The organism is Enterobacter chuandaensis (genome assembly GCF_039718975.1).
Lineage (GTDB): Bacteria > Pseudomonadota > Gammaproteobacteria > Enterobacterales > Enterobacteriaceae > Enterobacter > Enterobacter chuandaensis.
Window position 1 is genome coordinate 2,385,337 of sequence record NZ_CP097173.1, and the last position, 115,343, is coordinate 2,500,679.

Below are 115,343 nucleotides of genomic sequence, written 5' to 3' on the forward strand. Positions count from 1 at the left end.
CAGCCCGCCGCGGTAGGTAATACCCGAGGAGGCATTCAGCTGAGGATAACGATCCGCATCCGTCACGTTGAACTGCGCCCGGGCTTCTTCGACCTTCAGGGCGGCCATTCTTACATCGCGGTTATTCTTCAGGGCTTCTGTAATCAGCCCGGCAACCTGAGGATCGGCAAAAAAGTGACGCCAGCCAGTGTCCTGATAGCCTGAAGCCGCGGGCGTCAGGCCGTTGCGGGAAAGCGAAAACTGCCGGGGTACCGGTGATGTGGGCCGCTGGTACTCGGGGGCCAGCGAGACGCAGCCTGCAAGGATAAATACCGTACTGATGCTTAGTCGTTTTAACAGGAACATAACGCATCTCGTCCAGAGTTTGACGAGGGCTACTCTACGGAACGCATCCTGTTTGACGGGTGACAGGATAATGACAATGTTGTCATCTTTAACGTATGTCATTGTTAATGATCGCGGGCACAATAGAATGTCCTCAGCAGCCAGCCTGGGGAGCAAGATGAAATTACTGATCGTTGAAGACGAGATTAAAACCGGTGAGTACCTGAGTAAGGGGCTGACTGAAGCGGGGTTTGTGGTGGATCGCGCGGACAACGGCCTGACCGGCTACCATCTCGCCATGACCGCTGATTATGATTTGCTGATCCTGGATATCATGCTACCCGATGTGAACGGCTGGGATATTGTCCGCATGCTCCGCTCAGCGGGCAAAGGGATGCCCATACTGTTACTCACGGCGCTCGGCACCATTGAACACCGGGTGAAGGGGCTTGAGCTGGGCGCGGACGATTATCTGATTAAGCCGTTTGCCTTTGCGGAGCTGCTCGCCCGGGTCAGGACGCTGTTAAGACGCGGAAATACGGTGATCGCAGAAAGCCAGCTTCAGGCGGCTGACCTGACGGTCGATCTCGTTTCGCGAAAAGTCAGCCGCGCCGGAAACCGGATCCTGCTCACCAGTAAAGAGTTCAGCCTGCTGGAGTTTTTCCTGCGCCACCAGGGAGAAGTGCTGCCCCGCTCGCTGATTGCCTCCCAGGTCTGGGACATGAACTTTGACAGCGACACGAACGCGATTGATGTGGCGGTAAAGAGGCTGCGCGCGAAAATCGATAACGATTTTGAACCGAAGCTGATCCAGACCGTGCGCGGCGTGGGCTATATGCTGGAGGCACCGGATGCGCGCTAAGCTCTTCAGGCGCCCTTTCTCGCTTGCCCTGCGGCTGACCTTCTTTATCAGTCTCTCCACCATCCTGGCCTTTTTCGCCTTTACCTGGTTTATGCTGCAGTCCGTTGAAAAGCATTTCGCCGAGCAGGATATCAGCGACCTGCAACAGATCAGCACCGCGATGCACCGCATCCTGCAGTCTCCGGCCGATCCCGACCAAAAGAAAATCAGCAAGCTTAACGAGTCGATTGCCAGCTACCGCAACTTGGCCGTCCTGCTTCTCGATCCGCAGGGAAATACCCTTTTCAGCTCGGCGCAAGGGACGGCATTACGCCCCGCGATGAATACGACGGATTTCAATGCACACCGTCGCGCGCAGGACGTGTTTCTCTGGACGGTCGAAGACTCTGCTGATCCCATGCATGCCGGGTCCGGCATGCAAATGGAAACGTACCGGATTATCGCCTCTTCGGGAACGGTGACGTTGCAGGGTAAAACGCAGGGCTACGTGATGCTGATCGGGCTCTCCATTAATTTTCATCTGCATTACCTCGATGCGCTGAAAAAGAATCTGTTTGCCATTGCCGCAGCGATGAGCCTGCTGATTATTTTTGTCATTCGCGTTGCGGTACGCCAGGGGCATTTGCCCCTGCGTAACGTCAGTACCGCCATTAAAAATATCACCTCGGAGAATCTTGACGCGCGCCTGGAGCCCTCGCGCGTGCCCGTTGAGCTGGAACAGCTTGTCATCTCCTTCAACCATATGATTGAAAAGATTGAAGATGTCTTTACCCGACAGGCCAATTTCTCTGCCGATATCGCCCACGAGATCAGAACCCCCATTACCAACCTGGTGACGCAAACCGAAATCGCGCTGAGCCAGAACCGCTCTCAAAAAGAGCTTGAAGACGTTCTGTACTCCAGCCTTGAAGAGTACAACCGGATGACCCGGATGGTCAGCGACATGCTTTTCCTGGCGCAGGCGGACAATAATCAGCTGATCCCGGATCGGGTGATGTTTGATTTGCGTGCGGAAGTCATGAAAGTGTTCGATTTCTTCGAAGCCTGGGCCGAAGAACGCAACATCACGCTGAAATGTAACGGGCTGCCGTGCCTGACGGAGGGCGATCCGCAGATGTTCAGAAGAGCGATTAATAATCTGTTATCCAATGCCCTGCGCTATACCCCGGAGGGGAAAACGGTGACCATCTCGCTCAGGGAGCAGGAAAGCGATGTTGAAGTGGTGGTGGAGAACCCCGGCACCGCCATCCCGGAAGCACATCTGCCGAGGCTGTTTGACCGTTTCTACCGGGTGGATCCGTCAAGACAGCGTAAAGGCGAAGGCAGCGGAATTGGTCTTGCCATCGTCAAGTCCATCGTTACCGCACACCACGGAAAAATCCGCGTGGAGTCTGACGCGGTATCGACGCGATTCATCCTCAGCGTGCCGAAAAAAACTGCTTGAGCGGTCAGCGCACGGCCTGGCATACTTCCAGCACTTTCTCCCTGAGCCACCGGTGGCCCGGGTCCCTTTCCATGCGCGGATGCCACATTTGTGACACTGTAATGCTTCTGGCCTTAAAGGGCAGTTCAAAAACATGCACGTGTTCAGACATCGGCTGATTGAGCAAATAGAGCGCCGGAACCAGCGCAATCAGATCGGACGTCAGCGCCACGGATAGCGCCGTTGGAAAACCGGGCACCACGCTGGCGATTTTGCGTTTCATCCCGCGCTCCGCCAGCGCGTCATCGACAAACCCGTGCAGGGATCCGTCTGGTGAGGCCACCACGTGTCCCCATGAAACATAATCGTCAAGACTGACTGACGACAGCAAGGCCAGCGGATGGCCCTGCCGTACTGCGCCAACAAAGCGATCCTGAAAAAGTCTTTGCAGACGTATTTCAGGCCCCATATTGCTCTGCACGCCAATTTCCAGGTCAACCAGTCCTTCGCGTAAATAGCGCGACGTTTTCTCAGGTTTCGGCGAGAAACGGATGCACACCCCGGGCGCCGCCTTCGCCACTGCGGCAATGAGCATGGGCCCAAACGCCACCACAAAACCGTCGTTGGCCCTGATGGTGAAGAGGCGCTCCATACGCTCAACATTCAGCGTTTCCGTGGAGGGCAGCAGGACCGCCCTCGCCTCATGCACGGCGCTTCTGGCGCGATCCCGGGTGGCTTCGGCCCAGGGGGTCAGGACCATATGCCGACCGGCCCTCACCAGAATAGGATCGCCGGTCACCTCCCGCAGCCTGTTCAGGGTGCGGCTCATGGCGGAGGTGCTCAGGTTTAAGCGTCGCGCCGCGCCCGCTACGCTGGCTTCAGCCAGCAGGACGTCGAGGGCAACAAGCAGATTAAAATCAGGATCCGACACGATGACTCCTTACATAAGGCGTTGTGTGCAACGATTAAGTGCAAACGCTGCGTCTTCCGCCCTGTATATCCCATGATTATAGTTTCGTCATCACTATTCTTCTCTGGAGTCAAACGATGACACTCTTCTCCAACCAACCCGGTGATGACGGCTTACCCGGCCATGAACGCGCGCGGGTAATGATCGCACTGATGACCACCACGCTGATGGGCGTCTTTGACGGCACCATGATTAACGTTGCGCTGCCTTCGATGGCAAACGCAATGAAGGTTTCTGCGGATATCGCGGTATGGTTTGCCAACGGTTACCTGCTGTCGGCGGCGATGACGCTGGCCATCTTCGCGGCGCTGGCGGCGCGCGTGGGCTATCGTTCGGTATTTCTCGCCGGGCTTGCCACCTTTACGATCGCCTCGCTCGGCTGCGCGCTGGCAACAACGCCAGACGTGCTGATCGGAATGCGTATTTTGCAAGGCACAGGCGGCGCGGCCACGCTGAGTATCGCTCCGGGGATACTGCGCTCCGTTTTTCCCGGGCGACTGCTTGGCCGCGTTCTGGGGCTCCACGCCCTGCTGATTGCCGCCAGTACGGCCATAGCCCCCGTGCTCGGCGGGTCGATCCTCGAGGCTCTGCGCTGGGAATGGCTGTTTGCCATTAACATTATTCCGGGAAGCGTTGCGCTGCTGCTGGCCTGGAAGGCGTTACCGCGTGGATCCGCGTCTCAAAAAATGCCCTTTGACACGGCTGGCGCGGTGCTCTCGGCAGTCCTGTTAGGTTCAACAATCGTGACCGCTAACCATTCCCGGCACATCAGTCAGGAGACCGCTTGCTGGGCGATGCTTGCCATACTTAGCGCCATCGCCTTTATCTGGCATATTCGACGGACCCGAAGCCCTTTGCTGCCTCCCGTGATGTTCAGCAATGGCCGCTTCACGCTTGCCGCCCTGACCTCACTGGCCTCGTTTGTCAGCCAGGGCATTACGTTTGTCGCCCTGCCGTTCCTGTTTCAGAGCGTGTATGGCTATACCCCGCTCGAATCCGCGCTGCTTTTTACTCCGTGGCCGATTGGTATCGTGATCATCGCGCCACACGCGGGGCGCTGGGCGGATACGATTTCCGCGCCGCTGATTTCAACCATTGGGCTGATCGTTTTTGTCTGCGGCCTGATTCTGCTGGCGACGATGCCGGAAAACCCTTCGGCATGGAATATCTGCCTGCGCAGCCTGGTGTGTGGGATAGGTTTTGGGTGTTTCCAGAGCCCCAATAACCGGGAGATGCTCGCTAACGTGGCGCGGGAATATGCCAGCTATGCATCGGGCGTGTTGTCTATCGTCAGGACGTTCGGCCAGTGCCTTGGTACCGCCGCGGTGGGTGTGCTGCTTGCGACGACCGAATCAGACCATGACCGGGCCGTACATTTTGCGCTGTGGATAGCCGTCATCGCCTCGACGGGGGCTGTTTTGTTTAGCGTGAGCAGGCAGCGCCCGGCGGCGCTACGCTTGCACGGGCCTATGTAGTGCGGTAGGCCGGGTAAGGCAAAGCCGCCACCCGGCAAAAAAGACGACTCGTTCGTTTATTCAAGAGCCAGCAGCGCAAAACTCGCCAGCCAGTGCCCGCCGCTGTAGTGGCTACCCACCACATGCTCCACGCTTGCCGTCAGGTGTTTCGCCACGGCATCACTCAGCGCCTGCTGCGCCGGATGATTTGCGGGAAGCGCGCGGGCAATATGCTTCATACACCACGCGCGGCTGAGGTTTAACCCGTCGAGATGGGCGATTTTCGGGTCGGTTCGGTCGCTCACTTCCGCCGGGTTCATCAGCGCCGCAATGGAGCCGACATCCGGAAGAAACGCGTCGAACCAGGCCGGGAAATTCTCTGCGACCTTGCTCATCAGCAGCGCTTCCGTCAGCGCGCCAGAAATGTACTCATCGCCACCGGGTTCGTAATGGGCCGGATAGCGCGTATCCGCGAGGTAAAACCGCTCCGCCGCCGTCACAATCGCCTGCTCAAGCGCGCTATCTTCCACGGCTCGGGCGTAGTCCAGCCCCAGCGCGAGGGCAAACGCCGTGTTGTAGTGCGTCCCGACGCGGATCGGATAGGTAAGCTTGCTGAGGTAATCCACCAGCCGGTTGCGAATATCCTGGGTTAACGGCTCCAGCGTCTGGTACCAGCCTGCGGCCTGCGGCAGAGACGATTGTTTCAGCTCCTGGGCCAGCGCCAGCAGCCAGCCGTAGCCATAGGGGCGTTCGAACGAGGCGCGGAACGGCGCGGTGAAATAGGCCAGCTCCTTCGCCACGTTCTGCTCGGTCAGGTGCTCGTCGAAAAGCGCAACGATGTCATTCCGGCTCGGCAGTTCCGGGTAGAGGCGCACACAGCGCAGCAGCAGCCAGTAGCCGTGCACCGCCGAATGCCAGTCAAAACAGCCGTAGAAAATCGGGTGCAGCTCGCGAGGCGGCAGAACGTCGCCATCATCATTCAGCAGATGCATGATGTGGTTCGGGTATTCCTGGCGCAAATAGGTTAAAGGCATGCGGGCAAACGCGTCAGCCTGATGTTGCGTCAATTCCATAACAGCTCCTTAGCGAAACACGAGGAAATACATGAGGAACACGTTCACCACCAGCAGGGTTAACGCGGTCGGGATCTGGATTTTGATCACCTGATATTTGTCTTTCAGCTCCAGCAGCGCGGCGGGAACGATATTGAAGTTCGCGGCCATCGGCGTCATCAGCGTGCCGCAGTAGCCCGCGTACATGCCAATCGCCAGCAACGGTGCCGGATTACCGTGATGCACGTTGATCAGGAACGGCAAGGCGATCCCCGCGCTCAGCACCGGAAATGCCGCAAAGGCGTTACCCATGATCATGGTAAACAGCGCCATGCCCACGCAGTAAATCACCACCAGCATGAAGCGACTGTCCGGGTTCACGAACAGGCTCACCACCTTCTGCACCGAATCACCGGTATTGGCCGCCACGAACACGCCGCCGAGCATCGCCAGCATCTGCGGCAGGATCACCGCCCAGCCGATGGTATCGACAAGACGACGAGACTGACGAATGGCGTGCAGCGGCGTGCCTTTGGTCAGCCACCAGCCGGTGAGGATCGCCGCGACGCAGGCCACGCAAAGCGCCGCAAGAGTAAGCTGTTTCTGGTCGAGAAGATAAACGCCACCAATCGACACGCCCTTCAGGAACAGCGTCCCGATAACCGTCACCACCGGGATCATCAGCGCGGGCAGGAACAGCCAGTTTTTGAGCCGGTTCGATGAGGCAACGCGTTCCTCGTCGGAGGCCATTTTATAATGCCCTTTCCCGACAAGCCCGAAACCTGCCAGCAGCGCGATAGCGATAACGCACCCGCCAACGATCCGGTACGCCAGCGATTTCCCCAGCTCCTGAACCATCAGGTCACCAAACAGGAAGATCCCGCCGAATAAGAACCAGAACAGCGCGGTGGTAAAACGCTTCGGATTAGCGCGGTCGCGCAGGGTCATCACAACCAGCAGCATGACGACAAAGCCGATCAGATAGTACACGCGGTTAATGGTGATAAGCGTCATCATTGCGCGGCCCCCTGGGTACCCTGCTCTGCTCGCCAGGCCATGACGTCGCGACGGATGCTGGCATCCAGGCGCAGCAGGCGCGTCATATGAATAATCAATGCAGCAATGGCAGTTGGAATGGCCCACAGGCCGATGTGCAACGGCTCGATCCCTTCAATTCCGTTTTCCTTCAGGAAGGCGTCAATCAGCAGCACCGCACCAAAGGCGATAAAGATATCTTCCCCAAAGAAGACCGCGATGTTGTCGCACGCGGCGGCATGAGCTTTGATTTTGTCGCGGATGTGCTGCGGCAGCTCGCCATATTCGTTCAGCGCGGCCCCTTCGGCCATCGGCGCCAGCAGCGGGCGCACCGTCTGGGCATGACCGCCTAGGGACATCAATCCCAGCGCCGCCGTACCTTCACGCGCCACAAAGTAGAGCATCAGAATACGCGCCGAGGTGGCGCTGGCGATCTTCGCCACCCAGGCCTGGGCGCGCTCTTTAAGCCCGTAATACTCCAGCAGACCGATCACCGGCAGGATCAGGATGAAGGTCGCCAGCGATCGGCTATTCACAAACTTCTCGCCGAAGGTCTCCAGCAGCATCCCGAAATCCATGCCGACCAGCAGACCCGTCGCCAGCCCCGCCACTACGACCACCAGCAGCGGGTTGAAGCGCAGTGCAAAACCAATAACCACGATCGGTATCCCGATCAGCGGCAGCAGCGTAGTACCGTCCATAAACGTTTACCCTATCGAAAGTGAGCGTTGCGCGCCGACGGCTATTTTTTTAATTTGCGGCGAGCGATGTTGTGTTTTTTCGTCAGGCTTCGAAAAACCTGCGCTAAAAAGCTATATCTGAACCACAAAAACATGTAAACAATTTATCAATAAAATGTTCTTATTTTATCGACGAGTTTACATTTCTGGCTAAGGAACGTTATGACCGCAAAAAAGAGTGCCTTACCCCATCAAGACGATATCAACGATGGCCGGATCGTCTCTTCCCGCCATCTGGTGTCCGAGCGCTGCGCGGAACTGTCAGAGCTGGAGTACGCGCTGATCATGACCAGCAACGCGTTTAACAAATGGATGGTGCGCTGCATGACCGCAGCCGGAGAGCCGGATATGGGCGCTTTTGACGTTTCGCTTCTCCACCACGTAAACCACCGCGACCGCAAGAAAAAGCTGGCCGATATCTGCTTTGTTCTCAACGTGGAAGACACCCATGTGGTGACCTATGCTCTGAAAAAGCTGGTCAAAGCGGGCTACGTGACGAGCGAGAAGGCAGGGAAAGAGCTCTTTTTCTCCACCACGGAGGAAGGGAAAGCGCTGTGCATGAAATACCGGGACGTGCGGGAAGCGTGTCTTATCGCGATCCACGCGGAGAGCGGCATTTCCGGGAAATCGATCGGCGAAACCGCGCAGCTGTTACGCGCGATCTCCTCCCTGTATGACACCGCCGCCCGGGCGGCGGCATCACTCTGAATCACGGACGTCTGAACAGGGTAATACTGCGTCCGGCCAGGTCGTACTCTACGGTTTCGGTGATCGCTGTCCCGGCGGCAGCGTCATCCGCCGTAGACAGCTCCAGCACCCATCCTCCTTCACCAAACTGCGGGATCTGGAACGGAACCGTCCCTTCGAACGGATTGAACAGCATCAGCACGTCGTGCCAGATGCCGTCCTCCTGAACAAGGTCGGGCCTGCTGATGGAAACCCCGAGCGTCGAGCCTTCATCCCACTGCTCCGCCTGCTGCGGCCCCCCTCCGGCATTGAACCAGCGGATCTCCAGCCCGTCGCGCCAGCTTTCACGACGCAGCAGCGGCTGCGATGCGCGAAGCGCAATGAGATGGCGGGTAAAGTCGCGCAGCTCCGCGTCGTATTCGGACAGCCCGTTCCAGTCGATCCATGAGATCTCGCTGTCCTGACAGTAGCCGTTGTTGTTGCCCTTCTGCGTGCGGCCAAACTCATCCCCCGCCAGCAGCATCGGCGTGCCGTGGGAAAACAGCAGCGTAGTCAGGAAATTACGCTTCTGCCGTTCGCGGGTGGCAATAATATCCGGGTTCTCCGTCGGCCCTTCTTCGCCATAGTTGTACGAGCGATTATCGTTATGCCCGTCGTTATTGTCCTCGCCGTTATCGGCGTTATGCTTCTCGTTGTACGAGACCAGGTCATTCAGCGTAAAGCCGTCGTGAGCGGTGATAAAGTTGACGCTGGCCCACGGGCGACGACCGCGCAGATCGTACAGATCGCCGGAGCCCAGCAGGCGCGCGGCAAAGTCCGTCGAGACGTTGTCCCCCTTCCAGTACTCACGAACGGTATCGCGGTATTTGTCGTTCCACTCCCCCCAGCCCGGCGGGAAGCCACCGACCTGATAGCCGCCGGGGCCGATATCCCACGGTTCGCCGATCAGCTTGAGTTTCGAGAGCACCGGATCCTGGGTGACGGCATCAAAGAAACCGCCGCGTGGGTCAAACCCTTCGGGCTCGCGGCCAAGAATGGTGCCTAAATCGAAGCGAAAACCGTCAATATGCATGGATTCGGCCCAGTAGCGCAGGGAATCCATCACCATCTGCAGCACGCGCGGGTGCGAGGTATTCACCGTGTTCCCCGTCCCGGTGTCGTTAATGTAATACCGGTGCTGGTCCGGCAGGGTGCGGTAGTAGCTGTAGTTATCAATACCCTTAAACGAGAGCGTTGGCCCCAGCTCATTACCTTCCGCCGTGTGGTTGTAAACTACGTCCAGAATCACCTCGATGCCCGCGTCATGATACGCGCGCACCATATCGCGAAAGCCCTGGATCCCTGCCGGGCCGTAGTAGCGCGACGCCGGGGCAAAAAAGCCGAGCGTGTTATAGCCCCAGAAGTTTTTCAGGCCGCGGTCGAGCAGATGCTGATCGTCCGGGAACCAGTGAACCGGCAGCAGCTCCACCGAGGTAATGCCGAGGCTTTTGATGTAGTCGACCGAGGCTTTGTGCCCCATGCCCTCAAACGTGCCGCGCAGTTCGGGCGGAATGGCCGGGTTCATCTGGGTAAAACCCTTCACGTGGCTCTCATAGACGACGGTATGCGGCCAGGGCACGTTTGGCCGGTTGTTGTCCTGCCAGTCGAAAGCGTTCGGGTCGATAACCCTGCATTTTGGCGTGAACGGCGCGCTGTCCCGCGTATCGAAGCTAAGATCCAGCTCCTCATGCCCCAGCTCATAGCCGAAATGGGCGTCGTTCCAGTCGATATCACCCACCAGTTCTCGGGCATACGGGTCGATAAGCAGCTTATGCGGGTTGAAGCGGTGGCCGTTTTCCGGATCGTAGGGGCCGTAGACGCGATAGCCATAAAGCGCACCGGGTTTCAGATCGGGCACATAGCCGTGCCAGACCTCATGGGTATACTCCGGCAGCTCCAGCCGGGCGATTTCGGTTTTCCCGGACGGGTCAAACAGACAGAGCTCCACCCGCTCAGCGTGCGCGGAGAACAGCGCGAAGTTGACCCCTTTCCCGTCATAATTAGCACCCAACTGCTGGCCATGACCGGCCCGAATTTCAAACGTAGTATCCTTTGCCATTTTCGTTCTCCACGATTATTCGCAGGTAAGCAGAACTAATAAACATCCCGTTTCAGACGTTAAATCCAGCGTCTCTTGCAGAATGCGGCTTTCACCGCTGAACAGATCCCGATAGCGTTTCCCCGCCAGCTCCTCGGGTATCGCTACCCTGGTATTGACCCATAGTTTTGCGTTGTCGGTGACGCCAAAGACCAGCCGCGGCACGGCAACAATCAGCGCCTCCTCGTCCTTAACCCGCGCATAGACAATCAGGTTCTCCTCGCGCTCGCCGGAAACCTTGAGCGGCAGCCAGTCGCCGTAGCGGAAAAGCGCGTCGTAATGCGGCCGCAGCCGCAGCAGCGTGGCGGTGACAAATTGTTTAACCCTGCCGTCCCGCCAGCACGCCGGGTTGTCGAACACCGTGGCATCCGCCGCGCTGAGGTTTTGCACCAACGCGTTGAAGTCCGGCTCACGTCGGTTATCCGGGTCGACGAGGCTAAAGTTAAGCGCTTCGCTGCCCTGATAGATATCCGGCACGCCGGGAGCCGTCAGCTTGATCGCCGTCTGGCTGAGGCTGTTCATCAGTCCGGCACGGATAAAGGGCTGCATCGCCTCGCTGAAATCCTGCAAAAAGAGCGTGTTATCCGGGGACAGCAGATACCGCGCGTAGCTCAGCACCACGCTCTCATAGCTCTCGTTGCTGTCTGTCCAGTCGGTGCGCTGCTTTGCCTCGCGAAGCGCTTTCTCAAGGAAGCCGAGGAAACGCGTCTCCAGCGATGCAAGCCTTTCGGCATCATCAGGCGACAGCGTGGCGGGCCAGACCCCCGCCAGCGCCTGATAGATCATCCAGGTATCGGCAGCGTTGGGCGCGGTGCCGTCGTTGAGAAAACGCACCTGGGTCTGGTTCATCTGTCGCCAGCGGGCGAGATTTTCTCCCCAGCGTTCCGGCGCCTCCGTCAGGGTGTAGAGCCGCGCCCGGGCGTCTTCTCCGCGCTTGGTATCGTGCGTGGAGGTGCCCAGCAGCGCGTCGGGCTGACGGGCGAGACGAATGCGCATCTCCTGGTGAAAACGGGATAACGAGAACGCGCGCGGCGTCGGGTCAGCGCCCACTTCATTGAGCGCCAGCTCCAGGTTGTGGCGAAAGAACAGCGTGTCCTCCACCGACTTCGCCATCAGCGGCCCGGTCAGCTGCTGGAAGCGGGTTCTGAACAGCGCGGCGGAGTCGCGGCAATCTTCCGGCAGATCGCCGGTAAGAATGCGCACAATCAGGCTCAGGGCCGCTTCGGAGGTCTCCACGCTGGCAATCACGCGGTTGAGCAGCGCCACGTCCGGCGGGGTTAAACCTTCGCGGGTGCCATAGGTGCGGTACACCGGAAAGGCGATAAGCAGCTCGCGCAGCGCGTGGCGGATCTCCTCGCGCGGCAGCGCAACGTCATTGCGTTGGGCCAGATCGTCCGCATGGTTTAGCAGCGTGGTGAACTCGCCCTCAAAATTACGATCGGTCATCAGGCCCTTGGCATCGCGCAGTTCAGCATGCCGATCGACCGTGACGCCCAGCGTCTCGTCGTGGATGGTCTCCAGGCGCGAGAGGTTATCGTCGTCGACCAGCACTTCCGCCAGCGAGGCGATAAACTCGTAGCCGGTGGTGCCGGATACCGGCCAGTCTGCGGGGAGCTGTTCTCCCTTCGCGAGGATTTTTTCAACCGTGATGTAGCAGTCGGGTCCGGTTTTCTGCCGCAGGCGCTGCAGATAGCCCAGCGGATCGGCCAGGCCGTCGACGTGGTCAATGCGCAGGCCGTCTACCACGCCCGCGTGGACCAGCTCCAGGATCAGCCGGTGCGAATCGTCGAAGACGGCGTCATCTTCCACCCGAACGCCGACCAGACCGGTGATCTCAAAGAAGCGCCGCCACGAGAGCTGCTTCGGCGCTTCCCGCCAGGACATCAGCCGCCAGCTTTGCGCGTCATGCAGTTCAGCGATGCTCTTATCCTCGCTGTACGTGCCCGGGTTGAGCGGATACTCGGCGTCATAATAGACCAGAGCGGCTTTTTTCGTGACAGTGTCACGTTTTAAGGTGATGGCCCCCTTCTCCAGCTCCGCCTCAAAGGTATCGCCGAGAAACGGTAGCGTAAGGGGGCGCGACGCGTCGATATCGAAATAGCGGAAATAGCGGCTCTGCTGGCCGTATTCAATCACGTCCCGCCACCAGGCGTTTTCCAGCGAGGTGGACATATGGTTCGGGACAATATCCAGAATCAGCCCCATGCCGGCCTGCCTGAGCGCCGCGGCCATGCGGTCAAACCCTTCCCGACCGCCAATTGCGGGGGCAATTTCATTCGGGTTGGTCACGTCATAGCCGTGGGTAGAACCCGTTGTGGCAGTAAACACGGGCGAAGCGTAGAGGTGGCTGATGCCGAGGTCTTTCAGATACGGCACCAGCCCGACAACGCGGTCAAACGTCATGCCGTTGCGGAACTGGATACGGTACGTGGCGGAAGGGATCATAGCGATGCGTCTCCATCAGCAAAGCGAACGACAATACTGTTCGGCGGCAAAACGTCCTTTACCTCCGGCCAGGCGAAGCGTGTCTCCCCTGCGAGCGCGGGCAAGTCGACAGGCTTAGGGCCGATATTGAGCGCCAGAGAGAGCGTCCCGGAGGGGAAGCGCCAGTTCACCGCTACCATGCCGGGCGCGGTCTCGATCGCCTTGCCCTTAACGGTGCTGCCCTGATGCAGAAGCGGAACGATATAGCGATGGCGCAACGTCAGCAGATGGCGCGTGAAGCGCAGCCACGTTTTCCCTTCGTCGGTAGCAATCTTATGCCAGTCGAGCTTTGAACGAACAAACGTGTTCACGTCGTTCGGATCCGGGACGGTGTCATCGTGCCCGGCATGGCCGGTAAACTCTTTTGCGCGCCCTTCCCGCACCGCCTTTGCCAGATCGCCGTGAAAATCGGTGAAGAACAGGAACGGGTGCGTTTCACCGAACTCCTCGCCCATAAACAGCAGCGGGATATGGGGGGAAAGCAGCAGCGCGGCAAGCAGCACTCGCGTTTTATCGGCCCCCGCGAGGGTGATAAGCCGCTCCCCCTGGGCGCGATTCCCGGTCTGATCGTGGTTCTGGATAAAATCGACGAAGAACTGCGGCGGCTGGGTGCGGCACTCCACCCCGCGCGATTCGCCGGTTTGCAGCGAAATCTCGCCCTGATACACAAAGCCTTCCGCCAGCGCCCGGGCGAATTTTTTCTCCGGCTCAGGCGCAAAATCCTGGTAGTACGCGTGCGTTTCGCCGGTGGCAAACACGTGGGCAGCATTGTGGAAATCATCATTCCACTCTGCGGTGAACAGCGGGGTGTTGCCCTGTTCATCGCGCGGGTGCAGGAAAATGACGTTGCGGCTGTCTTCCGTGGTCAGGTGAACGTGACGGTGCGGGATCGCCTCGCGGATCTTCTCTGCGATCTCCTGAAGGACGTGCGTCTGCGAGCTGTCTTTAATCTGGTCGATGGCATCAAACCGTAAGCCGTCCAGACGATATTCCGTCAGCCAGTAGAGCGGCGCGTCGGTGATGTACTGCCTCACCGGCTCGCGCTCGTAAGCGATGCCGTTGCCCCACGGCGTCATTCGATTCGCATCGAAAAACGCGGGCGACAATAGCGGCAGGTAGTTCCCCTCCGGGCCGAAGTGGTTGAGCACGATATCCAGCACCACGGAAAGCCCCAGCCCGTGTGCGGCATCGATAAATACGTGGAAATCCTCCGGCGTACCGTAGGCAGAGTGCGGGGCATACAGCAGCACGCCGTCGTAGCCCCAGCCGCGGGATCCGCCAAACTGGGAGACGGGCATGACTTCGATCTGGGTTATGCCAAGCTCGGCAAGATACGGCAACTTATCGATAGCCGCCCGGAAGGTGCCTTCAGGGGTAAACGTGCCGACGTGCAGTTCGTAAATGACCGTCTCTTCCCAGGGCCGTCCTGCCCATTCCCGGTTAACCGGTTGATAGCGCCGGGGATCGATAACAACGGAGGGGCCGTTAACGTCGCCCTTTTGCGCGCGCGAGGCCGGGTCGGGTACCGTCATGCCGTCCTGCAAGACAAACTGATACTCTGTACCGTGCGCGACGCCGTTCACGTCGGCCTGGAACCAGCCGCCGCCGACGGCACTCATCGGCGTATCGGTGGCGGCAAGGCGTAGCGTAAGTTCTTTCTGTCCTTCTGCCCAGACGCGAAAACGTACCACGTCATCGGAAATAAACTCAGCACCCCACTGCTTTTGAAATGTCCTGAATTCCATTCATTGTCCTCGAATGACCCACATTTTACGCGGAACGAAGTACAAGCTTAGTTCAGGATCACAAGTGTGTTACCTCAGCGGTTTTAACCGCTTCGTCTATTCTTTATGAAATAACTCACTACCGGGAATACTATGCAGATTCGAAAAGGATTAAATACCGATCTCCCACGCCTTGAATGCTGTGACTTTTCTTTCACCATTAGCCGCATCGCCAGAGAGCCTTTTATCCACGGTGATTTGCATATTGAAGCCGTTGCCGAGCCCTGGATTAAAACCTACGAGCTCGACATCCAAACCCTTGAAAACCACTGCGTTAATCCGGACGCCATCTTTCTTGTCGCCGAAACGGATGACGGTGAAATAGCGGGATTTATTACCGCGTCAATCGGCTGGAATAAGTTTATTTCGGTGGACTACATCGCCGTGGAGCGTACGAAACGCCGAACCGGCGCCGCGCAAAAACTGATGGCCGCCGCGCACGTTTGGGCCCGAAGCGTAAACGCGCCGGGACTACGGCTTGAAACACAAAATGTGAACGTCTCTGCCTGTCTGTTTTATCGTCATTACGGGTTTACCCTGGGCGGATACGATCGCTATCTCTACAACGCCTTACCGGAAAAAGACGAGGTCGCCCTGTTCTGGTATTACATGCTGGTTTAGCAACGCGGCCTTCATATTTCTGTCATTGAATTTCATTACGCTTTCGGAATTTTAACCACGGTGTAAAGGAAAGAAGTGTGAATTCAATGGCTAAGGCATTACTGCTGGCATTACCTGTTTTGAGTGCAACGGCAACGGCGACGGCCGCCGGGGGCGACCTGTGTGAACCCAAAGCGTACGAAATGGCGCTGCGCTATCAGCAGAAATCAGCAGAGATCATGGCTCTTCAGCTGCAGACGTATCGGTTTGCCACCGAGCGTTTCAACGAAAAGTTAAAAGATCTGAAAACGCCTGAAAATTACGCCGTGGTAATGGATCTGGATGAAACGGTACTGGATAACACCCCTCTGCTGGTGCGCGATACGGAGCAGTGTCACGACTTTACAAAATGGGACACCTGGAGCGACTGGGAAAAACAGGGAAAACCTGGCTTAATTCCTGGTGCGAAGGCGTTTCTTGACCATGTGAATCAAAGCAAGGTCCGTATCTATTATGTCTCGGACCGCATGCAGGAAAATAAAGCCGATACGCTCAGAACGTTAACAGCCCTGGGACTTCCGCAGGTGTCCGATGAAAGCGTGCTTCTGGATACGGTCAGCAAGGAAGAGCGTCGCCAGAGCATCCTCAAAAAGCAGCAGATCGTGATGCTGTTTGGCGACAGCCTGCCGGATTTCGCCGTGCAGTTTAAAAACAAAAAGCCGAGCGAGCAGCAGCGTGAGCTGGTTGAGGCCAGCGCCGAACACTTCGGTAACGACTGGATTGTGCTGCCTAATGCCGCTTATGGCTCCTGGTCGAAAGCCACCCCGGACAGCTGGAGCGCGCCGCTGAAAAAATAATGTTTTATGAGCCGGGAAAGGTTCCCTCCTCCCCGGCCTTTGCGCTTTGCTATTTATCCCGTTTATAGGTCCTATCATTTCCGGGCAGGTTCTTATAATTTTACGAAGAAGTAAGATGAGCGCTTTCAAAGGAGACTCGTATGCTTACCGTGAAAAAACTTGCCCTGTCCACGTTGATTTCCAGCTCATTGCTTTTCTACCCTGCGCTGCAGGCATCGGCAGAGACGCCGCAGCACGTTGTTAAACAACCGGCGGGTGGATACAGCGTTCAGGTCGGCGACGTTCTGGTCACCTCGTTTACGGACGGGACCGTCGCGCAGGATCTGCATAAACTGCTGCGCCGGACAACGCCGCAAAAAATTGATGCGCTGCTCGCGAAAAATTTTCAGACCAACCCGCCTGAGGTGTCCATCAACGCGTTCCTGATTGCGATGCCCGGACATAAAATTCTTGTAGATACGGGCTCAGGCCAGCTCTTTGGCCCCGGCAACGGCGGACGTCTGATTGAGAGCCTCGCCACCCAGGGGATTAAACCCGAGGACATCACTGAAGTCCTGCTGACCCACGCCCACTCCGATCATGCAGGCGGCCTGGTGAAAGACGGCAAGGTGGTGTTCAGCAACGCGCGCGTTTACCTCGGCAAGCCGGACGTCGACTTTTTTTTTAACGAAGACAATCAGAAAAAAACCGGCTACGACCAGAACTACTTTGACGTCGCGCAGAAAACCTTAAAGCCCTATCTTGACGCCGGCAAAGTGGTGCCGTTTAGCGGGACCTCTGAAATTCTTCCAGGGCTTACCGGCACGGTTCACCCCGGACATACGCCGGGCTCGGCCTTCTACACGCTTGAAAGTAAAGGCGAGAAGATCACCTTCATCGGTGACGTTATCCACGTTGCGGCAGTCCAGTTCCCGCGGCCTGAGGTCACTATCGCCTACGATCAGGATCAGGACAGCGCGGCCCGCGTGCGCGAGCAGGCGTTCGCAGACTTTGTGAAAAACAGAGACCTGGTTGCCGCGCCCCATCTGCCTTTCCCGGGTATCGGATACGTGACGAAAGGTGAGAAAGGCGGCTATGCCTGGGTCCCCGTCACCTATACCAACCGGGACGCCAGCAGCGCGAAATAAAATGGTGCCCGTTTCTGAGATGGACATAGACCTGCTCCTGACGCTGGACGCTCTGCTTCAGGACAGGAACATCACCCACGCGGCCGCGCGGCTGGGCATCAGCCAGCCCGCGCTATCCGCCCGCCTGGCGCGTCTGCGCGCGCTCTTTGGCGAACCGCTGTTTATCCCCTCCCCACATGGACGCGGGGTGTTACCCACCCCGAGAGCGGAGGCGCTGAAGCCGCAGGTTGAAAGCGTTTTACGCGGCATCAGCGCGATGTTTGCTCCCACCGCGTTTGATGCGAAGACCAGCACCCGGACCTTTGTTATCGCGCTACATGAAAACCCGGCGCTGATGCTGGGCAGCGAATTGCTGAACCAGATAAGCACCGATGCGCCGGGGATACGTCTGCGCTTCGCCCTGCCTGATATGGCCAAATTGCCGCAACAGCTGGAATACGGTGACGTAGATATTTACATCGGCGTAAGCGCGGGGGCGCATGACGGCTGGGTCAGGCGCAAACTGCTCGACGACGCGTTTGCCACCGCCCAGCGTAAAGAACACCCGCGCGGGACAGGTCCGCTGGATCTGGAAAGCTACTGCGCCCTTGCTCATCTGGTGGTGTCATCGGAAGGCGATCCGTTTACCGGCTTTGTCGATCAAACCCTGGCCGGACTCGGCCATCAACGTAATGTGGTGATGTCTACTCAGAGTTACGCTATGGCGCCTCCGCTGGTCGCCAGCACCGACCTGGTATGCACCCTGCCGGGACGGATGCTGCGACAGTTTGCGGCGACGCTGGATATATTCCCGCCGCCGCTGCCGCTCCAGCCGATTATCCTTTATATGTACTGGCACCCGAAAAACGGTCAGGATCCGGCGAGCGTCTGGCTGCGTGAGCAACTGCTGCAGGCCGCCGGACGTCAGGAGCGATCGTGACCTTTACGACCCGTCGTTACAGGCGGGGTTTCTTTGGTCTGTTTGAAGACTTACTTTTCGGCGTAGCCCAGGGATCATCATAACCCGGCAGTGGCGCGGTACGCGTCAGTCCGCCCCATGGCGAACGGTGTTTCTTTATTGATTCCGGTAATGTGTCAGCTAACAGGTATTCTTTCAGGAGAATGATTTCCGCCAGGGGCTTAAGCGCGAGGGAGTCCGCCAGGCTTTTTAAAAAATGGCCATAATTATTTTCAGTTATTTTCCTGTACTGTTCCAGCGTAGGTTTTACTCTCTTAATAACATTGCGTAGTTCTGTTCGGGAAGGAAATAACTCAGCGAGTTTTATCAGACCCTCTTTGAAATAACCTGTCTCGTTATTCTCAACAAGCTTAAGATCAATCACCTCTTTCAGCGCAAGATAGATCCCAAGGCTGGATTTTATTTTATCCTTGAACTTCAGGTATGTTTTGGGAATACCAAACTGAACGTCATCATATTCTGGCGCGTGGACAAATACCCATTCATCCATTCCTTCTATCTCATACTTACGGCTTGTTTCAATGGCGGACAGGGTATCGTAAAGACTGATTGACGTGAGTTTTGAGAGAAGGGTGCAAACGTCGGGATTGATAATAAGGGGCTGTGCATGGTCCGGGACAGGATCAACAACGCTGATGGAGATCTCATTACCGGCATCTATCGACGTGTGTGAACAAACGAAGGTGATGATATCTTCTGGCTCTCCATCTTTACGGACAATCTGAGTGACGCTGTCTAATTGTGCGACACCCTCTTCTATCCTCTGCCATCGCGATGTATGTCCTCCACCTTTACTCTCAAATACATGCCATATACCCTTGTGCGTTTCAATAAGATAATCAGGCGTTTTTCGCTTCTTCTTATCCGGGTAAAACTGCAAAGAGGCTTTCTTAATCAGCCCTGCGTGAATAAAATGTGCTATCTGCTCATGTCTGGACGTTAGCCAGTAAATTGCCGATTGATAGCAGAAAAAACCGCCGAGGATAAATGATATGGTTGATTTTTCGGAGGCCTCGATACATTGGTAAAAACTTTGCATTTTGAATGCTTTGTTTTTACTTATCACAATACATGACCCTGCAAGCTTTAATCTGGCGCAGGTATACAAGCCAATCGACTTATAAATGTTTTCATTTAAAATAGCCTCACCCGTCCAGTCTATACACTGCGCATATCCACATTCCAGTGCACCTGGTGTAGCATACAATCGTGTTTCAGCGATAAGTTTATCTTCAAGTTTCGTCATGCCATCCATTAGGGTATAAGAAACGCAAACCTCCTCATAAGACGGGTAATGAACTATTTTGGTAATCCCTTCTTTCTCATTGCTTGCGTTTATCACATCAATTTCTTTTTTTTCCTTATCCCTTTTACTCACTAACTGTGCCGAAACCTCAAGCCAGGTAAAGACGTTCCCATTTTCATTCATATTCTTTTTTTCCCGAACGCAAATTGTAGGTTATAGTGCCAGCGTTATTATACCGTTCTGGGTAAAATTCATGACGCTCAAATAAGGTAGGTTTGTTGCCGCTTCCCCTGCTTTCTTGTACCCTTTCACCGGTAAACTCACCCCACTAAAACTGAGACCTTCGATGCCTATGACTGCACACATTTCCAAAGATCCTTTACATGGCGTAACGCTGGAGATGATGGTCAACGCCCTGGTGGCGCGATACGGCTGGAGCGAGTTGGGTGACCGCATCAAAATTAACTGTTTCAGAAAAGATCCCAGCGTTAAATCGAGCCTGAAGTTTCTGCGCCGCACCCCGTGGGCGCGTGCGGAAGTTGAAGCCCTGTATCTGGATTCCCTCACCGATGAGGTAAATACAGAGCATGCGGCGCCCGCTTTTAATCCCTGGGCTAACAGTCGGATTCTTAAGAGCTAATAAGCAAATGACGCGACACGTAAAACGGATTGGTGCGCTGGCTGCCTGCGCGCTTTTACTTGTAAGCTGCTCCTCAAAACCACCTAAATCACTGGTTACCCCTCTTCCCAACGCGAGCAAGCCGACGCAGCAGGCAAACGAGCCGATGCGCGGGATCTGGCTGGCGACCGTCTCTCGCCTTGACTGGCCCCCGGTGGCCTCGGTGAATGGCCGCAGCGCCGACCAGCGCATCGCGATGCAGAAACAGGCGCTGACCAGCAAGCTCGACAACCTTAAGCGCCTCGGCATTAACACCGTATTTTTCCAGGTGAAGCCGGACAGCACCGCGTTGTGGTCATCAAAAATTCTACCGTGGTCGGATATGCTGACGGGCACCATCGGCGAATATCCGGGTTACGACCCGCTGCAGTTTATGCTGGATGAAGCGCACAAGCGCGGCATGAAGGTCCATGCCTGGTTCAACCCTTACCGCGTGTCAACTAATACGAAGCCGTCAACCATCGCCGCCCTGAACCGGACCGCATATCTTTCCCCGTCCAGCGTTTATGTCCAGCATCCGGAATGGGTGCGCGTCTCCGGCGATCGTTTTGTTCTCGACCCGGGCATTCCCGACGTGCGCGACTGGATAACCAAAGTGGTGACCGAAGTGGTGGCAAACTACCCGGTAGACGGCGTACAGTTCGATGACTACTTCTATACCGAATCGCCAGGCTCCGCGCTCAATGACGCGCAAACCTGGCGGCAGTACGGCCAGGGATTTGCCTCAAAGGCCGACTGGCGCAGACACAACACGCAGCAACTGATCGTGCAGGTGTCCCGCGCAGTGAAACAGACGAAGCCCGGCGTAGAGTTTGGCGTCAGCCCGGCGGGCGTGTGGCGTAACCGCTCCTTTGACCCGGCGGGTTCGGATACCCGCGGCGCCGCGGCCTACGATGAATCCTACGCCGATACGCGTCAGTGGGTGCAGCAGGGCTTGCTGGACTACATTGCCCCGCAGATATACTGGCCCTTCGCCCGTGATGCGGCGCGCTATGACGTGCTGACCAGGTGGTGGGCCGACGTCGTCAAGCCGACCCACACGCGCCTGTATATCGGCATTGCCTTCTACAAGGTGGGGGAGCCGTCGAAAAATGAGCCGGACTGGACGGTACAGGGTGGCGTGCCGGAGCTGAAAAAACAGCTCGATCTTAACGATTCGCTGCCCAACGTGAACGGCACCATTCTGTTCCGGGAAGATTATCTCAACCAGCCGCAGACCCAGCAGGCGGTGAACTACCTGAAAGGACGCTGGGGTAGTTGAGTGAAGATCGGGCAGAAACGCCCCGTTTCTGCCCGATTTTTTACGGCTTCGGCCCGAACATCGCCTCAAGCTGCTGCGCGTCCGGCATACCAACCACCTGCTGCAGCTCGTTTTCCGCGTTCAGATAGTAAATGGCCGGCGTGGCGTTAGCGCCCAGGCTGTCCATCAGCGCCTGATGTTTCTGCAGGATCTCGACCGTTTCGCGGGAAGCGTCCCCTTCAGGCTTCGGCAATTTTTTCCCACCGGAAAGCTCGTATTCGCGCCAGGCCGAAACCGGATCTTTCGCATTCAGGATCGCGGAGGCGTTGCGACCGCTGTTGGGGTTAAGAAACGCCACCAGCAGCGTGTTGAGCTGCACCTTGCCCGCCTTCACCCACGGCTGCGCTTCGGACCAGAACTGCTTGCAGTACGGGCAGAACGGATCGGCGAAGACGAAGACCTTACGCGGGGCGTTATCGGCCCCTTCCTTCAGGGGATGCGCCGCATTAAGGTTCTTCCACATCTCGCGACCCATCGGAGCGTAGATCTCTTTCTGGAAATAGCCTTCGCTGAGGTTTTTTCCTTTGTCATCGTACAGATAGCCCGAAATAACGTGCTTGCCGTCCGGGGTTAAAAACAGTGTCACGCCCATGTCCTGATATTGCCCCAGCCAGGCCGGTGCGCCGCCGGGAGCATCCAGTTTCTTAATGATTTTGATCTGCTGCTGCTCGCTGAACTGCTTCACCACATCCGGTATGGCCTCAGCGGCCTGGGCCAGCCCTGAGGTCGCCAGCGCCGAAAGTAACAGTAATTTTTTCATTTCCCTCTCCGGTTTGTCGGGGGCATTCCGCCCCCTTCAGGTTAGCGGTTTTTCAGTGCGTCACTGACAATTTCGTCGAACTCTTCAAAAGGCACCCAGCCGGGCAACAGCCCTTCGCCGATAAGCGTGGCGGGCGTGCCCTGAATTCCCATTTTTTCTGCGACGATCAGGCTGCGCTTAATCGTTATCATGCTCTCCTCATCCGGCGTCGTGATGCTGACACCTGCCCGCTTCTGCGCCTCCTGAATGCTGGCGTCATCGTGGTATCCCTTTTTGGCCATCAGGGTATGGTTCAGTTTCATAAACTGCCCGGGATCTTTACGCCAGAGCGTTAACGCATCACGCGCGGCGGTCAGCGAACTTTCCGAGCGGAAAGGCAAAAACTTAAAGACCACCGCCACATCCGGGTGTTTTTCGACGATCTTCTCCAGGTACGGATCGAATTTCTTACAGTACGGGCAGTTGTAGTCGGTAAACACCACCAGGGTGAGCTTTGGATTTTTCGCGCCAATACGCGGGGAGTTCGGATCGTTAAACAGGAAATCCGCGATCATCTTCTGCGCACGCTGTTCCTGGTCCGGCGTCAGCGGCTGGGCAGCCATCACCTGAGCCGAGGCCAGCAGGAACATAAGCGTAATAAAGAATTTTTTCATAATGCATTAGCCTTTTGCGTTATTCAGGGTGGTGACCAGAGTGTGCTTGTCCAGCAGCGGCGAGAGGATCTCTCCGTCAGGCGTGCCGGGGCCATAGATCGCGTTAAACGGAATGGCGTAACGATTTCGCTTCGCCAGAAAGTCCGCAATAAACGCGGAGGGCTGGCTCCAGTCTCCGCGCAGGGCCACCACGTCCGGCTGGCTCAGCGCGGCAATAACGTCCGGCTGACGCAGTACCCGGTGCTCGTTAACTTTGCAGGTCACGCACCAGTCTGCCGAAATATCCACAAACACCCGTTTCCCCTGCGCCAGCGCCTGCTGGATGGCTTCCTCGCTCAACGGCTGCCACGGGATGGTCTGTGCCACGCTTTGCGTGGTGGCGTCAGAGTGTGAGTTGAGCAACCCGCGCAGCTGATACCCGCCAGACACCGACAGCGCGATGACCACGACCCAGAACAACGGCGAGGAGGTTTGCCCCTTCTTCGTGAACAGCGCCAGCGCGATAACGATCAGCACCAGCATCACGATCTGGCTGGCCGCTTCACCCAGATGCACGCTCAGTAGCGTCACCAGCCAGAGGCTGGAAACCAGCATCATCAGACCCAGGATGATTTTTAGCGTGTTCATCCAGCGGCCCGGTTTCGGCAGCAGCATGGCCGTTTTCGGTACCAGGGCAACAAACAGCCACGGCAGGCTCATGCCCACGCCGAGCATCAGGAAGATAAGCCACAAAGAGTACAGCGGCGCGCCAAGCGCAAAGGCAACCGCCGTACCGAGGAACGGCGCGGAGCACGGCGTGGCCAGCAGCGTGGCGAACATCCCTTCACAGAAGCTGCCGCCAGGCCCCGCGCCCCCTGCCGTCGCCAGCCGACCGGCGGCGGCAGATGGCAGAAGCATCTCAAACGCCCCGAACAGGTTCAGCGCAAACAGGAAGGTCACGGCAACCATCAGGCCGATAAACCACGGGTTCTGGAACTGAATGCCCCACCCCAGCGACGCTCCGGTCAGCTTAAGCGCGGTCACCATCGCGGCCAGCAGCATAAAGGAGGTGATGATCCCGGCGCTGGTGGCCAGGAAGCGCAGCCTGATGGCGCGCCTGTCCGATCCCGCCTGCAGGATGCTGTTTAGCTTCATGCCCATTACCGGCAGCACGCAGGGCATCAGGTTCAGGATCAGCCCGCCCAGCAGGGCAAAAAGCACCATTTTGCCCGTTCCGCCCGGTGCGGAAGGCTCTGCGGGGGCAGCCCCAACGGTCATAGTGGTTTGCTGCGCGTTACCGCCATTGGTCAGCACAAACGACAGCCTCTTACCTTCCAGCGAGGCGGGTTTATCGCCCCATTCGTCGGTCACGGGTACCGCCACCCTAAGCGTATTGCCGTCGTGTTTAATAACCGGCTCGCCGGGCAGAACGTCACCCTCCAGCGGGTCAAAGTAGATCCCCGGATTGTCCCACTTCCCGACCGTGGTGCCGGTAATCACCAGCTTGTCGCCAGAGAGCCAGGCGGCCAGATCCGCGGATACGCCCGACGTGCCCGGAACGGTGCGCATCGCTTGCTCGAAGGCGGCCTGGAAGCCCTCATCCACCGGCTGGGTAAAATCAAGATGCAGCGGGTAGTCCGTCAGCAGGCAGACGTTACTGCACGTGGAGAGCGTGAGCGTCCCGTCCAGCGTGTCGCTCTTTACCCCGTCGAGAACGATCGGAATCGTGACCTTATCGTGATATCCCTGCGTGGTCATGCCGGAGATATCGAAGCGCGACGGTACCGGCCAGGACCAGCTGTCGGTTACGCCTTCCGGCCAACTGATTTTCGGGGCCACACCGCCCTCGCCCGGCGATCGCCAGTAGGTCTTCCAGCCAGGCTTTAGCTCAACGGTGAGCAGGCCTTTGATGTGCTTTTGTTCCCTTTCCGCCTGGAAGCGGATGCGGGCGTGATCGTTTTGTGGGGAGATCAGCCAGCCGGTGTCTGCCGCATGGACAATGCCGATGCAGGCCAGCCACAGGAAGACGAATCCCCTGAAGAGGTTAACCATGTTTTACTCCGTGAACAGTGAAAAATTATCGTGTTAAGTCGATGATTTTCATTCACGGAAAACGCAGTTTTTAAGGTGTATTCGGGGAGGCGGCGCCTGAACGGGCTGTTCCGCAGGAGCATATGCCCGCCCTTGCGTCAGCAGCTGTAACAGCGCGAAGAAGATAATGATGGCCGGCAGCGCGCCGTCGAAGAACAGCGGCAGGGCACAAAGAAGCGACTGGGCGCCTAGCTGACAGGGCGATGGACCGGACTGCTCAGTATTGCTTTGCGTTGGGGCATCTGCACTCAGTGAAATCTGCGGATCCAGTCCCTGTAAAAAATGGTTGAGATACACCGCACGCTGCACGAGGCAAAGCGCCATCGCGAGACAGGTGATGATCAAAAGCCATTTTCCGAGGAGCTGACGGTTGCGCATAATATTCCAGAATAACAAGACGCCCCGATCATAAACGATAGTGATGAATCTACAAGTGTCCGGAGTGTAAGGTTTTGTCTGTCGCCGCTATTCACCCGTCAGCGCGTCGTAGATATCCCGCAGACGCGTGCGCAGAAACAGCACCGCCTTGTGCTTGCGGGATAACAGCGCCTGCTCGCTGGCCCCCGTCTCCTCTGCCAGCATTTTAATGCTGTAGCCGTGCAGCTCGGTCTTTTCAAACACCTCGCGCTGCGGCGGCGGGAGTTCTGACAGCGCCTGCCCCAGCTCTTCCCACAGCAGCGTTTTGAGATACTCCTCCTCCGGCGTTTGCGGTACGCCGAACAGGGTTTCGGCCAGCTCGTCTTCGGGGAAACCCTCTTCGTCTTCGCCCGTAAAATAGCCGTAGAGCGACACCTCGCGTTTTTTACGCGCCCGGTCGGTCATCTCGTTACGCGCCGCGCGGAACAGCCAGGCCGCGACGTTTTCGACCGGCTGTTCCACTTTCATCAGCTGATAGGTCACTTCCTGCAAAATGTCGTCGGCATCATCGCGAACGGACGTCCGTCCGCGAATGAAGGCTTTCAGCCGGGCGCGGCAGGCACTGAGCGCCGACATCAGCATGGATCCGCCCGCCTCCCCGGCTTTCATTTCGCTCACTCTGCTTCCGGCGTTTTTGGCGCGGCGTCATCGCGTTTTTCGTCACGATGACCGTGCCAGCCGCAGTGCCCGCGCCCGTAGCGACCAAATCCTTCGCGGCGCTGCTGAATAAACGCCTCGCGCTGTTCTGGCGTCATGTTCATCCAGCGCTCGTGCATCCGGCGGTGCGCGCCAAACATCCCCGGGCGGAAACCTAACCCGCCAAACAGAATGCGGCTCAGCACCAGAATGCCCAGCGCCTGCCAGAACCCGATGGCCTTCACGCCGAGGATCGCCGGGAGTAAGGCGTTCCACAGGGACATCACCAGCAGGCCGAGTACGATGAAAATGACCGCGCCGATGATTAAACCCTTGCCCATACGGTGGCGACCGAATCCGCGCCCGTGACCTCTGCCGTGCATATCAAAATCTCTCATGGTGTTTACCTCGTTTACAGTAACTGATTATGGCTTGTGATGAGGTAGACGGATGAGGGGGGGAAATATTGCTGGGGTGAATAAAAAAATTTTCGTGATGCGGAATTTGGACTCATAGCGGTTAGGGCTGGCGCTCGCTATGAGTCACCTTCAGTTCATCATTTTTTGCGAAAGGTTCGCTTAACGAATGCGATAGCGATGGCGGCCAGTATGATTGACACCAGTGCGAGGAAGATGAGCAAGGACAAAAGTGGATTTAACAAGCCACCTAAACTGGTGAAGTCGCTGATACGTCCAAGTTGCTCGGACGTGCATACACGCAGAATGATCTCAGGAATAATAAGCAAAAATATAATGACGGTCAGGACATAAACCAGAGCACTCTTGCGCTTTCCCATTTCCGTTGTTGCTCCTTTCTCAATCATGATCAATGATAATAAGATAATGATACTGCAAGGTTATATAAAATGGCACAAAATTCATAACCTACATACTGTCCGTGGCATTAAAGTTTTACTAACAACAGCCGATGTATGAGTTACCACTTAAGTTTGAGGCCCCAAAATGCTCTCTGATATTTTTAAAAATAAAGATTTCATTATTTATTTTATTTATGGCACTGTATTTATAGTAATTACAAACAGAGCGTATGGAATGTCTAATTTACTAAGATTTGTCTTTCGCTACTTGGCAATTGGCTACTCAGATGTAAGAATGAAAGAACTTGATGATAAATGGTTTGATATCCAACTATTCAAAATTACCAATGGAATTAACACCACCAACCTAAACGACGCGCGACTAATACAAAGAGGGTTAAATGAGGGGATGTTAAAGCCATCATGGTTTTTATTTACCAGTTCATGGGGAGACATCACCATAAAAATGTCGAAAAAGAAATTAATCTTATCCTATTTAATTGGGTTAGTTATATTTTTCATGGGAAATTATGCATGGATTGAGCAAACAAAGATTGTAGATGGATTCGTCAAAATCGACTACAAAGAATTTAGTTATTACCTTTCTAAAGAAAAGCTGATCATAACATCACTTAACAGAACCATTGATAACGCCACCGTTTATAGTAAAGAGGATTGCAAGAATATCCCGAACTCAATCGCTAAGGACTCAATGTTCTCTATAGCATGTACGAAACTACTTGATAATAGATTGTCGTATATATGGTGGCTTGAAAAAGAAATCCAGTCTGTAAATAGCAGAAAAAACACGCTAAAACTTATATCTTACATTTATTGCATCACTAGCGTTTTGTGGGTTTTTTCATTATACCAATTCAATCGTGCCAGCACCCATGTCGTAAATTATAAGTTATCAATACAAAATCAGAACTGATAGAAAAGTAAAAGCCCACCTTCGACCTCTTTTATAGAAGGTGGCTTTCGAGAGTGCCCTTTTAAGGGGGTATTGCTATTTTAAGTCTACCTGTTTTAGCTCCATATATTTTAGAGATGGCTAGTTTTGTGTTGCTTTAGTCAATCAAAAAAACATGTTAGTCATTACAAATGTAAAAAATCACCAAAAAAAACTGTCAGAATTAAAAGAATTGTGGTGGAAGTAGTAAACGCCGAGGGCCCCTGCGGAGCTTTTTTAAGCGCCTCAACACAATGAAATAAAAGTTTTTATTTCAGGTCACGTCCACATGTTGACCACATCGTTACAAGAAGCCCCGCGAATGCGGGGCTAAGTTCAGTTTTAAAATCCAAAATTTCAGCTTTGTTCGCCAAAAATACATTATATGCGCAAACATCAATTTATTTTAAATGCATAGATTCAAGATTAATAGGTTCTGGGAATTCCGACTATCATCAGTTGTGCAATAAAAGGATTAACATTACCATCCAGAAAATTAACAATCCTTTTTAAACAATCATTAATCACGTAGCACTTTTATTTAATTGTATACCTTTAATTGTTGTTATCATTGTCCTTGCTGCTTCCTCTAATTTTGCCCTCTTTGATACATAATTATTATCTTTATTTTCCGCAGCTTCTAACTCTATAAAAAGCAATGATTTTGCCGTCTGGTAAGTATCAGGGAAAAGCTCTTTTTTCGATTCAAGAAAAGCCATCCCTGAAATCACAATCCCTCTAAATTCACCATCTGTAACAAAGTTAAAGCGCTCAACATCAGGCCAAGTTGAAATCAACTGCTCAGCTTGAACACGTGCATTTTTTAGCGCTTTGTTTTCTGCATCCACATTTTCATTTTCAACCCACAAGCAAGCAGATGCTATTGAAAATATAAATGAAATTGCTAGCAAGCAATAAGTGAGTGGCTTTTCTTTATTTTTTATGAGTTGAAATGCCAAACCAAGCAAACTTGCTAATGATGCAAGAGTAGATATAACTGCCATTATCATATAATCATCCTTACTTTCCACTTAAACAATCGATGCAAATAAATAACTTATCTTAATATTTCAGTTTAAGTATATTTAACAGAACAGCCCTGACACAATTGCTGGCTCAGTGGTGAAGAACGCCTGCAAAAATGAAGTGGCTTTTACTCAACTCATTTCAATTAATATATAAAACCTTCAACGCGACGTCCCTACAATACCTTCCCAACCTCGACATGAGAAACGCAAAAATATAATAACCAATGATAAACAACAGAATCAGTCAAGGTATGAAACTGGCGCCACCCTCAATCAAAATAAATACTTAAACACAGCTTCAATTCATTACAGCGAATAACTCACAGGGGGCTATCATTACCCCCTATCATCAACTTCCTTAGGAGCAAAACTCCTTCAAGATTTCAAATCTACGCTGCCTATTATGAGTTTTCTTTGACCCTTCCTGACTTAAATCCCTATATTCCTCAACAAGATCATTAGAATTAGAAGGGTCGCTTGATTCATATATATCGAAAAAGTTAACAAGCTTTACCCCAACAGATTCCATATTAACTTTTTTCACTTGACTAAGTTGCAAGAAATAATAAGCCAGAACGAATATGAAATAAAAATGACCTCTTTTCCTAACAACTGATTTCAATGCTGACTGACCATCAATAAGTTTAGAAATAGTACTTAACACTTCATTAAAAACATTCTTATCATCACTTGCTTCCGGATAGTTTTCATTATACTGATCATACACTCGATTGATTGTTTTCTGCGTATTATCTTGTTCAATACCCATGCGCAAGAAGATTAGCAAAGTACTAATATATTGAATATCCTGCATGCGACGAATATCGGATGGTGAAAAAATATTGTACTTAGACCAAAACTCATGCTGCGAAATATTTTCAGCTAATTTTAGAAACTCCCCATTAAACTCAGCATTACGAAGTTCTTGCGGGTTGAGTGTTGTACTAGTCCTATTTAAACGCAAAAATAATTTAGCAATTTCCTCATATTGTAATGTTTCATTGATAAATCTCGAGGAGAACTGGTATCGCCAAAACTCACGTTTGTTTTCTACCGATAGTTCTGAAAATAACTTCCCACTATAATCAGATTCTTTATTGTCCAAACTGACCTTATTTAACTTGAACTCATCATTTAAATACCTTTGAATTGTAGTCAATCTTTGCTGTCCATCAACTATTGAATATTTTGTATCACCCGTATCAGGATCAGTATCGTTCGCCCATAAATATATTTCAGGTATTGGGAATCCAAGCAATATAGTTTCGATTAACGCAACTTGATCTTTCAACTGCCAAATATATTTTCTTTGATATGAATTATCGACTGTTATAATTCCAGATTTTAAATTATCTGTTAACCACTTAATATCCTTTGATTCCACCCTAATTAAATCAATAGCTCTCATAACAACATTCCTTATAATCCATCTTTTAGGCTACTCAACCCAGCTATATGATAACGCTCAACTGACTCCCACGAATCATAAATTCTGTAGGTGATTTCATTTGGTATCCCAAAAATAGTTTGAATATCTTTCTTTAATGGCTCAACTTTTCTTGACCAAACGTCAAAAAAATCCACTCTAATATCCAACTCTTTTAAAGACACAAAACCCTTGAATATATTCTTTGCTACAGGAGCATATGAAGGCATATAGTTCTTTGAATGCAATTCAATAAACGCCATCCAGGATGCCTTAAAGATACCCTCGGATACTATAACAATATCTATATCTGAATCGTCATTGAAAACTCGATAATTCTTACTGGGACTTAAGCTAAATCCCATTTTCGCACTGCCAACTATTGCAATATTGTTTACATGTATCCCAAGTTTTTTAGACATGTACAATTTAAAATCATCATAATCTTGAGCAAAATCCGCAGACCCTTTTTTTTCTCGAAAATACCAAATATCATGACCCAAAAGATATCGTTGATAAACATCGCGAATATCGTCGGATAGCAATTTTTCCTTAAATTCCTCTAACATTGTCCAATGCGCCTTATGAACAGGAACCACGAGTTGATATCTATGTAAACTCAGAATATCTTTTAACTACTCATTTGACAACAAAGATATTGGGATGACTCAGGCCATAGTATTAATATGCTTCAAAGTAAAAGCGCATGCTCAAGCCTGCGGATATCTGCACTCAGGTCGCCATTAGTGACCGGATCGCTTTCCGGCATCGGGCAATAGCTCACTTTCGGAAACGCGCTGTAAACAATGACCGGCGGAGGCACAACCGGGGCGGGTGTGCAGCCTGCGCACAACATCAGGCAACTTGTCGCCATACCAGCGGCGTAACGTTTCATTCTCATTAATCAGCCTCGTAATGGTTTGTTCACGTCGCGCGGCCATCGCACCGGCGGCCAGCAGTTCGCCGCGTAAACTGACCTGCGCGGTTTCATTTCGCCTGGCAATTCCCTGCGAAACGGAAAGCTGATTTTTCATCATCCCGATTGCGGTTTTTTGTTCGGTCGCGACCCTGTTCGCACGTTCAAACGAGCGCGTCAGGTTGCCGTTTTCATGACGCGGCCAGTAAAAACAACATCAGTTTCATTCAATCCCCCTGACGCAGTAAGCACACTCGCTCGCGCGGCGATTTTCCAGCCCTTTGTTAATTTCACCATTCATGTAAACCCAGCGGGTGAGCTGGTCGCACGCCTGCGGCCATTGCTGGCAATTGTCGGAACTGAAAGAGTTGTGGTGGAAGCTGAAAGGTAAACATGAGGAACACGGTCAATCTTATCTCAGGAAAATTGAGCGTTTCGAAACGATGACCGGAAACCCGTGCGCTTTCCAGATCACCAAGAGCCTGATAACGCAATATTATGCTCAACGCCGGGGTGAAGGTATTAAGCCAACCACCATCAACCGCTACCTGATCACGCTAGGTGGGATGTTCACAACCTGATTGAGTCAGAACTGTATAACGGTGAGCATCCATTCAGGGGATTCAAAAAACTGAAAGAGCAGACAGCCGAAACTGGCTATCTCACTCTTGAGGAAATTGACGCCTTACTTGCTGCGCTCTCAGGTGATAATCGTAAAATTGCGGTTTTGTGTTTGAGTACCGGAGCAAGATGGGGAGAAGCTGCGCGATTGAAGGCGGAGAATGTGATTCATAACCGGGTGTCTTTCGTTAAGACGAAAACCAACACACCGCGCACGGTCCCGATCTCTGATGACGTTGCGGCTTACGTAGTCGGCAAAGCACGAGGCTTTCTGTTTCCTGAGGCCAGTTATGCTGAATTCAGGCGAATCCTCAAAGAAGTTAAGCCCGACTTACCGGCGGGTCAAGCAACACATGCGCTACGACACTCTTTCGCCACGCACTTTATGATTAACGGGGGCAATATCATCACACTGCAGAGGATCTTAGGTAATACGAAAATTGCGCAGACAATGGTCTATGCGCACTTCGCTCCTCAGTACCTGCAGGACGCGATTTCGCTTAACCCGCTGAAGGGTGCTAATGGTGGTCAGAGTGTCCATAATGTGTCCACACCCTAGCCGCTTTTTATGGCTTTTGACTGCTAGTACTAAAACGTGAAGCCTTGTCTGGCGCGGCTTTCCAGTTACGCCAGACATTAAAAAGGCTCCCTCAGGAGCCACCCCTCATACAATCAAGCCTGCACCGGCAACCTAAAACTCGAAATACTCCGCGAAAGCTGCTGCGCCTGCTCTTCCAGCGATGCCGCTGCCGCGGCAGACTGCTGCACCAGCGCGGCGTTCTGCTGGGTTACGCCATCCATCTCGGTCACCGCCTGCCCGACCTGGCTAATTCCGCGGCTCTGCTCTTCAGAGGCGACGGAGATTTGCTCCATCAGCGTATTCACCTTATTCACCGACGAAATAATCGAGTCAATCACCTCGCCCGAGCGGTTCACCAGCTCCGCACCGTTTTTGACGCTGGAGACCGACTGCGCAATCAGGCTCTCGATGTCCTTAGCCGCCACCGCGCTTTTCTGTGCCAGGGTGCGCACTTCGCTGGCCACCACCGCAAAGCCGCGGCCCTGCGTGCCGGCGCGCGCCGCTTCAACCGCCGCGTTCAGCGCCAGAATATTGGTCTGGAAGGCGATGCTGTTGATCACGCTGGTAATGTCTTCGATGCGCTTCGAGTTCGCAGCAATGGTGTTCATCGTGTCGATGACTTCGCGGGTCACCGCTTCACCGGTGTGGGCATTATTCACCGCGTCCTGCACCAGTTTTCCGGCCTGATACACGTTATCGGTATTATTCGCCACCGTCGCGCTCAGCTCTTCCATGCTCGCCGCCGTCTGGGTCAACGCGGAAGCCTGCTGCTCGGTACGCGAAGCCAGGTCGATATTCCCGGAGGCAATCTCCTGGGCCGCGTGCGTCACGGTATGGCTCGCATCGCGCACCTGGGCGATGGTCGCAAGCAGTGCCTGACGCATCTGCTCCATCGAGCCCATCAGGTGGTCGATTTCGTTATGCGCACTCCCCTTCACCGGCACCGGAATGTCCAGCTTGCCTGCGGCAATCTGGCTGCAGTGCTCGCGCGCCAGGTTAACCGGGGCAAAGACAAAGCGCTTCATGAAGATGCTGACGGCAACAATCACCACCACAAACAGGCTGGCAATAACGGCAATCATCACCAGGCCGGACACGAAATTGCTGCGCGCATCCTCGTTCAGGCTTTTGGCGTATTTCTGGTGGACGGAAAGGACCTGGTCGAGAATGATTTCGTACTGGCGATCGAGACGGGAAACTTCCGGGATCAGGGCGTTAAATTTGGCGACATCGTGCGCCGCAGCGGCATCGATCAGCGGCGCCAGCCCCTGGTTACGGTAGTTTTGCCAGGCGTCCTGATAGGCACTCACCAGCGGCGCTTCATCCGTCAGACGCGGCGAAGCCATAAACGCCGCAAAGGCATTGTCCGCTTTGGTCAGCGCCTCTTTCACGGCGGTTAGCTTTACAGACTCGTCCGCCGCATTGCCCGCTTCCACCATCTTGACGTACTCCATCACCCGCACGCGCAGCGTACGGCTGTGGTTGATGGGGTCAATAATCGACAGCACCACCTGGATCTCTTTGTTCACGTTATCCAGCGAGTTATTACTTTTAATGATGAGGCCAACGCTGGTAACGATGCTGACAACAAAGAAGAAAAGCAGCGAGAACAGGACAATCAGGGACGACTTTTTCAACGACATAAACCAATACCTCAAGGAGAATTATTCCTTATGGTTATCGGCGCTTCCAAAACTTAAATTAATTAAAGTTATTGATGTATCGGTCGGCGCTATACCGCTGGCTTATAGCGCCGCTGCAGGGTGGCATCCAGCTTGCGCTGCAATGGCTGCGGCGTCTCCCCTTCGATCAATTTGCCAATCAGATCAAAGCAATGCCACGCCAGCTGGCGGTTGTCCTGACGGATGGTATCCACCGGTATCGTCAGCGAATCATACAGATAGTGATCGTCAAAGCTGGCTAACCTGATATCACTTTGCAACAGGTTGTGCTGGCCCATATAGCGCAACACCCCTTCCAGCAGCCCACAGGCGGCGGTGAAAAGCGCTTTTGGCGGACGTCCCAGACGCGCACAAAGTTCAGCAAACATCTCGTATCCGGAGCTCGGGTGATAGTTGCCGTGAATGATCCACTCGGGGCGCAGTTCCACACCGGCTTCACGCAGGCCTTGCTTAAACCCTTCCAGACGGTCGCGCGTCGGAGACAGGCGCGGCTGGCCGCCGAGGAAGTAAAATTCATCCGGATGCTGGCGCGCGATGTCCGCTACCAGCGCCGTCGTCGGGGTAATGGAGTCGGTGATCACCAGTGGCAGCGCGCTGTCGTTCATATGGCGGTCAAAAAGCACCACGGGCAGCTGCTCGCTGAGCTTCAGGTAGTCCGCATCGTTCAGCATGCTGGAGGCCACAATCAGCCCGTCCACCTGACGCGCCACCATGTTGTTCACCACCACCGTCTCCTGCCCCGGGTTTTCATCGCTGCAGGAGATCAGCAGCTGAACGCCCGCCTCGCGGCACAGCGTCTCCAGCTCGTGAGAAAAGACGGCAAAACCGTAGTTGGTGATCTCCGGGACGACAAGACCAATAGTGTGGCTGCGGTTATCGCGCAGCGACCTGGCGTGAATGCTGGGCTGATAGTGGTGCTCTTTGGCAATCGCCAGCACGCGCTCGCGCGTCTCTTCCGCCACGCGAAGCTCTTTGCTGCGCCCGTTCAGGACCAGGCTGGCGGTGGCTTTTGACACACCCGCCAGCTCCGCGATGTCTTTAATGGTGACGCGTTTTGTTTTTCTCACAACGACTTAGATCCGGCTGCCAAAACCCTCATTCTATCATGCAGGCGCGCAGCGACCAGTAGCGTAATGTGATGTCGGACGCACCTTCGAATCGCACCCGGGCCGGATGGTCAGGAAAATAGCGGCTGCTCATCACCCCTTCGCCGTGATTGATGAAAATTTCGACGCTGGAGCGGTCGCACAGAACGCGTAAATGACGGACATCGCCCAGCCAGAAGCGGGTCAATGTTTCACCGGTTTTCAGGCTCGCGCGTTCAAGCCGTATGCCCTGCTCATCGACGCTGAGACGCAGCGCGCCGGCAAAATCAACGCTCGCGTGCGATGCGCCCAGCTCAAACTCCAGGCGCGTCGCATCCAGGTCTGGCGCCTCGCTGGCGCGTCCCTGCCAGTGCTGCTCATCTTTACGCAGCGCCGCCAGCTCGCGCGCCGGGGTCTGCCAGAGCCTGCCGTCGCGATAGCGTAATTCACGCGGGCAGGTCATCTGGTGCATCCAGCCGTGCGCCCGCGTCGGCTGAAGCATCTCTTCTCCATCCGGTACGCCCATCCAGCCGATAAGAATGCGTCGACCGTCCTCCGCCTGCGTGGTCTGCGGAGCGTAAAACTCAAAGCCCGCGTCCAGCTCGTGAAGCTCGCCGTGATCAAATGCGGCGCTGGCATAGTCAAACGCCCCGCTCATCCAGGTGGCCGGATAGGTGTTGAGGTAGCGATGCGGCTCGCGCGCCAGCCCCTGCGGGCAGCAGATCAGCACGTGCGTGCCGTCGAGGGCAAACAGGTCCGGACACTCCCACATATATCCCGCATCCGTCAGGTCGTTGACACCGTGACCAGCGATCTCCCCGCAGGACGCCCAGGTGTGCAAATCGGCTGATTTAAACAGCAGCACCTTGCCGCGCTTTTGCACATCCTGCGCGCCGAGCACCATGTACCACTCCCCGTCGTGCTGCCACACCTTCGGGTCGCGTACGTGGCCAGTGTAGCCTTCCGGCAGCGCCAGCACCGGCCCCAGCTTCTTAAAGGTTCCGTCCGCCTGTTCCTCCGCCAGGCACTGCCAGGCGGTGCGGCTGTCGTCATCAAACTTAACGTTGCCGGTGTAGCACAGGGTCAGTACGCCCTGGTTATCCACGGCGCTACCGGAGTAGCAACCGTTGCGGTCATACGCTTCGTCAGGCATCAGCGCCAGCGGCTCATGCTGCCAGTGCACCAGATCCGCAGAGCTCCAGTGCCCCCAGCATTTAAAGCGATGCTCGCAGTCCAGCGGGTTCCACTGGTAAAACAGATGGTAGCGTCCGGCAAACCAGATAAACCCGTTCGGGTCGTTCATCAGCCCCGTCACCGGCGCGGGGTGCCACTGCGGGTAGTGGCTATCCGCCAGCGCCCGCGGCTGCCCTTTCATAACGGCCTGCAGGATCGCAGGCCAGCGGGAAAGTTGCGTCATTATTCAGAGTCCGTTTTATATTTCAGCAGCAGCGAGACGGTAAACGCCACGCCGAAGGCGATCACCATGCCGATAATATAGTTGAGCAGCGAGCTGGCCTGCACGATAGCCATACCCGGAATAGCGGTCAGCCCCACGGCGGTCATATACACATGGACTGACACCACCCAGGCCCCGCCCGCCGCGCCGCCGATCAGCGCGGCGATAAACGGCTTCACGAAGCGCAGGTTGATACCAAAAATGGCCGCTTCGGTGATGCCCAGCATCGCAGAAAACGCCGACGGTAAGGTAATGGCTTTGATCTTCGCATCTTTTGTTTTAAACCACACCGCCAGACAGGCGCCGCCCTGCGCCACGTTCGCCATGGCCCAGATCGGCAGCAGGAAGTTCACGCCAATCGACGGATTCCCCAGCAGCCCGGCTTCAATCGCGTGGAAGCTGTGGTGAATACCGGTGATCACAATTACCGAATACAGCCCGCCGAACAGCAGCCCGGCCAGCCAGCCCGCGTGGGCGATCAGCGTGCTCAGGATAAAGGAGATGCCGTCGCCCAGCGCACGCCCTGCCGGGCCGATAATCAGCAAGGCGATAAAGCCGGAGATAATGACGGTGAGGAACGGCGTCAAAATCAGATCCAGGGCGTCCGGGATCGCGCGGCGCAGGTTCTTCTCGACGATGCTCATAAACCAGACGGCCAGCAGCACCGGGAACACCGTGCCCTGATAGCCAATCATCGCAATCTCAAGGCCGAAGAAGTTCATGGTGTGGAAGCCAGAAGCCACGCCCCAGGCGTTGGTCAGCGCCGGGTGCGTCAGAATGCCGCCCAGCGTCGCGCCCAGATACGGGTTACCCCCAAATTCCCGCGCGGCGGTAAAGCCGATCAGGATTGGCAGAATGATAAACGCTGCCGAGCTGCACATATCCAGCATGATGTAGAGCGCGTTATCCGCATTGACCCAGCCGTAGGTTTTCACCATCCCGAGCAGGCCCATCAGCAGACCGGACGCCACAATGGCGGGAATGATCGGGACAAAGATGTTGGAGAGCAGACGCGCAATGCGCTGGAACGGGTTCAGCTTGCGCGCCGCCAGGTCCGCGGCTTCCGACTTACTGGATTCGCTAATCCTCGCCGCCTGAATAAACGCGGCGTAGACTTTATTCACCACGCCCGTTCCGAAAATCACCTGCATCTGCCCGGCGTTACGAAAACAGCCTTTAACGCCCTCGACCTTGCCGATAGCCTGCTGATCGGCAAGCGCGTCGTCGACCAGCACCAGACGAAGACGCGTAGCGCAGTGCGCCGCGCTGGCGATATTTTCCTTGCCACCGAGCAGCGGAATAAGCTCGTGGGCGATTTGATTAACATCCATAGATACCTCTGCCTGACTTCTTTTTAAGATGTTCGAAACGCCCCCGCGGGCGGGAGCGTGATGGGTTAAAACCAGGTTTCCATCTGGACCCCAAAGTTCCATTCCCCGCCGGCGTTGAAGCCGCTGCTGCCAAAGGCATCATCGCTGGCGTAATTATCCAGTTTGCTGCTCCAGTCCATCCAGGTGGCAAACAGGCGCAGCTCCGGGCGGCTGAAGAAATCGCCGATTTTGCTCGCTTTTAACGTCGGCGCAAAGGTCAGCTTGTAGAAACTGCCGTTGACGGCGTGGCGGTCCTTATAGCTTTCCGGATTTAAATCCATGTACTGATAGCTTCCCTCAAACGCCAGCGCGAAGTTCTGGGTCACCTCTTTAATCAGGCGGGTGTTGAGCGTCACCCACTCATAGCTATCGCCCTTGACGTAGCGATCTTTACTGCTCTGCGCCAGCACGGCAGGCGCGATACTCCAGCCACCGCCAACAGGCGTGACACCGTAACTTGCGAAGCGCCAGGTATCGGCATCAGACAGTAGCGCCCCGTCGGAGCCGATGCTCTTAACTTCCGCACCCAGCCCGTGGCCGTACAGCAGCGCCGTTTTGGCGGTCCCTTCGCGCAGGCCGTAGAAGCTCTCATTGTGCAGCCCAACCAGGGCATGAACGCCGTTATTGGCCGCGTCGGTTTTGATGAGATCGCCGTTGGTGTCTTTACGGTCGTCGTTATCCTTCGCCCGCAGGCCGCTGACCATCACCTGCAGCGGCCCGGCGAAGTGATTCATGCTGAGGATATAGTTCTGAACGTTATTGTCGGTCTGCTCCACGCTGCCGAAGTTGCGGCCGTAGATCGAGAAGTTGCTGCGCAGCGAATCGTTCCACTTCACGTCGTAGACCCCGCCGCCGGTACCGGCCAGGAATACCACGTCGGAATCCAGCCAGTGAATGTCAAAGTTATCGCGGTCGAAGCGTTTACCCGCCCAAAAGGTGCTGCCCTTCAGCGCGCCGGTAAAATCAGGCAGGTTGCCCAGCTCCGCAAAGGCCTGGCGAATATTGAGATCGCTGGTATCGGCTGACCAGTCGTTATAGGTTCGCTGACCGTCGGCCAGCATCGCCTTGAAGCGCGTGGTCGCCCCGTTATCCAGAGTTTGCTTGTGCTCCAGGTTCAGCTCGACGTAAGTGTCGGCTTCGTTACCCAGACGCCCTACTGCACCGCCGGTTTCCCCGGCTGGCGTCAGGTACGGGCCGCTTTTGCTGCTGGAGGCCGCGTCGTTCATCAGCAGGCCGGAGCGGGCATAGCCGTGGAACTCAAACCCGCTGCTCTGATCCGCTTTTTTCTCCAGCGCGGTGGTGCGCTGCGCCACCGCCTGGGTTGTGGTTTGCGTCTGCTGCTGGGCGGCGACCAGCTGCTGCGTTTTTTGTTCGGCTTCGGTGGCGCGTTTTTCAGCGACCTGCGCACGCGCTTCAGCAGCCTGAAGGCGCTGCTCCATCGCGGCAAAGCGCGCTTCGATACTTGTCATATCCGTCTGGGCAAAAACAGAGGTACTGGCGGCCAGCATGCCTATCATCACGGCAAGTCTGCGTTTTTTATACATTTTGTCGCATCCCTAAAAGTATTAATCGAACGTGCTAAATTGCTAAACCGGTTTAGGTTGCTGATACTAAACCTGTGAATTTTGGATCGGCAATCTTTTTTGCTAAACCGTTTTAGTAAGTGTGATCGAGGCGACAATTCAGGCCGCCGGATAGCGGCCAGTGAGGGAAGGATTACAGGTCGTGCTGCCAGGGTAACGCGGTCATCGCCCCCTTTGCCGTGGTGGCTAACGCGCCGCAGCGCTGGGCTAAGGCGATTGCCGGGACCAGTTCCTGGCCGGCGGCGAGCCCGTAGAGCAGCCCGGCGACGAAGGCATCGCCCGCGCCGGTGGTATCTACGCATTTCACAGAGGTTGCAGGATAGTGTTTCACCGCGCTCTGATGCCAGGCGATAACGCCCTCTTTACCCTGCGTCACCAGCACCAGACGCGCCGGACAGCGCTGCATCAGCGTGTTCAGACCTGCCTGTACATCCGCATCGCCGGTTAAAAATGCCAGTTCCTCAACGGAGAGCTTGACCACGTCGGCGCTTTGCAGAGCCTGTTCCAGGCAGCGACGCAGCGCGTTCTCATCCGGCCAGAGATCCGGGCGAATATTGGGGTCGAAGCTCACATAACCGCCCGCCTTCCGGATGGCGTCCATCGCCTGAAAGGTCGCCGAGCGGCTCGGCTCTGCGCTTAGCGCGATGGAACAGACGTGCAGCCACTCGCCCGCCCTGAAGGTCGGCAGGTCGCCGGATTCCAGAAACAGATCGGCGCTCGGGCGCACCATGAAGGTAAACGAGCGTTCACCGTGGTCGTCCAGATCCACCACCACCGTCGAGGTGCGGTGTGCCGGGTCAAGGCGCATATGCTTCACGTCGACCCGCTCGTCAGCGAGCGTTTTCGCCATAAAGCGCCCGAAAGGATCGTCGCCAACTCTGCCGATAAATGCACTTTTGCCCCCCAGCCGGGCAATGCCCACCGCCACGTTGGCCGGTGCGCCGCCGGGGCACTGCAGTAATCGCCCTTCACCATCAGGCAGTAAATCCACCACCGCATCGCCCAGTACCCAAATTTTCTTCATGTTATCCTCGCAGCTAAACAATATTAAACCGTTTTAGCTATTTAAGCACAGGCAGGGTAAAGGGGAAATAACGCGGGAGGAAAATTGCCTAGCGCATCATATGCGGCCAGCGAATATCGCCGACGCCGTTAAGCTGCGGACGGGCAAACAGGAAGCCCTGGAAGCGGCGGATCCCGGCCGATTCAAGCCAGCACCACTCCTCTATTTTCTCGATACCCTCTGCGACCAGGGTAATTTCGAGGTCTGAGCAACAGCTGATGATAGAGCGCACAATCGCCTGCTTCGGGCCGCTGAGGTGGATATCGCTGATAATTTCGCGGTCGATTTTGATTTTATCCGGCTGGAAGCGGGTCAGCAGCGAAAGACCGGCATAACCGGAACCAAAATCATCAATCGCCAGGCCAACGCCCTCGGCACGAAGCTGTTTAATGGCGCTATTAAATTGATTAAGCCCGGATATCATCTCGTTTTCAGTAATTTCAACGACCACCTGCTCCGGCTGGAGGCCATGTTTTTTAATCTGCTCGACCAGAAATTCCACTGCGCCGGGGACATTCACCAGCGACATCGGCAGCAGATTGACCGCAATTTTATGGCTGCCAATCCCCAGCCTTTCCGCCAGCGCAAAGGCATATGCTTTGGTCTGGAGATCGACTTCGTAGATTTTGTCCGGGTCGAGGGTGCTGAAGAAATGCTCCGGGCTGCCGCCATCGTTGCCGCGTATCAGCGCCTCGAGGGAGCTGATCTTCCCTTCCGAGGGATCGACAATCGGCTGAAACGCAAACTGGCAGGTTTGGCTGTCAAGCAGGCCCAGACTCTCGCCCAGCGGTAAGGTTTCCGTTGCGAGCGTCCATTTTGCCGGATCGTATCGCCCGCCCGCCAGGGCAGAACGTTTGTTAGTAATAAATGTCTGGATAAATTTGAACACCCGGTCATCGGATGTCAGATAGCTGTCGAGCTTGCTGTAATGCAGAACCTGCTGCAGCACCTCTTTTGGGGACTGGATTTGCAGGTCAAAAAGCAGCATACCGACATTTTCGAATCGTCTGCGCGGGCCGTAATCCCGCATCAGTTCAACCACCCCACTGTGCCGTTTGTCATCACGGATGGTATGGAACAGCTTAACTACGCTCTCTTCTGAACCTTCGAGAATTTGCAGCACGTCAGTGCCTTTTGCGAGCAAAACCCCGGTGATATTCAGACTGGCATTGCGGATCCGGGCCCGCTCCACCAGCTCCCTCAATGCGGAGGAATGACAGGATAATTTCAACTGGCTTCGGTAAATCAGCGTGGTCAGCACAAAAGGTGTTCCGATGAGAAAGAGCGGTGCATTGAAGCTACTGTTTAACATACTTTAACAATGCGACCTAGCTTATTCACGCCAGAAGGGAACGTTACTTTTCCCCGTCCCCGATCCGGCTGTTAATCCTCTCCTGCATATAGTTGTAAAACGGGTTCGAGGTGACCCGCATCAGCGCCTCTTTGCCAACGCTCAGCACGGACGTTTCGCCCCACAGCGCAATCGTCCCCAGGCTGATCCCGTAGCGGTTTTTCACGCCTGGCTCACGACCGTAGAGATCGTCATCCGGCGGGAAAGGCACGGCAACGTGCGAAAGCGAATAGACATCCTGCGGCCAGGACTGCGCAAGCGGCACAACCGTCTCCCGCGTGCTGCCTGCCGGGGTTGTCTTCGCCACCGTCGCAAAACTGTGCTCGCTGGCATTGGTGATTATCGTGACACTGTAACGCCTCTTTGCAACCGGCAGCAGCGCCGAGGTTGCTGTCCACGACGACGGCTTAAACAGCGGGCGGAAGCTCGCCGCCTGGTTGATATCAAACACCACCAGTTCACTGCCGTTTGCCGGAAGCTGGTCAAACAGACCGCTCACTACTGCGCGGGTGCTGACCGTAGAATCCATCACCGACTGGAACGCCAGTACCGGCGGCAAATTCGCCAGCCGGTTTTCACGCGCCTCGCGGCCAATCTGCTCCTGCAGTGCCTTCGTCAGCAGCCACGACTGGCGGGCGGCGTTCACCGGGAACGAGTTGTATTTATACGGGTTATATTCCGGAGAGATATTCAGCCACGCCGCTTTGGCAAACGCCGGCAGCAGCGCCGGTAGCCCGGCAAAACCGGCAAAGCGCGCAAAGGCCGTTACGCCGATCATCGGAGACAGCAATACCAGCTGCTGCGGCTGCCGCAGCGTTGGGGAATCAAGCGCATCGAGGGCATATTTCATTGCCAGCGCCCCGCCGTTGGAGTACCCCACCAGATGCAGCGGCACGTTCTCCCCCGCCAGGCGCGTGGCTTCCCGCACGGCAAGACGCGTTGCGGCCAGCCACATCTCCCAGTCAACGTCCGTCAGCGCGCCGGGCGCGGTGCCGTGTCCGGGAAGGCGCGGAGCCACGGCCACAAAGCCGTGCTGCTGATAATTTTCGGCAAGGCGCCTGACGCTGTAAGGCGAGTCCGTCAGCCCGTGCAGCAATACCACCGCGCCGCGCGGCTTCCCGTCCGGCATCAGCACAAACGATCGGTTGGCATCGGGAGCAAACTGACCGGGCCACACCAGGCTCTGGCGATAAAAGCGGTTTAATGGCGTACGTTCCTCGCCCTCTGTTTTCGCCGTCACGGCGCGATCAAGATCGACGAAAATGGCGTTTTCCCGGGCAATATACCCGGCAAAATTGGCATTATCCATCTCGCGCACGGACATCTCGTCCGCCCGCCAGGTGTGCCAGAGGTGCAGCTCCGGCCCCTGCTGCGAGAGATAGACCCGCACCGCCAGCAGGACGACCAGAACGATCCCCACGACCATCCCTGTTTTCTTTGCAAGCGCCACCAGGCGCACGCTGACTCGCCAGGGCAAATTCGCCATGCCGGGATCCTTTTGATGTTTTCAGTGCCGCTATCTTATCAAAAATGTGAACGGGCTGACGTATTCACCAAATTCATACCGTCCGGTTCAGCCTGTGCACCAAAAGTGAACTACGCTGCACAAATGTTGATCATCGGTTAACAAATTATTGCGTGAATTATACAACACAGCGGGTTTTGACCTCCCTGTGAACATGGCACGCGTCATGCATTGTTAACCCGATAACACAAATCCAGCTTTTGACAGCCAGTTAACAGCGAGGCGGTATGACGACGAAACCCGAGATGTTGAGCCGTATCGAAGCGACGTTCAGCCAGCTCACGCCCAGCGAAAAGCGGGTCGGGAGCTGGCTGCTGGCGCACGCCGCGCAAATCCCGTTTGAAACGACTGAGAGCGTGGGTCTGGCGAGCGGGACCAGCGGAATTACCGTCGGACGCTTCCTGCGCAAGCTGGGGTACCGCAACCTGGAAGATGCCAAAAAGAGCCTGCGCGATCCGTATCAGCCCTGGGGCATGAACGAGCGGCTGGACTCCTGGCAGCAGCAGCGCCCCCTGCCCAACCGCCTTCAGCACGCCCTGTCGCTGGAGGTGGACGCCATTACGCAGGTGTATCAGCTGGCGCAAACGGACGCCTTCCGTCAGGTGGTGCACAACCTGGCCCACGCTGACGCGGTGTTTGTGCTGGGGATCCAGTCCACGCGCGGGATCGCCAACGCCTTCTTCAGCCACCTTGAGTACCTCCGCCCGCGCGTGAGCTATTCCGAGGGCGCTTCCGGCAGCTGGGTGGAATCCCTGAACTCGGGGTTTTCGCACCCTTACGTTGTGCTGACCGATACGCGCACCTACTCCGCGATGGCCCGCCAGTACTGCCGCGTTGCGAGCGAGAAAGGCGTTCCTCTGGCCTTAATCACCGACATCTGGTGCCCGTGGGCGCGGGATTACCCGATGGACTTACTGCAGGTGAAAACCGATACCGGTCATTTCTGGGATTCACTTGCCCCCGTGAGCTGTCTGTTCAACCTGCTGCTGTCGGGCGTGGTGGAAGCGCTGGGTGATGCGCTTCCGGCGCGCCTGGCGGTAAACCGACAATTGCAACAAGAGTTTGGTCAATTCGAACGCTAAAGGAGCGGAGCTATGCCCGATGAGAGTGAACTGATTGATGTGGCGAAGACGTTTCCCACGCTGCATATCGATCTGAAGTACGCCACCGCCGACAACATCACCGGCAGGCCGATCTATCAGGAGGCGCTGTGCCTGCTGCATACCGACGCCGCCACCGCGCTGGCAAAAGCCATCAGCATTGCCGCCCTGGCCGGGCTGAAGCTGGTGGTGTACGACGCCTATCGGCCGCAGCAGGCGCAGGCTCAGCTGTGGGACGCCTGCCCGAACCCGGAATATGTCGTCGATGTGGCAATTGGCTCCAATCACAGCCGCGGCACGGCCATCGACGTCACGCTGATGGATGAGCATAACAGCGTGCTGGATATGGGCGCCGGTTTTGACGAAATGCATGACCGTTCGCATCCGTATCACCCCTCCGTACCGCCGCATGCCCAGCGCAACCGTCTGCTGCTGAACGCCATCATGTTCGGCGGCGGTTTTGTGGGGATTAGCAGCGAATGGTGGCACTTCGAACTGCCGAACGCTGCCAGCTATCCGCTGCTGGAAGACCGTTTTGCCTGTTTTCCCCTGACGCACACCTCTCTTTAACCTGGAGCACTGCCATGAAAACAACGCTTCTCACGACCCTGATTGCCGCCACGCTGGCGTTGAGCGCCCCGCTGGCGCTGGCCGCCGTCCCGAAAGACATGCTGGCGATCGGAAAAGCCGCCGACCCGCAAACGCTCGATCCTGCCATTACCATCGATAACAACGACTGGACCGTCACCTATCCGTCCTACCAGCGCCTGGTCAAGTACAAGCCCGGCTCTACCGAGGTGGAGGGCGATCTGTCGACGGGCTGGAAGGCCTCCGACGATCAGAAAGAGTGGACCTTTACCCTGGCGGATAACGCCAAATTCTCCGACGGTACGCCGGTCACCGCCGAGGCGGTCAAACTCTCCTTTGAGCGCCTGCTGAAGCTCGGCCAGGGGCCGTCTGAAGCCTTCCCGAAAGATCTGAAAATTGACGCCGTGGATGAGCATACGGTGAAGTTCACCCTCAGCCAGCCGTTCGCGCCTTTCCTCTACACGCTGGCCAACGACGGGGCGTCCATCATTAACCCGGCGGTGCTGAAGGCCAATGCCGCGGACGACGCGCGCGGTTTTCTGGCGCAAAATACCGCCGGTTCCGGGCCGTTTATGCTGAAGAGCTGGCAGAAAGGCCAGCAGCTGATCCTGGTGCCGAACCCCCACTGGCCGGGCGAGAAGCCGCACTTTAAGCGCGTCTCGGTGAAGATTATCGGCGAGAGCGCCTCGCGCCGACTGCAGCTTTCCCGCGGCGATCTGGACATCGCCGACTCCCTGCCGGTCGATCAGCTTGCGGCCCTGAAGCAGGAAAGCAAAGTCGCCGTCGCGGAATACCCGTCCCTGCGTGTGACCTATCTCTACCTCAACAACAGCAAGGCGCCGCTCAATCAGGTGGATTTACGCCGGGCCATCTCCTGGGCGACGGACTATCAGGGGATGGTGAAAGGCATTCTGAGCGGCAACGGCAAGCAGATGCGCGGCCCGATCCCGGAAGGCATGTGGGGCTTTGACGCCACGGCAATGCAGTACAGCTTTGATGAGGCCAAAGCCAAAGCGGCGCTGGAAAAGGTCAAAGACAAACCCGCCAGCCTGACCTTCCTCTACTCGGACAACGATCCGAACTGGGAGCCGATCGCCCTCTCCACTCAGGCCAGCCTCGGCAAGATCGGCATTAACGTCAAGCTGGAAAAACTGGCCAATGCCACCATGCGCGACCGCGTCGGAAAAGGCGATTACGACATTGCCATCGGCAACTGGAGCCCGGACTTTGCCGACCCGTACATGTTCATGAACTACTGGTTCGAATCGGACAAAAAAGGGCTGCCGGGCAACCGTTCGTTCTATGAGAACAAGGAGGTGGATTCCCTGCTGCAGGCCGCGCTGAAAACCACCGACCAGGCGGAACGCACCAAAGATTACCAGCAGGCGCAAAAGGTGGTGATCGACGAGGCGGCCTATGTCTATCTGTTCCAGAAAAACTACCAGTTGGCGATGAACAAAGAGGTCAAAGGGTTCACCTTTAATCCGATGCTTGAGCAGGTGTTCAACATCGCCACCATGAGTAAATAACGGTTCTCGCCGGGGGAAAATGTATGACGTTCTGGAGCATCGTGCGCCAGCGCTGCTGGGGGTTACTCCTGGTGGTGGCCGGTGTCTGTATTATCACCTTTATTATTTCGCACATGATCCCCGGCGATCCGGCGCGCCTGCTGGCCGGCGATCGCGCCAGCGACGAAATCGTGCAGAACATCCGTCAGCAGTTAGGGCTGGATCGGCCGCTGTATATACAGTTTGGCCGCTATGTGGACGCTCTGGCCCACGGTGATTTAGGCACGTCCATCCGTACCGGACGCCCGGTTGCGGAAGACCTGAAGGCCTTTTTCCCCGCCACGCTGGAGCTGGCCTTTTGTTCTCTGCTGCTGGCGCTGGTCATCGGCGTGCCGCTGGGGATTTTATCGGCGGTGTACCGCAACCGCTGGCTGGATCACCTGGTGCGTTTAATGGCGATGACCGGGATCTCCACCCCGGCCTTCTGGCTCGGGCTGGGCGTCATTGTGCTGTTTTACGGGCATCTGCAGATTCTGCCGGGCGGCGGCAGGCTGGACGACTGGCTCGATCCGCCGACCCACGTCACCGGGTTTTATCTGCTGGACGCGCTGCTGGAAGGCAATGCAGAAGTCTTTTTCAACGCGCTGCAGCACCTGATTTTACCCTCACTGACGCTGGCGTTTGTGCATCTGGGCATCGTGGCGCGCCAGGTGCGCTCGGCGATGCTGGAGCAGCTTAGCGAGGACTACATCCGCACCGCACGCGCCAGCGGGCTGCCCGGCTGGTACATCGTCCTGCGCTACGCCCTGCCGAATGCGATGATCCCGTCCATTACCGTGCTCGGGCTGGCGCTGGGCGACCTGCTTTACGGTGCCGTGCTGACCGAAACCGTCTTTGCCTGGCCGGGAATGGGGGCCTGGGTGGTAACGTCCATTCAGGCACTCGATTTTCCTGCCGTGATGGGCTTTGCCGTCGTCGTTTCACTGGCCTACGTGCTGGTTAATCTGGTGGTCGATCTGCTTTACCTGTGGATTGACCCGCGAATCGGGCGCGGAGGTGCCGAATGATGTTAACGCAGGAAACGCCCGCCCCGGCGAAAACCGCCAGACAACGCATCAACTGGGCAAAGCTGTTCTGGATGCTGCGTCAAAGCCCGCTCACGATCGTCGGCGGCGTCATTATGATTGCGATGCTCTTCCTGATGGTGGCTTCGCCATGGATTGTGCCGCATGACCCGAACGCGCTGGATCTGACCGCCCGTCTGCAGGCGCCGTCTGCGCAGCACTGGTTTGGTACCGATGAGGTAGGACGCGACCTGTTCAGCCGCGTGCTGACGGGCAGCCAGCAGTCCATTACCGCCGGGCTGGCGGTGGTGGTGATTGCGGGCGGCATTGGCTCGCTGCTGGGCTGTTTGTCCGGTGTCCTGGGCGGGCGCGGCGACGCCGTCATCATGCGGGTAATGGATATTATGCTCTCGATCCCTTCTCTGGTGCTGACCATGGCGCTGGCCGCCGCGCTCGGTCCGAGCCTGTTTAACGCCATGCTGGCGATTGCGATTGTCCGCATTCCATTTTATGTGCGGCTGGCGCGCGGGCAAACCCTGGTGGTGCGTCAGTTTACCTACGTTCAGGCCGCCCGCACGTTTGGGGCCTCCCGCTGGCATTTGATCCGCTGGCATATCCTGCGCAACGCCCTGCCGCCGCTGATCGTGCAGGCGTCGCTGGACATCGGCAGCGCCATTCTGATGGCCGCCACGCTGGGGTTTATTGGTCTGGGGGCGCAGCAACCCACCGCCGAATGGGGCGCGATGGTGGCCGTGGGCCGTAACTACGTTCTGGACCAGTGGTGGTACTGCGCCTTTCCCGGGGCGGCGATTTTGATTACCGCCGTAGGCTTTAACCTGTTTGGCGACGGTATCCGCGATCTGCTGGATCCGAAATCGGGAGGAAAACAGTAATGACCGAACCGGTATTACGTATTGAAGACCTGCATCTGAGCTTCCCGATTTTTCGCGGTGAGGTCCACGCGCTGAACCACGTCTCGCTGGAGATCGGCAGGGGCGAAATCGTCGGCGTGGTGGGCGAGTCGGGGTCGGGTAAATCGGTGACCGCCATGCTCGCCATGCGGTTGCTGCCGGAAGGGAGTTACCGTATTCACCACGGTCAGGTGAAGTTACTCGGTGAAAACGTCCTGACGGCGTCCGAGAAACAGCTTCGCCAGTGGCGCGGCGCTAAAGTGGCAATGATTTTTCAGGAGCCGATGACCGCCCTCAACCCGACGCGGCGGATTGGCAAACAGATGGTGGAGGTGATCCGCCAGCATCAGCCGCTTTCCCGGCGCGAGGCGCAGCAGAAGGCGATCGCCCTGCTGGAAGAGATGCAAATCCCGGACGCGAAGCAGGTCATGGCGCGTTACCCGTTTGAACTCTCCGGCGGCATGCGCCAGCGGGTAATGATCGCCCTTGCCTTCTCCTGCGAGCCGGAGCTGATCATCGCCGACGAGCCGACCACCGCGCTGGACGTGACCGTCCAGCTCCAGGTGCTGCGCTTGCTGAAGCATAAGGCAAAGGCCAGCGGCACCTCGGTGCTGTTTATCAGCCATGATATGGCCGTGGTGTCGCAACTCTGCGACAGAATGTACGTGATGTATGCGGGCAGCGTGATCGAGAGCGGTGCCACCCAAACGCTGATCCACCGCCCTGTGCATCCCTACTCCATTGGCCTGCTGCAGTGCGCACCGGAAAACGGCCAGCCGCGCGACCTGCTTCCCGCCATTCCCGGCACGGTGCCCAACCTCAGCCAGCTTCCGCAGGGTTGCGCCTTCCGCGAGCGCTGCTTTGCCGCCGGAGCGAAATGCAGCGAAACGCCGCGCTTACAGGCCAATGGCGCAGAAGGCCAACAGGCTGCCTGCTGGTATCCGCAACGGGAGAAACACCATGTCTGATCTACTGCTCGAACTGGATAGCGTGCACGTGAACTTTGCGGCGCGCAAAAACTGGCTGGGCCGCGTGACGGAACAGGTCCATGCCCTCAACGGGCTCGATCTTCAGATCCGTCGGGGCGAAACGCTCGGTATCGTCGGGGAATCCGGCTGCGGGAAAAGCACGCTGGCCCAGCTGCTGATGGGGATGCTTAAACCCAGCACCGGCGCATGCCAGCGGGCGCACCACGCGGGCGGCATGCAGATGGTATTTCAGGATCCGCTCTCCTCGCTCGACCCGAGGCTGCCGGTCTGGCGCATCATCACCGAGCCGGTGTGGGTGCAAAAACGCAGCAGCGAGCGCGAACGCCACCAGTTGGCGGCGGACCTGGCGCTGCAGGTAGGCATTCGCCCGGAATATCTCGACCGGCATCCGCACGCCTTTTCCGGCGGGCAGCGCCAGCGCATTGCCATCGCCCGGGCGCTCTCGTCCGACCCGGATATCATCGTGCTCGATGAACCTACCAGCGCGCTGGATATCTCCGTGCAGGCGCAAATCCTCAACCTGCTGGTGACACTACAGCAGCAGCGTAATCTGACCTACGTATTAATTTCGCATAACGTCTCGGTGGTCAGACACATGAGCGACCGCGTGGCGGTGATGTACCTCGGGCAGATAGTCGAGCTGGGCAGCGCCGCGCAGGTGCTTGGCGAGCCGCGCCATCCCTATACCCGTCTGTTACTCGACTCGGTTCCCCGCACCGGTGAACCGCTGGATGAAACGCTGGCGTTACGCAAAACGGAGCTTCCCGGCAACCGTCACCTGCCCGAAGGCTGTTATTTCCGCGACCGTTGCCCGATGGCAGCGCCGGGGTGTGAACGTCCCCAGCCGTTACAGCCCTCACGCGAGGGCCGTGACGTCCGCTGCTGGCGCAGTCTGGATTAGATTTGCGCCATCCCGCCGTCCACAAACAGTTCGGTGGCGTTGATAAAGCTGGCCGCGTCGGAGGCCAGAAACGCCACCGCTTTACCCACTTCACCCGGCGCGCCTAAACGCCCCAGCGGTACCTGCGCGGCCAGCGCGTCATACAGCCCCTGACGGTGTTCTTCTGGTACCAGATCGCCAAGACCTGGGGTTTTGATCGGACCCGGGCTCACCACGTTGACGCGGATCCCGCGCCCCTGCAAATCCAGCGCCCAGGAGCGGGCAAAGTTACGCACCGCGGCCTTACTGGCGCTATAGACGCTGAAGTTGGCCGTCCCTTTAATCGACACCGTCGAGCCGGTCAGAATGATTGACGATCCGGCGGAGAGCAGCGGCAGCGCCTTCTGCACCGTGAACAGCACCCCGCGCACGTTGGTGCCAAAAATCCGGTCAAACTGCTCTTCGGTGATCGCGCCCAGCGGCAGCATATCGCCGCCACCCGCATTGGCGAACAGGATATCGAGGCGACCTTCATCTTTGGCTATCCGGGCATAGACTTCATCCAGATCGGCAAGCTTTGAGACATCCGCGCGAATGCCTACCGCGGTTGAAGCAATTTCAGCCACCGCCGCGTCCAGCTCGGCCTGGCGACGTCCGGTGATGTATACCTTCGCGCCCTGTGCCGCCAGCTCCTGCGCCGTGGCAAGACCAATACCGGTGCTGCCGCCGGTGACCAGTGCGATTTTTCCTGAGAGAGTTGTGTTCATGTCATTTACCTTTGTGTGTATGCGTTGGAGAGACTTTAGCCCTTGCGGCATTAGTGAAAAACAGGCAAAAATGAAAATGACTATTCACCTACAGAAATAATCAGAGGCCATTATGGATCAGCTCATGGCGATGCGTGCTTTCACGCGGGTGGTGGAATCCGGCAGTTTTACCCGCGCGGCGGACTCGCTGAATATGCCGATCGCCACCCTGAGCAAGCTGGTAAAATCGCTTGAGGCGCACCTGGCGATACGCCTTCTGCACCGGACGACTCGCCGCGTGGTCGCGACGCCTGAAGGGATGGAATACTATGAAAAAGCGCGCCGGGTACTGATTGATATCGAAGATATCGACACCTCGTTTCGCGTTTCCCGCGCGACGCCCAAGGGGCATTTGCGGGTTGACGTGGGCGGATCCACCGCCAGGGACGTACTCATCCCTCTGCTGCCGGATTTTATGCAGCGCTACCCGGATATCCGCATCGATCTTGGCGTGGCCGATCGTCCGGTCGATCTCATCAGCGGTAACGTAGACTGCGTGATCCGCGGCGGGCCGCTGGACGACTCGACCCTCATCGCCCGCCATATTGGCAACGCCGAAATGGTTACCTGCGCGACGCCGGGTTACCTGAAAAATCACGGCGTTCCGGCCTATCCGCAGGAGCTGCGCAATGGCCACAAGCTTATTAGCTATCTCTCGCCCGTCACCGGGCGGCCATTTCCGTTTCGCTTCCGGCGGGACGGCGAAGCGCTGGAAATCACTATTCCGCACTATCTCGGCGTCAATGAAAGTAACGCTCATCTGGCAGCTGCCACTGCGGGGCTGGGGATCGTTCAGACCTTTGAGTATTCAGCAAAGACCTATTTGCACTCGGGAACGCTGGTGGCGATTCTGGGTGACTGGCAACCTGCCGCGTACCCGTTTCACGTGGTATACCCGCAGAACCGGCATTTAACGCAGAGACTGAAGGTGTTTATTGCCTGGCTGGCGGAGGTGTTCCCCGCCGCGCTGAAAGGATAGCCGGGCGCGAACCCGGCTGTGGTTTAGTTAAGCTTGTAGTCCAGAGTGATCTCGGCTTTCAGGAGCTGCGATACCGGACAGCCCGCTTTCGCTTTCTGAATAATGCCATCAAACTGCGGTGGCGTAATGCCCGGAACGGTGACCTTGCTCTGCAGCGCAACCTTCGTGATGGCAAAGCCGCCATCGGTTTTATCCAGCGAGACGTCCGCGGTCGTATCAATCGAATCAGCGGTGTAGCCCGCTTCACCCAGCATCAGCGACAGCGCCATCGAGAAGCAGGCCGCATGTGCCGCGCCAATAAGCTCTTCCGGGTTGGTCCCCTTTTCACCCTCAAAACGGGTATTGAAACCATAAGGCTGTTGATTGAGAACGCCGCTCTCAGTGGAAACCGTTCCTTTTCCGCGCTTAATGTCGCCAGACCAGTGTGCTGAACCGTGCTTATGAATCGTCATTCTTGCTCTCCTTTTGGCTTACAAAGGGTTAAGTATAGACTACGCATCTGACACGCCCTGGAACACAGACGATTCCGGGTCTTTCACCTGCTGTACCGACAACAAGGATAAAAATATGACGCTAAAAATCAGGATGGCCGTCGCGGTAACCACGCTGGCTCTCTCTCTTTCTTCACTGGCCAAAACGCCGGAAAACTTTATCTATACCAGCTCAGGCGACCTCGACGCGGCGCTCCCGCTTGTTGCGCGTGGCGACATCGGCGGCGTACAGATCGTATACAACTGGCGCCTGCTTGAACCCGAGAAGGACAGCTATGACTTCTCACGGATTGAACAGGATCTGGCGCGCGTTAAGGCCGCCCGAAAAAAGCTCTTTATTCAGATCCAGGATCGTTTTTTTGAGCCGGAAGCCCGCTACGTTCCGGACTATCTGATGCACGATAAGCAATACAGCGGCGGGATTGCGCCGCAGTTCGATAACCCCGGCGAGGGCAAGCCTGTCGGCGCGGGATGGGTAGCGCGTCAGTGGGACCCCGCGGTGCGCCAGCGCTACCAGGCACTGCTGGCTGCGCTCGCAAAACGCTTTGATGGCGAGGTGTATGGCGTAAACCTGCCCGAAACCGCGATTGATATTGACGAGAAAAATCCGCCAGCGGGCTTTACCTGCGACAGCTATTTCGCGGGTGAGATGGAAAACCTGGCCTTTGCGCGTAAGGTCTTTCAGAAATCACACGTGGTGCAGTACGTGAACTTCTGGCCGTACGAGTGGGATAACGACCACAACTACATGGGGCGTCTGTTTGCGTATGCCAGCGCCAACAATATCGGCCTCGGTGGGCCGGACATTGTTCCCAACCGCAAGGCGCACATGAAGAATGCTTATCCCTTCTTCCATAAAAATAAACAGACGCTGCCGCTTATCGCCATGGCGGTTCAGGAACCGACTCTGACCTATAAGGATCCTCAAACCGGTAAGCCCTTCACCAAAGCGGAGTTTGTCCGCTTCGGCGAAAATTATCTCGGGGCCGATGTTATTTTCTGGAGCACGGCCTCTCCCTGGCTAAAGGCAAAGTAATTGCCCCTCAGGCAAGGCTGCGGGACAGTTCGTCGAGGAACGCTCGCAGCGCGGCAGGCTGGTATTCCCGTGACTGATAAATGCCATGGATGGCAAGCGGTTTCGGCACCAGCGACTCCAGTACCGGCACCAGTAATCCTTGCTCCAGCGCGGCGCGCGCTTCGCGCTCCGGCAGCATGGCAATACCGCAGTGCTTGATCGCCGCATCCATCAGCAGCGACGAGATGCTGGCGCTCAGATTGCCGCTGACGGCCACGCTCAGACTTTCGCCTTCCGGCGTCAGAAAGTGCCAGGACTGCCCGGCGAAAAAGCTGTAGTGCAGGCAGTTATGCTGCGCTAGTTCTTCGGGGCTGGCGGGCGTCCCATGCTGCGCCAGATACGCCGGCGAGGCGCAGAGCACAGAGCGACATTCCCCCAACCTGCGGGCAATCATGCCGGGCTCGGGGTTGTCGGTAATGCGCACGGCGACATCAATGCGCTCTCCCACCAGGCTGACCGGGTGGTTATTTACATCCAGCTCGATACGTAACTGCGGGTAGCGCGAGAGCAGGCCGGGCAGGACCGGCGAAATCAGGTGCATCGCAGTAAAGTGTGCGCAGGCTACCCGCAACGTGCCGGACGGCAGATCTTTTTCCGACTGACCTTCAATCTCCTGCGAGATCTGCGAGAGCGTCCGGGTTTTTTGCAGCACTTTTTCCCCTGCTGCGGTCAGCGTCAGCTTGCGCGTGGAGCGGTTTACCAGCCGCGTTCCCGCCCACTTCTCCATTTGTTCCAGGTAGCGGCTCACCATCGGTCGGGAAATGCCCAGCGCGCGGGCCGCCGCGCTCAAACTTCCCAGCTCGCATATCCGGTTGTAGACCTGAGCGGCGATAACGCGATCCATATAAGCTCCATCTGCTCGATTTATGAAACTAAGCATGTCTTGTTTCAGGAATTCTGGCAAATGAGAATATCCGTACAATAGCGGTATTCCTGAACAACAGAGACAACAGCATGAAACTCACTCATATTGCCCTGCTTTCCGCCCTTTTCGCTCCGGCTGTTTTTGCCGCGCCGTTGACTATTGATACCTATAACCCGCAGGAAAAAGGCATTTTCGCGGTCTCCTCCACGCTGGTTTCCGGCCCGAAAGAGGCGGTGCTGTTTGACGCGCAGTTCAGCGTGAAGGATGGCGAAGCGCTGGTAGAGAAAATCCGCCGCAGCGGTAAAACGCTGAATAAGATTGTGATCACCTCCGGCGATCCGGATTTCTATTTTGGCCTGCAGCCGCTGGTCAAAGCCTTCCCGAATGCCAAAGTGGTGGCCACGCAGCAGGTGGTTGACCATATTAAGGCCACCAAAGACGCCAAGCTCGCCTTCTGGGGTCCGCAGATGAAAGACGGCGCGCCAACGGAGCTGGTGGTGCCGCAGGTGCTCGCCTCCACCACGTTTATGGTTGACGGGGAAAAAATTGATATCGAACAGCCGGACAGCTACGCGGCCTACGTGTGGATCCCGTCCGCGAAAACCATCCTCGGCGGCACCGGAGTAGCCTGGGGGATCCACGTCTGGACGGCAGATACCCAGACCCCGGCTCGCCGCCTGCAGTGGCAGCAAACCCTGGATAACATGGCCGCGCATAAACCGGAACGCGTGATCCCGGGCCACTATCTGGGCACGCCACCGGCGGGAACCGGGGCTATTGATTTTACCCGTGGCTATCTGCAGCATTTTGAACAGGCGTTGTCGGCACATAAAGACTCTGCCAGCGTCATCGGAGCACTGAAAAAACAGTATCCGGGCCTGGCCGAAGAGAGCTCTCTGGAATTAAGCGCCAAAGTGAATACCGGCGAAATGAAGTGGTAATTTAAAAACGGCTCCTGCTATATTTTCATAATGGCAGGAGCCCCCGCAAATATCCACACCGTCACACATCAATATATCCCCACGTTTTAAAAGCGCATAAAAGCATGCACTTATGTCATTTTTATTTCTAAGATGAATCTGAGACACAACCGGAAAAATATTTGCCATTCTGTTTATGAATTAAATTTTTTGCGAGCCGTACCATTAAACAGACAACGACACGGAGGCAGCATGTTTACTTATTACCCGGCTAATACCGCAGCAGCACAACCTGAACTCGTTAACGCGATTGCGCAGGGTCTTCACGCCGAGCACGGTGCTGTGACTGAAGATGACATTTTGATGGAGCTGACCAAGTGGGTGGAATCCACAGATAATGACATCCTCAGTGACATCTACCAGCAGACCATTAACTACGTCGTCAGCGGGCAAAACGCACCATTGTAAAAACCTGCTAAGCTGGATCTGCAACCTAAGGGGTTACATTTCGTTTGCGCAAGCAAACTGGTCCTTAAAACTATCAACAGGATTGAGGAGTTAATATGAAATCGAACCGTCAGGCACGCCATATTCTGGGACTGAACTACAAGCTTTCTAATCAGCGTAAAGTGGTGATTGAAGGCGACCACGAAACGCAAGTCACTCACGCCACCGGCAGAAAACGCCACGCGGGCAAGTAAGTTCCAGACTGAGATCCTGAACACCATCGGCAAAACCGATGGTGTTTTTGTTTATGTGTTGCGGTAATTAATATTCAGCTCCTTTATAATACCGCCCGACCGCACCCCGCAGCACAGGCCAGAAAGATGACAAACAGCAGTGTCAGGGACGGATCTTCAAAATAAGAGTGAGTGACATGGACAACAAACTGAAAAAACATCGTTCCTTATATATCCCATACGCCGGACCCGTTTTACTGGAATTCCCCCTGCTCAACAAAGGCAGCGCCTTCAGCATGGAAGAGCGCAGCAGCTTTAACCTGCTTGGCCTGCTGCCGGAAGTGGTTGAAACCATTGAAGAACAGGCGGAGCGCGCGTGGATCCAGTATCAGGGGTTCAAAACTGAGATCGACAAGCACATCTACCTGCGCAACATCCAGGACACCAATGAAACCCTCTTCTACCGTCTGGTACAAAATCATCTCGAAGAGATGATGCCGGTGATCTACACCCCAACGGTGGGTGCGGCGTGCGAACGCTTCTCTGAGATCTACCGTCGCTCACGCGGCGTCTTTATCTCTTATCAGAACCGTCACAACATGGACGATATTCTGCAGAACGTGCCTAACCACAATATCAAAGTGATTGTGGTAACCGACGGCGAACGTATTCTTGGCCTCGGTGACCAGGGCATTGGCGGGATGGGGATCCCAATCGGTAAACTCTCTCTCTACACTGCCTGCGGCGGCATCAGCCCGGCGTATACCCTGCCGGTAGTGCTGGATGTCGGTACCAACAACCAGCAGTTGCTTAACGATCCGCTGTACATGGGCTGGCGTCATCCGCGCATCACCGACGACGAGTACTATCAGTTTGTCGACGATTTCATCCAGGCCGTGAAGCACCGCTGGCCGGACGTTCTGCTGCAGTTTGAAGACTTTGCGCAGAAAAACGCGATGCCGCTGCTGAACCGCTATCGCGATGAGATCTGCTCCTTTAACGACGACATCCAGGGCACCGCAGCGGTGACCGTGGGCACGCTTATCGCCGCCAGCCGCGCGGCCGGCAGCCAGCTGAGCTACCAGAAAATCGTCTTCCTGGGCGCGGGCTCTGCGGGCTGTGGTATTGCCGAGCAGATCATCGCCCAGACGCAGCGTGAAGGCTTAAGCGAAGAGCTGGCCCGCTCCCGCGTGTTTATGGTGGACCGTTTCGGCCTGCTCACCGACGCTATGCCGAACCTGCTGCCGTTCCAGACCAGGCTGGTGCAGAAGCGTGAGAACCTGAAAAACTGGGATACCGACAACGAAGTGCTCTCCCTGCTGGACGTGGTGCGCAACGTGAAGCCGGATATTCTGATCGGCGTTTCCGGGCAAACCGGTCTCTTTACCGAAGAGATTATTCGCGAGATGCACAAGCACTGCGAGCGCCCTATCGTGATGCCGCTCTCTAACCCTACCTCCCGCGTGGAAGCGACGCCGCAGGACATCATCGCCTGGACCGAAGGTAACGCGCTGGTCGCCACCGGCAGCCCGTTCGATCCGGTGGTGTGGAAAGATAAAACCTATCCGATCGCCCAGTGCAACAACTCATACATCTTCCCGGGCATTGGTCTGGGCGTGATCGCTTCCGGCGCATCCCGCATTACCGATGAGATGCTGATGTCAGCGAGCGAAACCCTCGCGGGCTACTCGCCGCTGGTCAACAACGGTGAAGGGCTGGTGCTGCCGGAGCTGAAAGACATTCATAAGGTGTCGCGCGCTATCGCGTTTGCGGTGGGGAAAATGGCACAGCAGCAGGGCGTGGCGGTGAAAACCTCTGCCGACGCGCTGCAGCAGGCTATTGATGATAACTTCTGGATGCCTGAATACCGCAGCTATCGCCGTACCTCGATTTAATTCTGCGCTCGAACCGTTCCCTCTCCTCTTAGGTGAGGGAACGTGAATATCCTCCTTCCTTTATTGTCTTTGCTTCTACTGCAGCATTTCACTGAATATTATTTGAATAATTAATATTCCAACAACAATACATATCTCTTTGAAATATAAATATTTTGCATAACATTTTTTGCCTAATAAACAGATTATTTTGAGGGTTTAGTAACGTTCGGCATTACTAATAAAAGGTATTTTGAAATGGCAATCCCGGTTTGTTGTTGGGTGAAAAGTGATGGAAGTGCGGACATCAAAAGCGCTATTGCTTTGCAAATCGCGAGGGGAGCAAGGAGCGGTTATGTACTATAGCGATGAAGTGATCCGTTATTTACAGGCGAATAACATCCTTGCGTTAAAACTCGACCACGCATTAACGGGTGTAGGAAAATCCGTATCAAATCAGATTGAAACGATCGGCGCAGGTGCTACGCGCGCGCTGTATTATACGTCTTGCTTTACTGATGAATATCAGGATGTTTGTCAGAAACAAAAGTCCGAGGACATCCGATTTGCTAAGGGTGTTTATCATATAATATTTGATGGAGATGTTGTATATGAAATGCTCAAAATCTATTTTGAAGAAGTATTCCGGCACAAAACCTCCGACCAGCTAGAGCACATCAAACAATTGCTAATGACTGTAAATATTCATATCGCCGCAAGTTCACTTACAAACGCGGGATTTGCTTTAGCAACAGCATCATTTGTTGCCGCGGGCATGAGTTTAAGTCTTGAACTCAGTGTACTGACAGGACGAAGTGCAGGCGGGTTTGTTGGGATTATTGGCGTATATGGCGTTGTGCAGAAAGCGGCAGATAGCGCAAGTCGTCTTCACATTACCTACCCAGACTACTACTCGGCGTTATATGCACAAGAATTGGAAATGATGTACTTCCTGATAGAACCATTGTTTGAACGAGCTGGGGCGTTTAAAGCACAATGGGGATCGGATGGTGAAATTGCAGATATCATCAGAAGGCTGATTTGATGAACATGATGATTCTTATTAAACGGATTTTCATGCGGATATTCAGGTCATTGATATCGATGTACGGCCCTGCCTTATTGACACTTGCATTTGCTGTTGTCTTTTTTCAATTTTTCCCTGATGGACCGATATGGCCTGTCCCCATATTCTGCATTTTCGTGATCGTTGTCTTTTATCGATATGTCAAATGGTAGCCGTCAAAGGCTATCTTATTTATAAGGAAATATTATGTCTACCCCCGCACACTTATGGCTTGAAGATGAAAATGGTTCACCTATTGTTGGCAGTTGCCTTATGCCACTTCGCCTGGGGTCTATCGAGTTAAAATCCTTCTCTCACGGTGTCACTATCCCGGTAGATACAAGCTGGGGAAAACTGACAGGAACGCGTGTCCATCGCCCTATCACGATAGTGAAGGAGTTTGATCAAACAACACCACTTTTGTACCGTGCTGTCTGTGAAGGCCGCACTATGAAAAAAGCTACAATTAAAATGTACCGTATTCTGGAATCAGGCATTGAGGCGAGTATTTCAATATCATTCTGGAAAACATCAAATTCACAACGGTTGCACCATACCTATCTCCAAACAGTATGAGTAGTACTCATCTTGAAACACTCGAATTGCGTTATGAAGCGATTACCTGGAAGTATACGGAGGGTAATATTATCTATCGTGATTCATGGAACGATCGTTGTTGCGCATGATGACGAAGGAGGCAAAGGATGCTTTATCTTCTTTGCCTCTAATGAATAGTGAAAATCCTCACTTTAACCGCAGACCAACGATAAGAAGCAAAGTTAGGCTTATGCTTAAAAACGTTATATAGTGTTAGTTACCTGCAAACTCAAAACCTATAAGGAGGCCAATTATGCTGTATCGTGAAATTTTCAATGTTTCACATACACTTGGTGATCGCACCAGCTCAAGCGTTATCGGTATCGTGCTGCGATAACTTCTGCTTGAGCGAAGACACCAACCCCTGAAATCCCTTCTCTCGGGCTTACTGAGTTATCGTCAGCGATGTTTGACGAGGCATAAACATGCCTGTAACTCTTGGGTAAGCAACAATGAGCACTTTACTCACTGCACAATCTTTACGCGTTGATACGGCGTTTGGCACGCTCTTCGACTCACTCTCCTTTACGCTGAAAAAAGGCGACCGCATCGGCCTGCTGGGCGACAACGGCTGCGGCAAAAGTACGCTTTTAAAGGTGCTGGACGGAACAGATATCCCTGCCGCCGGAACAGTAGCGCTTGCCGGGCACTGCCTGATGGCGCGCGTGGAGCAACATCTTCCGGACGCCATTTTCCCGCTGACCATGCTGGATGCCGTACTCGCGCAGCTGCCTTTAGCTGAGCACGACAGCCTGCGCTGGAAAGCCGAAACGCTGCTGGCGAGCATGGGCTTCACGCCACAGGATATGACGCTGCAATCCGCCACGCTGAGCGGCGGACAGCACACGCGACTGCTGCTGGCGCGAGCGCTGATTCACGAGCCGGACCTACTGCTGCTGGATGAACCCAGCAACCACCTCGATTTGCCGACCATGCTCTGGCTGGAACATTTCTTACAGAACTGGTCAGGCAGCTTCGTACTGGTCTCGCACGACAGACAGCTGCTTGATGCCGTGACCAACGGCAGCTGGATCCTGCGCGATAAAACGCTGCACTACTTCGCCCTTCCCTGCACGGCGGCCCGAAAGGCGCTTGAAGCAAAAGATGAAAGCGACGCGCAGCGCCATAAGGCGGAGCAAAAGGAGATTGACCGGGTGACCGCCAGCGCGAAGCGGCTGGCGACCTGGGGCAAGGTTTATGACAACGAAGACCTGGCCCGCAAAGCCAAACAGATGGAAAAACAGGTCGAACGGCTGAAGGAGAGCCAGACGGCGCTCACGGCAGGCAGCCCGTGGACGTTAACCCTGCGCGGTGACGCGCTGCGGGCAGACAGGCTGCTGGAGATGGAAAACCTCGGCGTGCCCCCTGCACCCGGGCTACTGCCGCTGTTTAGCATTGAAACGGCGCGGCTGAAAAGCGGTGATCGCGTGGCGATTGTCGGTCGTAACGGCTGCGGTAAATCGTCGCTGATGAAGCTCATCTGGCGTCATTTGAGCAATTCTCAGGCAGAGGCGGAGCTAAAACTCCATCCGCGCGTGTCGGCAGGCTATTACGATCAGACGCTCAACCAGTTGCCTGATGATGCCACGCTGTTTGACGCGCTGGAGCCGTTTGCACCCGATCCGCACCACAGGAAGATGGCGCTCATCAGCGCCGGGTTCCCGTGGGCGCGTCATGGGCAAAAAGTCAGTACGCTCAGCGGCGGCGAGCGCTCTCGCCTGCTGTTCGTCGGGCTGACGCTTGCCCGCTATAGCCTGCTGATGCTGGATGAACCGACCAACCATCTGGACATGGAAGGCAAAGAGGCGCTGGCGGAAACGCTGCAACAGTTCGAAGGCGGCGTGCTGTTGGTCAGCCACGATCGCCAGTTAATTAGCCAAAGCTGTAACCGTTTCTGGTTGATTGAAGAGGGAATGCTGAGCGAGTGGCACGATGCTGAAGCGGTGTTTGAGCGGCTGCGTGAAAGCGCTGGGTTGGTGACATCCACCGCGTCCGTCATCGCCGCTGCAACGGCTCAACCCTCGCCGTACGACGATCTGCTTGAACGGCTGATCGTACTGGAAACGCTGCTGGAAGAAGACCTGTCGCGTAAGCCGAAGCATCAAAAGCCGCAGCTGCAGGCACAATGGCGTAAAGAGATTGAGGAGATAGAAGCACAGCTGTAACGCTGCGCCCGGCGAGGTTCTCGCTGGGCCAGTTATTTCCCCTTAAATTATTAGAGGAACGCCGTATTCTTAATCTGAAAACGAATTAAATGATGACATTATGTTGCTGCAGCCTTGCATTACCAGGCTAATGAATTAATCCTTAAGAGGTATTACCCTGCTGCGCAGATTCTTATCATGAACAAGGAGAAACACATGAAGGCTGCTGTTGTCACTCAGGATCACCAGGTCAACGTCACCGAAAAAACCTTACGCCCGCTGAAGCACGGGGAAGCCCTGCTGAAGATGGAGTGCTGTGGCGTATGCCATACCGATCTTCACGTGAAGAACGGTGATTTCGGCGATAAAACCGGGGTGATTTTGGGACATGAAGGGATTGGGATTGTAAAAGAAATCGGCCCTGGCGTGACGTCGCTGAAAGTCGGCGATCGCGCGAGCGTGGCGTGGTTTTTTGAAGGCTGTGGCCACTGCGAATACTGTAACACCGGCAATGAAACCCTGTGCCGCGATGTGAAAAATGCCGGTTACTCCGTCGATGGTGGCATGGCCGAAGAGTGCATCGTCACCGCGGATTACGCGGTCAAAGTCCCGGACGGTCTGGATTCGGCTGCGGCAAGCAGCATTACCTGTGCAGGCGTAACCACCTACAAAGCGGTGAAAGTCTCCGGTATTAAACCGGGCCAGTGGATCGCAATTTACGGCCTGGGCGGGTTAGGCAACCTTGCTCTGCAGTATGCCAAAAACGTCTTTAACGCCAAAGTCATCGCCCTCGACGTTAATGACGAACAGCTCAAGCTGGCGGCCAGCATGGGGGCGGATTTAACCATTAACTCCCGCAGCGAAGATGCCGCGAAAATTGTGCAGGAGAAAACCGGCGGCGCGCATGCTGCGGTGGTCACTGCCGTCGCCAAAGCGGCCTTCAACTCAGCGGTTGACGCGGTTCGTGCCGGTGGCCGCGTGGTCGCAGTTGGCCTGCCGCCGGAAGCGATGAGCCTCGACATCCCGCGTCTGGTGCTGGATGGCATTCAGGTGGTGGGTTCACTGGTCGGCACCCGTCAGGATCTGCAGGAAGCCTTCCAGTTCGCCGCTGAGGGCAAAGTGGTGCCGAAAGTCACAATGCGTCCGCTGGAGGATATCAACGCCATCTTTAAAGAGATGGAACAGGGTCAGATTCGTGGCCGTATGGTGATTGACCTGCGTTCATAATCTCCTGCCCTCATCACCGCTCCCTCCGGGAGCGGTTTTCATACTACCGCGCGCGCCTTAAGCTGCGTCTGTCTTGCCCGCAGGTACCCGTAAATAAGCAGCGCACTCATGGCCGAGAAAGAGAGAACCGCCGCTGGCAGCGTGACGTAACGCCAGCTAAAGCCCAGGGTAATCATCATCCCGCCGAAGTACGCGCCAATCGCACTGCCGAGATTAAACGCCATTTGTCCCCCTGCTGCCCCCAGCATCTCACCGCCCTTCGCATTTTGCAGAAGCAGGATTTGCAGCGGCGCAGAGAGCGCAAACAGCCCGGCGCAGCAGATAAAGCCCATCATCAGTGAGGCCGTTTTTTGTTCACCAAAGGCGAAAAGCAGCAGCAGTGAGGCGACAATCACCATGTCGGTGGTGGCCGCAATGCGCAGCGGGCTAAACCGGCTGGAGAGCTTACCGCTCAGCAAATTGCCCAACACCATGCCCAGCCCCATCAGCATCATGATGGCCGTCATCACCCCTTCCGAAAAACCGGAGACGTTGACCATAAACGGCTTGACGAAGCTAAACCACGCAAACACGCCCGCGTTGCCAAACATGGTGGCAGCAAAAATCAGCCAGGGTTCCGGTTTCTTGAGGAAATGGAACTGCTCAGTCAATTTGATTTCTGATTTGTCGTGGATATCCGGCACCCAGAGGAGAACCGAGAGGATCACCAGCGCGTCGAAGACGGCAATAAGGAAAAAGGTATAACGCCAGTTAAATGCATGCCCCAGCCATGTCCCCAGCGGAACGCCCATCAGATTGGCGACGGTCATGCCAGCAATCATTCCAGAGACCGCAACCGTCACCTTCCCCGGTGGCGCAATTTTCGAAAGGATTATCGCCCCGACGCCAAAAATGGCCCCGTGTGGAAAGCCGGAAATCAGCCGCCCCACCGCCAGCCAGAAATAGGACGTCGAAAACGTAAACAGAGCATTGCCGACCGCGCACATGGCCACCAGAAACAGCAGCGTGGTTTTTAACGAAAACTTTCCCGAAAACAGCGCCACAATCGGGGCGCCGACCACCACGCCGAAAGCATAAAAAGAGATCATATTCCCGGCGGAGGGAATCGAAATACCGGTGTCGTGCGCCAGTTCGGTTAGCACACCCATAATGCCAAACTCAGCCATGCCCAGGCCAAACGTGCCAAGCGCCAGCGAAAAAATTGTCTTTTTCATACCGCAACCACAGGTTAATACTCGCGACGGGCATTATTGAACAATCTTGTATGGTGAGCCAGTTCAAATCAGCCAGCTGACACATTAATCCATTAATTCAGGTGGATTACACTTCATAGTGCGGTCTCGCTTTTTCCCGCGCCGGACAACCTGAGGATGACAATTATGGGAAGTAAAAAGAAAGCCCCTGTCGCTGTTGAAGTCGTAAAGAGTGCTCCGCTAAAGACTAAAGAATATGAAAAAGAGCTGCGCCGCCTGCACGTTGAACTTGTCAAGCTCCAGCAGTGGGTCGTCGCCAAAGGATTAAAAGTGTGCATCGTTTTTGAGGGCCGCGACGGTGCCGGGAAAGGCGGCACCATAAAAGCAATTACCGAGCGCGTCAGCCCGCGTGTTTTTCGCGTCGTCGCGCTCCCCGCGCCTACCGATAAAGAGAAAAGCCAGCTCTATTTCCAGCGTTACGTACCGCATCTGCCCTCAGCAGGTGAAATCGTCATCTTCGACCGCAGCTGGTATAACCGCGCGGGCATCGAGCGCGTGATGGGCTTCTGCACCGAAGAACAGGTGGAGAAATTTCTGGACGGCACGCCGGTTATGGAAAAAGCGATGGTCGATGCCGGGATTATTCTGCTGAAATACTGGCTAGAGGTGACGCCGAAAGAGCAGGAACGCCGCCTGCGCGATCGCATCAACGATGGTCGCAAAATCTGGAAGCTGTCCCCGATGGACATCAAATCCTTCAATTTGTGGGATGAATACACGCTCGCCCGCGATGCCATGTTTGAAGCCACCGATACCGCCTGGGCACCGTGGTTTGTCGCGCGTTCAGAAGATAAAAAGCGCGTGCGCCTGAATATTATTTCGCATTTGCTTTCACAGATCCCCTATAAAGAAATTCACGTCGACAAGGTGGATTTACCGAAACGAAAAATTGGTAAGGTGAAGCCTACTAAATACCCTTTCAGGTATGTTGAGGAGCGGTTCTGATATAGCAGGAGTAGGCCCGCGCAAGCGCAGCGCCGCCGGGCAAAGCCGACGGCGCAGGTCTTACTTGATCCCTTCCGTACTTTCCTGTTTCGCTTCCAGCCGCTCGACATCACGGTACCAGCGCGGGTGGTGTTTCTGCGCCCAGCGGCGGCTCACCTTCCCTTCAATCATGCCTTTAATCGAGCCTTTAACCCAGAACGCCATATACATATGGATCAGGATTGCGTGGATCAGAATAATGGCCGACGTGGCGTGGATCAGCAGCGCGTAGCGAATCACCTGAATCGGGAAATAGTGCGCAAAATACGGACGCCAGATAATCACCCCGGTCACCAGCAGCACAAAAATCATGCTCATGATGGTCCAGAACATCATCTTCTGCCCGGCGTTATACTTGCCTACCTTCGCGACTTTATGCTCGTTGCCCTTCAGAACTTCGACAATCCCTTTCAGCCACGGAATGTCCTGTTTGTCCGGGATGTTGTGATGGACAAAGCGCACGAACATAAACATCAGCACCACGAAAATCAGCACGCCGAAGAACGGATGCAGAATGCGCCCCATCTGCGGCGTACCGAAGGTTTCGGTCAGCCACTGCAGCGTCGGGAAGAAGAACGAAATCCCCGACACCGCCACCAGGAAGAAGCAGATCACCACCGTCCAGTGACAGGCGCGGTCGATAAACTTCGTGCGCACGATCATTTTCGACTTACTCATGGTGTTCCTCCTCATCGTCATCCACCTCTTTGTTTGGCCCGATACCGATGTAGTGATAAATCAGCCCGGCAAAGGTAGCGATAAAGCCCGCCGCTGAGAGCGGTTTGAGCGCCCCTTTCCACAGGTTGATCGACGTGTCGATCGCCGGTTCCTTCGGCAGATTGTGGTACAGCTCCGGTTGGTCGTTGTGATGCAGAACGTACATCACGTGCGTACCGCCCACGCCCTGCGGGTTGTAAATGCCCGCCTTGTCGTAGCCGCGCGCTTTCAGCTTGTCCACACGCTCTTGCGCCACGTCGAGCATCTCTTTCTTGGTGCCGAAGTGGATCGCGCCGGTGGGACAGGTCTTCACGCAGGCAGGCTCCTGCCCGACGCTGACGCGGTCCACGCACAGGGTGCATTTATATACCCGGTTATCCTCTTTATTGAGGCGTGGGATATTAAACGGACAGCCCGCGATGCAGTAGCCGCAGCCGATGCAGTTATCCTGCTGGAAGTCGACGATCCCGTTAGCGTACTGAATAATCGCCCCGGCAGACGGGCACGCCTTCAGGCAGCCCGGATCTTCACAATGCATGCAGCCGTCTTTGCGGATCAGCCACTCCAGCTTGCCGTTCTGGTCGGTTTCGCTAAAGCGCATCACCGTCCAGGATTTGGCGCTCAGATCCGCCGGATTGTCGTAGACCCCAACGCAGTGCCCCACCTCGTCGCGGATATCGTTCCACTCCGAACAGGCCACCTGGCAAGCTTTACAGCCTACGCAGGAGGAGACGTCGATCAGCTTGGCGACTTCTGCCTTGTAGTCCCGCGCGCGGGGCGCGGGGGTTATCGGGTTGGTCGCGGAGCGTTTAATAATGTCTTGTGTTTCCATCGCCATTTAATCGCTCCTTACGCTTTCTCGATGTTGACCAGAAACGCCTTGTACTCCGGCGTTTGCGAGTTCGAATCGCCGACGTTTGGCGTCAGGGTGTTGGCGATGTAACCTTTCTGCGCCACCCCCTCAAAGCCCCAGTGCAGCGGGATGCCGACGGTTTCAACCTGCTGGCCGTGCACGTTCAGACTTTGCAAACGACGGGTCACCACCGCCACCGCGCGAATAAAGCCGCGCTTGCTGCTCACCTTAACGCGGTCGCCGTTGGTAATGCCTTTCGCCTTCGCCAGCGTTTCGCTTATCTCCACAAACTGTTCCGGCTGCGCGATGGCGTTAAGCCGCGCGTGCTTGGTCCAGGTATGGAAATGCTCGGTCAGGCGGTAGGTCGTCCCCACGTACGGGAATTTGTCCTTTTTGCCCAGACGCAGCACGTCCTCTTCGTAGATGCGCACCACCGGGCTGGAGACCACGTTCGGGTGCAGCGGGTTAGTGCCGAGCGGCGTTTCCATCGGCTCGTAGTGTTCCGGGAACGGCCCTTCCGCCAGCTTGTTGAGGGCAAACAGGCGCCCCAGCCCTTCCGGCTGCATGATGAACGGCCCGGTGTTGCTGCCCGGTGCGGCGGTGTTATAGTCCGGGATGTCGTTCCCCGTCCACTTCGCCCCGTTCCACTGGATCAGCATGCGCTTCGGATCCCACGGCTTGCCGTTGATATCCGCCGAGGCGCGGTTGTACAGCACGCGACGGTTAAGCGGCCACGCCCAGGCCCAGCCCAGCGTGTTGCCCAGACCTGACGGGTCAGCGTTATCGCGGTTCGCCATCTGGTTACCCTGCTCCGTCCAACTGCCGGTGTAGATCCAGCAGGATGATGCCGTGGTACCGTCGTCACGCAGCAGCGCAAAGCTGTTCAGCAGCTGGCCTTTCTTCGCCACCAGGTTGCCGCTGGCGTCATAGAGATCCGCCAGCGCCACGCCGTTGTTCTCTTTGGCGACTTCCTCAGACTCCGGACGATCCGGCTGCTTGTAGTGCCAGCTCATCTTCAGCAGCGGTTCAGCGCCTTTGCCGCCTTCGGTGCGGTACATTTCGCGCAGGCGATGGTAAATCCCGGCCAGGATCTCACCGTCGTTACGCGCTTCGCCCGGTGCGTCCTGCCCTTTCCAGTGCCACTGCAGCCAGCGGCCGGAGTTGGCAATAGAGCCGTCCTCTTCCGCAAAGCAGGTGGACGGCAGGCGGAAGACCTCGGTCTGGATCGCTGCCGGATCGACATCGTTGGATTCCCCGTGGTTCTGCCAGAAGGTGGAGGTCTCGGTCACCAGCGGATCGATAACCACCATGTACTTCAGCTTGCTCAGGCTGCGCACGACTTTGTTCTTGTCCGGGAATGACGCCACCGGGTTAAAGCCCTGGCAGATATAGCCGGTAACGTCGCCCTTATCCATCATGTTGAAATACTTGATGACGTCGTAAGCCTGGTCCCACTTCGGCAGCCACTCAAAGCCCCAGTCGTTCTCCTTCTGCGCCGCGTCGCCGTAGAAGGATTTCATCAGGCTGACGTAGAACTTCGGATAGTTGCTCCAGTAGTTCACCTGGTCCGGCAGCGTTGCTTTTGGCGTATTCGCTTCAAGGTACGCTTGCAGACTGGCCTGCTTTTCCGACGGCAGCGTCAGGTAGCCCGGCAGGCTGGTGGAGAGCAGACCGAGATCGGTTAAGCCCTGAATGTTGGAGTGGCCGCGCAGGGCGTTCACGCCGCCACCGGCCATCCCCATGTTGCCGAGCAGCAGCTGGATCATCGCCATAGTACGGATGTTCTGCGCGCCCACGGTGTGCTGCGTCCAGCCCAGCGCATACAAGAAGGTGGTGGTTCTGTCTGCGGCGCTGGTGGAGGCCAGCACTTCGCACACCTTCAGGAAATCGGCTTTTGGCGTGCCGCAGATGTTTTCCACCACGTCCGGGGTGTAGCGGGAAACGTGCTGCTTCAGCAGGTTCCACACGCAGCGCGGATGCGTCAGCGTTTCATCCCGCATCGCATAGCCGTTTTCATCGAACTGATAGTTCCAGGACGTTTTGTCATACTGACGTTTTTCAGCGTCATAGCCGCTGAACAGCCCGTCATCGAAGGCAAAATCATCCCGCACCAGCAGGTTCGCGTTGGTGTAATGCTTAACGTATTCCGCGTTAATTTTGTTGTTTTCGATCAGGTACAGCAGAACGCCGGAGAGGAACGTAATGTCCGTACCGGAGCGGATTGGCGCATAGATATCGGCCACCGATGCCGTACGCGTAAAGCGCGGATCGACGACGATAAGCGTCGCATCGTTGTTGTTTTTCGCTTCCATCGCCCAGCGGAATCCCACCGGATGGGCTTCTGCAGCGTTACCGCCCATTACCACCACGACGTTAGCGTTTTTGATATCAACCCAGTGGTTGGTCATCGCACCGCGACCAAATGTTGGAGCAAGACTTGCTACCGTTGGTCCGTGTCAGACGCGCGCCTGGTTGTCTACCGCCAGCATGCCGAGAGAGCGCACAAATTTTTGCGTCAGCATGCCGGTTTCATTGCTTGCCGCAGAGGCGCACAACATGCCGGTGGATAACCAGCGGTTAACCGTTACGCCCTGCGCGTTCTTTTCAATAAAGTTGGCGTCGCGGTCGGCTTTCATTAATTTGGCAATGCGGGAGAAGGCCTCATCCCAGGAGATGCGCTGCCATTTATCCGAACCCGGCGCGCGGTATTCCGGGTAGCGGAGGCGGTTTTCACTGTGGACATAATCCAGCAGGCCCGCCCCTTTCGGGCATAATGCCCCGCGACTCACCGGATGATCCGGATCCCCTTCAATATGGTAAATCGCTTCTCTGGCGTTCTTCGCGCCATCGCCCAGGCTATACATCAAAAGCCCACAACCTACGGAACAGTATGTGCAGGTGTTACGGATCTCTTTCGCGCGCAGCAGCTTATAGTTGCGTGCCTGAGCCAGCGCCATTTTGGGAGCAAATCCCAGCATTGCGGCTGTTGTTCCGGCCATACCGCCCGCGCAGATTTTGAAAAATTGTCTGCGGCTGACGTCCATTGTTGTCCTCGTTATCTGATAAGACTTCGCGCCGCAAACTAACAGCAAAGCCCCTGTTTTTTTTGCGTCAAATCAAGGTCTCCCGACTTCGCCCCCTTAATAGTCAGCGCTACCGTGTTTGAATAATCCTTTAGGGTTAAACCCTTGAGAGAATTATTCGCGACAGGGTCTGGATTAATGCTATACATTTTTTCCTTTGAATTTATTAGCGATGAAGACGAAATGGACAGAAAGAGAGCAACGCTAACGGGACTGGCGGCGATACTGTTATGGAGCACAATGGTGGGCCTGATTCGTAGCGTAAGCGAAGGGCTGGGGCCCGTCGGGGGCGCGGCGATGATATACACCCTCAGCGGATTATTGTGCCTGGTGACGGTAGGATTTCCTGATATTAAACGTTTTTCACCCGGGTATCTTATTGCAGGCAGCGTGCTGTTTGTCAGTTACGAAATTTGTCTGGCGCTGTCATTGGGCTATGCCACATCAAGGCCGCAGGTTATTGAGGTAGGAATGGTAAATTATCTCTGGCCGAGCCTGACGATACTCTTTGCCATTTTGTTCAATGGACAAAAATCAACGCTGTGGGTGATTCCTGGTTTAGCGATCTCATTGCTCGGCGTGTGTTGGGTATTAGGGGGTGAGCAAGGGCTACATATTGATGAAATAACCCGCAATATCGTCTCTAACCCGCTCAGCTATGCGCTTGCCTTTGCGGGAGCATTTATCTGGGCCGCCTACTGCACCGTAACCGCCAAATTTGCCAAAGGGCAAAACGGTATTACCCTCTTTGTTTTGCTCACTGCGCTGAGCCTGTGGGTGAAATATGCCGTCAGCGATCAGCCTGAAATGGTATTCAGCTTTCCGGTTATCGTGAAACTCATTATGTGCGGCATTGCGCTTGGGTTTGGCTATGCGGCATGGAATATTGGCATTCTGCACGGTAACGTCACCGTACTGGCTGCCGTATCCTATTTTACTCCCGTGCTCTCTGCTGCGCTTGCTGCCGCGCTGCTGAGCGCCCCCCTCTCTTTTTCGTTCTGGCAAGGCGCAGTGATGGTCTGCGCAGGCTCGTTGCTCTGTTGGTACGCCACGCGAAAATAAGATTCAGAAGCTTGCCGGGTTCGATTAAACCCGGCAGAAAAATTAACATAAATTTAATATGTGATCACATCGTAATATATTTATCAGAACATTAGTGCGTTTGTTGATGTTCTGTTTATATTACTTCCCTTCGTCAGTTTCCAGACATTAAATTGACATAACCTGACACCGCTGCGTAACTACTTCCCTGCGAATATTACCGCCGTCAATAACACGAAACGCAATAATACCCACCATAGTAGCCGCCAGAAAAATAATCTTTTTTTGATTAAATAATCATCACATCATTTTATTCAGCCGCCATTAATCCGATCTCGATCACACTAAATGAAATTATTACTCATATTTTGAAACTTATTATTGAAAGACAACTACAAGATTTTTAAAAATAGCGTGCCATTGACGAGCAGCCTCGTTTAGAAATCGTTCAAAATGGTTCAGGAAATACTGAAAAAAATTATAAGGAATATTTAAGATGAAACTTAAATTAGTTGCAGTGGCAGTCACTTCCATGTTGGCAGCGGGCGTTGTAAACGCCGCTGAGATTTATAACAAAGACGGTAACAAGCTGGATCTGTACGGTAAAGTGACAGGTCTGCACTATTTCTCTGATGACGCTGGCGCAGACGGTGATAAAACCTACATGCGTATCGGCTTCAAGGGTGAAACTCAGGTTAACGATCAGCTCTCCGGTTACGGCCAGTGGGAATACCAGATTCAGGGTAACAAAGACGAAGGCGACAACCAGTCCTGGACGCGTGTGGCCTTCGCAGGTCTGAAGTTCGCTGAAGCCGGTTCATTCGATTACGGTCGTAACTACGGCGTGATTTACGACGTGACTTCCTGGACCGACGTTCTGCCAGAATTCGGCGGTGACACCTACGGTGCCGACAACTTCCTGCAGTCTCGTGCAAACGGCGTGGCAACTTACCGTAACCAGGACTTCTTCGGTCTGGTTGACGGCCTGAACTTTGCCCTGCAGTACCAGGGTAAAAACGGCAGCGTCAGCGGTGAAAACACCAACGGCCGCAGCCTGCTGAACCAGAACGGCGACGGCTACGGCGCGTCCCTGACTTACGATCTGGGTGAAGGCTTCAGCGTCGGGGGTGCAATGTCTTCCTCCAAACGTACCGCTGACCAGAATGCGGCTGGCGTATACGGTGAAGGCGACCGCGCAGAAGTGTACAGCGGTGGCGTGAAGTACGACGCGAACAATATCTACCTTGCCGCGCAGTACTCTCAGACCTACAACGCGACCCGCTTCGGTACCTCTAACGGCAACCGCAGCGACATTTACGGTTTCGCCAACAAGGCACAAAACTTCGAAGTTGTGGCTCAGTACCAGTTCGACTTTGGTCTGCGTCCATCCATCGCCTACCTGCAGTCCAAAGGTAAAGACATCGAGAACTTCGGCGACCAGGATCTGGTTAAATACATCGATGTTGGCACCACCTACTATTTTAACAAAAACATGTCCACCTACGTGGATTATAAAATCAACCTGCTGGACGACAACCAGTTCACTCGCCAGGCGGGTATCGGTACCGACAACATCGTTGCGCTGGGTCTGACCTACCAGTTCTAAATTTTGTCTGTGAAAAAGCCAGCTGAGTAAGCTGGCTTTTTTTGTTTCTGCAAAATGTGTTACTGCGAGTTTACCTTTGCCAGGCTAAACCAAATCCCGACGGCCAGAAGCAGCAGCATTCCTCCTGCGCTCCCCAGCGCCACGCTGTGGGAGGTGATAAACGCCGCTTTCGCCGCCTCAATCACCGACTCCGCCAGCGCTGGCGTCAGCTCCTGCGCCACCTTCATCGCCTCACCAATGGATGACGACGCGCTGTCGGCGAGCGACGCGTTCAGCCCCGCCGGGAGTGCTATCGACGCCGAGAAGCTGCGGGTGAGCAGCAGACCAAAAATCGCGATCCCCAGCCCAGCGCCCAGTTCATAGGACATGGTTTCAATCGCCCCGGCGGCAGCCGCTTTCTCTTTCGATGCCGCGGCCATTATTGCCGAGGTTGAAGCCAGCAGCGCGCTGGCGGCGCTGAAGCCGAGCAGCACCATCAGGCACCATGCCTGCCACTGTTGCGTACTGAAATCCAGCATTGACAGGCCGATGAAGCTGACCGCACTGAGCCCCATCCCGCCGGCTGCGACAATGCGCAGCCCCAGGCGGCCCACCAGCACACCGGCAATCGGCCCGCTGAATCCGCTTGCCACCATCACCGGGAGCATAAATATTCCGGCTTCGAACGGGGTAAAGCCGTGGACAAACTGCAGCTCCTGCGCCATCAGCAGCTCAAATCCCACCAGGGCGATCATCGCCGTCATCGCCATCACCACGCCGCTTAAAATGATGCGGTGGCAGAACAGGCGCATGTCGATCATCGGCACGCGGGCGCGCAGCTGGATGCGCACAAAAATAAACAGCATCACAGCCCCCGTGAGCAAGGTGCATGCCACCAGCCACGGCGACAGCGCGCCCTTCAACGCGGTTTTGGCGCTATAAACCAGCAGCAGAATGGCCACAATCAGCATGATCGCATGGCTGATATTTAACGGCTGCTCAGGACGCCCTTCCTGCTGCGGAACAAAGCGCGCGGCAAGGGTAACGACGATAAGCACAATGGGCACGTTGATCAAAAATACCGAGCCCCAGTAGAAGTGCTCCAGCAGCATACCGCCAATCAGCGGGCCAAACGCCGCCCCGCCGGAACCGACCGCCGCCCAGACACCAAGCGCGATGTTGCGATCTTTCGCGTCGAGAAACAGGGTGCGGATCCCTGCCAGGGTGGCGGGAATGATCATCGCGGCACCAATCGCCAGCGAGGCGCGCGCAGCAATCAGCCATCCTGCAGAAGGTGCAAACGCAGCCGCCAGCGATGACAGACCAAACAGCGTACTGCCGATCATCAGCAAGCGTTTAAAGCCAATGCGGTCACCCAACGCGCCCATCGGCAGCACCATCCCCGCCATCACCAGCGAGTAAATATCGATGATCCACAACAATTCGTTACCGCTGGCGCCCAGCGTCATGCTCAACGTTGGCGCCGCCACGTGCAGCACCGTCGCGTCAATCGCCACCGGGATGTATACCAGCACGATAATTACTAACGCTAACCACTGACGAAACATAAATTTCCTTATCATTATCATTCATGGACACATGTCCAGGATGCGATCCTACGGAATGTTGAACGTATGTCCAGCTTTTTGTTACACTCGTTTCATTCCCATTGAGAGTAGAAATAAATGCGATATTTGAGCAAGGAAGAGCGGCGGGAAGCGATCCTGCAGGCCGCGATGCGCGTGGCCCTGTCCGAGGGGATGGCAGCCATGACGGTGCGGCGCATTGCCGCAGAAGCGGGCGTCGCAACCGGGCAGGTCCACCACCACTTTGCCTCTGGCGGTGAGTTAAAATCACTGGCGTTTGTGCGCCTGATCCGCGAGTTACTGGATGCCGAGGTGGTGGGTGAAAACGCCAGCTGGCGGGAACGGCTGCACAGCATGCTCGGCAGCGACGACGGTGGATTTGAACCCTACATCCGCCTGTGGCGGGAAGCACAAATCCTCGCCAGCCGGGATCCCGAGATCAAAGCGGCTTATGTCCTGACCATGGAGATGTGGCACCAGGAGACCGTGGCGATTATCCGCGCCGGGGCAGATGCCAACACGTTCACGCTTAACGATCGGGCGGAAAATATTGCCTGGCGTTTGATAGGGCTGGTTTGTGGCCTGGATGGGATCACCATATTAAATATGCCCGAAATGGACGATGCGGCATTTAATAAGCATCTCGATAAACTTATCACCCTGGAATTGTTTTAATACTCCTTCCGGAGTATTAATTTCCGCAGAATGTTACAATTAGTAACACATTAGGCGAGCCCTTATTTCCATTCTAATCTCAGGGGTTCGCTTTTTTATCTATCCTTTCAGATGTATCCCAAAGCATCCAAAAAAACCAATAACACACTCCCACTCATCTTTTTGTTTTAACTTCATTTTTCTCTCCATTATGGTAAGCAAGAGGGCGATATGTCGCAACAAAGTGAAAAGAGTAACCCACATCTGTTGAGTAACTGGAAACCTGAAAATGCGCAATTTTGGGAGAATAAAGGAAAACATATCGCACGAAGAAACCTATGGATTTCGGTAGCTTGCCTGCTATTAGCGTTTTGCGTCTGGATGTTATTTAGCGCCATCGCGGTCAACCTGAATAAGGTCGGTTTTAATTTCACCACCGATCAGCTTTTTATGCTAACGGCATTACCTTCTCTCTCCGGCGCGATATTGCGCGTCCCCTACTCGTTTATGGTGCCGATATTTGGCGGGCGTTACTGGACGGTATTGAGCACCGTCATCCTGATTATTCCCTGCGTCTGGCTGGGGATTGCCATTCAGGACAACGCTACGCCTTACTGGGTCTTTATTGTCATTGCCCTGCTCTGCGGTTTCGCTGGGGCTAACTTTGCCTCCAGCATGGGCAACATCAGTTTCTTCTTCCCGAAAGCCAGACAGGGCAGCGCGCTGGGCATCAACGGCGGGCTGGGCAACCTGGGCGTCAGCGTCATGCAGCTGGTTGCGCCGCTGGTCATCTTCCTGCCGATGTTTACCTTCCTCGGCGTGCACGGCGTACCGCAGGAGGACGGCTCAACAATGTGGCTGGCCAACGCGGCCTGGATCTGGGCGCCACTGCTGCTTCTGGCAACCCTTGCGGCGTTTTTTGGCATGAACGATATCGCCAGCTCAAAAGCCTCCATCGCCAGCCAGCTTCCGGTGCTTAAGCGCTTCCATCTCTGGCTGTTGAGCCTGCTTTATCTCGCGACCTTCGGCTCGTTTATTGGATTCTCGGCGGGCTTTGCCATGCTGTCGAAAACCCAGTTCCCGGATGTGAACATCCTCCACCTCGCCTTCTTTGGCCCCCTGATCGGCGCGCTGGCACGCTCCGCGGGCGGGATGATCTCGGACAGGCTGGGCGGCGTGCGCGTCACGCTGATTAATTTTATCTTTATGGCCATCTTCAGCGCCCTGATCTTCCTGACGCTGCCCGGCTCTGGCTCCGGCAGCTTTGTCGCCTTCTATCTGGTCTTTATGGGCCTGTTCCTCACCGCCGGGCTGGGCAGCGGATCGACCTTCCAGATGATCGCGATTATCTTCCGCCAGATCACCCTCGACCGCGTCAAAAAGCAGGGTGGCACGGACGAGCAGGCACAGCACGAAGCGGTGACGGAGACCGCCGCCGCGCTGGGCTTTATCTCCGCCATCGGTGCCGTTGGCGGGTTCTTCATCCCTAAAGCCTTTGGTACATCGCTGGCGATGACCGGATCGCCGGTCGGAGCCATGAAAGTCTTCCTCGTGTTTTACATCGTCTGCGTGCTCGTCACCTGGCTGGTGTATGGCCGCAAATCCGCACAAAAATAAAAACTACATCTTCGCCGGAGCGTGATGCAGCACCCTCCGGCCATGCTATCGAAGCAGGAGAAATGTCATGAGCAAACTGTTGGACCGCTTCCGTTACTTCAAAACAAAAGGCGACAGTTTCGCCGATGGGCACGGGCAGGTGTACCACACCAACCGCGACTGGGAGGACAGCTACCGCCAGCGCTGGCAGTTCGACAAGATTGTGCGATCCACCCACGGCGTAAACTGTACCGGCTCCTGCAGCTGGAAGATTTATGTCAAAAACGGCCTGGTGACCTGGGAAACCCAGCAGACCGACTACCCCCGCACCCGCCCTGACCTGCCCAACCACGAGCCGCGCGGCTGCCCGCGTGGCGCAAGCTACTCATGGTATCTCTACAGCGCCAACCGTCTTAAATACCCGCTGGTGCGCCGTCGGCTGATTGAGCTCTGGCGCGAGGCGCTAGCGCAGCATACCGATCCGGTACTGGCCTGGGATGCCATCCAACACGATCCGCAAAAGGCACAGAGCTACAGGAAGGCACGCGGTAAAGGCGGGTTTATCCGCTCGAACTGGAAAGAGCTAAACCAGCTGATTGCCGCCGCTAACGTCTGGACCATCAAAAATTACGGCCCGGACCGCGTGGCCGGTTTCTCCCCTATTCCGGCGATGTCGATGGTCTCTTACGCCGCCGGTACGCGCTATCTTTCCCTGCTGGGCGGCACCTGCCTGAGCTTCTACGACTGGTACTGCGACCTGCCGCCCGCGTCGCCGATGACCTGGGGCGAGCAAACCGACGTGCCGGAGTCCGCCGACTGGTACAACTCCAGCTACATTATCGCCTGGGGCTCGAACGTGCCGCAGACGCGTACTCCGGACGCCCACTTCTTCACCGAGGTGCGCTACAAGGGGACCAAAACCGTCGCCATCACGCCGGACTTCTCGGAGGTAGCGAAGCTGAGCGACCAGTGGCTGGCCCCCAAACAGGGCACCGACAGCGCCCTCGCCATGGCGATGGGCCACGTGATCCTCAAAGAGTTCCACCTCGATAACCCGAGCGATTACTTCCTCAACTACTGCCGCCGCTACACCGACATGCCGATGCTCGTGCTGCTGGACGAGCAGGCAGACGGTCGCGTGGTGCCGGGCCGGATGCTGCGCGCCTCCGATCTCGTCGACGGACTGGGGGAGGCCAATAACCCAGAGTGGAAGACCGTCGCCTTCGATATTGCCGGTAACCTGGTGGTGCCAAACGGCTCGATCGGCTTCCGTTGGGGGGAAAAAGGCAAATGGAACCTGGAGCCTCAGGCTGCAGGCCATGAAACAGAACTCACACTCTCCCTGCTGATTACGCACGATAGCGTGGCGGACGTCGCCTTCCCCTACTTTGGCGGCAACGAAAACCCGCATTTCCGCAGCGTGAAGCAGGAGCCGGTGCTGACGCGCCGCGTGCCGAGCAAAACCCTGACGCTCGCCGACGGCAGCCAGAAACGGGTGGTCAGCGTTTACGATCTGGTGCTGGCTAACTACGGTCTCGATCGCGGTCTGGAAGACAGTAACGCCGCAGACAGCTATGACCAGATCAAAGCCTACACGCCCGCCTGGGGCGCGCAGATCACCGGCGTACCCGCGTACCTGATCGAGAAAATTGCCCGCGAGTTCGCCGACACGGCGCACAAAACGCACGGTCGCTCGATGATCATCCTCGGTGCCGGGGTGAACCACTGGTACCACATGGACATGAACTACCGCGGAATGATCAACATGCTGGTCTTCTGCGGCTGTGTCGGGCAGAGCGGCGGCGGCTGGTCGCACTATGTCGGCCAGGAGAAGCTGCGCCCGCAAACCGGCTGGCTGCCGCTGGCCTTCGCGCTGGACTGGAACCGCCCGCCGCGCCAGATGAACAGCACCTCCTTCTTCTACAACCATGCCAGCCAGTGGCGCTACGAGAAGCTGACCGCGCAGGAACTGCTCTCCCCGCTGGCGGATGCCTCGAAATTCACCGGACACCTGATCGATTTCAACGTCCGCGCCGAGCGCATGGGCTGGCTACCTTCGGCCCCGCAGCTCAACCTTAACCCGCTTCACGTGAAGGCGCGTGCGGATGCGGCGGGCATGACGCCGCAGGAGTACACCGTTCAGGCGTTAAAATCCGGTGATATCCGCTTCGCCTGCGAACAGCCGGACAATGGTAAGAACCACCCGCGCAACCTGTTCGTCTGGCGCTCTAACCTGCTCGGCTCGTCCGGGAAAGGCCATGAGTACATGCTGAAATACCTGCTCGGCACCGAGAGCGGCATTCAGGGGGAGGATTTAGGCTCAACGGACGACGTGAAGCCTGAGGAAGTCGAGTGGCAAACTGCCGCTATCGAGGGCAAGCTCGACCTGCTGGTGACGCTCGATTTCCGCATGTCCAGCACCTGCCTGTTCTCGGATATCGTCCTGCCGACCGCCACCTGGTATGAAAAAGACGACATGAATACCTCGGACATGCATCCGTTTATTCACCCGCTCTCCGCCGCCGTTGACCCGGCGTGGGAATCCCGCAGCGACTGGGAGATCTACAAAGGCATCGCCAAAGTCTTCTCCGAGGTGTGCGTTGGCCATCTGGGCACCGAAACCGACGTGGTGCTACAGCCGCTGCAGCATGACTCCCCGGCGGAGCTGTCGCAGCCGTTTGATATTCAGGACTGGCGCAAAGGCGAATGCGATCTTCTCCCAGGCAAAACGGCGCCGAACATCTCCGTGGTCGAACGTAACTACCCGGAAATTTACGAACGCTTCACCGCCCTCGGCCCGCTGATGGACAAGCTCGGCAATGGCGGGAAAGGCATTTCGTGGAATACGCAGAACGAGGTCGATTTCCTCGGCAAGCTGAACTACGTCAAGCTCGACGGCCCGGCCAAAGGCCGTCCACGCATTGAAACCGCCATTGATGCCTCGGAGGTGATCCTCGCCCTTGCCCCAGAAACCAACGGTCAGGTGGCGGTGAAGGCCTGGGAGGCGCTCGGGGAGCTGACCGGGCGCGACCACACCCATCTGGCGCTGAACAAAGAAGACGAGAAGATCCGCTTCCGCGACATTCAGGCGCAGCCGCGCAAAATCATCTCCAGCCCGACCTGGTCCGGCCTTGAGAGCGAGCACGTCTCCTATAACGCGGGCTATACCAACGTCCACGAGCTGATCCCGTGGCGCACGATTTCGGGCCGCCAGCAGCTGTATCAGGATCATCCGTGGATGCGCGCATTCGGTGAGAGCCTGGTGGCCTATCGTCCGCCGATTGACACCCGCAGCGTCAGCCATATGCGCGAGATCCCGCCGAACGGCTTCCCGGAAAAAGCGCTCAACTTCCTGACGCCGCACCAGAAATGGGGCATCCACTCTACCTACAGCGAAAACCTGCTGATGCAGACCCTGTCGCGCGGCGGCCCCATCGTCTGGATCAGCGAAACCGACGCGCGCGAGCTGGGCATTGAGGACAACGACTGGATCGAAGCCTTCAACGCCAACGGCGCCCTCACCGCCCGTGCGGTGGTCAGCCAGCGCGTGCCGCCGGGTATGACCATGATGTACCACGCCCAGGAGCGCATCCTGAACATCCCGGGCTCGGAAGTGACCGGACGGCGCGGCGGGATCCATAACTCGGTAACCCGCGTCTGCCCGAAACCGACGCACATGATCGGCGGCTACGCCCAGCTGGCGTACAGCTTTAACTATTACGGCACCGTCGGCTCGAACCGCGACGAGTTCATCATGATCCGCAAAATGAAAAACATTAACTGGCTGGACGGCGAAGGTCGGGATCAGGTACAGGAGGCGAAAAAATGAAAATACGCTCACAGGTTGGCATGGTTCTGAATCTCGATAAATGCATTGGCTGCCACACCTGCTCGGTCACCTGTAAGAACGTCTGGACCGGGCGTGAAGGGATGGAGTATGCGTGGTTTAACAACGTGGAGACCAAGCCGGGGATTGGCTATCCGAAAAACTGGGAAGATCAGGACGAGTGGCAAGGCGGCTGGATCCGCGGCATTCACGGTAAGCTGACCCCGCGCCTCGGTGGCAAGATGGGCGTGCTGTCGAAAATTTTCGCCAACCCCGTTCTGCCGCAGATTGATGATTATTACGAGCCCTTCACCTTTGACTATCAGGATCTGCACCGCGCGCCGGAGGGCGATCACCTCCCTACCGCCCGCCCCCGTTCACTGATTGACGGCAAGCGGATGGACAAAATCGTCTGGGGCCCCAACTGGGAGGAGCTGCTGGGCGGCGAGTTCGAAAAACGCGCCCGCGACCGCAACTTCCAGAAGATCCAGAAGGAGATGTACGGCCAGTTCGAAAACACCTTCATGATGTACCTGCCGCGCCTGTGCGAGCACTGTCTGAACCCGAGCTGCGTGGCTACCTGCCCGAGCGGCGCGATTTACAAGCGCGAAGAGGACGGCATTGTGCTGATCGACCAGGATAAATGCCGCGGCTGGCGCCTGTGCATCAGCGGCTGCCCGTACAAGAAAATTTACTTCAACTGGAAAAGCGGCAAGTCAGAAAAATGCATCTTCTGCTACCCGCGCATTGAGTCCGGCCAGCCGACCGTCTGCTCGGAAACCTGCGTCGGGCGCATCCGCTATCTCGGCGTGCTGCTGTATGACGCGGACCGCATCGAGGAGGCCGCCAGCACCGAGCATGAAACCGATCTGTACGAACGCCAGTGCGACGTGTTCCTTAACCCGAACGATCCGGCGGTGATTGAGGAAGCGCTGAAACAGGGCATTCCGCAGAACGTGATTGACGCCGCCCAGCGTTCGCCGGTCTACAAAATGGCGATGGACTGGAAGCTCGCCCTGCCGCTGCACCCGGAATACCGCACCCTGCCGATGGTCTGGTACGTGCCGCCGCTGTCGCCGATTCAGTCCTACGCTGACGCAGGCGGCCTGCCGCAGAGCGATGGCGTCCTGCCTGCCGTGGAAAGCCTGCGCATTCCGGTGCAGTACCTGGCAAATATGCTCAGCGCGGGCGATACCGGCCCGGTGCTGCGCGCCCTGAAGCGCATGATGGCGATGCGCCACTATAAACGCTCCCAGACCGTGGAAGGCGTGACCGATACCCGCGCCATTGAAGAAGTGGGCCTGACCGAAGCGCAGGTTGAGGAGATGTACCGCTATCTCGCCATCGCTAACTACGAAGACCGCTTCGTGATCCCAACCAGCCACCGCGAAATGGCGCGCGACGCCTTCCCGGAGAAAAACGGCTGCGGCTTCACCTTTGGCGACGGCTGCCACGGCTCCGACACCAAATTCAACCTCTTTAACAGCAGCCGTATCGACGCGATCAACATCACCGAGGTGCGCGAACACGGGGAGGGAGAATAATGCAAATCCTCAAAATCATCGCGCTGCTGATTGAGTATCCCGATGAGCTGCTGTGGGAAAACCGCGATGAGGCGCTTTCCCTGGTTGAACAGGACGCGCCCATGCTGCTGCCGTTTGCGCAGCAGCATCTGAGCGCCCCGCTGCTGGATAAGCAGGCCGAATGGTGTGAAGTTTTCGAGCGGGGGCGCGCAACGGCCCTGCTGCTGTTCGAGCACGTACACGCCGAGTCCCGCGACCGTGGTCAGGCGATGGTTGACCTGATGGGCCAGTACGAGAAAGCCGGGCTCCAGCTGGACTGTCGGGAGTTGCCGGACTATCTCCCGCTCTATCTGGAATATCTGAGCATCGTTTCCGACGACGAGGCGCGCGAAGGGTTGCAAAACGTCGCGCCGATCCTGGCCCTGATTGGCGGCCGTCTGAAGCAGCGCGGCGTGGCGCACTATCAGCTGTTTGATGCCCTGCTGACGCTGGCCGGTACGCGGCTTTCCAGCGACAGCGTGGCGAAACAGGTGTCCGGTGAAAAACGGGATGATACCCGACAGGCGCTGGACGCCGTCTGGGAAGAGGAACAGGTGAAGTTTATCGAAGACAACGCCACATCGTGCGACAGCTCGCCGATGCAGCAATATCAACGACGCTTTAGCCAGGACGTCGCGCCGCAGTACGTGGACGTCAGCGCCGGAGGCCCAAAATGATCCATTACCTGAACGTGTTTTTCTATGACATTTACCCCTACATCTGCGCCACCGTGTTCTTCCTCGGCAGCTGGCTACGCTACGACTACGGGCAGTACACCTGGCGCGCCTCTTCAAGCCAGATGCTCAGCAAGCGCGGCATGAACTGGGGCTCGAACCTGTTTCATATCGGCATTCTGGGGATCTTCTTCGGTCACCTGTTCGGCATGTTAACCCCGCACTGGATGTACGCCTGGTTTTTACCCGTCGCGGTGAAACAGCAGCTGGCCATGATCGCGGGCGGGATTTGCGGCGTGCTGACGCTGATTGGCGGGTCAATGCTGCTTTACCGCCGCCTGTTCAACCAGCGGGTGCGCGCTACCTCCACCACGCCAGATATCATCATCATGAGTATCCTGCTGATCCAGTGCATCCTGGGGCTGTCGACCATTCCTTTCTCCGCCCAGTATCCTGACGGAAGCGAGATGATGAAGCTGGTCGGCTGGGCGCAGGGGATCGTGACGTTCAAGGGGGGCTCGTCGGAGATGTTGAGCGGCGTCGCGCCGATCTTCCGCGTTCATCTGGTGCTGGGGATGACGATTTTCCTTATCTTCCCGTTCACCCGTCTGGTGCATGTGTGGAGCGCGCCGTTTGAGTATTTCACCCGGCGATACCAGGTGGTGAGATCGCGCCGTTGATTTTGTCGGGTGGCGGCTTTGCCTTACCCGACCTACATTCACACTCCCGTAGGCCCGGTAAGGCGTAGCCGCCACCGGGCTATTTCCCTGCCTGCGGATGCGTATCAAACCCCGCCATCACCGCCGTCAGTTCTGCCAGCGTAAAGCCGTGCTTCGGATCGTCAACGCCGAGCCCAAAGCGTTCCTGCAACAGCTGGTACAGTGCCCCAGCATCCGGCAGATGGATCTGTTCCTCCACGTGACCGTTCTGCCAGTGGGTGAAGTTGAAGTTGGTCAGCGTCAGCTTGCCGCCGTCCGGCAGGTGGCGGCACATCAGCAGATGATGACGAAAATGCGACTGCGGCCAGTGCGCCGACCAGAAGTTCCCCATCACGTAATCGCTAAAATACTGCGTCGTCAGGTCAAAATGGTACATCGACTGCCAGTGCTCGTGGTGGCGGAACTGCAGCACCCAGTCGTTGCCCTCGCTCAGCAGACGGTACATGTCGTGCGGGGTCTCCTGCTCCTCGTTGGCGAGCAGGCGAATCGGCGCCGTCAGCGTCTGTCCGCCAAACCCCACGTCGGCAATCCAGCGCTCGCCGTTCAGCTCGACCAGCAGCAGGCGGTGCGTGCGCGGCGGCATTTGCGCCGGATTTGCCAGCACGACCCGCCCCAGCACGCTGCGCACCGTAAACCCGATTTCGCGCAGCACCCGCTCGAATAGGCCGTTTTGCTCAAAGCAATATCCCCCGCGTCGCGCCGTCACCAGCTTGTCGACCAGACAGCGATCGTCAAGATGAATTTCGCGCGGCAGGACGACATCAATATTTTCGAAAGGGATGGCGCAGTTGTGGTGTAAATGCAGCGCGCGCAGGGTATCGATATCAACCTCCGTCGGCTGCGTCCAGCCGATGCGAGCGAAATAGGCGGTCAGAAATGGGGACATGAATCAGTTTCCTTTGATTGTGGTGTTCTGTTTATAAACTAATTCTACGTCGCCACTTTGATTTACGTGCTTTTTCGCCATACTCATCGGTGTAGATGAGGAGATCCTATGAGCCACTTTCGCCCTGTTGAATTACGTCATGCCAGCCGTCTGCTCAACCACGGCCCCACCGTGCTTATCACCAGTCGGGATGAAAACCTCGACAGACGCAACGTGATGGCCGCCGCGTGGTCAATGCCCGTTGAGTTTGAACCGCCGCGCATCGCGATCGTAGTGGATAAAAGTACCTGGTCACGCGAGCTTATCGAGCGCAGCGGAAAGTTTGGCATCGTCATCCCCGGCGTGGCGGCGGCCAACTGGGCGTTCGCGGTGGGTAGCGTCAGCGGGCGCGACGAGGATAAATTTAACTGCTACGGGATCCCGGTCGTGAACGGCCCTGAGCTCGGTCTGCCTGTGATTGAAGAAAAATGCCTGGCGTGGATGGAGTGCCGGTTATTACCCGTCACTTCCGCGGCAGAAAAATACGATACGCTGTTTGGCGAAGTGGTTTCTGCGGCAGCCGATGAACGCGCGTTTATCGCCGGGCGCTGGCAGTTTGACGGGGATAAGCTGAATACCCTGCATCATCTTGGGGCCGGGACGTTTGTGGCGAGCGGGAAGATGGTGAAGGCGCTGGATTGATTTACTTAATCATATCCTCCTGAATTATAGTAAATTTCTATGGCATTTTATGTTTACTATTGCGTGGTAAAACGGAGGATATTTCCAGAGTTGCTTCATTAGCACTCTCGCGTTAAGGAAATATTAATGACATGGAATAAAGATGGCGCAATCTCGTATGCTAAATCACACCCACTCTACTTTTTACTTTTCGCCCTCTCTCCGCTCGCGGCCGCAGAAAGCGTTTATGCACCGGGTCAGGCGGCGCTTAAATTCAATCAATGGTATATCGCGCAGTTAGATCAGAATAAACCGCCCGTACTTAACCCAGATATTATGAATGATTACGTTGCCTCGGGAACAATTGCAGCAATAAAAGATTTGTATTCAGGAGATAGTAACGAAAAAGATATGCCCGATGCGGATATGTTCATCAAATCGCAGGATTGGGATGAGGACTGGAATCAGATAACCGTCCTGCACTCTGATTTTGACGCAGTTTGCACAAACGTCTATATCGCGTTTGGTAAGAAGCAAGATCACGTTGTTGCAGATTGTCTTGTTGAAGAACAAGGGAAATGGAAAGTCCGCTCGGCGACGCTAATTAAGTAACATGGATAATCTCCGTGTCGTAAAAAAAAGCCCATGGTAGCCAAACGACTACCATGGGCAATTAATTAACTACTTCGCACGCTTCGCAATAATCTCATCCGCAACATTCCGCGGTGCTTCCGCAAAATGATGGAACTCCATCGTATACGTCGCGCGTCCCTGGGACATCGATCGCAGCGTCGTGGCGTAACCAAACATCTCCGCCAGCGGCACGTCAGCACGAATAATCTGGCTTCCGTACTGCTCTGCCATCCCCTGCACCATGCCGCGTCGGGAAGAGAGATCGCCCATGATGTTCCCGGCGTACTCTTCCGGCGTTTCCACCTCCACGTGCATCACAGGCTCCAGGATGACCGGATCCGCCCTGCGGGCGCCCTCCTTGAAGCCGAGGATCGCCGCCATGCGGAACGCCATCTCCGAGGAGTCGACGTCGTGGTACGAGCCAAACGTGAGCGTCGCTTTGACATCGACAACCGGATAGCCCGCCAGCACGCCGCTGTTCATCGCCTCCCGCAGCCCTTTCTCAACGGACGGGATATACTCGCGCGGCACCACGCCGCCCTTGGTGGCATCTTCAAATTTAAAGCCACTTCCGGGCTCCAGCGGCTCCAGGCTCAGGACCACATGGCCATACTGCCCTTTACCACCGGACTGACGGACGAATTTACCTTCGATATCCTTCACCGCCTTGCGCAGGGTCTCGCGGTACGTCACCTGCGGACGACCAATATTCGCCTCGACGCCGAACTCACGTTTCATGCGGTCGACGATGATCTCCAGGTGTAACTCACCCATCCCGGAAATAATCGTCTGGCCGGACTCTTCGTCGGTATGCAGGCGGAACGACGGATCTTCCGCCGCCAGACGCTGCAGCGCGATCCCCATTTTCTCCTGATCGCCCTTGGTTTTCGGCTCAATTGCCAGCGAGATAACCGGGTCCGGGAACTCCATGCGCTCAAGCGTGATCACGGCGTTCGGATCGGTGAGCGTGTCGCCGGTGGTCACGTCCTTCAGCCCCACGCAGGCCGCGATATCCCCGGCGCGCAGTTCGTCCACCTCATGGCGATCGTTGGCGTGCATCAGCACGATACGCCCGATACGCTCTTTCTTCCCTTTCACCGGGTTGTACACCGCGTCGCCTTTGCGCAGCACACCGGAGTACACGCGGATGAAGGTCAGTTGTCCGACGTACGGGTCGCTCATCAGTTTGAACGCCAGGGCGGAAAACGGTTCGTCATCGCTTGGATGACGTTCCGCGTGCTGCCCTTTTTCATCCACGCCGTCAATAGCCGGCACGTCCAGCGGCGACGGCATCAGCTCAATCACCGCATCGAGCATGCGCTGCACGCCTTTATTTTTAAAGGCGCTGCCGCACAGCATCGGCTGGATTTCGCCCGAGATGGTGCGAATGCGCAGCCCCCAGATGATGTCCGCTTCCGACAGATCGCCCGTCTCCAGATATTTATCCATCAGTTCTTCGCTGGCTTCCGCCGCGGCAGAGACCATTTTTTCCCGCCACTCCTGGGCGGTACTGACTAAATCATCCGGCACGGGCGCATAGGTAAATACCATGCCCTGCGTCGCATCGTCCCACAGAATGGTGCGCATCTTGATGAGATCCACCACGCCGGTGAAATGATCTTCAGCACCCACCGGGATGACAATCGGCACCGGGTTGGCCTTCAGGCGCTCATGCATCATCCGCACGACGCGGAAGAAGTCGGCGCCCGGACGGTCCATTTTATTGACGAAGGCCAGCCGCGGAACGTGATATTTATTGGCCTGACGCCAGACGGTTTCCGACTGCGGCTGCACGCCGCCCACGGAGTCATACACCATCACGGCGCCGTCGAGCACGCGCATGGAACGTTCCACCTCAATGGTGAAGTCCACGTGCCCCGGGGTGTCGATGATGTTGATCCGGTGCGGCTCAAAGCCTCTGTCCATGCCTGGCCAGAAGCAGCTGACCGCCGCGGACGTAATGGTGATCCCGCGCTCTTGCTCCTGCGCCATCCAGTCGGTGGTTGCCGCGCCATCGTGTACTTCACCCAGCTTGTGGCTCATCCCGGTATAAAACAGGATGCGCTCAGTGGTGGTGGTTTTACCGGCATCGATATGCGCGGAGATACCGATGTTGCGATAACGTTCGAGAGGAATGGGTCGGGGCATGATATTTCCTTAGTCACTATGACGTGTTTGTGACGACCGGGATGGTCGTGCATTGGTTCGTTTGCTATAATAGTCCTATTGTACGAGTATTATCGAACTATTTTTTAAGGGTTGACCTATTGTTGATATAGCTAAATCTGACATCACGCGCAGGAAAACGATGATCCCTAACCACCCTGAAACTGAACAAATACTGCTGGAAAATGTGCTGTTTGCCCTCGGCAACCCGCTTCGCCTCTCGATTATCCGCCGACTGGCCGATGGCAGTGAACTCAGCTGTAACGCGCTGCGCCCGGACGACGTGGTGAAGTCAACGATGACCCATCACTGGCGCGTGTTGCGCGACAGTGGCGTCATCTGGCAGCGTCCGCAGGGACGAGAAAATATGATTTCATTACGAAGAGAGGATCTGGATGCCCGCTTCCCGGGGCTGATGGAGATACTGCTAAAGGTCAAAAGCGCTGCCGGAAACTAGCTCCAGCAGCCTTTTGCGTGGCGTTTTAGTGCTGCATGCCCGACTGCTGCGAGAATTCATCGTCGGTTAAGCCAGTCCGAGGGGGCGCGGAGATTTTTTTACGGGTATATCTGTCCGGCACGCCCTCAGGACGCGTCTTGAAGCGTCGATGCAGCCACATATACTGTTCGGGTGCCATCAGCACCGCGCGCTCGATCGCCCGGTTCATCTGCGCTGCAACCGACGTTTTATCCGCGCCCTGCAATGAAGCGCTGATATCCTCAAGAATAATCAGCTCGTACCCGGTACCGTCCGCCTTGCGGCGCGGCACGAACGGAATGACGGCAGGCTTTGCGCTTTTTACCAGCATATAGCTGCCCGCCGTCGTGGCAGCATCCGGAACCGCGAAGAAAGGCGCAAACACGCTGTTGGCTTTGCCATAGTCATGATCCGGCGCGTACCAGAGAATTTCATTCTGCTTCAGGGCGCGGATCATGCCCTTTAAGTCATGGCGATCCAGCATGGTTTTATTTGAACGCAGACGACCGCGCGTTTGTAGCCAGTCCAGCAACGCATTATTATTGGGACGATAAACCCCTATTCCAGGGTTAAGCATGCCAAATATCCGTGCGCCCAGCTCAAGGGTCAGAAAATGCATGCCGATCAGCACCACGCCTCTTCCCTGCGCCCTGGCCTGCTCCATATGTTCATACCCTCGCACGGTAAAGCATTTACGCACGCGCCACTCGGGCCAGAACCACGCCATGCCGGTTTCGATTACCCCCATCCCCACGGATTCAAAATTACGCTGCAGCAAGGCTTCACGCTCTTCCGCTTTCATCTCCGGGAAGCAAAGTTCAAGGTTGCGGCGGGCAATGTCGACGCGGCGAGGCAACAAACGCATGGCTAACCGCCCCAGGCGATGCCCAATTCTGTACAGCACCGGGTACGGCAGCAGCATGATGAGCCAAAGCGCCGCGATGCCTGTCCAGCTTAGCCAGTAACGAGGGTGAAAAAAGATGGATGAAAACCGGGGTAATTTTGTCATGAGAAAATTATCCTTTAACGTTGCTGTCCTTAACGTGATTCTGTGCCAGATCTTTCCTAAGGATGTATAAAATGTCAGTCAGAAACGTAAAGTGTAACGGATAAGATAAAACTCATTTTTATCGTTTTTTGCGAAAAAGAAAGCATTGAGGCAGGTAAAGCCGGGGACGACGCAGCCCTTCCCCGGCAAACGGGCTTACATTGAATACCCTGGTTTTTTAATTAACGCGTCCAGCTTCGGCCCTATTTCGGTATCCCAGACCTGCGCTTTCCAGTCTTCCGGGTTTACCTGGTTCAATGCCACCGACACTGAACTGTCTTTGCTGTTGAAGTGGCGAATAATCACCTCGGCAATATCCGCTGCCAGGGCAGTTTTTTGTTCGTCATTCAGATCGCGGGGAAAACATTTAATATCGACATGTGGCATTTGCAGGCTTCCTGTTAGGTGTGGGCATTCCACGTTATCAGATAATGTTGTTTGCCTTTAACACCTTGTGCAGTTCCGGCAGTGCGCAAACGGAATCGGCGATGGCCGTAATATTGGGCGTGTTTGCCGCAAACCATTCATGACGCGGCCCCCAGGTACGCGCTACTGCAATATAAACGTCCAGCAGCGTCAGCCGTTCACCCAATGCGAAAGGCGAGGCTTTCAGCTGGCTGTCAAACCACAGGTAAAGTGATTTCCGGTACTCGATGCAGTTTTTCTGCAACTGTTCCGGCGCATCTGGCACCCAGCGTTCGGGGTAGTCGGCGTAAGTAAAGGTGGGATAGACGTTCGCCACAAACCAGATAAGCAGACGCTGAAACTGCTGACGTTCGGCCTGCCCCACGGGCGGAGCGAGATCGGGACATCTGTCGAGCACCATCAGGGCGATGGCCGCCGTTTCGGTCATGATCGCGCCATTTTCCAGCTCAAGCGTGGGTACCTGACACAGCGGATTGAGTTTTTGCAGCAGCTCGCGCTGCGGGCCGGGCTGGTCAAACCCGTCCACGTTCACAAACTGATAAGGGATATCTGCCAGGGTTAGCATCACTTCACCGATTGCCGAGCCCCAGCCGGGTACGCCATAGAGTTTCATCATGTTGCCCCCTCAGGAATAAAAACCCTAAGTGTAGAGCACGATGAGCAGGTTATCCCAGGCGGGTTGACCGCCTGTTTTTTTCATCTGCGATCCTTACAGCACTTTAGAGAGGAACTGGCGCGTGCGTGGGTGCGACGGACGGTTCAAAACCTCGTCGCTGCTCCCCTGCTCAACGATTTTCCCGTCAACCATAAACACCACCTGGTCCGCCACCTCGCGGGCAAAACCGATCTCATGGGTGACCACCACCAGCGTGGTGCCGGACCGGGCGAGCTTTTTGATCACGTCCAGCACTTCGCCGACCAGTTCAGGATCCAGCGCCGAGGTCGGCTCATCAAACAGCATCACGCGGGGGCGCAGCGCCAGCGCGCGGGCAATCGCGATGCGCTGCTGCTGACCGCCGGAAAGATGCCGTGACCAGGCGTCAGCCTTATCCCGCAGCCCGACCACATCCAGCAGGCTGTATGCCCTTTCCACCGCCTCTTTTTTGCTGAGCTTCTTATGCGCGATGGGCGCTTCAATCAGGTTTTCCAGCACCGTCAGATGCGGAAAGAGATTGAAGTTCTGGAACACGTAGCCCACGTTGACGCGCTGTTTGAGGATCTCCTTCTCCTTCAGCTCGTAGAGTTTGTCACCCTGGCGGCGATAGCCGATGTAATCCCCGTCTATCTGAATAAAGCCTTCGTCGACGCGCTCCAGGTGGTTAATGGTGCGCAGCAGGGTTGATTTGCCCGAACCGGACGGCCCGAGGATCACCGTCACGGACCCCGGCGGGATCTCAAGCGAAACGTTGTCGAGCGCCTTATGGCGGCCAAAAAACTTGCTGACGCCGGTAATCGAAATATGTCCTTCAGGAGAGGCTTGCATGAACGGGCTCCTGTGCTGGCGTGGTGGTCACGGAACGGACGCGGCGAGTGTCGCGGTTCTGATTTACGGCAGAGCGGCGTTCGCTGCGGGCGAGACCGCGCTCAACAACGTACTGAATGGCTGACAAAACAGTGGTAATGACCAGGTACCAGGCGGCCCCAACCATCAGCAGCGGGATCACCTCCTGGGTGCGGTTGTAGATCATCTGGATGGTATAGAACAGCTCCGGCATCGCCAGGACGTAGACCATCGCCGTCCCCTTGGCGAGGCTGATAATTTCATTGAACCCGGACGGCAGAATGGTGCGCAGCGCCTGAGGCAAAATGATGCGCACCGTGCGTCGCCAGGCAGGCAGGCCAAGCGCGGCGGCCGCTTCATACTGGCCGTGATCCACGCCGAGGAAGCCCCCTCGAATAATCTCGGCGGTGTAGGCGCTCTGCACCAGCGTCAGCCCTACGACGGCGGTGGAAAACTGCCCGAGTACGTTAATGGTTTCAAAGCTGCCCCAGGTGATGCCGGTGAACGGCACGCCGAGAGAGAGCGTGTCGTAGAGATAGGAAAAGTTGTAGAGGATGATCAGCACCACAATCAGCGGCAGCGAGCGAAACAGCCAGATATAGCCCCACGCCAGGCTGCTCAGCAGCCAGGACGAGGAAAGTCTCGCCAGCGCCAGCATGCCGCCCAACACCACGCTCAGCGCGGTACCGATCAGGGTAAGCAGCAGGGTCTGCCCTACGCCTTCGAGGATAACCGGGTCAAAGAACCAGCGGGCGAACACCGCCCACTCCCAGCGCGGGTTGAAGGCGACGGACTGGATCACGACCGCCAGCACAAACAGCGCCACCGCGGCGCCGACGGCCCGCAGCGGATAACGCGCCGGGACCACCTTAATGGTTTCAACGTTGCTCATCGTCGTTCCTCATGCGGTTTTGCTGAACGCTTCGCGTACCAGCGTCTTAGTGAAGCGCAACCGACCGTCAAACGGCGGCTGGCTGTACTCTTCCGGATCGCGGTCGAGATCAAACTGTGGCTGGTAGCCCTGGCTGAGATACAGCCGCACCGCTTCCGGTTGGCGAAAACCTGTGGTCAGGTAGATCTGGCTGTAACCCGCCAGCACCGCCCTGCGCTCCAGCTCCTGCACCACGCGCCCGGCGAGCCCCTGCTGACGCAGGGTTTTGTCCGTCCAGATGCGTTTGATCTCCGCGGTGCGTTCGTCGAAGGGTTTATACGCACCGGTGGCAATGATTTTTCCGTCGCGCTCCAGCACGATAAACAGCCCCTGTGGCGCTAAATACCACTCGGTGAGCTCCACCTCAGCATCTTTGGAAAAATAGTCCCCGTAGCGGGCGGCATATTCACCGAATAGCCCCTCGATAACGGGCTGGAGTTCGGCATCTTCCGGTGAAACGTCACGAAATTGTTCGCGCATAGCGCCTCCTTAATCACCCAGGCCCGCAGGGTTCACTTCTGACTGCGGAATGCGCTCCACCCCTTCCCCCCAGCGGTTGAGCACTTTGTCGTAATCGCCGTTTTTGATCACCCCGTTCAGCGCGGTTTGCACCGGCTCAACCAGCCCGCTGCCTTTCTTCAGCGTCACCGCAATGTGCGCTGCCTTCGGCCAGCCGCCGTCGACGCTGCCCACCAGTTTTGTTTTCCCGGTCAGCGCCGCTTTCCAGGCGCCAATCACGTTCGGACCAAAGTAGGCATCCGCGCGCCCGGACTGCAGTGCCAGCGTTTGTGCCGCATCGTCTTTGGTATAGATCGGCGTAAAGGGCTTCAGCCCCTTCTTCAGGTTGTCGGCATTCCATGCGAGCAGGATGGCTTCCTGGTTGGTGCCGGAACCAACGATAATCCGCAGCCCGGCGATGTCCTCCGCCTTCTGAAGCGACTCGATCGGGCTGGTCGATTTCACGTAGAAACCGAGGGAGTCCTTACGGTAGGTGGCAAAATCGAATTTCTCTTTGCGCGCTTTGGTGACGGTAATATTGCTGATGGCGGCATCGTATTTCCCGGACGCCACGCCCAGCGGCCAGTCTTCCCACGAGGTCGGCACCACGTTCAGCTCCAGCCCGAGGCTGTCGGCGACCAGACGGGCGACGTCAACCTCGCTGCCGAGCAGCGTTTTGTTGTCGTCGGAAAATACCGTCAGCGGCGGTTGATTGAGGCCCGCTATCGCCACGGTAAATTTCCCCGGCACGGCAAAACGATAATCTTTCGGCAGCTGCGCCACCGCCTCGCTGTTTTTGTCGGTATTGATCGGTGTTTTATTGGCCTCGATGCTCACGCCGGTGCCGTTAATGTTCACATTCTCTGCCCAGACGGCAGGGGTAAAGGCCAGCGCAAGCGCCAGAATAAGCGATGTTTTCTGCATAGCGGTTTTCTCTTTATTGTTGTGTGAACTGGTTTTTTGGTTGGTCTAAGCCAAGGCTTTCGCGCAGCGTGGTGCCGGGGTAGTCGGTGCGGAACAGGCCGCGGGCCTGCAAAACGGGCACCACCTGGTCAACAAAGCGCGGAAAGGTATCCGGCGTACCGCCCTGAATAATGAAGCCGTCCGCCGCGTAGCCTTCAAACCAGGCCTGCAGGCCGTCGGCGACCTCCTCCGGCGTGCCGGAAAAGCGCGGGCGCGGTGACGCGGCCTCAAGGGCCACCTGGCGCAGGGTTAAGTTGCGCTCGGCGGCATTGCGCTTGATTTCATCGGTGGTGCTGCGGAAGCTGTTTTTGCCCAGGTCGCCGATATCCGGGAAGGGCTCATCGAGCGGATACTGACTGAAATCGTGATGTTCAAAATAGCGCCCCAGGTAATTGAGGGCATCGTTAATCGACACCAACGCCGCCGTGGTTTGATACTGGTTTTCCGCGTCCTCGGCATCTTTACCCACGATTACGCTGACGCCCTGGAAGATATGCAAATCTGACGCGCGGCGTCCGTTTGTTTCCAGCTGCTGCTTCACGTCCCGGTAAAAGGCTTTGGCCTCATCGAGCGTTTCGTGATGAGTGAAAATGGCGTCGGCATGTTTTGCCGCCAGCTTTTTCCCGTCGTCCGACGCGCCCGCCTGAAAAACAATCGGACGCCCCTGCGGGGTGCGACCAATATTCAGCGGCCCGGCGACCTGAAAGAAGTCGCCCCGATGATCGAGCGTATGCAGCTTAGCCGGATCAAAAAACTGACCGCTCTCTTTGTTGCGGATAAACGCGTCGCCTTCCCAGGAGTCCCACAGCCCTTTCACCACGTCGAGGTACTCATCGGCAATGCGGTAGCGCAGGGCATGTTCAGGGTGTTTTTCGCGGGAAAAGTTCTTCGCCGAGCCCTCCAGCGGCGAGGTCACCACGTTCCAGCCCGCACGTCCGTTGCTCAGATGATCGAGGCTGGCGAACTGGCGCGCCGTGGTAAAGGGCTCGCTGTAGGAGGTGGATAAGGTTCCCACCAGCCCCAGGCGCGAGGTGATGCTTGCCAGCGCGGATAATACCGTTAACGGCTCAAAGCGATTTAAAAAATGCGGAATGGATTTCTCATTGATATAGAGGCCGTCGGCAACGAACAGAAAGTCGAGTTTGCCCTCCTCCGCCTTCAACGCCGTCTCCCTGACGAAATCAAAGTTGATACTGGCGTCAGCGGTCGCCACAGGATGACGCCAGGCGGACATGTTTCCGGATGCACCATGCAAAATGGTCCCAAGCCGCAGTTGACGATGTGCAGACATATTTACCTCTCCAGTATTAAACGTGTTGCAGGGCTTTTTCCGCCAGCTGGGCAAAATAGCGGGCAGCGGGCTCAATTAATGCTTCGTCCGGGTTAAACGCCGGGTGGTGTAAACCATACGGGCTGTTGCTACCGATGCTGACAAACGCGCCGGGAACAGACTGCAGATAGACCGCAAAATCTTCCCCGCCCATATGCAGCTCTGCGTGACGGGTTTCGTAGCCTGCCTCTCTGGCAACGGAGGTCGCGAAGTCAGCCCAGCGCTCGTCGTTCACCAGCGCGGTGGGTCCGGCATACCAGGTGATGTCGATCTGCGCACTGAAGGCGCTGGCAAACCCGGCGGCGATTTCGCCCACGCGGGCCTTCACGTTCTGCTGCACCTCCGTGCGGTGGGTGCGCAGCGTGCCCTCCAGCTCCACGCTTTCCGGCAGCACGTTCCAGGTGTTGCCCCCGGCGATGCGCGTTACGCTCAGTACCACCGAATCCAGCGTGTTGACGTTACGGCTGGCGACGCTTTGCAGCGCCGTTATCAGCTGGCTCGCCAGCACAATGGCGTCGTTGCCTTCGTGCGGACGCGCGGCGTGTGCGCCTTTACCGGTGATGCGGATCACGAAGCGATCGACGTTGGCATAAAACGGCCCGCCGCGGGTGGCGAACTCCCCGACCGCCAGGCCGGGCTCGTTGTGCATACCGAAAATCGCGCTCACGTCGCGCAGGGCACCGGCACGCACCATGCTCTTCGCCCCTCCAAAGTTCTCTTCGGCAGGCTGGAACAAGATCCGCACCCGGCCGTGGAGCGAGGTTTCGCGCTCTTTCAGCTTTAACGCGGCACCGAGGATCACGCTGGTGTGGATATCGTGTCCGCAGGCGTGCATCACGCCTGCACGCTGCGAGCTAAACGGCACGCCGCTGCGCTCCTCAATCGGCAGGGCATCAATGTCTGCCCGCAGCGCAATCAGCTTGTTACCGGTTCCGATTTCCGCCACCAGCCCGGTCGGCAGATCGTATGGCTGTGGGGGAATACCGGCATTCGTTAGCCACTGGTGCAGGCGAGCGGTGGTCTCCACTTCCTGGCCGGACAGCTCCGGGTTCCGGTGCAGCTCACGACGCCAGGCAATCAGTTGTTCGCCGAAGCTCATACGGTGACCTCCCTGTTAAGACGCGCCTCGGCCAGCAGACGCAGCGACGCAACGCGCGTTGCCCCCTCCGCGACCGGCGTGTCGATGATAAATTCGTCAATGCCCCACTGTTCGTGCAGCCCGTTAAGCTGTTCGAGCACCGATTCCGCGGTTCCCGCCAGCAGAGACTGCGCCCTGAGGGCAATGCGCACCGGCTCGCTGCCCGCCTGACGGGCAAACGCGTAGGCCTGTTCTTCGCTTGCCACGGTGACACGCTGTCCGTTTGCCAGCTCAACGCCCCACACTTCGACCTTCTGCGCCAGCGCGTCTGCCTCGGCCTGCGTCGGCGCGACAATCGCCTGCACCGCCATAATCACGTCCCGCGCGCTATTATTCCGCCAGGCGGTGACTACCTCGCGCAGCAGTTCCGGGTCACCGTTCAGATGTGCGGCAAAGACGAAGTGCCAGTCGAGTGAGGCGGCGAGCAGCGCGCTTTCGGTGCTGGCCCCCAGCAGAAAGCCCTTGGCAGGTACCGGCGGCAACGGCGTGGCGCGAACGGCCTCTTCCGCCGACTGGTTTTCAGGGTGGATCCAGCGATCAAGCTGCGTCAGCTGTTCGGCAAAGCTGCCTTTTTCCTGGGGATGCAAGCCAGTCTGCAGCGCGCGGGTCGAGAGCGGCAGTCCGCCGGGGGCTTTCCCGACGCCCAGATCCACGCGACCTGGCGCCAGCGCGGCCAGCACGTTAAAGTTTTCAGCGACTTTATAGGGGCTGTAGTGTTGAAGCATCACGCCGCCGGATCCGACGCGGATGCGCTTTGTCTGCCCGAGGATCCAGGCAATCAGTAGCTCCGGCGAGGGGCTGGCGAGCTGTGGTGTGTTGTGGTGTTCGGCAATCCAGAAGCGGTGATAGCCCAGATTTTCTGCCTGCTGCGCCAGCGCTAACGTCCGCGCCAGCGCATCGGCAGCCGTTTCATTTTCAGCGATGGGGCTTTTATCCAGAATGCTGATTCGCCATGACATGTTGCGTTCTCGTTTGACTTAACATGTCGACATTATTAAAGGCGGATTTCACCACTGAGAAACAATTAATTTACATTTGGTTTGCCGGAAAACAGAAAAGCATAACCTTGCTAACGGTGTGATTTTAGCGATGAAATCAGCGCCTCGGCCTGCGGTCGGGAGGTAATGCGGACAAACTGAATGTGGGCATACTGCGGATTTTGCATATCTGCTTCATAGCGCTCGCGATTACTGCGCCAGGTTTTGATCGTCCAGATAATGATTGACTCCCGGCTGAAAAAAGAGCGGTGGAAGCTTTCACGGTTTCCTGTGCCCGGCCACAGCTCCTGCCGGTGCCATGCGCGTTTGAATGCGCGCGTGACCGCCTGCCGGAGCGTGCGGGTGAAGCCGCAGTCAACCCACACGACCATATCCACATCACGCCACTTCACAGGGCGCGTCCGGTTGTAGTTACCGTCGAGCACCCAGCCAGGCGTGGCATCCAGCGTATTCGCCAGCGTATCAAGCAGCTCCTCATCGGGCGTTCCCTGCCAGTCGGGCCGCCAGTAAAGCCTGTCCATCTCAATGTAGGGAAGCGCCAGTTCCGCCGCGATGCGTTGGGCAAGCGTACTTTTTCCGCTCCCGCTGGTACCAATAATATTGATTTTCACCGTTCCGCCTGGACATGCTGAAGAAAACGGATCGCATCATAGCGTTTTCGTTTTGTTATCGAAACGCTAAACGGCTATTCGTTTTTATACTGCGCGTCGGTGACTTTCTCCAGCCATTCAACCGGACTACCATTTACCGCTTCGGCGATGGCAATATGGGTCATCGCCGTTTGCGCACATGCGCCGTGCCAGTGCTTGACGCCCGGCGGGATCCACGCGATGTCACCCTGATTCAGCGGCTCCGCCTCTTTGCCCCACTCCTGCAGCCAGCCACGCCCCTGGGTGACAATCAGCGTTTGCCCAAGCGGATGGGTGTGCCAGGCAGTTCGCGCGCCAGGCTCGAAGGTCACCGTAGCTCCGCCTACTTTTGCTGGTTCTGTCGCCTGGAACGGCGCATCAATGCGCACGGTGCCGGTGAACCAGGCTTCTGGCCCCTGGACGGAAGGTAATGAACCGCTACGAATAATTTTCATACTTTACTCCTCGTTGGCTGTTCCGCTAACAGTAGCGCAAAGGTGCCGTGAGCATTAGACTGCATAATCAGAAAGGAACCATGAGCACAATTCATAAATGAGGTAAGCCGCGATGCTAAAAGACAATTTTAACGATTTACTCTCTTTTATGGTTGTCGCCCGCGAGTGCAACTTCACCCGCGCGGCAGCGCAGCTGGGCGTTTCGCAATCGGCGTTAAGCCACGCGATGCGAAATCTTGAAGCGCGTCTGGATGTTCGCCTGCTGACACGCACCACCCGCAGCGTTGCCCCTACCGAGGCCGGCGAACGGCTCTTCATGCGTTTAAGTCCGCATCTGATGGAGATTGAGCAGGAGCTTGCCACGCTGCGGGATACCCGCGACAAACCCGCGGGGAATATCCGTATCACCGCAGGGGAGCATGCGATGAGCGCCGTACTGTGGCCGGTACTGAAAGCCTTTATGATGAAATATCCCGACATTCATGTTGAGGTGACGGTCGATAATGGCCTGACGGATATCGTCGATGGTCGATTCGACGCGGGGGTTCGTCTGGGGGAACAGGTCGCAAAGGATATGATAGCCGTGCGAATCGCACCGGATATGCGCATGGCCGTTGTTGGTTCTGCTAATTATCTCGAGCACCATGGCGCGCCGGAAACACCCGAGCAGCTGGCTGCGCACCGCTGTATCAATATGCGTCTGCCCACGCGCGGGGGGCTATACGCCTGGGAGTTTGAACGCAACGGACACGAGATCCGCGTGCGGGTTGAGGGTCAGCTCACGCTTAACAGTCTGCCGCAGCGCATTGATGCCGCCGAGAACGGGCTGGGGCTGGCTTACGTGCCGGAAGACACCGTCCAGGAGGCTATCGCGCAGGGACGTTTAATTCGGGTACTGGAGGCGTGGTGCCCGGCGTTTGACGGCTATCATCTTTACTACCCAAGCCGCCGCCAGCACACCACGGCCTTCGCCCTACTGGTTGAGGCGCTACGCAAAGGGTAGCTTACTTCCCGAAACACGCCAGAAGATACTGCGGATAGCGGTCACCACCATAACGAATATTCACTCTTTATCAATTACACCCTTCAACTATTAAGCGAACCTGATGATTAAAGCAGCATATGCGTGACAGCTTTGTCTAAAAACTCACCACGATTCAGCGCGTTGTAATCCTTGTCTGCTCTGACCACACGATTTCCTTCGACGTGCATCACTTTCGGCACGGTTATATTTTGCGTCGCTTATGAATTGCAGGTAGGATGCCTCGCCATGTTTCGCCTTATCCATACGCAGAATGACTGGGAAGGCGGCATGTGTTTGCGCAGAAGCAATCGTTTGTATTGTGCTCTGCCAGGCAGGACTAACACGATAATGGTTCAGACAGGCAAACAGGTAACTCAATGAAAACAAGCAATAAAAGCGCAGCCGATCATCATGCTGCTAAACGTCGCTGGTTGAACTCCCACGAAGAGGGCTACCACAAGGCGATGGGCAACCGTCAGGTTCAAATGATCGCCATCGGCGGCGCTATCGGAACGGGTCTGTTTTTAGGTGCTGGCGCACGTCTGCAAATGGCTGGCCCGGCTCTCGCCCTGGTCTATCTGGTGTGCGGGATCTTCTCTTTCTTCATTCTTCGTGCGCTGGGCGAACTGGTACTGCATCGCCCGTCCAGCGGAAGCTTTGTCTCTTACGCCCGCGAATTCCTCGGTGAAAAAGCCGCCTACGTGGCAGGCTGGATGTACTTCGTTAACTGGGCGATGACCGGTATCGTCGACATCACCGCCGTCGCGCTGTATATGCACTACTGGGGCGCGTTCGGTGATGTGCCGCAGTGGGTCTTTGCCCTTGGCGCGCTGGCGATCGTCGGCACCATGAACATGATCGGCGTGAAGTGGTTCGCCGAGATGGAGTTCTGGTTTGCGCTGGTCAAAGTGCTGGCGATTGTGATCTTCCTGGTCGTCGGTACCGTCTTCCTCGGCAGCGGCAAACCGCTGGATGGCAATGCCACCGGCTTCCACCTGATAACCGATAACGGCGGTTTCTTCCCGCACGGTCTGCTGCCCGCGCTGGTGCTGGTTCAGGGCGTCGTGTTTGCCTTTGCTTCTATCGAGCTGGTGGGTACCGCTGCGGGTGAATGTAAAGACCCGCAGACGATGGTGCCAAAAGCGATTAACAGCGTGATCTGGCGTATCGGTCTGTTCTACGTCGGCTCCGTGGTGCTGCTGGTTCTTCTGCTGCCATGGAATGCCTACCAGGCCGGTCAGAGCCCGTTTGTCACCTTCTTCTCTAAGCTCGGCGTGCCTTACGTTGGCAGCATCATGAACATCGTGGTACTTACCGCGGCGCTCTCCAGCCTGAATTCCGGTCTTTACTCGACTGGTCGTATCCTGCGCTCCATGTCAATGGGCGGTTCGGCGCCGAAGTTCATGTCGAAGATGAGCAAGCAGCACGTGCCGTATGCCGGTATTCTGGCTACGCTGGTGGTGTACGTCTTTGGCGTGTTCCTGAACTACCTGGTGCCGTCTCAGGTCTTCGAAATCGTTCTGAACGTGGCCGCACTCGGCATTATCGCCTCCTGGGCCTTTATCGTGGTCTGCCAGATGCGTCTGCGTAAAGCCATTAAAGAAGGCAAAGCCGCTGACGTCAGCTTCAAGCTGCCGGGCGCGCCGGTGACCTCCTGGCTCACCCTGCTCTTCCTGTTCAGCGTGCTGGTGCTGATGGCGTTCGACTACCCGAACGGTACCTACACTATCGCCACCATTCCGCTGCTGGCCGTGCTGCTGATTGCTGGCTGGTTCGGCGTGCGTAAGCGCGTTCACGAAATTCACAGCACCGCGCCGGTTCATCCGGATGATGAAAAACACGACGCGCCGCTGGTGGAAGAGACCTCGCGTTAAGCATCCAATAAGCATTAAAAAGGGAAGGCAAATGCCTTCCCTTTTTTTATATTACAGCGCGATACGAATCACGTCGTCAGGCTGGGTCGCTTCCTGCTGGCGGGTAGATTTCTGCTTCACCGTCACGTACAGGGTTTTGCCATCCGCCGAGAGCGCCAGGCTGTTCGGGTAGACCGGCGTATCGAACGTTTTCGTCACTTTGTAGGTTTTCGCGTCAATCACGCTCACCTTACCGGCTTCACGGTGCGTCACGTAGGCTTCATTGCGGGCCGGGTTAAACAGGACGGCCAGTGATTCAGGCGCGGCGATCTTCTCGATCACGCTGCCGTCTTTCAGGCTCACCGCCAGCACTTCCGGCTGTTTTGAATCGGTCAGGAACGCACGCTGACCGGCGGTGTCCAGGCTCAGGTTCAGGTAGAAGTGCTCTTTACCGTCGTCCTGCACTTTTTTGCGGCTCAGAATTTTGTTGGTGGCGGTATCAATGGTGACCAGCTCGCCGTCAGCATTGGTGGTGTACAGGCGTTTTGCCTTAGCATCCAGCGCCAGACCGGTGCTGTATGTGCCGGTATTAGCAATGGTTTCTTTCAGCTTCAGCGTTGCGCCATCCACGACCCAAATCACGCTCTCTTTACCCACACCGGTGATGTAAATCGTGTTGCTCGCCTCATCCGCCACCAGCTGGCGCGGCTGCAGCGGTTTGACGGTTTCACTGCGCTGGCGGCTATCGAGCACCAGACGCCCTTTCACGTCGCCCGTTTTCGCATCAATCGCCGTCACCGCGCCGTTGATGGTGTTGCCAAACCACAGGGTTTGCGTCGCGCCGTCGAGGGTGGCGCCAAACGGTTTGAGATCGCTATGAATGGCTTGCGTCACGTCCAGCGTCGTCGGGTCAAGACGATAAATAACGCCACCCTTGTCGAGTTTACGGCTTTGTGACGTGGCAACCCACAGCGCGTTCTCCTGCTGGCTGATCGCCATTTCATAGGCACCTTTACCTACCGCTTTACGCAGCATCTCTTCGGCGGCATGCGCCTGGAAGGTTCCGGCAAAGAGTAAAGCGGCAGAGAGCAGAGACGTGCTCAGGCGTGGCGAGCACAGATGGCGTAAAGACATAACAATTCCTTTTTTAACAGTGGGTGTACTACTGACATCGCTTCCGGCTGGCAACGTCATGGCATTGCCGTTCTGATAATGAGAATAGTAATCATTAATAGATTAAATGTGGAGTATTTCTTTCTCTTGCTGCCTTCCATTAACGCAATGTGCGGTTATAGTTTTCAAAACATTTACAAAACCTTTAACATGTATGGACATGTTCCATTTGGTTCGTTTATACACCACAACCGGTTTTACTCATGAAAATCATTTCTGCCCGTAAGGCATCACTCCCGCTGCTGCTGGTTCCCGTTGTTTTTGCGCCTCTTGATGCGATGAGCGCAGAGGAACAGACCATGATCGTCAGCGCCACGCCGCAGACCGTATCAGAGCTTGATACCCCGGCAGCGGTCAGCGTCGTGAATGGCGAGGATATGCGTCATGCCGCGCCGCGCATTAATCTCTCCGAATCGCTTGGCAGCGTTCCGGGACTACAGATTCAGAACCGCCAGAACTATGCCCAGGATCTCCAGCTTTCGATGCGCGGGTTTGGTGCCCGGTCAACGTTTGGCGTGCGCGGCATCCGCATGTACGTCGACGGTATTCCTGCCACCATGCCGGACGGACAGGGCCAGACCTCCAACATCGATCTCTCCAGCATTGACAGCGTTGAGGTGCTGCGCGGCCCCTTCTCCGCCCTGTACGGAAACGCCTCTGGCGGCGTGATTAACATCAACACTCAGACCGGACAGCAGCCGCCGACCATTGAGGCCAGCAGCTATTACGGCAGCTACGGAACATGGCGCTACGGCATGAAAGCCACCGGCGCAATGGGGGACGGGACGCACGCGGGAGATGTGGATTACACCGTATCCACCACCCGCTTCACCACCAAAGGCTACCGCGACCACAGCGGTGCGCGGAAGAACCTCGCTAATGCCAAACTGGGCGTACGCATCGACGACGCGAGCAAGCTGACGCTGATTTTCAACAGCGTGGACATGAAGGCCAACGATCCGGGCGGCCTGAGCTATCAGGAGTGGCAGAATAACCCGCGCCAGTCTCCGCGCGGCGATCAGTACAATACGCGCAAGACCATCAAACAAACCCAGGCCGGACTGCGCTATGACCGCCAGCTCAGCGCGCAGGACGATCTCAGCGTGATGATGTACGCCGGCGAGCGTGAAATGACGCAGTACCAGTCGATCCCTTATCAGCCGCAGCTGAGGCCTTCTCACTCCGGCGGCGTGATTGATATGCAGCGTCATTATCAGGGCGTTGATACTCGCTGGACGCACCGCGGCGAACTGCTGGTGCCGGTCACCTTCACCACCGGTCTGAACTATGAAAACATGAGTGAAGACCGCCGCGGGTACGAGAACTTCGTGATGAACAACGGCGTGCCGGACTACGGCGTCAAGGGTGATAAACGCCGGAACGAACGTAACCTGATGTGGAACGTTGACCCTTATCTGCAAACCAGCTGGCAGCTGACGCAGAAACTGTCCGTCGATGCGGGCGTGCGTTACAGCTCGGTCTGGTTTGATTCTAACGACCATTACGTTACGCCGGGCAACGGCGACGACAGCGGTGACGCGAGCTATCACAAGTGGCTCCCGGCGGGCTCCGTGAAGTATGCGGTGACGGACGCGTGGAACATTTACGCTGCCGCAGGACGTGGCTTCGAAACGCCAACCATCAACGAGCTCTCTTATCGCGCCGATAACCAGGGCGGCCTGAATATTGGCCTGCAGCCCTCCACGAACAACACCTATGAAGTGGGGAGTAAAACCCGCGTGGGCAACGGCCTGCTGACGGCAGCGCTGTTCCGCACCGATACGGATGACGAGATCGTGGTGGATGCCAGCTCTGGCGGCCGTACCAGCTATAAAAATGCCGGAAAGACCCGCCGTCAGGGTGTGGAAGTTTCTCTCGATCAGCAGTTTGCGGAGAACTGGAAGCTGAAAATGGCGTGGACCTATCTTGATGCCACCTACCGGACCAACGTCTGCGGCGACGCGGACTGTAACGGCAACCGTATGCCGGGCATCGCCCGCAATATGGGCTATGCGTCGTTTGGCTGGCAGCCTGAAGAAGGCTGGTACGCGGGCTCGGACGTGCGCTACATGAGCGATATCATGGCCGACGACGAAAACACGGCGAAAGCGCCATCGTACACGGTGGTTGGGCTGAATACCGGCTACAAATTCAACTACGGCAACTGGGGAATGGATCTCTTTGGCCGCGTTGATAACCTGTTCGACAAAGAGTATGTCGGCTCAGTGATTGTCAACGAATCCAACGGGCGCTATTACGAGCCAGCACCAGGCCGTAACTACGGCGTGGGGCTGTCGGTCTCTTATCGTTTCGAGTAAGAAAACAGTAAAGTTTATTTTATAAATGAAATAACCCCTGATGGCTTATTGCCATCGGGTGTTATTCATCAGATAAATAATTGGATGACGTATATAGTCGCTCTGTTAAATAATCTCTCAGTTAAAATATTGTCGCTGTAAAAGCGTATTCGCGTCATCAATCAACTTATCAATCGCCCTCTGGCTGGCGTCAACATCCCGGCGTTCCAGGGCAGAAAGCAGTTCATCATAGTGATAGGTCGCCTCTTTAATGTCGTTAAGCTCCTGGTGCAGATAGTTAATGCAAGGGCCGATGCGCACCCAAAGCTGTTCAATTAACGCATTCAGCGTGGGCATTTCCGCGTACTGATAAAGCGTAAAACGGAAGACGCGATTCGCATGCAATGCCTGCTGGACGTTGCCGTTGCGCATGGCGTCATGAAACGCATCTGACAATTTGCGCAACGTCTCCAGTTTGCTATCAGACATATTCTGACAGGCCGCAGCAACCGCCATGGGCTCAAGCTGCTTGCGGATGGCGTTAATCTCGTTATAGCGCTCCAGCGTGACTTCTGGCACCAGAAATGCCTGGGCTGGTGTGGCCTGTAACGCCCCTGCCGACACCAGGCGCAACAGCGCCTCGCGAACGGGGGTAATGCTGGTTCCTAATTTATCGGCGATCTCTTTCGTAATCAGTCGCGCGCCAGGTTTGAGTGAGCCTGTAATTAACGCTCCCTTCAAACTCAGTTCAACTTGCATGGTAAGACTGATCCTTTGCGCTTTTTCTAAATGATCCAAATCAAGCATGTTCAATTCCTGTAGCTAAAACTTAATGCTATTTTTAAACGTCAGTTTAAATAAAACGACGCTGGTCCGATATATCCTGTATCGTCATGCCTGGTGGTGGGAAGTACGTAAAAACAGCAAAAAATGCAAAATGATTTTTTTATCAGTTTCGGGCGCATCCGGGATGATGGCGCGAAAAGCTATGTCCATTTATTAAAGACAATATATCGTATCTTCACAAATAAATATGACGGGAAACCCCGTCATATTGCTGTTTATTTATTGTCAGGCGCGACGCGAATCACGACTTTGCCGAAGTTTCGTCCTTCCAGCAGGCCAATCAGCGCCTCGGGGGCGTTCTCCAGCCCGTCGGTGACCTGTTCACGGTAGTGGATTTTGCCCTCCTGCACCCAGCGCCCCATCTCTTCCTGGAACTCATGAATGCGATGGCCGTAGTCCTGGGCAATGATAAAGCCCTGCATCCGGATGCGTTTCTTCAGAATGGTACCCATCAGAAGCGGTAAACGATCTGGTCCGTCAGGCAGCCCCGTTGCATTGTAGCCGCTCACCAGGCCACAAACCGGCACGCGCGCAGAGGTATTCAGCAGCGGCAGCACGGCGTCAAACACTTTCCCGCCGACGTTTTCATAGTAGACATCAATGCCTTTCGGACAGGCGCGTTTCAGCTGCTCAGCGAAATCCGCCGCGTGGTGATCCAGACACACGTCAAACCCGAGAACCTCAACGGCGTGGCGGCATTTTTCTGCCCCACCGGCTACCCCGACCACACGGCAGCCTTTGATTTTACCGATCTGCCCGACTGTCGCCCCAACCGGGCCCGTCGCTGCGGCGACCACCAGCGTTTCACCCGCTTTCGGTTGTCCGATATCCAGCAGCCCCATATAGGCGGTAAAGCCCGGCATCCCAAGAATGCCCAGCGCCCAGGAGGGATGGGAAGGATTATCGCCCAGCTTGACCAGGCCGCTGCCGTCCGAAAGCGCATACTCCTGCCAGCCGCTGTAGCTCAGCACCCATTCACCCGCTTTAAAGTCTGGATGGTTTGACTCTTCGACACGGCTAACCGTTCCCCCTACCATCACCGCACCAATCTCAACCGGCGGGGAATAGGATGGCGCATCGCTCATGCGGCCCCGCATGTAAGGATCCAGCGACAGCCAGACGGTGCGAAGCAGCAGCTGCCCCGCCTGAGGTGCCGGAACAGGCTGTTCTTCCAGACGAAAATTCTCCGCCACCGGCGCGCCCTGTGGACGAGAGGCCAGCACCCAGCGGCGGTTTTGCGAAACAGAGTGATTCATCGGGTTCTCCTTCTGGTACAAATGTCATTACAGCCTGGCTCACGATCGGCATTATCGCCTTAACATTACGAGCCAGACTGGTTAAGCCGTACAACCAGATAGATACAGGTTTCGTTCGTTTCGTTGATGAAACGGCAGTCGTTTGGCGGCCCCAGCTCCAGACAGTCTCCGGCTTTCATCTCATGGCGGGTATCGCCCTCCTGAAATACCAGCTCGCCGGACTGCAGCCAGATCAGCTGCCGCGCCAGCGCGTAGGACGATGCCGGCATCGGGACGTCGCTCCCCGCGGGCAGCTCAATCTGAACGAGGTCGATAGGCAGATCGGTACGGGGAGATACGTGGCGACGAAGATAGTGGGTTTGTGGATCGCGCCAGACGGGCTGGTTCGCCAGACGCAGGAGTTTTCCCTCTTGCATCTCAGCTCTGGCAATCAGGGTCGACATGCTGATCCCAAACGCGCCTGACAGGCGGGCAAGCAAAGTTGCTGTCGGGCTGCTGTCGCCGCGCTCTATTTTGTGGATCATGGCGCGTGAAACGCCAGCCCGCTCAGCCAGTTCGCTCAGAGACCAGCCGCGTGATTCGCGCTCAAGGCGAATTCTGGCGCTAATACGCTGATTCATTGTGTCTGTTATTGTATTCATGACGTCATACTATAGTGTATGAATGCCTTTTCAATGGGGTTCTGATAACAAAAATTAGGGCTTATAACGTAGCGCACATGCGATACACTTGTGTAATATCGTAGCAGTAACGTAATACTATAGTGAACAACTCGCTGAGGTTTAATCATGATCGTTCGTCATGCCTGCAAAGAAGACTGCGCTGCAATTGGAGAGATATACAACCACGCGGTGCTGCATACTGCCGCGATCTGGAACGATAAGACCGTCGATACCGATAACCGAATCGCCTGGTTTGAGGCGCGCACGCTCGCGGGTTATCCGGTTCTGGTGTGTGAGGAAGACGGTACGATCACCGGGTACGCCTCTTTCGGTGACTGGCGGGCCTTCGACGGTTTCCGTCATACGGTCGAACATTCGGTCTACGTTCACCCCGATCACCAGGGCAAGGGCATTGGCCGCACGTTAATGAACGCGCTGATCAACGAAGCCCGCGCCATTGGCAAACACGTGATGGTCGCCGGCATTGAAGCGCAAAATCAGGCCTCCATTCACCTCCACGAAACGCTCGGGTTCGTGACCACCGGCCAAATGCCGCAGGTGGGAACCAAGTTTGGCCGCTGGCTGGACTTAACCTTTATGCAGCTGCAGCTGGATGAGCGCAGCGACCCGGACGCGATCCCATGAATCAGTCGCTGACGCTGGCGTTCCTGGTGGCGGCGGGAATCGGTCTGGTGGTGCAAAACACCCTGATGGTGCGTATCACCCAGTCCTCCTCCACCATTCTTATCGCAATGCTGCTGAACTCCCTGGTCGGCATTGTGCTGTTTGTCAGCATTCTGCTGCTGAAACAGGGCTTCGCCGGGTTCAGTGAACTGGCCGCAACGGTGCGCTGGTGGACGCTAATCCCGGGGCTGCTGGGGTCGTTTTTTGTGTTTGCCAGCATCAGCGGGTATCAGCACGTTGGCGCAGCAACGACCATCGCCGTACTGGTGGCAAGCCAGCTGATTGGCGGGCTGGTCATAGACGTGCTGAGAAGCAACGGCATTCCTCTGCGCGCCCTGATCGGCCCGGTATGCGGCGCGGTGATGCTGGTCGTCGGAGCCTGGATGGTGGCGCGACGTCAGTTTTGATTACAGTATGGTGCCGCCCTTGGTCAGCTGTTCCTGGCGCGCGTCCATCTCCTCTTTGTGCTGCTTACCGTGGTGCGAAATCGCGGTACGCAGACGCTGCTGTTGGGCGTAACGGTCTTCACGGCTGAGATCGGCATCATCGCTCAGTTCAATCAGCAGTTCGTTCATGTGGGCGATGACGCTCTCTTCAATGGCAGCATCCACGCGGGCGATAACTTCGTTTAAATGTGACATTGTCACTCCTTGTGAATTGCCGGGTGGCGGCTTCGCCTTACCCGGCAATAAATGCTTAGTTCAACTTCGCTTTAGAGAAATCGCTGCCCATCAGGCTTACGCTGTATCCGGTCACGTTGCTGCGGGTCGCGTAGAACGTTTTGCCGTTTGCCAGCGCGATCCACGGTGCCTGCTGGTAGAAAATCTCCTGCGCCTGGCCGTACAGTTTCGCACGCTCGGCAGGGTTGCTGGTCAGCTTCGCTTTTTGCACCAGAGCATCATAACCCTTATCGCACCAGCGCGCGGCGTTTGACCCGGTTTTAATGCTGTTGCAGCCCAGCAGCACATCGGCGAAGTTGTCCGGGTCGCCGTTATCGGACATCCAGCCAAACAGCGCCGAGTCGTGCTCGCCTTTGCGCATCCCGGAGAGGTATTCGCCCCACTCATAAGAGACAATTTTGGCCTTCACGCCGACTTTCGCCCAGTCGCTCTGGATCATCTCCGCGATACGACGTGAGTTAGGGTTATATGGACGCTGAACCGGCATTGACCACAGTGTGACCTCGGCGCCCTTCTCCAGCCCGGCCTGCTTCAGCAGCGCTTTTGCTTTTTCAGGATCGTAGCTGTAGTCCTGCAGATCTTTATTAAAGCCCAGCATATTTGGCGGGATCGGCGATTTTGCCACCGTACCGGATCCCATAAAGACCGCATTGACGATAGCCTTCTTGTCGGTCGCGTAGTTCAGCGCCTGACGCACCAGTACGTTATCGAACGGCTTTTTCTCGGTGTTAAACGCCAGATAGCCGACGTTCAGCGCATCGACCGAGTGCAGCGTCAGGTCTTTGTTCTTTTTAATCACGTCAAACTGGACCGGAGACGGCGCAGGGATAATCTGACACTCGTTGGTCTGCAGCTTGGCCAGACGGGTTTCCACGTTTGGCGTGATGGAGAAGATAAGATGTTTGGTCGGCACCTCGCCATCCCAGTAGTTCGGGTTAGCGACGTAGCGGATCAGGGAATCCACCTTGTATTGCTGGAGCACATAAGGCCCGGTCCCGATCGGCCAGGTATCCACGTTCTCCGGTGTGCCTTTTTTCAGCATCGCATCGGCGTATTCGGCGGAGAGGATCGAGGCGAAATCCATTCCCCAGTCAGCCAGGAACGCGGCGTTTGGTTCACTCAGGGTGAACTGGACGTGGTAATCATCAACCTTTTTTACGTCCTGAATCAGCTTGTCGAGCCCGACGTCATTAAAGTATTCATAGTTGCCCTGCGAGACATTGTGGTACGGATGCTTAGGGTCTTTCTGACGCATCACCGAGAAAATAACGTCATCGGCATTAAAGTCGCGGGTTGGCTTGAAGTATTTATTGCTGTTGAACTTCACCCCTTTACGCAGGGTAAACGTATAGGTCTTTCCATCCGGCGAAATCGTCCAGGATTCCGCCAGTGACGGTACCGGGGTATTTTTCACCGGGTCGAAATTGATCAGGCGGTTGTACAGCACCTGTGAGCTGGCCACAAATGACGGGCCGGAGCTGGCAATTTGCGGGTTGAATGACTCGGGGGATGCCTCCGAGCAGTAAATAAGGGTGTCGTTGTTTGCCGCCCATGCGGCACCGGCTGGTAAAAGAGCGCTCAGCGCAAGGGCGAGCAGCGTTTTCCCTGTAGACATGGTTATAACCCTTTCGGTTTTATTATAGTGGACAGTAATAACAGCACAGCCGTTATGACCTGGCAAATAACGAAACACTATCAGGTTATTCTAAAGCCGCTTTTTTTGCTGGTTTTGCCGCCAGTGCAGAAAAAGGCGATTTGCCTTAAGGCCCGTTATTCGTCAAGCACAACCGTCACGATCTATGCCGCAAGAAATCGGCGCTTTTAGCGTCTCTTCCTCCGTTTGTTTGCTTCTTCGTTTGGTTAAAGTAACGGTGTGAAGAAGTATATGGGATCAAATCGTGGCAAAAACTCTTTTACGCAGCGGTAATCTGGATGATTTTCAGGCCGTTGGCGGCGGCGGACAGGCCGTTTTTGAATCAGCGTTACAAATCCGGGAAGCGCTCCGGTTGCGCAAACAGCAGGCCATTGTCGACTGTCTGGCTATTCCTCAGGTCAACGACAGCGGCGACCGCGTAGACTGGTATTCTCCGGTGGAGGGAAGCGTCACCAGCTGGAAGGCAGCCAGTGAAGACGACCGCTATCGCGCCCTGCGCTATCTGGAAAGTACGCTTGCCAGCGTTGAGTCATTAAGCAAAAAATGCCTCCAGTCGCCCAAAACGGCACAACAGCTTTTCGGATCTCTGCTGTCGAAGGCGTTTCAGTTTCCCGGCGAGAATTTTGTTTATCTGATCGATGGAAAGCCGATCCTCTGCTTCTGGGGCTTTGTAAACCTGAATGAAAACGCACGAGACGATGTGCTCGACTGTTTGCGTGAATCGCTGATCCCTGAGCCTGCCCCGGTTATCATTGAAGAGCCCGAGCCCGAGCCCGAGCCTGAGCCCGAACCGGCCATCACCTTTGAAAAAGCAGACGAGCCGCTGATTGCGCCCGTCGCCGCCGTGCGTATTACGCCGGAAGAACTGTATGAGCCGGAGCCCGCGCCGGTTGTTGCGCAACCTGCTCAGGAGCCAGCGCCTGTTGCCGCCACGAAAAAGCGTCGCGTTCCCTTGTGGACCCTGCCGGTTGCCGCCGTGATTGTGGCAGCCGTTGCCGCGCCGCTGCTGTGGCCAAAACAGGCCCCTTCGGCAGAGCCTGCTCCGGCACCGGTTCCTGAGCCCGTGGCTATCGCACCAAAACCGATCAAAGCGGTGGAGCCGCTGGCCATGAATTTACCGCTGCACCAGGCTGAGGTCGTGGCGAGCAAAGAAAAAGAACCCGCGCCTGCACCTGAAGCCGCGCCGGTGGTGATTGTCGCGATCCCGAAAGATGCCATGGTGATGGAAGCCAGTCAGGTTAAAGCCGGTTCAACGCGCTTCCTCAACGGCACCTGGCGCGCCATCCTGGACGTGAAAGATCCGATAACCGGCAAACCGCCGTCAATGCGCTATCAAATCCAGAACAATAAAGGCTTCGCCCGCGTCGTGCACGGCGACAACATCGTCTGCCGCGCCGAGATCTTCTCCGGGCTGCACAGCAATGGCGAGCTGATGATTAAAAGTCGCGGTCATGCCCGCTGCACCGACGGTTCCCGCTACCCGATGCCGGAAGTCGCCTGTAAAGCCGGGGCCAGCGATATCGCAGAATGTCGCGCTCGCTATGATGCCAACACCGTCGTTCCACTGACGTTCAAAAAAGCAGGTGCCTGATCCTATGCTGGTAAATCTTTGCGACTATAAACAAAGCGTCACGCTTATCGCCAACAGCGGCGTGCAGTTCCTGGATTTCGGCCTGACGCCGCAGGACACCGCCAGCAACGGGCGCTTCGTACGTAAAACCGCGAACGGCCCCCTTTTGCGACTCGATTTCGACCTGGTGAACGGGCGCTATACCCTGCCGGGGACGAACGGCGGGCAGCCTGAAGTGGTTAAGCCGGAAACTACCATACCGCTGAATCAGTCCCTTGCGGTGCTGGACGGCGTCTGGCTTCCCTTGCCCTTCCTGCGCTTCAACCCGCCGCGGACCTTTGTGGAAGGACCGGATAACTGGGCGCGCGTTCAGGTGCGCAAGCTCGATAAGCCCGACACGGCTGGCAACACCCACCGCGTCACCCTCGCGCTCGACAGCCAGATCGCGGAGCATGCCACCTCCGTCCTGTCGCCGGTTGAAAACGATATCCTGAACGGAACCCGCTTTGCGCTGGCCTGGCGCGATAATGAGGTAGAAAGCTTCCTCGACCAGACCTGGATTGACGGCTGGCTGCGCGAGGCATTTACCCAGTATGCCGACGGCGTAGAAAACCGCTCTGAACGTGACCTGCATCAGGCGATGCGCAGTTTTGAATATCAGGCCCACTGGCTCAATGTACTGACCATGCTCGGTGAACAGCTTACCGTGCCGGAGGTGAAATTTGTCACCCATACGCTCAGTACCCCAGCCATTCCTGTCGATCTGATCCTCGACGTGGGCAACACTCACACCTGCGGCGTCATTATCGAAGACCACGGTGATGCAAACGACGGGCTGCGGCAGACCGCCGAGCTGCAGGTCCGTTCGTTAAGCGAGCCGCAGTTCCTCAACGAACCGCTGTTCACCAGCCGTCTCGAATTCTCCGAAGCGCGTTTCGGCAAGCAGCACTTCTCGGTGGAAAGCGGCCGCGAAGATGCGTTTGTCTGGCCGTCGATTGTTCGCGTGGGTGATGAGGCCCGCAAGCTGGCGATGCAACGCCTGGGAACCGAAGGCAACAGCGGTATCTCCAGCCCGCGCCGCTACCTGTGGGATGAAACGCCGGTTGTGCAGGACTGGCGATTTAGCCAGATGAACGGCAAAACCCAGCGTGAACCGCTCGCCACGGCGTTTCCGCTGATGAACCTGATGAACGATGACGGTGAGCCGCTGTTTACGCTGCCGCAGGATGAGCGTCTGCCGGTCTTTTCGCCGCAGTACAGCCGCAGCACGCTGATGACGCACATGCTGTGCGAGCTGCTGGCGCAGGCGCTGGGGCAGATCAACAGCGTCGCAACCCGCCTGCGTCTGGGCTTCCCGGCCTCGCCGCGCCAGCTGCGCACCCTGATCCTGACCCTGCCCTCGGCCATGCCGAAGCAGGAGCGCGAGATTTTCCGTCGCCGCATGTTTGAAGCCATTGCCATCGTCTGGAAAGCGATGGGCTGGCACCCGCAGGACGAGGATTTTGCCACCCGCAAACAGCAGGAAAAAAGCGTGGTGCCGGTCCCTGAAATCCAGATGGAGTGGGATGAAGCCAGTTGCGGTCAGTTGGTCTGGCTGTATAACGAAGCGATTTCCCGTTTTGGCGGCCAGACGGAAGCCTTTTTCGCCTCTCTCGCCCGCACGGACCGTGAACCCGAACCGGGCGTGCAGCCGGGGCGCGCCTTACGCGTCGCGTCTGTCGACATCGGCGGTGGCACCACGGATATGGCGATAACCCATTACCAACTTGATGACGGCTCCGGTAATAACGTCAAAATCACGCCGCAGCTGCTGTTCCGCGAAGGGTTTAAAGTGGCGGGCGACGATACCCTGCTGGACGTGATTCAGCGCTATGTTCTGCCCGCCCTGCAAACGCAGCTGCAGAAATCAGGCATTGCGGACGCCTCGCTGCTGATGGCGTCGCTGTTCGGTGATTCTGGCCGCATTGATACCCAGGCCGTACTGCGCCAGCAAACGGCGCTTCAGCTCTTTATGCCGATTGGTCATGCCATTCTTTCCGCGTGGGAAGCCAGCGACATCGACGATCCGCTGGCGGGCCTGCATGCCACCTTCGGGGAGCTCCTGCCGCAGAAACCAACCCGCAACGTGATGAATTATCTCCAGCAGGCAATCGATCATGCTCTGCCGGCGGGCTCAGAGGCGTTCGACCTGTTCGCCGTGCCGCTGCACGTGAACTTCCGCGAAATGCAGGATGCGATGCTGGCCGGCCAGTTTACGCTCACCTCGCCGCTCCACGCGGTGTGCGAGGCGATTTCCCACTACAGTTGCGATGTTCTGCTGATCACCGGGCGTCCTGGCTGCCTGCCTGGCGTTCAGGCGCTGATTCGACACCTGCAGCCGGTGCCGGTCAACCGCATCGTCTGGCTGGACAAATACCAGGTTCATGAATGGTATCCGTTCAGCCAGCAGGGACGCATTGGCAACCCGAAATCGACCGCCGCGGTCGGGGCCATGCTCTGCAGCCTGGCGCTCGACCTGCGTCTGCCGCGCTTCAACTTTAAAGCCGCGGACATAGGCGCGTATTCCACCGTGCGGTATCTCGGCGTGCTGGATAACACCGTCAATACCCTGCGTGAGGAGAACGTCTGGTATCAGGATATCGACCTGGATAAGCCGGGCGCGAAGCTCGACGCGCGGCTGCACTTCCCGCTGCGCGGTAACGTCACCCTCGGCTTCCGCCAGCTGGCGAACGCGCGCTGGCCCGCCACGCCGCTTTATACGCTCAGCATCAACTCGGCTGAACTGGCAAAAGCGATTGCCGGCGACGGCGTGCTGAACGTGCGGCTTAAGCTCTGCGGCGGCAGCAAGCAGGAAGGCCCAGAGTCCTTCGAGCTGAGCGATGCCTGGCTGCAGGACGGCACACCGGTTGCGCCTGACGCGTTAACCTTCAAACTGAATACTCTGGCCGATCGCCGACACAGCGGTAGCCACTACTGGATCGATAGCGGGAGCGTATACCTGAAATGACAGCGACGACCACCACCACTCAGGCCTTAATCGGGTGGATTAATGAGACGCGCCTCAACGCCCCTTTGCTGGATAACGATGCTGACGCCCTGCTTGCTCGCATTAACGCGGTGCAGGCGCGGGAGCAGGCGATCGAACGTGCCCTGATCCGCCGGAGCAGCATTGGGCTTTACGGTCATTCGCAAAGCGCCAAAGCGCACCTGCTGCAGTCGCTGTGCGGCAGCGGCAACGGTCGCCTGAACGTGACGCCGGGCCAGCGCACCTTTGACTATTTCTCGCATATCAATCCGGGA

General features: G+C 56.3%; 101 protein-coding genes and 6 pseudogenes (2 of these 107 only partly in view). 50 read left to right on the top strand and 57 right to left on the bottom strand.

Annotated elements, in window-relative coordinates; all coding sequences use genetic code 11:
- Nucleotides 1-345: the start of an efflux transporter outer membrane subunit gene (locus tag MX657_RS11690; protein ID WP_346805837.1), read on the bottom strand. It extends 1,041 nt beyond the left edge of the window; the window shows 345 of its 1,386 coding nt (coding positions 1-345); its start codon is at nt 343-345; its stop codon lies off the left edge, out of view.
- A gap of 157 nt (nt 346-502) precedes the next feature.
- Between MX657_RS11690 and MX657_RS11695 the strand changes: the two genes are divergently transcribed.
- Both MX657_RS11695 and MX657_RS11700 read left to right on the top strand, forming a co-directional pair.
- Nucleotides 503-1,186 (top strand): copper/silver response regulator transcription factor, encoded by a 684-nt coding sequence (locus tag MX657_RS11695; protein ID WP_080329131.1) that lies wholly within the window; start codon nt 503-505, stop codon nt 1,184-1,186.
- Nucleotides 1,176-2,630 (top strand): Cu(+)/Ag(+) sensor histidine kinase, encoded by a 1,455-nt coding sequence (locus tag MX657_RS11700; RefSeq protein ID WP_346805838.1) that lies wholly within the window; start codon nt 1,176-1,178, stop codon nt 2,628-2,630. Before MX657_RS11695 ends, MX657_RS11700 begins: the two co-directional genes overlap by 11 nt.
- A 4-nt stretch (nt 2,631-2,634) precedes the next feature.
- Here MX657_RS11700 and MX657_RS11705 read toward each other — a convergent pair whose 3' ends face one another.
- Nucleotides 2,635-3,540, bottom strand: coding sequence for a LysR family transcriptional regulator (locus tag MX657_RS11705; protein ID WP_265193857.1), 906 nt, complete (start codon nt 3,538-3,540; stop codon nt 2,635-2,637).
- A gap of 116 nt (nt 3,541-3,656) precedes the next feature.
- Here MX657_RS11705 and MX657_RS11710 point away from each other — a divergent pair, with 116 nt between their 5' ends.
- Nucleotides 3,657-5,054, top strand: coding sequence for an MFS transporter (locus MX657_RS11710; protein WP_346805839.1), 1,398 nt, complete (start codon nt 3,657-3,659; stop codon nt 5,052-5,054).
- A 56-nt stretch (nt 5,055-5,110) separates the two neighbouring features.
- On the opposite strand, the gene MX657_RS11715 is transcribed toward MX657_RS11710, so the two are convergent.
- From MX657_RS11715 to MX657_RS11725, 3 genes are read right to left on the bottom strand one after another with little or no spacing between them, the layout of a single operon-like run.
- The gene (locus tag MX657_RS11715) at nt 5,111-6,106 is read right to left on the bottom strand and encodes a DUF2891 domain-containing protein (RefSeq protein WP_346805841.1); all 996 of its coding nucleotides are present in this window, start codon (nt 6,104-6,106) and stop codon (nt 5,111-5,113) included.
- A gap of 9 nt (nt 6,107-6,115) precedes the next feature.
- Nucleotides 6,116-7,102, bottom strand: a complete 987-nt coding sequence (locus tag MX657_RS11720; protein ID WP_080329136.1) for a DUF979 domain-containing protein — start codon at nt 7,100-7,102, stop codon at nt 6,116-6,118.
- Nucleotides 7,099-7,821, bottom strand: a complete 723-nt coding sequence (locus tag MX657_RS11725) for a DUF969 domain-containing protein (protein WP_028013182.1) — start codon at nt 7,819-7,821, stop codon at nt 7,099-7,101. The genes MX657_RS11720 and MX657_RS11725 overlap by 4 nt, the downstream gene beginning before the upstream one ends.
- Nucleotides 7,822-8,022: 201 nt before the next feature.
- On the opposite strand from MX657_RS11725, the gene MX657_RS11730 reads away from it, so the two are divergent.
- Entirely contained in the window at nt 8,023-8,568 is a 546-nt protein-coding gene (locus MX657_RS11730; protein WP_346805842.1) for a winged helix DNA-binding protein, read from the top strand.
- Nucleotide 8,569: 1 nt separating this feature from the next.
- Here the strand turns inward: MX657_RS11730 and glgX are convergent, their stop codons facing one another.
- The 3 genes from glgX to treZ are packed head-to-tail and all read right to left on the bottom strand — an operon-like array spanning nt 8,570 to nt 14,913.
- Nucleotides 8,570-10,645, bottom strand: a complete 2,076-nt coding sequence (gene glgX / locus MX657_RS11735) for a glycogen debranching protein GlgX (RefSeq protein WP_346805843.1) — start codon at nt 10,643-10,645, stop codon at nt 8,570-8,572.
- Between the two features lie 15 nt (nt 10,646-10,660).
- Nucleotides 10,661-13,129, bottom strand: a complete 2,469-nt coding sequence (gene treY / locus MX657_RS11740; RefSeq protein ID WP_346805844.1) for a malto-oligosyltrehalose synthase — start codon at nt 13,127-13,129, stop codon at nt 10,661-10,663.
- The gene (gene treZ / locus MX657_RS11745; RefSeq protein ID WP_346805845.1) at nt 13,126-14,913 is read right to left on the bottom strand and encodes a malto-oligosyltrehalose trehalohydrolase; all 1,788 of its coding nucleotides are present in this window, start codon (nt 14,911-14,913) and stop codon (nt 13,126-13,128) included. The genes treY and treZ overlap by 4 nt, the downstream gene beginning before the upstream one ends.
- 132 nt (nt 14,914-15,045) lie before the next feature.
- On the opposite strand from treZ, the gene MX657_RS11750 reads away from it, so the two are divergent.
- The 4 genes from MX657_RS11750 to MX657_RS11765 all read left to right on the top strand — a co-directional run bounded on the left by MX657_RS11750 (nt 15,046) and on the right by MX657_RS11765 (nt 18,455).
- Complete coding sequence (locus MX657_RS11750) at nt 15,046-15,573, top strand: GNAT family N-acetyltransferase (protein ID WP_080329141.1); 528 nt, start codon at nt 15,046-15,048, stop codon at nt 15,571-15,573.
- Nucleotides 15,574-15,659: 86 nt separating this feature from the next.
- The gene (locus MX657_RS11755) at nt 15,660-16,409 is read left to right on the top strand and encodes a 5'-nucleotidase, lipoprotein e(P4) family (protein WP_373274474.1); all 750 of its coding nucleotides are present in this window, start codon (nt 15,660-15,662) and stop codon (nt 16,407-16,409) included.
- A gap of 140 nt (nt 16,410-16,549) precedes the next feature.
- Nucleotides 16,550-17,536, top strand: coding sequence for an MBL fold metallo-hydrolase (locus tag MX657_RS11760; RefSeq protein ID WP_346805846.1), 987 nt, complete (start codon nt 16,550-16,552; stop codon nt 17,534-17,536).
- 1 nt (nt 17,537) lies between these two features.
- A complete protein-coding gene (locus MX657_RS11765; protein ID WP_346805847.1) occupies nt 17,538-18,455 on the top strand; it encodes a LysR family transcriptional regulator in 918 nt (305 codons plus the stop codon).
- Between the two features lie 16 nt (nt 18,456-18,471).
- Here MX657_RS11765 and MX657_RS11770 read toward each other — a convergent pair whose 3' ends face one another.
- Complete coding sequence (locus MX657_RS11770) at nt 18,472-19,923, bottom strand: hypothetical protein (RefSeq protein WP_346805848.1); 1,452 nt, start codon at nt 19,921-19,923, stop codon at nt 18,472-18,474.
- 169 nt (nt 19,924-20,092) lie between these two features.
- On the opposite strand from MX657_RS11770, the gene MX657_RS11775 reads away from it, so the two are divergent.
- Both MX657_RS11775 and MX657_RS11780 read left to right on the top strand, forming a co-directional pair.
- Complete coding sequence (locus MX657_RS11775) at nt 20,093-20,380, top strand: VF530 family protein (protein WP_346808551.1); 288 nt, start codon at nt 20,093-20,095, stop codon at nt 20,378-20,380.
- A gap of 7 nt (nt 20,381-20,387) precedes the next feature.
- Nucleotides 20,388-21,680, top strand: coding sequence for a glycoside hydrolase family 10 protein (locus MX657_RS11780; protein WP_219366125.1), 1,293 nt, complete (start codon nt 20,388-20,390; stop codon nt 21,678-21,680).
- Between the two features lie 40 nt (nt 21,681-21,720).
- Here the strand turns inward: MX657_RS11780 and dsbG are convergent, their stop codons facing one another.
- The 7 genes from dsbG to MX657_RS11815 all read right to left on the bottom strand — a co-directional run bounded on the left by dsbG (nt 21,721) and on the right by MX657_RS11815 (nt 27,051).
- On the bottom strand, nt 21,721-22,479 hold the full coding sequence (gene dsbG, locus MX657_RS11785; RefSeq protein ID WP_080329147.1) for a thiol:disulfide interchange protein DsbG: 759 nt from the start codon (nt 22,477-22,479) through the stop codon (nt 21,721-21,723).
- Nucleotides 22,480-22,520: 41 nt separating this feature from the next.
- The gene (locus tag MX657_RS11790) at nt 22,521-23,132 is read right to left on the bottom strand and encodes a DsbA family protein (protein WP_346805849.1); all 612 of its coding nucleotides are present in this window, start codon (nt 23,130-23,132) and stop codon (nt 22,521-22,523) included.
- Between the two features lie 6 nt (nt 23,133-23,138).
- The gene (locus tag MX657_RS11795) at nt 23,139-25,163 is read right to left on the bottom strand and encodes a protein-disulfide reductase DsbD family protein (protein ID WP_346805850.1); all 2,025 of its coding nucleotides are present in this window, start codon (nt 25,161-25,163) and stop codon (nt 23,139-23,141) included.
- 48 nt (nt 25,164-25,211) lie between these two features.
- Complete coding sequence (locus tag MX657_RS11800; protein ID WP_346805851.1) at nt 25,212-25,580, bottom strand: hypothetical protein; 369 nt, start codon at nt 25,578-25,580, stop codon at nt 25,212-25,214.
- A gap of 87 nt (nt 25,581-25,667) precedes the next feature.
- Complete coding sequence (locus MX657_RS11805) at nt 25,668-26,228, bottom strand: RNA polymerase sigma factor (RefSeq protein WP_346808552.1); 561 nt, start codon at nt 26,226-26,228, stop codon at nt 25,668-25,670.
- Nucleotides 26,229-26,233: 5 nt separating this feature from the next.
- Complete coding sequence (locus MX657_RS11810) at nt 26,234-26,653, bottom strand: hypothetical protein (protein ID WP_346805852.1); 420 nt, start codon at nt 26,651-26,653, stop codon at nt 26,234-26,236.
- 158 nt (nt 26,654-26,811) lie between these two features.
- Nucleotides 26,812-27,051, bottom strand: a complete 240-nt coding sequence (locus MX657_RS11815) for a hypothetical protein (protein ID WP_346805853.1) — start codon at nt 27,049-27,051, stop codon at nt 26,812-26,814.
- Nucleotides 27,052-27,217: 166 nt separating this feature from the next.
- Here MX657_RS11815 and MX657_RS11820 point away from each other — a divergent pair, with 166 nt between their 5' ends.
- Nucleotides 27,218-28,006: a hypothetical protein gene (locus MX657_RS11820; RefSeq protein ID WP_346805854.1), complete on the top strand. Its 789-nt coding sequence runs from the start codon at nt 27,218-27,220 to the stop codon at nt 28,004-28,006.
- A gap of 542 nt (nt 28,007-28,548) precedes the next feature.
- Here MX657_RS11820 and MX657_RS11825 read toward each other — a convergent pair.
- The 6 genes and pseudogenes from MX657_RS11825 to MX657_RS11850 form a co-directional block, all read right to left on the bottom strand.
- A complete protein-coding gene (locus MX657_RS11825) occupies nt 28,549-29,034 on the bottom strand; it encodes a hypothetical protein (RefSeq protein WP_346805855.1) in 486 nt (161 codons plus the stop codon).
- A 376-nt stretch (nt 29,035-29,410) separates the two neighbouring features.
- A complete protein-coding gene (locus MX657_RS11830; RefSeq protein ID WP_346805856.1) occupies nt 29,411-30,460 on the bottom strand; it encodes a DUF262 domain-containing protein in 1,050 nt (349 codons plus the stop codon).
- Nucleotides 30,461-30,471: 11 nt separating this feature from the next.
- Entirely contained in the window at nt 30,472-31,047 is a 576-nt protein-coding gene (locus tag MX657_RS11835) for a hypothetical protein (RefSeq protein WP_346805857.1), read from the bottom strand.
- A 131-nt stretch (nt 31,048-31,178) separates the two neighbouring features.
- Nucleotides 31,179-31,379, bottom strand: a pseudogene (lysC, locus tag MX657_RS11840) (Rz1-like lysis system protein LysC); the annotation flags it as partial.
- Nucleotides 31,300-31,575, bottom strand: a pseudogene (gene lysB / locus MX657_RS11845) (Rz-like lysis system protein LysB); the annotation flags it as partial. The pseudogenes lysB and lysC, both read right to left, overlap by 80 nt.
- A gap of 42 nt (nt 31,576-31,617) precedes the next feature.
- A pseudogene (locus MX657_RS11850) lies at nt 31,618-31,737 on the bottom strand (glycoside hydrolase family protein); the annotation flags it as partial.
- 4 nt (nt 31,738-31,741) lie between these two features.
- Here MX657_RS11850 and MX657_RS11855 point away from each other — a divergent pair.
- Nucleotides 31,742-32,574: pseudogene (locus tag MX657_RS11855) on the top strand (phage integrase); the annotation flags it as partial.
- A 113-nt stretch (nt 32,575-32,687) separates the two neighbouring features.
- Here MX657_RS11855 and MX657_RS11860 read toward each other — a convergent pair.
- The 8 genes from MX657_RS11860 to MX657_RS11895 all read right to left on the bottom strand — a co-directional run bounded on the left by MX657_RS11860 (nt 32,688) and on the right by MX657_RS11895 (nt 43,671).
- A complete protein-coding gene (locus tag MX657_RS11860) occupies nt 32,688-34,238 on the bottom strand; it encodes a methyl-accepting chemotaxis protein (protein WP_346805858.1) in 1,551 nt (516 codons plus the stop codon).
- 89 nt (nt 34,239-34,327) lie between these two features.
- Entirely contained in the window at nt 34,328-35,344 is a 1,017-nt protein-coding gene (locus MX657_RS11865; RefSeq protein WP_346805859.1) for a LacI family DNA-binding transcriptional regulator, read from the bottom strand.
- Between the two features lie 28 nt (nt 35,345-35,372).
- Nucleotides 35,373-36,779, bottom strand: coding sequence for a sucrose-6-phosphate hydrolase (locus tag MX657_RS11870; RefSeq protein ID WP_346805860.1), 1,407 nt, complete (start codon nt 36,777-36,779; stop codon nt 35,373-35,375).
- Nucleotides 36,779-38,149: a sucrose-specific PTS transporter subunit IIBC gene (locus MX657_RS11875; protein WP_346805861.1), complete on the bottom strand. Its 1,371-nt coding sequence runs from the start codon at nt 38,147-38,149 to the stop codon at nt 36,779-36,781. The genes MX657_RS11870 and MX657_RS11875 overlap by 1 nt, the downstream gene beginning before the upstream one ends.
- A gap of 65 nt (nt 38,150-38,214) precedes the next feature.
- A complete protein-coding gene (locus tag MX657_RS11880; protein ID WP_346805862.1) occupies nt 38,215-39,732 on the bottom strand; it encodes a carbohydrate porin in 1,518 nt (505 codons plus the stop codon).
- Nucleotides 39,733-39,904: 172 nt separating this feature from the next.
- Nucleotides 39,905-40,795 (bottom strand): aminoimidazole riboside kinase, encoded by an 891-nt coding sequence (locus MX657_RS11885; RefSeq protein WP_346805863.1) that lies wholly within the window; start codon nt 40,793-40,795, stop codon nt 39,905-39,907.
- Nucleotides 40,796-40,883: 88 nt separating this feature from the next.
- Nucleotides 40,884-42,095 (bottom strand): diguanylate phosphodiesterase, encoded by a 1,212-nt coding sequence (locus MX657_RS11890; protein ID WP_346808553.1) that lies wholly within the window; start codon nt 42,093-42,095, stop codon nt 40,884-40,886.
- A 94-nt stretch (nt 42,096-42,189) separates the two neighbouring features.
- Complete coding sequence (locus MX657_RS11895; RefSeq protein WP_346805864.1) at nt 42,190-43,671, bottom strand: alpha/beta hydrolase; 1,482 nt, start codon at nt 43,669-43,671, stop codon at nt 42,190-42,192.
- A gap of 266 nt (nt 43,672-43,937) precedes the next feature.
- Between MX657_RS11895 and MX657_RS11900 the strand changes: the two genes are divergently transcribed.
- The 7 genes from MX657_RS11900 to MX657_RS11930 are packed head-to-tail and all read left to right on the top strand — an operon-like array spanning nt 43,938 to nt 50,771.
- Nucleotides 43,938-44,792, top strand: coding sequence for a MurR/RpiR family transcriptional regulator (locus MX657_RS11900; RefSeq protein WP_346805865.1), 855 nt, complete (start codon nt 43,938-43,940; stop codon nt 44,790-44,792).
- 12 nt (nt 44,793-44,804) lie between these two features.
- Entirely contained in the window at nt 44,805-45,380 is a 576-nt protein-coding gene (gene ddpX / locus MX657_RS11905) for a D-alanyl-D-alanine dipeptidase (protein ID WP_048959010.1), read from the top strand.
- A 14-nt stretch (nt 45,381-45,394) separates the two neighbouring features.
- A complete protein-coding gene (locus MX657_RS11910; RefSeq protein ID WP_346805866.1) occupies nt 45,395-46,927 on the top strand; it encodes an ABC transporter substrate-binding protein in 1,533 nt (510 codons plus the stop codon).
- A gap of 23 nt (nt 46,928-46,950) precedes the next feature.
- Nucleotides 46,951-47,973: an ABC transporter permease gene (locus tag MX657_RS11915; protein WP_119915680.1), complete on the top strand. Its 1,023-nt coding sequence runs from the start codon at nt 46,951-46,953 to the stop codon at nt 47,971-47,973.
- Nucleotides 47,970-48,863: a D,D-dipeptide ABC transporter permease gene (ddpC, locus tag MX657_RS11920; RefSeq protein ID WP_119915681.1), complete on the top strand. Its 894-nt coding sequence runs from the start codon at nt 47,970-47,972 to the stop codon at nt 48,861-48,863. Before MX657_RS11915 ends, ddpC begins: the two co-directional genes overlap by 4 nt.
- Complete coding sequence (locus MX657_RS11925; RefSeq protein WP_218726460.1) at nt 48,863-49,849, top strand: ABC transporter ATP-binding protein; 987 nt, start codon at nt 48,863-48,865, stop codon at nt 49,847-49,849. Before ddpC ends, MX657_RS11925 begins: the two co-directional genes overlap by 1 nt.
- Nucleotides 49,842-50,771, top strand: a complete 930-nt coding sequence (locus MX657_RS11930) for an ABC transporter ATP-binding protein (protein WP_346805867.1) — start codon at nt 49,842-49,844, stop codon at nt 50,769-50,771. Before MX657_RS11925 ends, MX657_RS11930 begins: the two co-directional genes overlap by 8 nt.
- Here the strand turns inward: MX657_RS11930 and MX657_RS11935 are convergent.
- Nucleotides 50,768-51,517, bottom strand: coding sequence for an SDR family NAD(P)-dependent oxidoreductase (locus tag MX657_RS11935; protein ID WP_116339766.1), 750 nt, complete (start codon nt 51,515-51,517; stop codon nt 50,768-50,770). The genes MX657_RS11930 and MX657_RS11935 overlap by 4 nt on opposite strands.
- Nucleotides 51,518-51,629: 112 nt before the next feature.
- Here MX657_RS11935 and MX657_RS11940 point away from each other — a divergent pair, with 112 nt between their 5' ends.
- The gene (locus tag MX657_RS11940; protein WP_265193830.1) at nt 51,630-52,535 is read left to right on the top strand and encodes a LysR family transcriptional regulator; all 906 of its coding nucleotides are present in this window, start codon (nt 51,630-51,632) and stop codon (nt 52,533-52,535) included.
- 23 nt (nt 52,536-52,558) lie between these two features.
- Here the strand turns inward: MX657_RS11940 and MX657_RS11945 are convergent, their stop codons facing one another.
- A complete protein-coding gene (locus tag MX657_RS11945; protein WP_217478676.1) occupies nt 52,559-52,987 on the bottom strand; it encodes an OsmC family protein in 429 nt (142 codons plus the stop codon).
- A gap of 115 nt (nt 52,988-53,102) precedes the next feature.
- Between MX657_RS11945 and MX657_RS11950 the strand changes: the two genes are divergently transcribed.
- On the top strand, nt 53,103-54,062 hold the full coding sequence (locus MX657_RS11950; protein ID WP_346805868.1) for a hypothetical protein: 960 nt from the start codon (nt 53,103-53,105) through the stop codon (nt 54,060-54,062).
- Between the two features lie 7 nt (nt 54,063-54,069).
- Here the strand turns inward: MX657_RS11950 and MX657_RS11955 are convergent, their stop codons facing one another.
- Nucleotides 54,070-54,945 (bottom strand): LysR family transcriptional regulator, encoded by an 876-nt coding sequence (locus MX657_RS11955; RefSeq protein WP_119915688.1) that lies wholly within the window; start codon nt 54,943-54,945, stop codon nt 54,070-54,072.
- A 110-nt stretch (nt 54,946-55,055) separates the two neighbouring features.
- Between MX657_RS11955 and MX657_RS11960 the strand changes: the two genes are divergently transcribed.
- The 9 genes and pseudogenes from MX657_RS11960 (at nt 55,056) to adhP (ending at nt 63,474) form a co-directional block, all read left to right on the top strand.
- On the top strand, nt 55,056-55,907 hold the full coding sequence (locus MX657_RS11960) for a Vmh family MBL fold metallo-hydrolase (RefSeq protein WP_217478679.1): 852 nt from the start codon (nt 55,056-55,058) through the stop codon (nt 55,905-55,907).
- A 231-nt stretch (nt 55,908-56,138) separates the two neighbouring features.
- Complete coding sequence (bdm, locus tag MX657_RS11965) at nt 56,139-56,354, top strand: biofilm-dependent modulation protein (protein WP_013096534.1); 216 nt, start codon at nt 56,139-56,141, stop codon at nt 56,352-56,354.
- A 95-nt stretch (nt 56,355-56,449) separates the two neighbouring features.
- A complete protein-coding gene (gene sra / locus MX657_RS11970) occupies nt 56,450-56,587 on the top strand; it encodes a stationary-phase-induced ribosome-associated protein (protein WP_008501714.1) in 138 nt (45 codons plus the stop codon).
- A 176-nt stretch (nt 56,588-56,763) separates the two neighbouring features.
- On the top strand, nt 56,764-58,461 hold the full coding sequence (locus MX657_RS11975; protein WP_119915691.1) for an NAD-dependent malic enzyme: 1,698 nt from the start codon (nt 56,764-56,766) through the stop codon (nt 58,459-58,461).
- 334 nt (nt 58,462-58,795) lie between these two features.
- A complete protein-coding gene (locus MX657_RS11980) occupies nt 58,796-59,485 on the top strand; it encodes a hypothetical protein (protein ID WP_119915692.1) in 690 nt (229 codons plus the stop codon).
- 5 nt (nt 59,486-59,490) lie between these two features.
- Nucleotides 59,491-59,679 carry a hypothetical protein gene (locus tag MX657_RS11985; RefSeq protein ID WP_080329708.1) on the top strand — a complete coding sequence of 63 codons (189 nt, stop codon included), beginning with the start codon at nt 59,491-59,493 and terminating at the stop codon, nt 59,677-59,679.
- 34 nt (nt 59,680-59,713) lie between these two features.
- Nucleotides 59,714-60,192, top strand: a pseudogene (locus tag MX657_RS11990) (Hcp family type VI secretion system effector).
- 363 nt (nt 60,193-60,555) lie between these two features.
- Nucleotides 60,556-62,268, top strand: coding sequence for an ABC-F family ATP-binding cassette domain-containing protein (locus tag MX657_RS11995; RefSeq protein WP_346805869.1), 1,713 nt, complete (start codon nt 60,556-60,558; stop codon nt 62,266-62,268).
- A gap of 195 nt (nt 62,269-62,463) precedes the next feature.
- Entirely contained in the window at nt 62,464-63,474 is a 1,011-nt protein-coding gene (gene adhP, locus MX657_RS12000) for an alcohol dehydrogenase AdhP (RefSeq protein ID WP_119915695.1), read from the top strand.
- A 38-nt stretch (nt 63,475-63,512) separates the two neighbouring features.
- On the opposite strand, the gene araJ is transcribed toward adhP, so the two are convergent.
- A complete protein-coding gene (araJ, locus tag MX657_RS12005) occupies nt 63,513-64,688 on the bottom strand; it encodes an MFS transporter AraJ (RefSeq protein ID WP_346805870.1) in 1,176 nt (391 codons plus the stop codon).
- 165 nt (nt 64,689-64,853) lie between these two features.
- Between araJ and ppk2 the strand changes: the two genes are divergently transcribed.
- A complete protein-coding gene (ppk2, locus tag MX657_RS12010; RefSeq protein WP_346805871.1) occupies nt 64,854-65,672 on the top strand; it encodes a polyphosphate kinase 2 in 819 nt (272 codons plus the stop codon).
- Between the two features lie 60 nt (nt 65,673-65,732).
- Here ppk2 and fdnI read toward each other — a convergent pair whose 3' ends face one another.
- From fdnI to fdnG, 3 genes are read right to left on the bottom strand one after another with little or no spacing between them, the layout of a single operon-like run.
- Nucleotides 65,733-66,389 (bottom strand): formate dehydrogenase-N subunit gamma, encoded by a 657-nt coding sequence (gene fdnI / locus MX657_RS12015; protein ID WP_080329188.1) that lies wholly within the window; start codon nt 66,387-66,389, stop codon nt 65,733-65,735.
- On the bottom strand, nt 66,382-67,266 hold the full coding sequence (fdxH, locus tag MX657_RS12020) for a formate dehydrogenase subunit beta (protein WP_080329189.1): 885 nt from the start codon (nt 67,264-67,266) through the stop codon (nt 66,382-66,384). The genes fdnI and fdxH overlap by 8 nt, the downstream gene beginning before the upstream one ends.
- An 11-nt stretch (nt 67,267-67,277) precedes the next feature.
- Entirely contained in the window at nt 67,278-70,325 is a 3,048-nt protein-coding gene (gene fdnG / locus MX657_RS12025; protein ID WP_346805872.1) for a formate dehydrogenase-N subunit alpha, read from the bottom strand.
- 222 nt (nt 70,326-70,547) lie between these two features.
- Here fdnG and yddG point away from each other — a divergent pair, with 222 nt between their 5' ends.
- Both yddG and MX657_RS12035 read left to right on the top strand, forming a co-directional pair.
- Nucleotides 70,548-71,426, top strand: coding sequence for an aromatic amino acid DMT transporter YddG (gene yddG / locus MX657_RS12030; protein WP_346805873.1), 879 nt, complete (start codon nt 70,548-70,550; stop codon nt 71,424-71,426).
- A 475-nt stretch (nt 71,427-71,901) separates the two neighbouring features.
- The gene (locus MX657_RS12035) at nt 71,902-73,011 is read left to right on the top strand and encodes a porin OmpC (protein WP_061098128.1); all 1,110 of its coding nucleotides are present in this window, start codon (nt 71,902-71,904) and stop codon (nt 73,009-73,011) included.
- A 59-nt stretch (nt 73,012-73,070) separates the two neighbouring features.
- On the opposite strand, the gene MX657_RS12040 is transcribed toward MX657_RS12035, so the two are convergent.
- Entirely contained in the window at nt 73,071-74,558 is a 1,488-nt protein-coding gene (locus MX657_RS12040) for an MFS transporter (protein ID WP_346805874.1), read from the bottom strand.
- 117 nt (nt 74,559-74,675) lie between these two features.
- On the opposite strand from MX657_RS12040, the gene MX657_RS12045 reads away from it, so the two are divergent.
- From MX657_RS12045 to narI, 6 genes are all read left to right on the top strand, one after another.
- On the top strand, nt 74,676-75,251 hold the full coding sequence (locus tag MX657_RS12045; protein WP_217478684.1) for a TetR family transcriptional regulator: 576 nt from the start codon (nt 74,676-74,678) through the stop codon (nt 75,249-75,251).
- A gap of 210 nt (nt 75,252-75,461) precedes the next feature.
- Nucleotides 75,462-76,847 (top strand): NarK family nitrate/nitrite MFS transporter, encoded by a 1,386-nt coding sequence (locus MX657_RS12050; RefSeq protein ID WP_265193821.1) that lies wholly within the window; start codon nt 75,462-75,464, stop codon nt 76,845-76,847.
- 67 nt (nt 76,848-76,914) lie between these two features.
- On the top strand, nt 76,915-80,655 hold the full coding sequence (locus MX657_RS12055; RefSeq protein ID WP_346805875.1) for a nitrate reductase subunit alpha: 3,741 nt from the start codon (nt 76,915-76,917) through the stop codon (nt 80,653-80,655).
- On the top strand, nt 80,652-82,196 hold the full coding sequence (gene narH / locus MX657_RS12060) for a nitrate reductase subunit beta (protein WP_119915704.1): 1,545 nt from the start codon (nt 80,652-80,654) through the stop codon (nt 82,194-82,196). Before MX657_RS12055 ends, narH begins: the two co-directional genes overlap by 4 nt.
- A complete protein-coding gene (narW, locus tag MX657_RS12065; RefSeq protein ID WP_346805876.1) occupies nt 82,196-82,891 on the top strand; it encodes a nitrate reductase molybdenum cofactor assembly chaperone in 696 nt (231 codons plus the stop codon). Before narH ends, narW begins: the two co-directional genes overlap by 1 nt.
- The gene (gene narI, locus MX657_RS12070; protein WP_080329198.1) at nt 82,888-83,568 is read left to right on the top strand and encodes a respiratory nitrate reductase subunit gamma; all 681 of its coding nucleotides are present in this window, start codon (nt 82,888-82,890) and stop codon (nt 83,566-83,568) included. The genes narW and narI overlap by 4 nt, the downstream gene beginning before the upstream one ends.
- A gap of 79 nt (nt 83,569-83,647) precedes the next feature.
- On the opposite strand, the gene nhoA is transcribed toward narI, so the two are convergent.
- Entirely contained in the window at nt 83,648-84,493 is an 846-nt protein-coding gene (gene nhoA / locus MX657_RS12075) for an N-hydroxyarylamine O-acetyltransferase (protein ID WP_346805877.1), read from the bottom strand.
- A 108-nt stretch (nt 84,494-84,601) separates the two neighbouring features.
- Between nhoA and MX657_RS12080 the strand changes: the two genes are divergently transcribed.
- Nucleotides 84,602-85,174 (top strand): flavin reductase family protein, encoded by a 573-nt coding sequence (locus MX657_RS12080; protein WP_346805878.1) that lies wholly within the window; start codon nt 84,602-84,604, stop codon nt 85,172-85,174.
- Nucleotides 85,175-85,300: 126 nt separating this feature from the next.
- Nucleotides 85,301-85,765, top strand: a complete 465-nt coding sequence (locus MX657_RS12085) for a DUF3828 domain-containing protein (protein WP_346805879.1) — start codon at nt 85,301-85,303, stop codon at nt 85,763-85,765.
- 69 nt (nt 85,766-85,834) lie between these two features.
- Here MX657_RS12085 and fusA read toward each other — a convergent pair whose 3' ends face one another.
- The gene (gene fusA, locus MX657_RS12090; RefSeq protein WP_346805880.1) at nt 85,835-87,934 is read right to left on the bottom strand and encodes an elongation factor G; all 2,100 of its coding nucleotides are present in this window, start codon (nt 87,932-87,934) and stop codon (nt 85,835-85,837) included.
- 160 nt (nt 87,935-88,094) lie between these two features.
- On the opposite strand from fusA, the gene MX657_RS12095 reads away from it, so the two are divergent.
- Complete coding sequence (locus MX657_RS12095) at nt 88,095-88,409, top strand: ArsR/SmtB family transcription factor (protein WP_346805881.1); 315 nt, start codon at nt 88,095-88,097, stop codon at nt 88,407-88,409.
- A gap of 25 nt (nt 88,410-88,434) precedes the next feature.
- On the opposite strand, the gene MX657_RS12100 is transcribed toward MX657_RS12095, so the two are convergent.
- The 11 genes and pseudogenes from MX657_RS12100 to MX657_RS12150 form a co-directional block, all read right to left on the bottom strand.
- Complete coding sequence (locus tag MX657_RS12100; RefSeq protein ID WP_346805882.1) at nt 88,435-89,436, bottom strand: Kdo(2)-lipid IV(A) acyltransferase; 1,002 nt, start codon at nt 89,434-89,436, stop codon at nt 88,435-88,437.
- A gap of 195 nt (nt 89,437-89,631) precedes the next feature.
- On the bottom strand, nt 89,632-89,862 hold the full coding sequence (gene pptA, locus MX657_RS12105) for a tautomerase PptA (protein ID WP_080329217.1): 231 nt from the start codon (nt 89,860-89,862) through the stop codon (nt 89,632-89,634).
- Nucleotides 89,863-89,899: 37 nt separating this feature from the next.
- Nucleotides 89,900-90,517, bottom strand: coding sequence for a glutathione S-transferase family protein (locus tag MX657_RS12110; protein ID WP_119915713.1), 618 nt, complete (start codon nt 90,515-90,517; stop codon nt 89,900-89,902).
- 93 nt (nt 90,518-90,610) lie between these two features.
- Nucleotides 90,611-91,384 carry an amino acid ABC transporter ATP-binding protein gene (locus tag MX657_RS12115; RefSeq protein ID WP_116339657.1) on the bottom strand — a complete coding sequence of 258 codons (774 nt, stop codon included), beginning with the start codon at nt 91,382-91,384 and terminating at the stop codon, nt 90,611-90,613.
- The gene (locus MX657_RS12120) at nt 91,368-92,294 is read right to left on the bottom strand and encodes an amino acid ABC transporter permease (RefSeq protein ID WP_252001673.1); all 927 of its coding nucleotides are present in this window, start codon (nt 92,292-92,294) and stop codon (nt 91,368-91,370) included. The genes MX657_RS12115 and MX657_RS12120 overlap by 17 nt, the downstream gene beginning before the upstream one ends.
- Before the next feature lie 9 nt (nt 92,295-92,303).
- On the bottom strand, nt 92,304-92,813 hold the full coding sequence (locus MX657_RS12125; RefSeq protein ID WP_346805883.1) for a GNAT family N-acetyltransferase: 510 nt from the start codon (nt 92,811-92,813) through the stop codon (nt 92,304-92,306).
- A 9-nt stretch (nt 92,814-92,822) separates the two neighbouring features.
- Nucleotides 92,823-95,085: pseudogene (locus tag MX657_RS12130) on the bottom strand (NtaA/DmoA family FMN-dependent monooxygenase).
- Between the two features lie 16 nt (nt 95,086-95,101).
- Entirely contained in the window at nt 95,102-96,223 is a 1,122-nt protein-coding gene (locus tag MX657_RS12135; protein ID WP_346805884.1) for an amidohydrolase, read from the bottom strand.
- On the bottom strand, nt 96,220-97,221 hold the full coding sequence (locus MX657_RS12140) for an LLM class flavin-dependent oxidoreductase (RefSeq protein ID WP_346805885.1): 1,002 nt from the start codon (nt 97,219-97,221) through the stop codon (nt 96,220-96,222). The genes MX657_RS12135 and MX657_RS12140 overlap by 4 nt, the downstream gene beginning before the upstream one ends.
- A gap of 110 nt (nt 97,222-97,331) precedes the next feature.
- Complete coding sequence (locus MX657_RS12145; RefSeq protein ID WP_346805886.1) at nt 97,332-97,871, bottom strand: adenylate kinase; 540 nt, start codon at nt 97,869-97,871, stop codon at nt 97,332-97,334.
- A gap of 74 nt (nt 97,872-97,945) precedes the next feature.
- A complete protein-coding gene (locus MX657_RS12150) occupies nt 97,946-98,344 on the bottom strand; it encodes a (R)-mandelonitrile lyase (RefSeq protein WP_080329227.1) in 399 nt (132 codons plus the stop codon).
- A 112-nt stretch (nt 98,345-98,456) separates the two neighbouring features.
- On the opposite strand from MX657_RS12150, the gene MX657_RS12155 reads away from it, so the two are divergent.
- Both MX657_RS12155 and ansP read left to right on the top strand, forming a co-directional pair.
- Nucleotides 98,457-99,347 carry a LysR family transcriptional regulator gene (locus MX657_RS12155; protein ID WP_080329228.1) on the top strand — a complete coding sequence of 297 codons (891 nt, stop codon included), beginning with the start codon at nt 98,457-98,459 and terminating at the stop codon, nt 99,345-99,347.
- A 398-nt stretch (nt 99,348-99,745) separates the two neighbouring features.
- On the top strand, nt 99,746-101,242 hold the full coding sequence (gene ansP / locus MX657_RS12160; RefSeq protein WP_014883943.1) for an L-asparagine permease: 1,497 nt from the start codon (nt 99,746-99,748) through the stop codon (nt 101,240-101,242).
- 51 nt (nt 101,243-101,293) lie between these two features.
- On the opposite strand, the gene MX657_RS12165 is transcribed toward ansP, so the two are convergent.
- The gene (locus MX657_RS12165) at nt 101,294-102,355 is read right to left on the bottom strand and encodes a YncE family protein (RefSeq protein ID WP_119915719.1); all 1,062 of its coding nucleotides are present in this window, start codon (nt 102,353-102,355) and stop codon (nt 101,294-101,296) included.
- Nucleotides 102,356-102,597: 242 nt separating this feature from the next.
- Between MX657_RS12165 and pqqU the strand changes: the two genes are divergently transcribed.
- Entirely contained in the window at nt 102,598-104,712 is a 2,115-nt protein-coding gene (gene pqqU, locus MX657_RS12170; RefSeq protein WP_080329230.1) for a TonB-dependent receptor PqqU, read from the top strand.
- Nucleotides 104,713-104,829: 117 nt separating this feature from the next.
- Here pqqU and MX657_RS12175 read toward each other — a convergent pair whose 3' ends face one another.
- The 3 genes from MX657_RS12175 to MX657_RS12185 all read right to left on the bottom strand — a co-directional run bounded on the left by MX657_RS12175 (nt 104,830) and on the right by MX657_RS12185 (nt 107,434).
- The gene (locus MX657_RS12175; protein ID WP_346805887.1) at nt 104,830-105,498 is read right to left on the bottom strand and encodes a GntR family transcriptional regulator; all 669 of its coding nucleotides are present in this window, start codon (nt 105,496-105,498) and stop codon (nt 104,830-104,832) included.
- Nucleotides 105,499-105,752: 254 nt separating this feature from the next.
- Nucleotides 105,753-106,793 (bottom strand): NADP-dependent oxidoreductase, encoded by a 1,041-nt coding sequence (locus MX657_RS12180; RefSeq protein ID WP_080329232.1) that lies wholly within the window; start codon nt 106,791-106,793, stop codon nt 105,753-105,755.
- Nucleotides 106,794-106,858: 65 nt separating this feature from the next.
- Nucleotides 106,859-107,434, bottom strand: coding sequence for a helix-turn-helix domain-containing protein (locus MX657_RS12185; protein WP_080329233.1), 576 nt, complete (start codon nt 107,432-107,434; stop codon nt 106,859-106,861).
- Between the two features lie 147 nt (nt 107,435-107,581).
- On the opposite strand from MX657_RS12185, the gene MX657_RS12190 reads away from it, so the two are divergent.
- Nucleotides 107,582-108,100, top strand: coding sequence for a GNAT family N-acetyltransferase (locus tag MX657_RS12190; RefSeq protein ID WP_217478704.1), 519 nt, complete (start codon nt 107,582-107,584; stop codon nt 108,098-108,100).
- Nucleotides 108,097-108,546, top strand: coding sequence for a DMT family transporter (locus MX657_RS12195; protein ID WP_346805888.1), 450 nt, complete (start codon nt 108,097-108,099; stop codon nt 108,544-108,546). Before MX657_RS12190 ends, MX657_RS12195 begins: the two co-directional genes overlap by 4 nt.
- Here the strand turns inward: MX657_RS12195 and MX657_RS12200 are convergent, their stop codons facing one another.
- Together MX657_RS12200 and MX657_RS12205 are read right to left on the bottom strand one after the other, a co-directional pair.
- Nucleotides 108,547-108,780: a YdcY family protein gene (locus MX657_RS12200; RefSeq protein WP_080329236.1), complete on the bottom strand. Its 234-nt coding sequence runs from the start codon at nt 108,778-108,780 to the stop codon at nt 108,547-108,549. It lies immediately after the preceding gene.
- A 55-nt stretch (nt 108,781-108,835) separates the two neighbouring features.
- Complete coding sequence (locus tag MX657_RS12205) at nt 108,836-110,434, bottom strand: ABC transporter substrate-binding protein (protein ID WP_217478706.1); 1,599 nt, start codon at nt 110,432-110,434, stop codon at nt 108,836-108,838.
- 283 nt (nt 110,435-110,717) lie between these two features.
- Here MX657_RS12205 and MX657_RS12210 point away from each other — a divergent pair, with 283 nt between their 5' ends.
- The 3 genes in view from MX657_RS12210 to MX657_RS12220 are tightly spaced (at most 4 nt apart) and all read left to right on the top strand, a layout consistent with a single transcriptional unit that may run on beyond the window.
- Nucleotides 110,718-112,064 (top strand): SrfA family protein, encoded by a 1,347-nt coding sequence (locus MX657_RS12210; RefSeq protein ID WP_346805889.1) that lies wholly within the window; start codon nt 110,718-110,720, stop codon nt 112,062-112,064.
- A gap of 4 nt (nt 112,065-112,068) precedes the next feature.
- Nucleotides 112,069-115,050 carry a virulence factor SrfB gene (locus MX657_RS12215; protein WP_346805890.1) on the top strand — a complete coding sequence of 994 codons (2,982 nt, stop codon included), beginning with the start codon at nt 112,069-112,071 and terminating at the stop codon, nt 115,048-115,050.
- On the top strand, nt 115,047-115,343 hold the 5' end (the start) of the coding sequence (locus tag MX657_RS12220; protein WP_346805891.1) for a virulence factor SrfC family protein. It continues 1,878 nt past the right edge of the window; only the first 297 of its 2,175 coding nucleotides appear in the window; it begins with the start codon at nt 115,047-115,049; its stop codon lies beyond the right edge, outside the window. The genes MX657_RS12215 and MX657_RS12220 overlap by 4 nt, the downstream gene beginning before the upstream one ends.

Coding starts and splice junctions, on each gene's coding strand:
- MX657_RS11695 (WP_080329131.1), top strand. CDS start 503: ATGAAATTACTGATCGTTGAAGACGAGATTAAAACCGGTGAGTACCTG.
- MX657_RS11700 (WP_346805838.1), top strand. CDS start 1,176: ATGCGCGCTAAGCTCTTCAGGCGCCCTTTCTCGCTTGCCCTGCGGCTG.
- MX657_RS11710 (WP_346805839.1), top strand. CDS start 3,657: ATGACACTCTTCTCCAACCAACCCGGTGATGACGGCTTACCCGGCCAT.
- MX657_RS11715 (WP_346805841.1), bottom strand. CDS start 6,106: ATGGAATTGACGCAACATCAGGCTGACGCGTTTGCCCGCATGCCTTTA.
- MX657_RS11720 (WP_080329136.1), bottom strand. CDS start 7,102: ATGATGACGCTTATCACCATTAACCGCGTGTACTATCTGATCGGCTTT.
- MX657_RS11725 (WP_028013182.1), bottom strand. CDS start 7,821: ATGGACGGTACTACGCTGCTGCCGCTGATCGGGATACCGATCGTGGTT.
- MX657_RS11730 (WP_346805842.1), top strand. CDS start 8,023: ATGACCGCAAAAAAGAGTGCCTTACCCCATCAAGACGATATCAACGAT.
- glgX (WP_346805843.1), bottom strand. CDS start 10,645: ATGGCAAAGGATACTACGTTTGAAATTCGGGCCGGTCATGGCCAGCAG.
- treY (WP_346805844.1), bottom strand. CDS start 13,129: ATGATCCCTTCCGCCACGTACCGTATCCAGTTCCGCAACGGCATGACG.
- treZ (WP_346805845.1), bottom strand. CDS start 14,913: ATGGAATTCAGGACATTTCAAAAGCAGTGGGGTGCTGAGTTTATTTCC.
- MX657_RS11750 (WP_080329141.1), top strand. CDS start 15,046: ATGCAGATTCGAAAAGGATTAAATACCGATCTCCCACGCCTTGAATGC.
- MX657_RS11755 (WP_373274474.1), top strand. CDS start 15,660: ATGGCTAAGGCATTACTGCTGGCATTACCTGTTTTGAGTGCAACGGCA.
- MX657_RS11760 (WP_346805846.1), top strand. CDS start 16,550: ATGCTTACCGTGAAAAAACTTGCCCTGTCCACGTTGATTTCCAGCTCA.
- MX657_RS11765 (WP_346805847.1), top strand. CDS start 17,538: ATGGTGCCCGTTTCTGAGATGGACATAGACCTGCTCCTGACGCTGGAC.
- MX657_RS11770 (WP_346805848.1), bottom strand. CDS start 19,923: ATGAATGAAAATGGGAACGTCTTTACCTGGCTTGAGGTTTCGGCACAG.
- MX657_RS11775 (WP_346808551.1), top strand. CDS start 20,093: ATGACTGCACACATTTCCAAAGATCCTTTACATGGCGTAACGCTGGAG.
- MX657_RS11780 (WP_219366125.1), top strand. CDS start 20,388: ATGACGCGACACGTAAAACGGATTGGTGCGCTGGCTGCCTGCGCGCTT.
- dsbG (WP_080329147.1), bottom strand. CDS start 22,479: ATGAAAAAATTACTGTTACTTTCGGCGCTGGCGACCTCAGGGCTGGCC.
- MX657_RS11790 (WP_346805849.1), bottom strand. CDS start 23,132: ATGAAAAAATTCTTTATTACGCTTATGTTCCTGCTGGCCTCGGCTCAG.
- MX657_RS11795 (WP_346805850.1), bottom strand. CDS start 25,163: ATGGTTAACCTCTTCAGGGGATTCGTCTTCCTGTGGCTGGCCTGCATC.
- MX657_RS11800 (WP_346805851.1), bottom strand. CDS start 25,580: ATGCGCAACCGTCAGCTCCTCGGAAAATGGCTTTTGATCATCACCTGT.
- MX657_RS11805 (WP_346808552.1), bottom strand. CDS start 26,228: ATGAAAGCCGGGGAGGCGGGCGGATCCATGCTGATGTCGGCGCTCAGT.
- MX657_RS11810 (WP_346805852.1), bottom strand. CDS start 26,653: ATGAGAGATTTTGATATGCACGGCAGAGGTCACGGGCGCGGATTCGGT.
- MX657_RS11815 (WP_346805853.1), bottom strand. CDS start 27,051: ATGGGAAAGCGCAAGAGTGCTCTGGTTTATGTCCTGACCGTCATTATA.
- MX657_RS11820 (WP_346805854.1), top strand. CDS start 27,218: ATGCTCTCTGATATTTTTAAAAATAAAGATTTCATTATTTATTTTATT.
- MX657_RS11825 (WP_346805855.1), bottom strand. CDS start 29,034: ATGATAATGGCAGTTATATCTACTCTTGCATCATTAGCAAGTTTGCTT.
- MX657_RS11830 (WP_346805856.1), bottom strand. CDS start 30,460: ATGAGAGCTATTGATTTAATTAGGGTGGAATCAAAGGATATTAAGTGG.
- MX657_RS11835 (WP_346805857.1), bottom strand. CDS start 31,047: ATGTTAGAGGAATTTAAGGAAAAATTGCTATCCGACGATATTCGCGAT.
- MX657_RS11860 (WP_346805858.1), bottom strand. CDS start 34,238: ATGTCGTTGAAAAAGTCGTCCCTGATTGTCCTGTTCTCGCTGCTTTTC.
- MX657_RS11870 (WP_346805860.1), bottom strand. CDS start 36,779: ATGACGCAACTTTCCCGCTGGCCTGCGATCCTGCAGGCCGTTATGAAA.
- MX657_RS11875 (WP_346805861.1), bottom strand. CDS start 38,149: ATGGATGTTAATCAAATCGCCCACGAGCTTATTCCGCTGCTCGGTGGC.
- MX657_RS11880 (WP_346805862.1), bottom strand. CDS start 39,732: ATGTATAAAAAACGCAGACTTGCCGTGATGATAGGCATGCTGGCCGCC.
- MX657_RS11885 (WP_346805863.1), bottom strand. CDS start 40,795: ATGAAGAAAATTTGGGTACTGGGCGATGCGGTGGTGGATTTACTGCCT.
- MX657_RS11895 (WP_346805864.1), bottom strand. CDS start 43,671: ATGGCGAATTTGCCCTGGCGAGTCAGCGTGCGCCTGGTGGCGCTTGCA.
- MX657_RS11900 (WP_346805865.1), top strand. CDS start 43,938: ATGACGACGAAACCCGAGATGTTGAGCCGTATCGAAGCGACGTTCAGC.
- ddpX (WP_048959010.1), top strand. CDS start 44,805: ATGCCCGATGAGAGTGAACTGATTGATGTGGCGAAGACGTTTCCCACG.
- MX657_RS11910 (WP_346805866.1), top strand. CDS start 45,395: ATGAAAACAACGCTTCTCACGACCCTGATTGCCGCCACGCTGGCGTTG.
- MX657_RS11915 (WP_119915680.1), top strand. CDS start 46,951: ATGACGTTCTGGAGCATCGTGCGCCAGCGCTGCTGGGGGTTACTCCTG.
- ddpC (WP_119915681.1), top strand. CDS start 47,970: ATGATGTTAACGCAGGAAACGCCCGCCCCGGCGAAAACCGCCAGACAA.
- MX657_RS11925 (WP_218726460.1), top strand. CDS start 48,863: ATGACCGAACCGGTATTACGTATTGAAGACCTGCATCTGAGCTTCCCG.
- MX657_RS11930 (WP_346805867.1), top strand. CDS start 49,842: ATGTCTGATCTACTGCTCGAACTGGATAGCGTGCACGTGAACTTTGCG.
- MX657_RS11935 (WP_116339766.1), bottom strand. CDS start 51,517: ATGAACACAACTCTCTCAGGAAAAATCGCACTGGTCACCGGCGGCAGC.
- MX657_RS11940 (WP_265193830.1), top strand. CDS start 51,630: ATGGATCAGCTCATGGCGATGCGTGCTTTCACGCGGGTGGTGGAATCC.
- MX657_RS11945 (WP_217478676.1), bottom strand. CDS start 52,987: ATGACGATTCATAAGCACGGTTCAGCACACTGGTCTGGCGACATTAAG.
- MX657_RS11950 (WP_346805868.1), top strand. CDS start 53,103: ATGACGCTAAAAATCAGGATGGCCGTCGCGGTAACCACGCTGGCTCTC.
- MX657_RS11955 (WP_119915688.1), bottom strand. CDS start 54,945: ATGGATCGCGTTATCGCCGCTCAGGTCTACAACCGGATATGCGAGCTG.
- MX657_RS11960 (WP_217478679.1), top strand. CDS start 55,056: ATGAAACTCACTCATATTGCCCTGCTTTCCGCCCTTTTCGCTCCGGCT.
- bdm (WP_013096534.1), top strand. CDS start 56,139: ATGTTTACTTATTACCCGGCTAATACCGCAGCAGCACAACCTGAACTC.
- sra (WP_008501714.1), top strand. CDS start 56,450: ATGAAATCGAACCGTCAGGCACGCCATATTCTGGGACTGAACTACAAG.
- MX657_RS11975 (WP_119915691.1), top strand. CDS start 56,764: ATGGACAACAAACTGAAAAAACATCGTTCCTTATATATCCCATACGCC.
- MX657_RS11980 (WP_119915692.1), top strand. CDS start 58,796: ATGTACTATAGCGATGAAGTGATCCGTTATTTACAGGCGAATAACATC.
- MX657_RS11985 (WP_080329708.1), top strand. CDS start 59,491: ATGATGATTCTTATTAAACGGATTTTCATGCGGATATTCAGGTCATTG.
- MX657_RS11995 (WP_346805869.1), top strand. CDS start 60,556: ATGAGCACTTTACTCACTGCACAATCTTTACGCGTTGATACGGCGTTT.
- adhP (WP_119915695.1), top strand. CDS start 62,464: ATGAAGGCTGCTGTTGTCACTCAGGATCACCAGGTCAACGTCACCGAA.
- araJ (WP_346805870.1), bottom strand. CDS start 64,688: ATGAAAAAGACAATTTTTTCGCTGGCGCTTGGCACGTTTGGCCTGGGC.
- ppk2 (WP_346805871.1), top strand. CDS start 64,854: ATGGGAAGTAAAAAGAAAGCCCCTGTCGCTGTTGAAGTCGTAAAGAGT.
- fdnI (WP_080329188.1), bottom strand. CDS start 66,389: ATGAGTAAGTCGAAAATGATCGTGCGCACGAAGTTTATCGACCGCGCC.
- fdxH (WP_080329189.1), bottom strand. CDS start 67,266: ATGGCGATGGAAACACAAGACATTATTAAACGCTCCGCGACCAACCCG.
- yddG (WP_346805873.1), top strand. CDS start 70,548: ATGGACAGAAAGAGAGCAACGCTAACGGGACTGGCGGCGATACTGTTA.
- MX657_RS12035 (WP_061098128.1), top strand. CDS start 71,902: ATGAAACTTAAATTAGTTGCAGTGGCAGTCACTTCCATGTTGGCAGCG.
- MX657_RS12040 (WP_346805874.1), bottom strand. CDS start 74,558: ATGTTTCGTCAGTGGTTAGCGTTAGTAATTATCGTGCTGGTATACATC.
- MX657_RS12045 (WP_217478684.1), top strand. CDS start 74,676: ATGCGATATTTGAGCAAGGAAGAGCGGCGGGAAGCGATCCTGCAGGCC.
- MX657_RS12050 (WP_265193821.1), top strand. CDS start 75,462: ATGTCGCAACAAAGTGAAAAGAGTAACCCACATCTGTTGAGTAACTGG.
- MX657_RS12055 (WP_346805875.1), top strand. CDS start 76,915: ATGAGCAAACTGTTGGACCGCTTCCGTTACTTCAAAACAAAAGGCGAC.
- narH (WP_119915704.1), top strand. CDS start 80,652: ATGAAAATACGCTCACAGGTTGGCATGGTTCTGAATCTCGATAAATGC.
- narW (WP_346805876.1), top strand. CDS start 82,196: ATGCAAATCCTCAAAATCATCGCGCTGCTGATTGAGTATCCCGATGAG.
- narI (WP_080329198.1), top strand. CDS start 82,888: ATGATCCATTACCTGAACGTGTTTTTCTATGACATTTACCCCTACATC.
- nhoA (WP_346805877.1), bottom strand. CDS start 84,493: ATGTCCCCATTTCTGACCGCCTATTTCGCTCGCATCGGCTGGACGCAG.
- MX657_RS12080 (WP_346805878.1), top strand. CDS start 84,602: ATGAGCCACTTTCGCCCTGTTGAATTACGTCATGCCAGCCGTCTGCTC.
- MX657_RS12085 (WP_346805879.1), top strand. CDS start 85,301: ATGACATGGAATAAAGATGGCGCAATCTCGTATGCTAAATCACACCCA.
- fusA (WP_346805880.1), bottom strand. CDS start 87,934: ATGCCCCGACCCATTCCTCTCGAACGTTATCGCAACATCGGTATCTCC.
- MX657_RS12095 (WP_346805881.1), top strand. CDS start 88,095: ATGATCCCTAACCACCCTGAAACTGAACAAATACTGCTGGAAAATGTG.
- MX657_RS12100 (WP_346805882.1), bottom strand. CDS start 89,436: ATGACAAAATTACCCCGGTTTTCATCCATCTTTTTTCACCCTCGTTAC.
- pptA (WP_080329217.1), bottom strand. CDS start 89,862: ATGCCACATGTCGATATTAAATGTTTTCCCCGCGATCTGAATGACGAA.
- MX657_RS12110 (WP_119915713.1), bottom strand. CDS start 90,517: ATGATGAAACTCTATGGCGTACCCGGCTGGGGCTCGGCAATCGGTGAA.
- MX657_RS12115 (WP_116339657.1), bottom strand. CDS start 91,384: ATGCAAGCCTCTCCTGAAGGACATATTTCGATTACCGGCGTCAGCAAG.
- MX657_RS12120 (WP_252001673.1), bottom strand. CDS start 92,294: ATGAGCAACGTTGAAACCATTAAGGTGGTCCCGGCGCGTTATCCGCTG.
- MX657_RS12125 (WP_346805883.1), bottom strand. CDS start 92,813: ATGCGCGAACAATTTCGTGACGTTTCACCGGAAGATGCCGAACTCCAG.
- MX657_RS12135 (WP_346805884.1), bottom strand. CDS start 96,223: ATGAGCTTCGGCGAACAACTGATTGCCTGGCGTCGTGAGCTGCACCGG.
- MX657_RS12140 (WP_346805885.1), bottom strand. CDS start 97,221: ATGTCATGGCGAATCAGCATTCTGGATAAAAGCCCCATCGCTGAAAAT.
- MX657_RS12150 (WP_080329227.1), bottom strand. CDS start 98,344: ATGAAAATTATTCGTAGCGGTTCATTACCTTCCGTCCAGGGGCCAGAA.
- MX657_RS12155 (WP_080329228.1), top strand. CDS start 98,457: ATGCTAAAAGACAATTTTAACGATTTACTCTCTTTTATGGTTGTCGCC.
- ansP (WP_014883943.1), top strand. CDS start 99,746: ATGAAAACAAGCAATAAAAGCGCAGCCGATCATCATGCTGCTAAACGT.
- MX657_RS12165 (WP_119915719.1), bottom strand. CDS start 102,355: ATGTCTTTACGCCATCTGTGCTCGCCACGCCTGAGCACGTCTCTGCTC.
- pqqU (WP_080329230.1), top strand. CDS start 102,598: ATGAAAATCATTTCTGCCCGTAAGGCATCACTCCCGCTGCTGCTGGTT.
- MX657_RS12175 (WP_346805887.1), bottom strand. CDS start 105,498: ATGCTTGATTTGGATCATTTAGAAAAAGCGCAAAGGATCAGTCTTACC.
- MX657_RS12180 (WP_080329232.1), bottom strand. CDS start 106,793: ATGAATCACTCTGTTTCGCAAAACCGCCGCTGGGTGCTGGCCTCTCGT.
- MX657_RS12185 (WP_080329233.1), bottom strand. CDS start 107,434: ATGAATACAATAACAGACACAATGAATCAGCGTATTAGCGCCAGAATT.
- MX657_RS12190 (WP_217478704.1), top strand. CDS start 107,582: ATGATCGTTCGTCATGCCTGCAAAGAAGACTGCGCTGCAATTGGAGAG.
- MX657_RS12195 (WP_346805888.1), top strand. CDS start 108,097: ATGAATCAGTCGCTGACGCTGGCGTTCCTGGTGGCGGCGGGAATCGGT.
- MX657_RS12200 (WP_080329236.1), bottom strand. CDS start 108,780: ATGTCACATTTAAACGAAGTTATCGCCCGCGTGGATGCTGCCATTGAA.
- MX657_RS12205 (WP_217478706.1), bottom strand. CDS start 110,434: ATGTCTACAGGGAAAACGCTGCTCGCCCTTGCGCTGAGCGCTCTTTTA.
- MX657_RS12215 (WP_346805890.1), top strand. CDS start 112,069: ATGCTGGTAAATCTTTGCGACTATAAACAAAGCGTCACGCTTATCGCC.